This window comes from Paenibacillus sp. LS1, assembly GCF_026013365.1.
Lineage (GTDB): Bacteria > Bacillota > Bacilli > Paenibacillales > Paenibacillaceae > Paenibacillus.
This window is the reverse complement of sequence record NZ_JAPDOE010000006.1, coordinates 1-115,343: the sequence shown is the minus strand read 5'-3', so window position 1 is coordinate 115,343 and position 115,343 is coordinate 1. Positions and strand designations below refer to the sequence as shown.

Sequence of the window (115,343 nt, the reverse complement as noted above, 5' to 3'; positions counted from 1 at the left end):
AATGCATCCTCCTCATCTTAATTTGATGTACTCAACTTCAAATTTACATTCTTATTTTTATTTAGTAACATACTTATTCTCATTGTATCAGAACAGAGGCATATCGTCCAAACAAGGTGAAACGGCTGTCACCGTCCTCTAGCGACTCAGCGTGTTTCATTCCGAAGAAATATAGAGAAGGATGGCGAAATAATATACTTCCTTATATTTTGAAAAAAGCTCTCTACCGATCAGCCCGGTTCGCGAATACATATCCCGAACCGGCCTGGTCAATAAAGAGCCTCGCTGCAGAACTCATCCTGCAATTCAATATTTTTTTAAGCGATAGTTAGTCAGTTCAAGCACTCACATTCTGGCGAGCGTTCCCCTGTCTGGAGAAAAGATGATCTACAGCCAGGAAGCGGCTTCCTGTGAAGAGCAGTGTCAGGGAACCCGCCAGCAGCAGGTAATCGAACTCGGTACCACTCATGAACGGCTCACCCACTTTGGCTGTAAGCAGCACGCCACCCATAACGATGACAAACAGGGCAGCAAACACTCGTGTTCCCAGACCCAGAATCATCGCCGCACCACCCACCAACTCAATGATGGCTACAACCGATGCAAGAAATCCGGGAATACCGATACTTTCGAAAAAACCTACCGTACCGCTGATTCCACCTTCGAATTTACTCCAACCGTGCAATACAAAGATCAAACCGATCATAATCCTTGAGAAAAGTAATCCTATCTCTACACTTTTGTTATTCATGTTCATCTTCCTCCCTAGTGTTATATTCAACCTCGCATTTAGCCAAGTTGATTTATCCAATGGACCAAACAAACAAGATAGACAGCAACAGGAAAACGGTAGCCGACATCAGAACAGCATAGCGTGGCAATCTTAGCGTTACGTCCTTTTCCGGGTCCAGAAGACGTGAAATCCGTACATTTACCGACGTATCTGCAAATGAAGATTGAACGGTTAGTTCTTTTGCTCCCCAAGGCTCAGGACAAGCCCTAAGCAGCTTGAGCAACGCACTGCCAATGCCTGCCACATTGCCTGTACGCTCGATGGCTTCATTGTCCGCCAGAATTTCTCTCACAATATTGTAATGTTTAGACGTATGCTTCAATACGGGAATATAAGGCATCATGATTGCAAACACCGACAACAGCGTCGTTTTCAGTGGGTCACGGTGCCACAGATGATGGACTTCGTGGTACACAACTGCGGTCTCCTCTTCAGCATCCAGCATCGTCAGAAGTCCTGTGGAAAGTACGATGCAAGGTTTCCATAAACCGATTGTAAATGCAACCGGCGATGACTTGTCCACCACAATGAATCCGGGCTGTCCGAGATGGAGATACCTAGACTCCAATTCACGGGATAACGCACGAACCTCCATGGAGCGGAGTTTACGCACAGCTGCCCTGGTTTTCATCATACGAACCGTTAGCAGCCAGCCTGTTCCGGCAAATGTCAGCAAGACCAGTGCCAGCAGGAAATGTCCCACGGATAACCAGCCCAGACGACTCATCCAATGATTGCAGAGCCAGAGCAGATTAAACGGGATATCCCAGCCAAAAATTTTGTACATCGCGTACATGAACATCTGCATGAACACGAGTAACGGAATGCCAAACCCGACGGTAAACAAAAGCTTCGAGCGGGCCTTCCACATCTTAATCGCTATCCTTTTTCCACTGTTTGATCTTCTGTTCCAGGCGTTCAATCAGACCCGCATCTGCTTCATCCAGCGCATCCAGCATATGATTCAATGCCAGAGCTCCGAATTCATCCACCAACTCATGTGACAGTTCCTTGGATTGGTCGTTCATAAACTCCTCCTTGCTCTGTACCGGTTGGTACATAGATGTTCTGCCCTTCTGAGACTTGCCAAGCAGTCCTTTGTCTACGAGCCGGTTCATCACGGTCATGACTGTATTAAAATTGACGTCTTTGTCTTGTTCAAGTGCGGTCTGCACTTCACGGATGCTGCTGCCAGGACAAGCCCATAAAATGTCCATGATCTTGGCCTCCAGCGGACCGAAAAATCGGTTGAGCCCACGCTCACCCACTTTGAAATTGTGTATTCTCATTTTTCTGACACCCCTCACACTACCCATTGTAGTGCCATCAAATGAGAAGTCAACCTCTATGTCAGCTATTTTATGTAAATGATTTGTAAATTTGTTTTCCATTTCAGAAAAAAAGCGAAAGATCGGGGAGTTCCGCACGTTCGCGGTTCTGCCCGATCTTCACCGAATATCAGTCAATATTTATTGTAGAACATGGACAAACTGTACTTTATTTTCCATCCTGTGACGGCATATGTGCAGAAATATCCACACCGAGTCCATGAGCCAAACGTCCGCCAAGCTGTCCATCCGCCCGGAAGAAGTGGCACAGGGCACGCATTTGAATATCAACAGATACGCCCTTAAGGTCATTAATCAGATTATCCAGCAAATGCTGCTGCTCTACAGGGGTAAATGAACGGAAAAGCTCACCTGACTGCGTGTAATCATCCGTCTTCTCGATTTTCTCGCGTGTAACATGCCCTTGCAACGGAACCTGACTATCCCGGTATGCCGGATCTTCCTGTGGGCTGTTTCCGGAACTGTTGGGTTCATAGTTCACCGGAGATGGGTCCTGATTCACATTCATGAGTCCATCACGCTGATGATTACGAACAGGTGCGTACGGGCAATTCACTGGAATTTGCAAATAGTTCGTTCCAAGCCGGTGACGCTGTGTGTCCGGATAAGAGAATAAGCGTCCTTGCAGCAATTTGTCCTCGGAAGGCTCAATTCCAGGTACAAGCGCACTAGGAGAAAAAGCCGCCTGCTCCACTTCAGCAAAGAAGTTTTGCGGATTCCGATTCAGAGTCATCGTGCCCACCGTATGGAACGGCAATACATCTTCTGGCCACGTTTTGGTTGGATCGAGCGGATCAAAAGCAAAATCATCCATCTGCTCAGGCTTCAACAGCTGTACCTGAAGCTTCCACTGCGGATACTGCCCATTCTTGATATGTTCATGCAGGTCCCGTGTAGCATGGTTAAAGTCTTGCCCCTGTACTTCGGCAGCTTCCTGACGAGAGAAGCCTCGAACCCCCTGTGCAGACTCCCATTTATATTTTACATAGTGTACCTGCCCCTGTGCATTGATCCATTTGAAAGCATGCACGCCGAATCCATCCATCTCCCGGTAACTCGCCGGTGTGCCCAGATCAGAGAACAACCAGGTCATCATATGCGTTGATTCTGGTGAAAGGGTCATAAAGTCCCAATATCTCGCCGGTTCCTGAATATTCGTATCCGGAGCTGGCTTCAGGGAGTGAACCATATCGGGGAACTTCATCGCATCACGAATGAAGAACACAGGCAGATGGTTGCCGACGAGATCATAGTTGCCTTCACGCGTGTAGAATTTTACAGCAAATCCACGTGGATCTCGTGCAGTCTCTGGTGATCCTGTACCGTGAATAACGGTTGAGAAACGAACCAGTACATCCGTCTCCGTACCCGGATCTTGCAGGAAGTCCGCTGTTGTATACTCCTTCATGCTCTGCTCCAGCGTGAATACGCCATGAGCACCTGCTCCTCTTGCATGTACCACCCGTTCTGGAATACGTTCACGGTCAAAGTGGGCAATTTTCTCAATGAGATGGTAGTCTTCAAGCAGTGTCGGCCCTCTTCTGCCTGCTGTGCGGGAATGCTGATTGTCACCTACGGGTGCGCCCTGATTGGTTGTCATACGTTCTGTCATCATGTCGTCCTCCTCTAATGGGTTTCACGGCTGCTATATATCTACTATTAAAATCATATTCGGCTTCGATTTAAATATACATTTAGACTTGATCTAACTGTTAAATTGATTCTAACATGTCCAACTCTGCTCTTGCATGAGGTTCACATGAGTTTAAGATGAGGTTCACACACACTTCATGAATGAAGCATGAACATATTTTTAAGGGAATGATTCTGATCTGCCTATCTATTAGGTAATACCCGAAAAAGCGTGGAGTGAACGATAAAATTGGGCAAAAAAAAAGCGGACTAATCCGCCAGGCGGTAGCCCACTCCTCTTACTGTTACGATATATTGCGGCGAAGACGCGTTATCGCCCAATTTTTTGCGCAAGCTTTTGATATGAACATCGACCACATTACTTCCACCCGTAAAGTCCGTCTCCCAGATATCACTGAGCATTTCCTCACGGGAAATGACTGCGCCTTTGGCATCAATCAGTTTGAGCAACAGATCATACTCGGTCTTGGTCAAGTGAATTCGGTTATTATCGCGCTGTACACTCATGCGTTCACGATCGAGCCACAGATCCTTGAATCCAATACGCTGCCCTTCCTCAGGCAAAAATCCACGTTTGGGCAGAGCAGGACTGTTGCCAATCATACGCTGCACCCGGTATAGAGCTTCCTGCGGGCGTGCAGGCCACACCAGCAATTCCTCCTGAAGCATCGGTCCACTCGCGCTGCCTATCATCTTCTCACCGACCAGATATAGACAAGGCGTGGTATGTTCCGCCTCCCGGTTCAATCGGCTGCTGATCCCCGCGAATGCATCAATGGTTCCTGCAACAGACAGATCATAGATCAACAGATCGAAGACAAGACGCTCATGCAGATCCGGTTCCCAGCGGTGAAAGACCAGCACATCGAAGCAGCTATCCGTCAAGGCCTTTACCAGTTCATGTACTTGCCCCGGCATCGGGCTGATTAGAATAACACGGCGTGTAACAGGACAATTGTCCACAAGAGGCGCTGAATCGGACAAGGCTGGTTTAACCCGCAGAGGTAAACGACGGCCAGGCAGCTTTATTTTTACTTGATCCGTTTGTTTCTGCATTCCCCGCAGACACCTCCAAAGACCACATGAGCATGGTCGATTGCATATCCGGTTTCTTCAGCTACCTGTTTCATCCATTGTGGAGGAACCTCCGTCATCACCTCGTCCACTTTGCCGCACACTTCACACATAATGTGCTGATGATCATCCATACGGGCATCGTATCGGCTTGCTGTCTCCCCAAGCTTAAGCTCCCGGATCAATTCTTTGTCCGTCAGATAACGAAGAGAATTATATACCGTACCATAGGCCAGATTATATCCTTGTTCCACGAGTCGATTCATGACCTCAGCAGCTGTCGGGTGATCCTCCGAATGGCGCACCACATCATATACCGCTTGCCGTTGTATCGTCAGATTTAAAGTTCTCACAACCATTTCTCCTTTATTATTGATTCATTTTATATGAAATCAGACGCTGATTTTCTACTTGCGATAGTTTCCCCAAAAAGGAAAGAATGAATTTTGATTTAGATTAAGTATAAATCTCATTGTATAATGAAGTCAATATCCACGCCAATAACCCGGATATGGAATTAAAAAGCCCTTTCCCAGCAATCCCCTCAAAAATTTGGGATAATATGGTTCGCTACTGCATCATTTTTCAGATAAAATATAGAGATGTGCGTAAAAAGGGGGAATGTCGGTTGTTTAGCACTTTTTTCATTAATATCTGTGTCATGATTACGTTTATGTATGTGTCCGGAATCATCGCCAAGTTCTATAGTATCCGATTGCCATTTCCCTCATTACGTGTTCAGATGATCGGCGGCTTATTATTCGGCATATATGGCACAGTACTCATGAACTATTCCTTCCCTCTGAACGAGACTACGATTGTAGATCTACGGCATCTGGCCATCGTAACGGCAGCTGTATATCTTGGAGGACTGGCTTCGGTCATTACGGGACTCGTTATATCGATCCTTCGTATTCTGATGTTTGGCATATCTTCCTCTGCTATTGATGCAGGATTTGTCATGACGCTAATCGGACTGTCCGGTGTATATTTCGCCTATGCCTCCTGGTCCAGACTGACCAAAATTATTACGATGAATCTGCTGGGCATAACGTTGATCTTTATCATCCTTATGCTGAACACGGACAGCATGAATTCATTAATGAAGGTATATCCTTTACAGATGACCATTTCCTTTGTCGGTGGGATCTTTATCTATTTCATCGCAGAATTTATTAATAAATCCAATGAAATGTTATTTCTTTTGGAAAGAAGGGCATCTACCGACCATCTTACCAACCTGAGCAATCGACGACAGTTCGAAAAATCACTTCAATCGGAGCTTCAGCATGCGCGGGATTACCAACAAAAGCTGTCCTTGCTGGCCATCGATATTGACCGATTCAAAAAGGTAAACGACACCTTCGGTCATTCCGCCGGCGATGCGGTCCTGAAGCAACTCGGACAACTGCTCGTAGAACATGCACGTTCTGCCGATATCGTGTCACGAAACGGTGGTGAAGAATTCGCTATTCTCTTGCTCGATTGTGGCCACCGACAGGCCATGGCTATCGCTGAATCGATCCGCCAAGGGGTAGAGAGATATCAATTTGCCCTTCCTGACGGGCACACGATACGTCTAACCATTTCCATTGGTGTAGCTGTGTATCCGGATCATTGTGATGATCATGATGATAACGATTTCTTCGAACAGGCCGACCGTGCATTATATGAGGCGAAGAATACAGGGCGTAATCGCGTGTGTGCCTTACCACTTCGCCCTCTGCCTCTTACACTTTAAAGCCTGTTATCAACCTGCCATGTTCGACTTCACAAAAAGGGATGTCTCGTTCGCCATTCAGGCGTACAGGACATCCCTTTGCTTATGGATGATTATATATCATCCGAGCTTGTGTGCTGACAGGATATTTAGGCAAGGATGCCCTCAATCTCCTCGATAATGGAAGCATCCAGCTTCACACCAGATGCAGCTGCATTCTCTTTTACCTGCTCGGGACGACTCGCCCCTACAAGTGCACTGGATACATTGTTCTGGCGCAGAATCCAGGCAAGGGCCAATTGGCCAACCTTCAGATCCAGCTTGTCCGCCACTTCAATCAGTTGACGAACTTTCCCGATGCGATCCGCATTGATCTTTCCTTCATCCCAGCCAAGCTTGGCAGCACGGCTGTTCTCCGGAATATCAGAAACGGACGTATATTTCCCGGTCAATAGACCTTGAGCAAGCGGGGAGTATACGACTTGTCCGATGCCTTTACGTTCACCCAGCGGAATAATCTCATTTTCGATATATCGGTCAAACATGTTGTACACCGGCTGATTGACCACGATATGATCCAGGAGCAGACGATCTGCTGTACCCAACGCAGCTTCCATCTGAGCCGCAGTCCACTGGCTGACGCCAACATACAACACTTTGCCCTGACGCACCAGATCATCGAGCGCACGAAGTGTTTCTTCAATCGGTGTTTCTGTATGATAACGATGGCAATAATAGATATCCACATATTCAACGCCTAAGCGCTTCAAGCTGGCTTCACATTGCTCCTTGATATGTTTGCGAGACAGCCCCTGGTCATTCGGACCATCGCCCATTTTGCCAAAAACTTTGGTTGCAAGCACATAGGAGTCACGGGAGTACGCTTTGAGCGTCTGCCCCAGCAGTTCCTCTGCTGCACCGCGCTCGTATACATTGGCTGTATCAAAAAAGTTAATGCCTTCATCGAATGCAGTTTCAATTGATTTCACCGCATTTTCACGTTCCACATACCCTCCGTACGTCAGCCAGCTTCCCAGGCTGATCTCGCTCACTTTCAGTCCGCTTCCACCTAATCTACGATAATCCAATGTGCATCCTCCTCTGTTGGTTATAAAGATGAAGTTCACATTCTATTGTAACGTAACCAGCTCGGAATAAAAGGGCTTTGGCTCAGAAAATGGAAAATTCAAAGAAGCGCATCTACGATAGGTGCGCTTCTTTGAAATATTTATATTCGTCTATCTACTTAATTAAGGCAGCGTAATACTTAATGCGTTCAACAGATCCGCCTGTCTGACCGGCTTCGTCAGAACAGCATCAAAGGTTTCCGCCTCATGCAGGTCAATATGCATACCATAGGGAACCAGAGCAATCACGGGCAGATTCACCAACCGCTGTTTTAGCTCATGTACAAAATCGACTGCGCCACCTTCCAGTAGTCCCATATCTACAACGGCCACATCCGGCTTGAAGCCTTCCTTGATCCAATCATGCGCTACGGTCGAACCGGAGGTCATATGCACATCCATCTCCCATCTGCGCATCAGGGAAGAGACGCCTTGCAAAATATCAGGGTCTTTGGCAAGCAATACCTTTCTGCCTTTTAACCGCTGCTGAACACTTGCAAGCTGTGGCAACTCCCAGTACCTGCGTAAAGGAAGGCTAATCTGAAATTCCGTCTCATTCTCCATCATACGATCCACCTGAATACGGCCATGCATGAGAATGGCAAGGTTCTGACTTACCGCCAGACCCAAATTGCTTCCAATCAGTTTTTGGATGTCCGATAACATCTGGCCCGTGTACTTTACCTTGAGCAAAAGTGTGCCGGTCTCCTCGGTCTCTTCTCCGTTCACCACTGCCGTGATAAGAACCGACCCTTCACGCGTTGAATCAAGAGCATATTGAATGACATGCGCAAGCAACTGTCCAATCTTGACTTCATCACCAACGAACACTTGCGAAACATTCAGTTCAAGATTCAATCCAAGCTCAATGTTCTTGCCCATCGCAGTCCCGGCATACAGATAAACGGTATTCTCAATGGTGCCGACCAGATCGAACGGATCATCATGTATAACGGTTTTCCCTGCTTCATTAATGTTGAAATTCATCATATTATTCAGTAAGGAGAGCAGAATATTGCCGCTCGTCTCGATCATATTCACATATTCCGACTGTTCCTCAGACATATCCGGAGTACGCATCAGATCCGTCAGTCCCAAGATCCCATTCAACGGATTTCGAATCTCATGACTCATCAGCTTTAGCATCTGTGTTTTGGTCATAGCCTCGGATTCGGCCCGTTCCTTCTCTGCCTGGAGCTGCTCTTGCATCTGTTCCGAATCACTCAGTTTCCGTTCCTGTACATGCAGCGTGCTCTCCAGATCGACAACATATCCTAGAAAGACAGCCATCGCATTCAGCGTCTTCATGTCCGTTTCGCTGATCACGTAATCAGGATTATCCATCAGACAGATGGTGCCGAATGTTTCACCGGATCTTCGCATAATGGGCACGCCCACGAAGAATCGATTTCCGAGTTCACTCGTGACGTCCATCGTTCGTGTCATCGGATGTTCACAAGTATCCTGGATGGTAAGAACGCTGCCCTTGTCTCTTAATACCAGACTGCAGTATGAATCCGTAAATGGAAGTACACTGCCTTTAACGATTAACTCTTCCGTACGATTAAAAGCCTCCAAAATGACATTTGTCACCCTGTCATTCGTGGCAACGAAGATGGTATTGACCTTCAATATGCCGCTTAATACGTCTACGATATGGGCCGCAGCTTCCTTTATATCTTCATAGAAGCCTCTCGTAATGCCTTCTGCCGTCCCCATGATTCACCCCTCTTATCTTAGCTGCACTTTCAAATCTGTATATCAGAATGTTTAATCACGTACAGGGGTCATCAAAAATCCGAATAGCTGTCACAATCTATACTTATATGATTAACACCGTAGAAGTATAAGAGAATCATACTCCCTGTCTATTGCTCATTTGCGGTCAAAAACAGATCTTAACCGAATGGTAAACCACCGAAAAGTCATATCAAATCGCCTTTTCAGATTGATCAGAGTCCATCTTGTCCGACTTCGGATATTATACTTGCAGAATAACTAGAAATTATACGCTTCCGCTCAGACTTTGGGAACCTTTATCCCGCAGCAATTAACGGAAAGTCCATATTGCCAAGTGAGCTATGTGATCATTATCACACCCAAAAAACCACATATAGTTTATAAATGGATAATACAAACCTACATATAGTATTTAACGAAAATTAAATGATATCCGAAATCATTTTAGGAGGAACCTTACATGAACATGCTTGAGTATGCCACTCCACCGGCATCCGATCTATTATCCGACCTGGGACGACGAATTATTGGCGCTGAAGACGCCGATACGCTGAGGGAAAATGCCAATCTGAACGGAGACTCCTTCAGCGGTAAAATGAGCAGGCTCGGTTCGGAGACCGCCAAGTGGCATGCTCTGCGTCATGTGTTGCCGGAAGAGCTTGCTCAAGCCGTGGAGAACGGGGATCTGTATGTGCACGATCTGGATCAGTATGCACTCGGCACGACCAACTGTATCTTTATCCCGTTTGACCGTCTCCTCGCAGCGGGTTTCAACACAGGTAACGGATCGGTTCGCACACCTCAGACGATCATGTCTGCCATGGCTCTGGTTGCGATCATCTTCCAATCCCAGCAAAACAGTCAATATGGCGGTGTATCGGCCAATAAAATTGACTGGGATCTGGCTCCTTATGTGCAGCGATCGTTCCGCAAACATTACCGCAAAGGGCAACGCCTCTTTGGTGAGAATGTCATGCTTGAGGATGAACAGCTTCATCTGGACAGCATCGAAGCGAAGAATCAGTGTCCGCGGGCGTATGCCTTCGCCTATGAAGAGACTGAATTGGAGACAGGACAAGCTGCTGAATCGCTGATCCATAACCTGAATACGATGAGCAGCCGTGCAGGTGGACAGATTCCATTCACTTCACTGAACTATGGATTATGCACATCAGCGGAAGGTCGGTTGGTATCACACTCATTGCTGGAAGCCACGATCCGTGGTCTGGGCAACGGGGAGACTCCTGTGTTCCCTCAACATATTTTCCAGTGCAAACAAGGGATTAATCAGGCTCAAGGCGAGCCGAACTATGACTTGTTCCGTCTTGCAGTCACCTGTTCATCCCGGCGGATGTATCCGAATTTTGTCAATGTGGATGCCTCCTTCAACCTGCCCTATTATCATCCGGAAGATCCGGATACGATCATCGCCACCATGGGATGCCGCACACGTACACTGGCTGACCGGTTTGGGCGCAATCGTCAGAGTGGTAAGGGGAATCTGTCATTCAATACCATTAACCTGGTCAAGCTCGGCATCCGGTTTGGTATCTGCCAAGGTGCCAGAGCTGTCGCTGACCTTGCCGGATTCTACACTGCCCTTGAATCCGTGATGCATAATGCCGCTTCCGGTCTGTTGCACCGCTACCGCATCCAGACTGTACAGCCTGCCAAGGCATCGGACTTCATGATGCGGGAGGGTGTGTGGGAAGGTGGAGAACAGCTTGGCCCGAATGAGCCGGTTGCCGATCTACTGAAACACGGCACGTTATCCCTTGGTTTTATCGGTCTGGCTGAATGTATGACCGCTCTCTATGGGCGCCATCATGGGCAGGACCCTCATGTGCATCGGGAAGCGCTGAACATTATTCGCACCATGAGAGAGTTCTGTGATCGGATGAGCGAGCAGCATAACCTGAATATCACCCTGTTTGCCACACCGGCTGAAGGATTGTCCGGCAAATTCACGAAGATCGACAAAGCGCATTACGGCCTTATTCCTGGAGTTAATGATCGGGAGTATTATACGAATTCATTCCATATTCCGGTCTATCACACGCTTCCGGCATATCGGAAGATTGAACTGGAGGCTCCGTTCCATACGTTATGTAATGCGGGTGCAATCTCCTATGTGGAGCTTGACGGGAACGTTCGAGCCAACACCGCTGCTTTTCTGCGGATCGTACAATATGCACTGGCGCAAGATATCGGTTATTTCTCCATTAATCATCCGATTGATCGCTGCCCTGCATGTGGTTATGAAGGGGTCATCGGAGACGTATGCCCAGGTTGTGAAGTCCATGAGGACCACGTACACTTCCAGCGGTTACGCCGCGTAACCGGCTATCTGACCGGAGATTACAAAGTACGCTTCAATGCTGCGAAACAGGCCGAAGTGCGGGATCGGGTGAAGCACCGGTGAATCTGTATGGTTACATCCCGGAATCGGTGAATGAAGGGACAGGCCTGCGTGCTGTATTGTTCATCAGCGGATGCCGTCACGCCTGTCCGGGCTGCTTCAGTCCGGATTCATGGAGCTTTCGAGCGGGTGAGCCCTTTACAGAGGAGCGGCAGCAGCAGATTCTGCATGAAGTGACGAACCATCCGTTGCTGGATGGCATTACGTTGTGTGGTGGTGATCCCTTTTTCTCGGCAGCAGAATGTACGTCGTGGGTCCAACGGCTTCGGGCTGCACGTCCTGATATGACGGTATGGGCCTACACAGGATTCGAATATGAAGAGCTGGTCACCGACCCTGCGAGAGCAGAGCTTGCCCGGTTGTGCGACGTCATTATCGACGGGCGATATGTTGAAGCGGAACGTGATGTCTCCCTGCCCTTCCGCGGCAGTCGAAATCAGCGTTTGATTGATGTCAGTGCAACACTAGCCACTCAAACCATCGTTACGATGCAGCTCAGTATGCTGTAAACATTAATTTTATTTCCCATAAGTAATGAGCAAGGCACGGATCCCCAGCGGACTCGTGTCTTTTTGGCGTATAACCATCTTTTTTAAAGAAATAAGTTTTATCCATTCTCTCTACTTTCTTCTCTATTGCATGACGATATATTATATAGGTAGTTAGTAATTTAGCATTTAAAATTTAACCGTTTACATAAGGTAGCCAGGGAGGATTAACCTTTTATATGGATATTGTTCAAGCATTAATTACATGTATGCCTTTCTTTCGAGACACCATCCGCCAGGATGTAACCCTGTCCATTATTGATCACGAGAAATTCCTATATTTCTCAGCAGGTGAATCGTTAAAACAAATGAATTATCAACCCGGAGACCCTCTGTTAGATGGAAATCGAAATTTTGCAGATTTGAACGGCGGTACAGTCAAAAGATTCGATCACTACTCGAAGGATATATTCGGTGTTCCTTTTGACGTAGCATTTATTCCCATTAAAAATGAACAAGGTGAAGTCATCGCCCTGTTTAATCTGCTCTACAGTATGGATGACCAGGATCAGCTGCAACAGCTCATGGATGCTACCGAGAATCTGACCAACCAGTTAATTGACAGTGTACAGCATGTAGCCGCACACTCCGAGGAGCTCAGTGCCACAACCGAAGAGATCCGGAACAACTCCAAACAAGCTGTGCAGAAATCAGGCAATGTAACTCAGGTCGCCAGCTTCATACGTGAAATCTCCGAACAAACCAATCTGCTCGGCTTGAATGCAGCTATAGAAGCTGCTCGTGTAGGCGAAGCAGGTGCAGGTTTCGGCGTTGTCGCCAAAGAAATTCGCAAACTGTCTGTCGATACCAAGGAAGCGACGGCCCGTATTGAAGATTCTCTTTTGTCGGTTCGGCAATCCATTCAGGGCATGGAAAATGAACTTGGCGAGATCACCGCAAGCTCCCAAGAGCAGGCTGAACTCGTAAACAATTTCATGAGCACGATTGAGCAGTTGAATGAAACCAACAAGCAATTGAAGCAATATGTGCAAAAAATGATTTCGTTTGACGGAAAATAAAAATACGTTTAATGGTTATCAAAAAACAAACTAAGCCTCCGAATACATTCGGAGGCTTTTCATTAGCTATTTGACTTAACGAATCTCGAAGTGGCTGATGCGTACGCCTGCGGACAGCACAATATATACATCCTGTGCACTTGCTGCACTCGTGAGTTCTGCCTTAACGGTAGACCACTGTTGGGCTTCACCTTGCGCCAGTTCCACACGTCCTGCGAGTGAACCCTCCGGTGAGCCGAGTCGCACTTCCAACACAGCGCCTGCTTGTTCTGCGGAGACACGCGCTTCAATTGCTGCTGCCCCACTACCCAGATCCGCATCCTTAAAGGCAATCCATCCTTGCTCTCCAATTACGCGGACAGCACTTCCGCCCTCTTTGCTCTCATCCAGGTCAACACCCAGATAAGCATCATAATTCTCAGCACGGGTAGCTACGCCCAGATTACGAGCAGGAATCGTCTCTCCTTCTACCGTCAGGTCTGCAACCAGCTGAACATCGGAGGATGACTTGGCAACCATGATGGAGTAAGTTCCGCTTTCCACGACATAGCGATCACGAGTTACATCCCAGATTGCCAGTTCCTGCACAGGCAAGGTGAAGCTAACTTTCACTGTAGCTCCAGCTTCGATATGAAGACGACGGAATCCTTTTAACGTTTTGAGTGGACGTTTCACCCGGGATTTGCCTGCACGAACATACAACTGTACTACTTCGTCACTGGCGATTGAACCCGTATTGGTCACATCTACTGTTACCGTAATGGTGCCATCTGTACCCGCTTGTGCAGGACTCAACTCCAGATTGCTGTATTTAAATGCTGCATACGTCAGACCATGTCCAAACGGATACAGTACATTGCCTTCAAAATATTGATACGTACGACCGGATTGAATAATATCGTAATCTTTGATGTCGGTCAGTTGATCTGCCGATTGTACCCATGTCATGTTCAAACGGCCTGCTGGCGCATAGTCGCCATACAATACGTCAGCCACTGCGTTACCCAGTTCCTGTCCTGCGTGTGAAGTATACAATACCGCCGGGATATTCTCCTGAACCCAATTGGATGTGAACGGATAACTACCCACAATGACCACAACCGTGTTCGGGTTCGCGGCATAGACCGCCTCAACCAGACGTTGCTGGGATTCGGCGAGATCCAGACTTGGACGGTCAATCTCTTCTTTACCATTTACAAGCGGATTGTTACCGACAAAGACAATCGCCGTTTCCGCAGCCTTGGCAGCTGCTACCGCTTCCTCAAGTCCATTTACAATGATATCCTGCTTGAATGTCTCTGTAGCACCGAAAGACTTCAGTTCTTCGGACGCTACGATTGCATCGTTTCCACCATTAGGTGCAGTCACCGTTTTGCCATTCCAAGTGGTCAGACCTACACTTCCGTCCTGTTGTGGCAAAAGATGGAATACTTCCTTCACGAACCATCCGTACACTTCATCTGCGGAAGCCGTTACGGTCTCCTCATCTGTGGTCAGATATTTGCCGTTGCTTTCCGCCTGCAAGGTATAACTTCCGAAGCCCCAGTCGGACACCATAAACGTCTCCGCTTCTCCGGAAGCAATAACAGGTGTTTTCTCTCCATCTGCCAGTCCAATCTTCTTCCCATTGGCTACAGAAGTTAACGTAATGCGATCATTTCCATCCTTGAACGCCACTTTGTCGCTGCCTAATTTGCCACGGATCGCCTCAAGCGGGGATACGTTATACGGCATGGTGCCTGCGTACCAGTCACGATAGACGGTTCCGCCCAATTGACCAATCACAGCCACTTTACCAGCGTTTGTTTTGTCCAGCGGGAGCGTGCCTTTGTCGTTTTTGAGCAACACTACTTGTTCTCTCGCAGCTCTGAGGGACAATTCTTTTGCTTTCTCCGTCATCATGGACTCTTCACCAATAGCAGCGTACGGGTTGCCTTCTTCCGGATCGAACTCACCCAGGCGGAAACGCACACGGAACGTATTGAACAACGCCTTATCGATGTCATCCATCGTGAGTGTACCTTGTTCCAATCCTTCACGTAGTGCCTGTTTGGACAGATCAGCATCATCGGTGATGCTATCAATTCCGGCTTTAACAGACTCTACCGTACCTGGTGTGTGGGAATCATAGTATTTATGATCATTCATGATGCCCATTACGTCGCCTGCATCACTGACAACGAAACCATCCATGCCCCATTCGCCTTTGACAATCTCGTTCACAAATGGATGCAACAACGCTGGCGTACCATTAATGGAGTTGTACGCAGTCATCATGGATTGTGCGCCGCCTTCTTTGAACGGCTTCTCGAACGCTTTCAGATAATATTCACGCATGTTGCGCGGATCGATGCTGGACGAACCACTTCCGCGATCCACTTCGTTATTATTCGCAAGAAAATGCTTCAAGGTAGCGACCGCTTTGTAATACTTCGGATGGTCGCCCTGAATTCCTTTGACCAATGCTGTCGTCAGCTCGGCTGTCAGTTCCGGGTCTTCACCATACGCCTCTTCATTCCGTCCCCAGCGCGGGTCACGTTCCATATCCACTGTAGGTGCCCACAGCGTAAGGCCGTTCACTGCCGGATTGCGTTTATAAAAAACACGTGCCTCGTCTCCGAGTACGGAACCAATCTCCTTCATCAGATCCGCATCCCATGTACATGCCAGCCCCACCGGTTGTGGGAAAGATGTTGCTTCTCCAAGCCAGGCCAAGCCGTGGGCCGCTTCTGTACCGTGTTTGTATGCAGGCACACCCAAGCGATCTACTGCTGGCTGATATTGCAGCATGGATTCAATTTTTTCATCCTCAGTCAAGCGGGATACAAGGTCCTTCACACGGGTGTCTAACTCTACTGCTGTATCTTGAAACGGATATTTCGTTTGGTTGGTCGTCATATGGAATCTCCTTTGGTTATCGGTAGTTAATTAAAATGATAGCGAATACATATCCGAATAAAAAACCTGGATAATTTCGACTGCATTCGTTCTTCCAACAAATAAATTAATCCTTTTATAATAAGCGTTTATTGCTGAGTAACTTCGTTTTCACTCTCACACCTAAAACGGTTTCGATAATCCTATCATAAAGCATGTTTAGCAAAAAAAACAGAGGTGCTGCGCAGGAAATTGTGAACATCGCCCCTGCAAAATCTGAACAGCACCGTTTTTTCCTGGCATAGTCTGGCAATCATGAATAAGAGTACAACGACGTGCGCTGAACAACATCCCATTCGATAGATTGAAGATGATCAAGGAGGAAGAAAAATGAGTGACAATCAGCAGCCCAAGACGGGTCTGCCGCCCGTTCCGGAATCACTGTGGCGTGCGACGCATGAATTCGACGCTTATCCAAAACTAACCGAAGATATCACCGCCGATGTAGCGATTATTGGAGCTGGTATTACCGGGATCACTACAGCCTATCTGCTCGCACAGACGGGTATGCGTGTGGTCGTACTGGAGGCTGGAAAAGTACTGGATGGCACAACCGGCCATACCACGGCCAAGGTATCTGCACAGCACGGCGTCATATTTGATGAAATTATGCATCACTTCGGACAAGAACAGGCTCGGATGTACTATGAAGGCAATGCCGATGCCGCGAAGTGGATACGTAATCTGGTGAAGGAAAAACAGATTGATTGCCAGTGGGCAGAGGAAGATGCCTACGTCTATATTCAATCAGAGGAAAACATCAAAAAACTGGAGATCGAGCTGACCGCCTATGGCAAACTCCACATTCCTGGTGAGTGGGTCGATCCCCTCCCCATTCCGGTTCCCGCCAGAGCAGGCATTCGCATGCCGGGTCAGGCACGATTTGATCCGCTGGCCTATCTTCACTACTTGCTCGATTCCGCTGTGAAACACGGGGTACAGATCTACGAGCATACGACAGTTACGGATGTAGAGGAAGACGCTTCACTGCATGTACGAACCTATGGAGATGGCCCATCTGTAACAGCGGAACATGTTGTCGTGGCTTCTCATTTTCCCGTCTATGATCCCGGATTTTATTTCACGCGGTTACACGCAGAACGATCCTACGCCGTACTAGTCGAACCGGAAAAACCGTATGCGGGTGGCATGTACATTTCGGACGATAAACCGTACCGCTCCCTGCGTACCGTCTTACATGAAGGACAGGAACTTATCCTCTTCGGCGGCGAAAATCACAAAACCGGACAAGGCATCTGCACCTTCGGTCACTATGAACGCCTGGAGCAGTTCGCAGCGGAGACATTTGGCATTCGCAACATTCCTTTTCGCTGGTCAGCTCAGGATCTGATCTCCATTGACAAGGTGCCTTACATTGGACCGATTACCGGAAGACATGAACGTGTCTATGTGGCGACCGGGTTTGCCAAATGGGGAATGACGACTGGCACGATGGCAGGACACCTTCTCGCCGATCGCATTACAGGACGTGATAATCCTCATGCTGCTATATTCGATCCGGCAAGATTCAAAGCCGATCCTGGCATGAAGCATTTTATTGTGGAAAATGTGAATGTAGCCAAGGAATTAATCTCCGGTAAAGTAGGCATTGTGCACAAAAACCTTAGTGATATTGGCGAAGATGAAGGAGCTGTCGTTCGTCATAACGGCAAACGTGCTGGCGCCTACAAGGACACCAGTGGCAAATTGTTTCTGGTGGATACCACCTGCACCCATCTGGGGTGCGAAGTGGAATGGAACGAGGGGGAGCGGTCATGGGATTGTCCATGTCATGGTTCCCGCTTCGATTATGCAGGCCATGTCATTGAGGGTCCTGCTGTGGAAGACCTTAAAGTTCTCGACGCACAAGAGTAACCTACGGGTAGCGATTAATCTGTAAACCGCAGAACCAAAAGTTCATCTCTCAGACCGGATCGGAATCCGCCTCCAGACGGAAGTAACCGATCCGGTTTTTGCGTATGCTGAATTATAGCTAAACAGACAGCTTCAGCTAAGCATCCGTATTAAACGAACTTATTATCGATCAATCGTGATACGGAACTATTTTAAAATCACTACCTTGCATTAAACAGTACTGAATGCTATGATGATTTCACTACTACTGAACAATATACACTAGCGATAAATGAAGCCATTAAGGAGGAACCTGTGTGAATGTGAACATCCAGTTCAAAAAAGGAGTATTGGAGCTGTGCGTCCTGGTATTAATTAACCGCCAGGATCGGTATGGCTACGAACTGGCTCAGGCTGTCTCCAAACATATCGAAGTTGCTGAAGGTGCACTGTATCCCTTGCTTCGCCGGCTTGTGAATGACGGTTACTGCACCACCTACCTGCAAGAATCAACTGAAGGCCCGCCGCGCAAGTATTACCGACTGTCCGATACAGGTCGCGACTACATGACGGCACTGACGACAGAGTGGAATGACTTTGTGCGCAATGTCGCAAATCTGATTGAGGAAGGAATCCCCAATGAATAGACAACAATTTATGAAGGCCATGGAAGTTCATCTACGGCCGATGGACCCGCAGGAACGGGCGGAATTACTCTCCGACTATGATCAACATTTCGAGCTTGGACTACGAGAAGGCAGACTGGAAGAAGAGATCGCTCGGGAACTCGGTCAGCCGGAAGAGATCGCCAAGGAAGCACTCGGTGATCGATATGACGTGCATACCCCGGGTTCAGATGCGTTCTATGCACCGACGTATCGCGACATGCGGTCATCTAGAAACAGCACCAGAGCCACTCGCAACTTCTTCACAGCCATCGGGCTGTTGTTCCTGAATCTGATCCTTGGTATCCCTCTTGGTCTCATGATGTGGTCGGTATGGCTTATCATTGCCAGCCTTTCCTTGCTGGTATTGGCTCCTGTAGCAGCGGTTGTAGATTTCGTATTCCTGAGCCAACTCGATAAAGCAGAAATCTTCGTTGCGATTGGCGCTTTCGGTGTCGGCATTTGTTTTGCCATTGCATCCAATTACGTTTTTAAAGCCTTCAAAATCGTCACTCTTCAATATATTAGATGGAATAAAAACACGATGAAAGGAGATGTTTCTGCATGAGTACCAAGAAATGGCTTGCTTTGGCCGTGATATGTATCGGTATAGGTTTGCTAGGGACATCCATATATGGGGTTCAGTTCGGAGATGAACGAGAGCATTACTCCAAACGATGGGATTTCAAAGCGAATGAATTGCAGAACATCAATATGAATGCGAATTTCAGTGCAGATATTGAATTTGTCGTAAGCCCGGATTCGAATGGTTATATCGAAGTGGATGGCAAATGGGACCCTGCCGTAGTCAAAAGCTTCGAACAAGCCACTTTATCCAACGGCACATTCCAACTGTCTCAGACAGAGCGTGAACGATTGCAACTTTTCACCCTCTATTGGAATGATCGAGACTCCACAATAACCGTCGCTCTGCCTGAAGGACACCAGTTAAATGAGGTTAAGCTAGTCTCCTCTTCAAGTGACTGGGATCTGACAGGTCTGAATGCCAATCAGCTTGAGCTGAACAATACCTCAGGTTCCATTCGTCTGGAAAACATCAAGGCGCCCAATATTGAATTGGCTCTAACTTCGGGTGACATTAACGCTTCCATGATTGATGGAGACATGACCGTGAAACAGACATCCGGAAGCTTCACTGCTGATCAGATAGTCGGTCAAGTAAACAGTGAGATTAAATCAGGAGATATTGAGATCACTGAATTGAATGGTGCGGCCGATGTTCAATTCACCTCCGGTAGCATTCATATTGAACAGTCCCATTCTGCGCCAATCAACGCATCCGGAACATCAGGAGATATTTTCATTCAAGCTGCACCTGATTTTGACGGGATCTATGATGCTAAGGCTACTTCCGGAAGTGTGGATGTACCTGAATCCCCAATGGTAAGCCGGGAAGTGATCAAGGCACGTACTTCTTCTGGCAGCATCGAGATTACCAAATAGTGATGAAGCCAATTTCCGAACTGTGGGTAATAATAGTATAATTGAGTGCTAGGACGTGTCTCAAAACTCGCTGAAGTGCATCTTTTACCGCCTTTTCGCCCCATGCTGCGTCACTTTCCCTTGACGTGCCCCGGCACGCCTGCAGAAAACTTCCTTGCTTGGAACGAAAATTCAGAAAAATCTGCTTCCTTCGGAGTTTTCAGACACGCCCTAGTCCATTTCTAAGGAGGAATTACCCACATGGAACTTAAAAATAAAACAGCTATCATCACAGGAGCCGGAAAAGGTATCGGCCGTGCCATCGCTGAAGCACTTGCCAAAGAAGGTGTGCACCTTGGACTTATTGCACGTACCGCTTCGGATCTTCAGGCTCTTCAACAGTCACTTAGTCAAGAATACGGCGTGAAAGTAACCAGTGCTGTAGCAGACATCTCGGATCGCACACAGGCGGAAGCCGCTGTAGCAGCCATTGAGATGGAACTCGGCGCAGTGGATATCCTGATCAACAATGCAGGTATCGCAAGCTTCGGTACGTTGCTGGATATGGACCCAGAAGAGTGGGAACGCATCCTGCATGTCAATGTTATGGGTACATATTACGTTACACGCGCAGTCCTTCCAAGCATGATCAAGGAAAGTAGCGGTAGCATCATCAATATTGCTTCCACTGCAGGTGAGCGTGGATTCGCTACAGGTTCAGCTTACTGTGCATCCAAGTTTGCGTTGCTCGGCATGACCGAATCCCTGATGCAGGAAGTGCGTAAGTCCAACATTCGTGTAACGGCGCTGACACCAAGCACAGTCAATACGGAACTTGCGACCAATGCCGGACTGAAAATTGGTGACGAAGATCGCATGATGCAAGCGGAAGATGTAGCTGAACTTGCACTCGCAACGCTCAAGCTGTCCGACCGTGTATTCGTCAAAGCGGCAGGCATCTGGACGACCAATCCGCAATAAACAGAGTCTTCCTCTATCTTTCTAACGAACCTCTCGCACCTTATTGTTCGTTAAACATATAAAAGGACGTTTCCCATTGTACATGTGCATGTTCGCATGTTCATGACTTGGGAGCCGTCCTTTTTTTATTCTATAAATGATCCAAACCTAATTCTTTGGACACCGCAATGAGCACCACCGCAGGCTCCTCACCAATGTTAGTCACTTCATGGGGCACAACTGCATTCCAGGTGAACGAATCACCCGCTTCAAGAACTTCCACATCTTCGCATTGCTCCGCACGAATCTTGCCCTGCAACACCAGATGACTTTCCTCCCCGGCATGTTTGCTAACCCCAGTCGATGCACCTGGCGGTAACTCCACAATGGACATACGCATTGCACCTTTAGCGGTAAGCTGCTGCACTTTAATCTGTCCACTTCCGGCTGTCGTTTCCTTACGCTCGTTCTTGCGTACCACGTTCATCCGTTGCTCTGGTGTCAGCAGCAGATAGGGAAGTGGCACTTCCAGATAATCCGCAATACTTTCAAGTGTAGCAATGGAAGGGGACGTTTTGTTATTTTCCACGTTGCTGATAAAACCTTTGGACAAACCGGTTCCCTCGCACATCTGCATGATCGTAATCTGTTTCTGTTTGCGGATCGTACGAATAGCCAAGCCAATATCCATATCGCGTCCCTCCTTTTCTATTTATTTTCGAACGCCATGCGTACGCTTCGCTTCTTTAGGTTATCTATTCGGCGCGTGCCTCCACAAATATAATCCGATTGCCGAACGGATCCGTCACGGTCATCTCCCTTGAATTCCACGGTGTCTCCTCGATACCGGGCCTCGCATGTTTGTACTCTTTCTGACGAAGTGCACCATGTAATGCATCCAAGTTATCCGTCTCCACGCGCAAGGCAGCTCCAGGTGTACAATCTCCATGATGTTCGGACAGATGAATCACGATGGAATCGAGCGAAACCTGCATATATAAGGGCATATCTTGCTCAAACCGATGTTCCCAATCCAATTGGAAACCCAGGTATTCAAGGTAGAACTCTCTAGCTTTATTTTCATCAAATATTCTCAAAATAGGCACGATACTCTTTAACATCCTGATCACGTCCTCGGGAATAAGATATGAACCATGCATAGCGACACTTCTTTTAAAACTATTCAGGGTTTCTTATAAACAACATATATTCATCATACAAAAAAAGTATTGACCCTACAATGAAACCATGATAAATTTTGTTCATAAATAAGAATATTTATTTCATATTGGTGAACTTTCATTGTAACTTTATTGTCAGAACGATAGTTGTAACTCAATCCTCATCAGGTGGTGTTTTCAATGAATTCTCCTTATATACATGAAGTCCGATTACCGTCCCATTACAATTCAGATCAGCGTTATCCTGTAATCTTCGCCTTACATGGCATGGGATCAGATGAGCAAGATATGCTTCGTTTGATGGAACCCCTTCAGTCTGATTTTATTATCGTCGCCATCCGTGGACCTATCGTTCAGGGTGGAGGTTATGCTTATTTTCAGATCAAAAGCATTGGCAATCCCATCCGTGAATTATATGATGCCTCCGTGCTGGGACTGCAACAGTTGATTGTTGATCTGTCCGCCAAATATGCGATTGATCCCACGCGGCGTTATATCGCCGGATTCAGCCAGGGTGCCATTATGGCCATGACTTTATCGCTAATCATGGGAGATGCGATTAAAGGTATAGTAGCCATGAGTGGGTACATCCCACAATTTGTGAAAGACGAGTACAAGCTACAACCTGATTCGGAGCTGTCTGTGTTCATCTCACATGGAGATCAGGATCATCTATTCCCGCTGCAACTGGGCGAAGATAACGCCGATTTCTTCCGTCAACATACCAATCACGTCACATATGTACCTTACAACGGTGGGCATCAGGTGACCCCCGATCTATATCAACAATTCCAACACTGGCTTCGGACGGATGCAAATCTGACTACCGAAGACCCGAAAGGACTGAATTCATAATGATGCCATCTCTGTTTATTGCTCACGGTGCCCCATCACTGGCACTGGAGGAGAATGTGTACACTGAATTTTTGCAAAAACTTGGAAAGGAACTGCCAAAACCTAAAGCAATCGTATTGTTCTCTGCTCACTGGGAATCCACAACTCAGCTTGTATCCTCGGTAGCCAATTACGAGACCATCTATGATTTCGGCGGTTTCCAACCCGAGCTGTATCAGATCAAGTACCCGGCTCAAGGACAGGCAGAAACCACTGCTGAAGTGGAGCGTTTATTTGTAGAAGCTGGGATTCCGGTACAGACGGATGATGTTCGCGGCCTGGATCACGGCGCCTGGGTCGTTCTGCGCCTGCTCTATCCGGATGCAGATATTCCCGTGGTTGCCTTGTCGGTGAATCGCTATCTGACTGGTGAGGAGCAATATCAGGTCGGACAGGCACTCGCTTCTTTGCGTGAGCAAGACATTCTCGTGATTGGCAGTGGTGGAACCGTCCACAATCTACGTCAATTGAACTGGGAAAGTAATGGCGTTGACCCGTGGGCATCCGAGTTCGACAACTGGCTGCATGACAAGCTGGTGAGTTGGGATACGGAGTCTCTCTTCTCCTATGATAAACTGGCACCTTCAGCTCAAGCTGCCGTGCCTACGCCGGAGCATTTTGTACCGCTGTTACTCGCCATGGGTGCCGGAGATCAGAACAAGCGAGCATCGCTCCTGTTCAAAGCCTATCAGTATGGCAACCTTAGTCTGTCCTGCTGGAAGTTTGATTAAAGAGGACTTTGTAAATGGTTAGTACTACTTATATAGTAGATAAACAATAAGCGTGAGTTAGAGGGAATGCCCCTGTTGCTCACGCTTTATTTGTTGTTAGAAGCGACTGTCATGATGGTTGTACATAATCGATTGGGCCTTTGAATAATGAGACCATTGTAGTACGTAAGCAAGGACTCCGGATTCTTGTGTGCTTTTTTGGATTATAACTATAATATGAGGTGAAATTAGGTACAGTTTACTCGCATATCACTCACCCTATTAATTGAATAGCTCATACGGAGGGGAATTGGATGCCAGAACAACGTATATATGAATTGATGGATGAACTGGATGTTTTGCTGGAGGAAAAGGTACAGGATGAGGAAAACCGGGAGCTCTTAGAGGCGTATCACGGGTTTGATGGCGTGACGGATGAGCAGCTCGACGCATTCGAGCGTGAACAAGGTATTCAATTGCCTGCTGATTTTCGTGCATTCTATAAACGTAAAAATGGGAGCGGTTATGGATTTCACGTCTTGTATCCAAGCCTTGAAGAAGGTCGGGAATCCGAGCCATTTTACCTGTTATCCCTGGAAAAGATTCAAAAGGAGCAGTCCACGCTGGTGGAGAACCGCATGGATGATTATTTTACCGAAGAAGAGATCCGTGAGCTTGATCCCCGAATCAAACCCTACCTTTTTCAAAAGAAATGGGTTACCTTTGGCAAGCTTGGAGGCGGTTCGCTGTATCTGATGCTCGACTTTGATCCGACAGAGCAAGGAACGGTTGGGCAGATTATTATGTACGTGCATGATCCGGATTTTATATATTACGTCGCCGGGACGTTTACCGAGCTTTTGGAACAATCCAACCGGAATTTACGTGCCATTGAGGCCATCGAGTACTGAGAAAGTATAACGTATCCAAACTGGAATCAGCCTACTCCCTATGGATCACATGATAAGCATGATGATATGACCTTTTTTGCATAATGCTGGGATATGTCAAAGCGGTTATAATAACATTTAGTGGAAATGCACATGCTGTATAGATAAACTGCCTTTTCTACACCTAATACATTGATCTGGGAGGAACAACCGAAGTGGCTGAACAACCGAAGTCTGAGAGCTTTATGTCTCTCGTCAAAAAAGGAAACACATCCTCCGCCGTAGCGATGGCAGGTAATGCTGTTCTTGCGGTGTGCAAGGGGGGAGCCTTCCTATTCAGTGGCAGTGGCGCCATGTTCGCTTCGGCGATGCATTCACTCGCTGATGCCATTAACCAAGGGTTTGTCTTTGTCGGAAGTGTGTTGTCCGAGAAAAAACCTACACGCCGCTTCCCGACCGGATTCGGACGGGTCATTAACATTTTCTGCATGATCGCCGTTATTGTCGTGACGATTATGGCCTATGAAACGATTCATGAGGGGATTCACCTGCTCCAACATCCTGCCGGTCATTCCGGGGGTCTCTGGATTAACATCGGTGTGCTCGTCTTGAACATTCTGATCGACGGGGCCATTCTGATCAAAGCCATGAAGGAAATTCTCAAAGAAGCACGCGCACCCAAAGCGGCTGGATTGGCCTTGGTCCCTGCTGCCATCAAAAATGTTGGCCGGGCTGCGCCACCAACACGTCTCGTATTCTACGAAGATGTTGTCGCTGTACTCGGTGCCCTGCTTGCGCTGATCTCTGTCGTGGTTATTGCCTTGACCAATTTTGCATTGCTCGACGGCATTGTGACGACGATTATTGGATGTCTGATGATCGCTGTAGCCTTCCGGGTTGGTTACGATAATATGATCGGATTGATCGGTGTTGCGGCTCCGCAGGATATTGAGGATAAAGTGTCCCAAACCATTCTCGCAGACACGCACGTTGCCGATATTCAGATGATGCGTATCATCCAGGAAGGCCGCTATTATCATGTGGAAGGTCTGATTGAACTGACCAAAGGACTCAGCCTTGCCGATGCAGATGACATCAAGTTCCGTATTCAGGAGAAGTTGATGACAGATCCCGACATTGCGGACGCAGCCATCTCCATTATTGAGGATGACGGCGTGAACAGCTGGAGTAAGAAACATTCGGATGTGTTGAAATAACGAGCTTCTCTTTTTATAAAAAGAAAGACAGAACCCACTCTTCAACAGAGTGGGTTCTTAGCATGTTCAACTACACACTCATCTAGGGAGTATAGTTTCTCAAATTTACGTACCTAGACTTTGGTCTAGGTTCACTTTAACTCCAAAGACGGAGGATAGACTTTTCCAGTTCATGGTATGCTGTGAGTAACGAAAGTATTGCTCTACATACAACCGTTCGGAAATTAATGTTTGATTGAGAAGGAGAGATATTATGGCTAAACGTACGATCCTTGCGCCTGTTCTCATTTTGCTGGGCGTGTACCTGATTCTGAACCAGGGAGGTTCACTCGGTCCGGGTACGATCTTTGCGACCTTCTGGCCCACGTTATTCGTGATTCCACTGGGACTGTTCTTCCACTGGCTGTACTTCTCCATGATTGGCAGAGGGGTTGGACTGCTGGTTCCCGGTGGCTTGCTGCTCACCGTGGGTATTGTCTGTCAGATCGCGATGCTGTTTAACAACTGGAGTACGATGTGGCCGGGCTTCATTCTGGCGGTAGCTGTTGGTTTGTTTGAATTGTACTGGTTCGGTGGTCGGAACAAATGGTTGCTGATCCCCATCAACATTCTAACGGTGATATCGCTGTTGTTCTTCGCCGTAATGTCGATTGGCACGATGCTGAGTAGCTTGAGCTTTATCCAACCGTTCGTGGCAATTGTGCTGATTATGGGTGGGGCATGGATCATGGTAGGTCGCAAAAAGCGCATGTAACCCTTTATTCGTTTCCACTTGATCACTGCGGTGACAGAACAACTTCGGATCGCTGTTATCCCCGGATTTTTTTGAATCCCATCTGAAATGGGGAAATCCGGTGATAAAGGCGAACGCTTCGCTTCCTTCGTTTGTTCTGTCCCCTCCGTTAACGTGTGCACGAAAAAATATGACCTGAGCCTTTTGCTCTGAAGCAGGTAATAAAAAAGGGGTGCTGCTCGTCATTTCAGTTGAATGACGAGCAGCAACCCTTTTTGTTTTTTTTCATAATCTAACGAAATGTTCACACGCTATTGACTCTACTTAGTAAGCCACGATGGATCGTTATCAGATGCTATTACCTCTTATTTACTGTGCATTTTAAACTCCAGGAACAGGTCGTTATAATGCGAGAGCATTTTTTTGCCCAGATTATCGTAGACCTCCAGCTTACCTGTCAGTGTCTCGTCCGGATAGAAGCGTTCATCCTCCGAGATGTCCTCTGGCAGCAGCTTGAGCGCCTCGGCGTTTGGTGTGGAATACCCGACATACTCGGCATTGCGAGCGGCATGATCAGGGTCCAACATGAAGTTGATAAACTGGTGTGCCCCTTCAATATTACTCGCTGTCTTCGGAATAACCATGTTGTCGAACCAGAGGTTCGAGCCTTCTTCCGGCACCATGTAATCCAGCTTGTCGTTCTCATCCATAATCTCGGATGCATCCCCGGACCACACAAGTCCAACTGCAGCTTCCTCATTCGCGAGCAACATCTTGATCTCGTCTCCGACAATCGCTCTTACGTTCGGCGTGAGGGTAGACAGCTTTTTCAGCGCTTCTTGCAGATGGTCTTCGTTGGTATCGTTCAGAGAATACCCGAGACTGTTCAATCCCATCCCAATGACTTCGCGTGCACCGTCAAGGAGCAGGATTTGGTTTTTCAGACGTGGGTCCCACAGGTCATTCCAGCTATCAAATGTCAATCCATCCACCAGTTCGGGATTGTATACAACCCCCACCGTTCCCCAGAAATAAGGGATCGAGTACTTGTTGCCTTCATCAAAGGACAAGTCCATGAACCTCGGATCAATGTTATGCAGATGGGTCAATTTGCTATGATCGAGTGGAACGAGCAGGTCCTCTTCTTTCATTTTGCTAATCGCATATTCAGAAGGAATCGCCACATCAAACGTGGTACCGCCCTGCTCAATCTTGGTCAGCATCGCTTCATTGGAATCAAACGTCTGATAGATGACCTTAATGCCTGTCTCATCCTCAAATTCCTTGAGCAGATCGGGGTCGATATAATCGCCCCAGTTGTAGATGGTCAGTGTGTTGCCGCCAGAATACCCCTGACTCTTGTTCAGATACGAAGCCAGGATCATCAGGGCAAAGGCTGCCACGAATACAATTGCAAATGTCCGTACCAGTTGCTTCATGGACGCAGCCCCTTTCCTCCGGGTGGTATCCGTGTTGCACGGCGGTTAATGAAGTAATATCCAACCACCAGCAGCACCGTGAGCAAGAATAACAGGGTAGACAACGCATTGATGGACAAGGATACACCCTGCCTTGCTCTCGAGTATATCTCTACAGAAAGTGTAGAGTACCCATTACCCGTGACAAAGAATGTTACTGCAAAATCATCGAGCGAGTACGTCAATGCCATGAAGAATCCGGCAAAAATACCCGGTTTCACGTATGGCAGCACCACACGGGTCAGAATCTGCCATGAACCAGCGCCCAGATCGCGCGCCGCATCCATCAGTGTTGGGCTCATTTCCTGCAACTTTGGCAGCACCATGATTACAACGATCGGCACACTGAACGCAATATGAGACAGCAAAACCGAAGTGAAACCCAGTTTGATGCCAATCATGGTGAACAGAATCAGGAATGACGCACCAATGATAACATCCGGACTAACGATGAGCACGTTATTGAGTGACAGCAGTGTATTCTTGGTCCGTTTGCGACGCACATGGTAGATCGCCAGTGCTCCTGCTACGCCAAGAATAGTCGAGATCGCCGATGACAGGAGCGCAATGATAAATGTATTCAGCACAATGATGAGCAGTCGTGTATCGGCGAACACCTCTCTGTACCATTCGAGCGTGAATCCTTCGAAGCTGCGCATATGGCCGCCACTATTGAAGGAATAGAAGATCAGATACGCAATCGGTGCGTACAATATGGCGAATACAACGGCTAGATAGACGTTAGACAGCTTTCCGTTTCTTCCCATTACGCACCTCCTTCTTGCCTGATCCAGTCAGGAACATAATAATCGCCATCGCAATAATCAAAAAGACGGCAATCGTCGAACCCATCCCCCAGTCCTGGGTGACGAGAAAATGCTGTTCAATTGCTGTTCCCAGCGTAATTACACGGTTCCCCGCAATCAGTCGGGTAATCATGAACAGAGACAGCGCCGGAATAAATACAGCCTGACAGCCTGATTTTACTCCACTAATGGTCAGTGGAAAGATAACCCGGCGGAAAGTCAGCCACGATGAGGCCCCCAGATCGCGCGCCGCGTAGATCAACGATGGATTCATCTCTTCCAGCGCATTGAAGATCGGCAGGATCATGAAAGGAATGAAGATGTACACCGAGACAAAGATAAAGCTGAAGTCGGTGAACAAAATCTGCTGTGTACCAATCCCCACGACTTCAAGCAGGGAGTTGGTCAGACCGTACGTTCCGAACAGGCCGATGAAGGCATATGCTTTTAACAAGAGATTGATCCAGCTTGGCAGAATGATCAGCAGCAACCACAGCTGCTTGTGCTTCGTCCGGGTCAACATATACGCCGTCGGGTAGGAGATTAGCAGCGAGAACGCCGTAATCAGAAATGCATACCAGAACGAACTGAGCGTCATCTGCAAGTACACAGGTGTGAAGAACCGGGCATAGTTGCCAAATGTGAAGTTGCCCTCCACATCGAAGAACGAATAATAGATGACCAGCAGAACCGGCGCCACAACGAACAACACCATCCATAATACATATGGAATCAGATACGCATTGCGTGTGCTGGCCTTAGTCTGCATGAGCGGCCTCTTGGTAGGCTTCGAGTCGTTTGTCGAACTCTTCCTCGGTCTCGTTAAAGCGCATGACGTGCACCGCTTCCGGATCAAAATACAGCCCAATTCGTGCGCCGACAACGGCTTTCTTGGTTGAATGAACAAGCCACTCATTGCCCGCATCGTCGTACGTAGATATCTCGTAATGCACCCCGCGGAATAACTGGGAGTCCACATTAACCTTGAGCTTGCCTTGGTCTTCGGTTGTAATCTCCAGATCCTCTGGGCGAATGACAATCTCTACCGGCTCGTCCCGCTGGAGACCCTGATCGACACACTCGTGCTGTGCGCCAGCGAATTCCACCACAAAGTCCTGCTTCATTTTGCCCGATACAATGTTCGATTCCCCGATAAAGTCTGCTACAAAGCGGTTAATCGGCTCATCATAGATATCATTCGGTGTACCGCTTTGTTGAATCACGCCACCATTCAGGACAAAGATCTCGTCGGACATCGCCAAGGCCTCTTCCTGGTCATGCGTAACAAAAATGAATGTAATGCCCAGTCGCTGTTGCAGCTCTCGTAATTCATACTGCATTTCGGTCCGCAGCTTCAGATCAAGTGCTGAGAGCGGCTCGTCCAGCAGCAGAATTTCAGGTTCGTTCACAATGGCGCGTGCAATCGCAACACGTTGTCGTTGTCCGCCGGACATTTCGCCGATTTCACGGTTTTCGTAACCGGATAGATTGACGAATTTGAGGGCTTCCAACACTTTGCTGCGAATTTCAGCCATTTTCATCTTTTTGATCCGCAAACCAAAAGCTACGTTCTCAAATACATTCAAATGTGGAAATAACGCGTAATCCTGAAATACGGTATTCACCTGCCGCTGGTGGGCAGGCACCCGGTTGATGAGCGCACCGTTAAAATAAATACTGCCCTGTGTCGGCTCCGCAAAACCGGCAATCAGCCGCAATATCGTTGTTTTCCCGCAGCCCGATGGGCCGAGAAGCGTATAAAATTTACCCCGCTCAATCTCAAAGCTGACTGCTTTCAATACGGCTTCATCCTGATCGTATTGCTGAGTCACCGCTTCGAAGCGGATAATCGGTTGTTGTTCTGACATGCCTCACATCGCCCCCTTATACTTGAGGTACCTCTTAATACTGTACACTTTCGTTCATGCATCCTTATAGATAACCCATCTATTATATATGATTCAGGTATATCCGCAATGGTTTTGATGTAAACGCCGCGTGTGATTTCTTCTTATTTTCAAAAATTCTGCATACATTACGGGTATATGTCGATATCTACGCATTCCTTTGGGAAATGAAGCACGTTTGGGATTCCATTTTATGTGTGAGAGGAGTCTTGGCTCTTGGATATTCGTCGTAACTTGCCTTTGCTGATGACGATTTGTTTCCTAAGTCAGATGGGCGGATTCATGATCCTGCCCCTGTTTCCTTTGTTTATTGAAGAATTCGGCCTGGCTGGCTGGATGATGGGAGTTATTTTTGCACTCTTTTATGTGGGGAAAGTCCTTGGGGGCATTCCTGCAGCGGCAATCTATAGAAAGCTCGGAGGGAAAAAGGCGCTCATCCTGATGCTGTTACTGCTCGCGGTCTGTATGGGTGGCTTCGCTTTGTCTTCTGCTGCCGTTTTATTCGGTTTGCTCCGGTTGCTGCAAGGGCTGGCTTCCACCGGTCTTACCGTGGTCGTGCGTTCCATCATCGGGGATGGGGGCAATGTAGATAACCGCGGCCTGTACAATGGTTATATCAGCAGCAGTGAAGGTGGCGGCATGGTGCTCGGTCCGGTCATAAGTGGCTGGCTGGCGCTGCACTGGCCATTGTCAGTGCCTTTTCTGCTCGTTACGGTATGTTGTCTGATGGCCGTGGTCGCTGCGATGGGGATGAAGACGACGGCACAAAAACCTCTGGTCAACTCAGCACACCCGGTGCTTCACACGGATGACGCCCCTCCTTTACCTTCAACAACATCTGATGCACTGCATACACAAGCTGCGGATACCTCCTTAACCTCCCAATCCAACCAAACTCTCGAATCAACAATACCTGGCCCAACTACAGGGCTTACACGGCGTCAACAACTTGTTGGTTATGGCACTGTACATTTTCTGGAGATGAGCGCCTATGCCGTATTCCTCACCTACTTCGCACTGTATGCAGCTCATATCATGCAGTGGGACCCGTTTGCCACCAGTCTCGCCTTCACCGTATCCGGGATCTCTACGCTTGCCGCTGCTCCCTTCGTCGGTTATCTCTCTGACCGAATGGGCGATCGTTTGCTGCTTTGCATGCTCGGCATGTTCCTAATCGGAATCGAAGTCGTAGTATTTCTAAGCACGTCCTCCCATCTATGGGTCTACGTTGGTATGCTGATTGGCGGGGTTGGTGGTGCATGTTACATGGACTCGTTCTTTGCTCATATTGGTGACCATATTCCAGACGAGAGTCGAAGCTCAGTCATAGGCAAAATTGTATCTGCCGCCGAGATCGGCTCCATCCTATCTCCGCTGGTTGCAGCACTACTTATGGAGGTTGGATCGCTCTACTCTGTGTTCGTGTTCAACCTGGTGCTGATTGCTGCTGCCATTGTAGTTCAGGCCGTGATGCGCAGTCGGTATAAGACAAGACGGGTATAAAAACAAAAGGGAGATGTCCCCCAAGTCACTAACATGACGGAGGACATCCCTCTTTGGCATACTTTTTTTCTAACAAACTGCACAAGTGTTATTCGCTTCAATTTCCACTTCGTTAAATTACAATTCCACAATGAATCCGCCTTTTTAAGAGGCGCTCGGCTCGTCAACTCTACAACTCGTGAGAGAAACCATTTCGATGGCAATCTCTCGATTTTGCTTTTCCTAATAATGTTGCTATATGCTCTGCATTTTCTTGGATTTTTCTTTTTAAGTAAGGGTCTGTACTATCAGGTAATTCTGTTGGTTTGTAAAACTTTGCTTCAAAAACTTCCACCCCATCTGGCTTCAGTTCTCCCTCATACTCCGTGCAAATATACCCAATGACCACATTGTAGTATTCATGCCCATTTCTTAATTTCGTATATAACTCTTTTCCTGAGAAGACGCCATACAGATGAAGTTTCTTGATCTCGATACCAATCTCTTCTCTGACCTCTCTTATTGCAGACTCTTCCACCGATTCGCCGAGCTCCATAAATCCACCCGGTACTCCCCACGTATCGTCCAGATGTCGAACCAATAGAATCTCACCCGTCTTATTCAAGATCAATATACTCGGTCTCACCAAAATAACAGGAGCATTGCCAACTATTCCTCGCAACGTTTCAATGTAACCCATGGATTGTTCCCTCCCCTATGTGAAGTCAAAGTCATGGCTTCATTATAGTTGTGTTATATATTTCCATATAGAGAAAGAATATTTTCATTTTTTTCCTATTTTAAAGCCCATAATTTGATAAAAAAGGATCACAAAAAATAACCCGTCTGCACAATTTAATGTGCAAACGGGCATTTCATTGGTGTATCCCCGGCCTGTGGCTGGGGATGCTCTACCTGTGCATTCTGCTGCTCGCTGCTTCGCAGCTCTGCGGCAGATGCAACGCCATCTTTCAGAGTATACGCCTGATCCTGATGGAAAAAGTTCGGCTTCACGATCTCATTCCGATAGGAGCTGTGGAAAATATGTGTTGTCGCCGGGGAAACTGGCGGAATCAGCCACACCCAATCCCCGGTCAACTCACGCCCAGCCTTCTCCTCCCGCTGTTCAAACATCGCAAATTGCGCTGCCGCCGTGTGGTGATCCACAATGCTCACGCCTGCTTTTTTGAACGAATGCAGCACAGCCACATTCAGCTCAACTAACGCACGATCCTTCCACAATGTCGTTTCACTCGACGTATTCAATCCAAATGCTGCCGCCACCGCAGGCAGCTTGTTATACCGGAACGTATCCGCCAGATTACGGGCGCCGATCTCTGTACCCATATACCAACCATTGAACGGTGCTGCCGGATAAGATATACCGCCAATCTCCAGTCGCATATCAGCAATCATCGGCACACCATACCAACGCATACCCAGCTCAGCAATCTCCTTCTGCTCCGGGTGTTCAATCATCACTTCCACAATCTCTTCTTCGGGTATAACATACCACTCTGGTGCTTGTCCTTGTGCCTGAATAATGAGCGGTAACACATCATAGGGGCTACCTGCCCCCTGCCAGCCAAGTGACACCGCCGCTTTGGTCATTTCCACCGAAGCAGGATCTCCAATAATACCTTGCTCCGTCTCATATCCTGCATAACGGATCAGCTGATGATTCCAGAGTCGTACCGGAGTTCCATTCGGCCCATTGGGTGGAAGAATGGTAATCATCGGGATTACTTTGCCACCGTTGGATGCCACATGAATATGATTCATCACAGCTTCCGCTGCCGTTCCTGCCGTATCGGCATGACGCGCATCAACGACTCGCAATTTATCCCAAAACAGCCGCCCGATACAGCGGTTGCTGTTCCGCCATGCCATTTTACAACCCTGTTCCAATTCCTCTGTGGTATGCACATAGGTACCCGTTACTTCGATCTCGCCCATAACGGCAACAAGCCGGGCCTGCGCGTTTTCACGCGAATGACCCAGCTCTGCATAACATGTATATATAAACCGTTCAGCTTCTTCCTGCAATTGTTCCAGGTCTGACCGCATCATTCATTCCACCATTCTGTACATCTTGGATGCCATCATTATACGGCAAGCGCACCGGATTTGTAAGCGAACGGACAGTTTGTTCACGGACTCTACATATCGTTGTCAGGATGAAGGGTAACTTTGCTTATTTGCCCAAAAATGCGTTTAACATCCAGACCTCTTTATCCAGCGCAGCGGTAAATCCAATCAACATATCTTCTGTTGCATTATCACTTGCCTCTCCCGCTTCGTGAATGCCTTGATGAATCACTTCCACCATTGTACGCAGATCAGCAACCACCGACTCTACCATACGCTCAGCAGGCAACTGGCCTTGTGCCTCTTCAATTGGAGACAGACGCAGCTGTTCAGCCATCGTAGCCACCGGACGTCCACCAATAGCAAGCAAACGTTCTGCAACTTCGTCCATATTCGCCGTAGCCAAGTTGTACAGCTCTTCGAATTTGGCATGCAGTGTAAAGAAATGAGGTCCTTGGACATACCAGTGGAAATTATGCAGTTTCGTGTATAGTACGGACCAACCTGCGATCTGACGGTTCAGGACATCTTGAAGTGCTGTGGCGTTGTTAGCAAAAGTGTTGTTTCTAGTTTGGATTGTGCTCATGGAATTTATCCCCTCTCGAATATAAAAATAGAATTTGAATGATTGTTATGGATTGCTTTGATTTGTTTTTTTAATTTAGACTTAATCTAAATCTTGTTTTAATTATAGCACTGCATATCCTGTTTGGGAAGGCTTATGCACTGTCTTGTAAATGAAGATTCCATGAAGTACAGCTTCATAGAAACGTTGGCACAGGCAATTTAGAAAAAGGATGGTTTTAAGCAAATTCTCCCAAACCTATTGGAGCTATGATAAAATCATCTGATTGGGTTTCCATAAATTCTGAATAGGATGATACCCATCATAAGGACAGTTACCATTGTAGGAAGTTAACTTAGTCACTATTGCGGAGGTAAACATGAGGATATTTCAATTTAAACAAGAGTCAGGTAAGAAGATTACCAAATTCGAATCTAATTTCGTAATGTCACGTATTACGCAGACCGACAACGCAGCTCATATCGGATGTATGCATTTAGCTGAAGGTGGAGTAGTAGGTTATCACCAAGCTGTGGTTCCTCAACTCCTTTTAATAGTAAGTGGAGAGGGCTGGGTTAGAGGGGAAGCAAATGAATACATCAAAGTGCATTGTGGCGAGGCTGTACTCTGGGATAAAGATGAATGGCACGAAACCAAAACAGAAGCTGGACTCATGGCAATTGTAATTGAAAGCGAAGAGTTAGACACCTCATTATTGATGCCCTTAGAAGTTATTCTATAAAAAAAAGCAGACCTGCACCTAAAACCGTAACAGGACTGCTCCTTTAAACATAAATCTCCTTAAACTCGAACACACTCAAAAGTCAGAATACGACTGATCTCTTCATAGCTCGATGCTACAAAATGAGGTTGATGATCGGACTCCGGTAGCGCCGCCCGATGGTTGAACCAGATAACTGTCCAGCCTGCATCCACTGCACCTACCACATCATTACGCCACGAGTCTCCGATGTAATAGCTGGAACGGGCATCTGTCCCGGACTGCTTACTCACATATTCGAACAACCTGCGATCCGGCTTCGCATACCCAGTTGTACCGGAGATGAAAATCAGATGCTCATCAACGAGACTGAGCACATCCAGTGCTTCAAGCTTGCGCCGCTGGTGCTCTCCTTCTCCATTGGTGATCAGACCAACGGTGTGACCTTCTGCCTGAAGCCTTCTGATCAGATCATATGCTCCTTCAAAAGGTACAATCTCGAACTGTCTGCTCAGATACTGTGCTTGTAGTTTTTCAGCCTGTCCCGATTGTAGAGGGAGTCCAAACTCCTCCATCGTCAACTCAAACCTCCGACGACGCATTCGCTCTACTGCATCCGGTTCTGGTACAGCGGATAGATCTTCTTGTGCAGACAGCCAGTCACTGTAATAGCGAAAACGGTGATAGGCCTCAGCATAAGGGAAATCATCCGGCAGGCCGAGAACGTCCTGCAACGCGCCACGAAGCGGCTCCAAGTGATCATATAACGTATCATCCACATCGAAAAATATCGTTTTAGCTTCATTTTTTATATTCATAGTTGTTACTGATCCTCCTGCTCCTGTCTCAAGCATTCTCTTCTTACTACTATATATGTAATCCTATGCCTCGTCCAAAAGGGATTTATTGCGTTATCACTTCTACTCCAGAACAGTGCCCATAATAACGCTTAGACTAGAATTGATCGGACGGCTTTATATGTTAAAATAAGGATGATTAAATCTGAGGTGATGACGATGTTCAACCCAAAATTCTTCTTCTATTAGTTGTGCTCAAGGCACTGGCTACTCAAGCCAAAATCTAGCCCGGTACAACGGGGATGAAGATGTTCACACAGGAAGAGATTCAATCATGGGAAAATGAAACAAATTTCGCACAGAGACACAACAAGAAGTTCATTGATCCAAGAAAAGAAAAGCTGAAAGATCACCGTAAAGGAATCAAGAGCACGCATTACAACAAAGAATGTAAAGCCGCTCGTAAACATGATTATCGTCTGTATAGAACCAAAATGAAGCGTCTCATGTACTATGAGCAGTATGATCTTCTGTACAACTATAAACGTACAAGCGGTTGGCTTACCTGGTAGATCAAATATAGAAGAGTAGTCCTTACATCATCGTGTCCTGCTAATTATCATGAATAGCAGGACACGATGATGGGGGACTCTTTTTCCATTGGAGTACATAGTCTTGCTCAAATGATAACTGTGGATAATGAATGATTGCCCCATCCCAGTTACTGGAATATAATTATTAAAGAACACATCCAAAATGATACAAAGGTGGAATGAACATATGAGTACTTCTGTAAAGAATTGCACCGATTGTGGAAGCACGTCTTTCGTACAGGCATCCGACTTCATCAATCTTCGTCCATTGAATAAGAAATTATCAATTGGTTCGGAAAGAGTATATACCGTTTGTTTGGATTGCGGGGAAGTGGTCTCCATTAAGGTGAAGAATCCAGAGAAATTAAAATAAGTGGGTTTCCGATTATATATAATTACACGAACATGATAATACGAAAATGAATCCGCGAAAAAGAAGCCCCGCTCACCTGAGTGAACTGGGGCTTCTTTTTCTTATAGAACACACAAACGATATAATAACGAATAATCGAATGGATCATCGCAAGCAGACCACCAGATGTATCTATCACACTTAAACAATTAACGATACAACCTTACCTGCATTCACATCAATCAGGCCATGGTCCGTGATCTTCAGAGCCGGACTTACCGCAAGAGAATGAGTACTGATCGACATGATCGGGTTGTAATGTACATATCCAAGAGACAGCATGGCTGCTCTCAGTTCCTTCACTTGATGGGACACCACTGCCAGTGGTTCTTCCGTCAAAATGCCACCTACAGGAAGTTCCAGATGGGACAGCACCTTGCCGTCTTCCACTACACAGAAGCCCCCTTGGCTCGAAATCACTGTGTTAGCTGCCAATATCATATCTTCACGATTACGTCCTACAACCAGCAGGTTGTGATTGTCGTGCGAATATGTCGTCGCAATAGCACCGCGTTTAATGGTATCTCCACCGATCAGACCGTGTGCATGATTGCCGTTCACGCCATAACGTTCAAAGGTCGCGATCTGCGCATATCCGCTTTGTTCCCATAGCAATTCGCCATCTGCAGACTGAATCGGTGCAATATGTTCTTCTACAAAAGTAGAACCATCCTTCACCATCATGACACGGCATTGGTGCTCACCTTCACCAGCGATTTCAACACCTGATCCACTGACTTTTGGATCTGACAACTGAATTGTAAAATCTGCTACGCCCAGCTTCTCCAACTGTACACTCTTATAGAAGTGAGGTGGGAACTGCCCGATTACTCGTTCTTGCTTATACGGTTCGGAACCGTCATAAGCTTTGCGGCCGTTTTTGTACACCTGATCAATCGAAAGCTCTTCCAGGTTGGATAGCAACACATAATCGGCCACTTTGCCTGGGGCCACGCTGCCACGATCGGTCATTTTCATCCGGGAGGCAGAGGTTGATGTTGCTGCATAAATCGCATCTTCCGGACGCATCCCCATCTGAATTGCTTTACGTACGATATGATCCAGATGACCATGCTCCACCAGTGAATCCGGCATTACATCATCCGTTACGAAGCAGAAATGCTGCGCCACATCATGTTGAATCAGGTACTCCATGACTTCCGGGGTCATTGATTTCTCCTGAATTTCAATAAACATACCTGCCGCAATCCGCGCCTGTAATCCCTCAATGCTCTGATGGGTATGATCGGAATCAATACCTGCGTAGATCAGTCGGTGCAGATCGAGTCCAAGCAGTTTCGGTGTATGACCTTCGATCACAAGATCCGGGTAGTTTTTGCGGATATGCTGTAAAATCTGGTTCGTCTTGCACTCCGGATCACGGATGACATCGACATAGTTCATGATCTCGCCCAGACAGATGATCTCGCCAGTGGCGAGCAGCACGTCCATATCTTCAATCTCGATTGAACCGCCTGTTGTCTCCATCGGGGTTGCCGGAACGGAACTCGGGATCGCATAGAACATATCCACGGTGGTGTCCCGACTCACAGTCATCATCTCCTGCACACCTTCCAGCCCAAACACATTTGCCATCTCATGCGGTTCTGCGACAATGGACGTTACCCCGCAGCCAATCAGACCATGAGAGAAGGTTTCCGGTGTTACCATCGTACTTTCGATATGCAGATGGATATCAATCAAGCCAGGAATCATGTATCTTCCCCGCGCATCAATGACTTCGTCTGCCTGAATCAACTCAGGTCCGCCGGGTCCAACATATAGAAATCTGCCGTCCAACACAGCGACGTTGTTCATTTCAAACCGTTTATAATAACTGTTATACACATGTACATTCACAATTAGTTGATCTGCACGCATGGGGCATAATCTCCTTCTTCACAAGCATTTCACGGCGATGCGAACCGGACAATGAACCTGCACTTTAATCTGCTGTACTGCACATGACTGCGCAACACTGCCCTCGTCCGGAATCATCGCATGAGCTGCCTTCTTTACTGCTCTTATTTCCTCAAGCTATTCCCTACATTCACGGCTACTCCACCAGTACAAGCTTGTCCTGTGGGAAAATCAGGCTAACACGCTGCCCACTAAGGTACGGTGTTTCCATCTCCTGATTTGCTGTAAAATCACCGAGTTCCGTCTCGACCACATATTGATAGCTGCGTCCCAGATATGTGCTAACTTTGATAATGCCCGGCAAAGCATTCACCACATTCGCAGAGGTATCTCCACTAACAATCAGATCATCCGGGCGAATCGCGCCTTTACGTGCACCAGGACGTGCAGTTCCAGGATGGGCTGTTGCTGTAAACGTGCGTCCACCTGCGGTCAGTGTAATCACTTCACCTGCATCAGTACGCTCAGCGAATTCAATGAAATTATGGAACCCGATGAATCGTGCTACAAACTCCGTTGCCGGATATTTAAAAATCGTTTCCGGGCGGTCGAGCTGCTCAACCACGCCTTTGTTCATAATCGCTACCTGATCCGAGATCGAGAAGCACTCTTCCTGGTCATGAGAGACATACAGCGTTGTAATGCCCAGCTCTTGCTGAATACGGCGAATCTCCACCCGCATGTTAAGGCGCAGGTTGGCATCCAGGTTACTGAGTGGTTCGTCGAACAAGAGCAGGTCAGGTTCAATCACCAATGCACGAGCAATGGCTACACGCTGACGCTGTCCACCGGACAGTTCTTGTGGAAAACGTTTCTCAAATCCATTCAGGTTAACCACTTCCAGAATTCGCATCACACGGGAAGAGATGTCCTTGTCTTTTACTTTACGCATCCGTAGACCAAAGGCCACGTTGTCATAGACAGACAGATGCGGGAATAACGCATAACTCTGAAATACAAATCCGAAGTTCCGCTTGTTCGCCGGAACCTTCGTATAATCCTTGCCGCCGAACATAAACTTACCCTGTGATGCTTCCAGAAATCCGGCGATGAGGCGCAGCGTAGTTGTTTTGCCGCAACCGCTCGGTCCGAGCAGGGAGAGCAGTTTACCTTTTTCCAGCTCCAACTGAAAATCCTTCAGGATTGTCTGCTTATCGTATGCCACGGATACGTGGTCTAATGTCAGCAATGCCATAGCGTTCTGCGCCTCCAATTAACGTTTAGTAAAGTATGAAAATCCGCCCATGATCCGTTCGATCACGAACATTAAGAGTCCGGTCAGTACCATCAATAGCACGGAAATCGCTGCAATCGTTGGGTCAAAATAATTCTCCACATACGTCAGCATCTGGATCGGTAATGTGCTTACCCCTGGTCCGGTCATAAACACCGAGATGTCCACGTTGTTGAAGGACTCCAAGAAGGCAATCAGCACCGCGGCGATAATTCCTGAGCGGATGTTAGGAAGCACGATCGTGAAGAACGTTCTTACCCGTCCCGCACCAAGACTCAGCGCAGCTTCTTCCACTGCAAAATCAAAGCTCGACAGACTCGACGCGATAACTCGAATGATAAATGGAAGCATGATAATCGTATGACCAATCAACAATCCGAGGTACATCGGCAGATGGTAGATTACGATCAGGTATTTCATCAATGTAAAACCAAGCACGATTCCCGGGATCAATACCGGAGACAGGAACAGTGCGTTCAGCACGGACTTGCCTTTGAAATCGTAACGACTAAGTGCATACGCAGCCGGAACTCCGAGCACCAGTGCCAACAGGTTCCCCAACAGGGAAATGATGATGGACGTCTGGAATGTGCGAAGGAAACCGCCTGTGTTGAAAATATTCTCATACCAGCGGAAGGAGAACCCTTCCGGCGGAAATTTGAGTACCGTTCCCGGTTCAAACGAAGTGACCGATATGATCAGAAGCGGGCCCAGCAGAAAGATAAAGACCAGCAGACTGAACAGGCCCAGCCCGATATGTTTCTCCCGCATATGTCTACCCCTTCGGATTTAAAGTTTTGGCCATTTTGTTCATGACACCGACGACGACAAATGTAATCACAATCATAATCGCGGCAACAACCGAGGCCAGATACCAGTCGTTGAGGGTCATGGCGTTCTGATACAGGAACGTAGCAATCACGCGCTGTTTGCCTCCAAGGAGGGCAGGTGTGGTATACGCCGTCAGGCTTCCGACAAAGACAAGCACAGCTCCGATCACAAGTCCTGGCACAGCCAGCGGGAACACGACCCGGCGGAATGCCGTAATGCGCGATGCGCCCAGACTTTGTGCTGCTTTGAGCAGGTCACCGTCAATGTTCTCAAGCACGCCCACCAGAGAGATAATCATCAGTGGCAGGAACAGGTGCGTCAGACCGATCATCATCGCTGCCGGCGTATACAGAATATCCAGCGGCTTGTCCACGATACCGAGGCCAACAAGGGTGTTATTGATCAGCCCTTTGCGTCCAAGAATGATCATCCAGCTAAACGAGCGCACGACCGGGCTCGTCAGCAGTGGGAAGATCGCCAGTGCCAGCAAAATGCCTTTGCGGCGCGGCGCTTTCTGCGAAATATAATAAGCTGTCGGGAATCCGAGCACCACACAGACGATAGTGGTGACCACGCTGACTTGCAGCGTCGTAAGCAATATTTTCAAAAAGTATGGGTCTCTGAAAAAATGCATGTATCCTTCAAACGTGAAGGAGTTTTCTTGGAAAAACGTCGACCCGATCGTCAGGACAATCGGAATGATCATAAATGCCGCCAAAAACACGAACCCCGGCAGCAATAGCCAGTAGATTACTGATTTCTTCATCGCGATACTCCTGACTTGTAAATTTAATTCGAGATTGATACTTGAGTACTCCGATTGCAGTACCGTCCTTCGATCCCTGTTATCCCCCGATTTATTGATTCATTTTCATAGGTAAAAATCGGGGGATAAAGGGGAACGCTTCGCTTCTCCAGATCGGTTCTGCACTCTCCGCAATCGTATAAATATCTAATTGGGGCAGAGCAACTACGCGTTTAATGCGTTGATAAACAGTTCAAGGAATGCTTCTGCGTCTACGGTTTCGCAGACGAGTGTATTGGGCTGCTCGCCCAAACGTTTTTGGAAGTCACATACCATCTGGCCATCGCACAGGCGGCTGGCGGTTTCGACATCGACGTAATACGATTTACGTCCTACCAGTTCAGGGGCAAGGGCTACGCCCACGGCTAGTGGATCATGTAACGCGCAAGCGCGGACGCCGTTCATTTGTTCGTAACGGTTGATGTAAATCTCCGTACTTTGAGCGACGTATGCGCGCATTAAAGGATCAGTGAGACGCTCAATCGTTGCTTCATTCAGCAGCGTTTGACGTGTTACATCCAGTCCGACTTGGGTAAGCTTCTCGATGCCTGCGTGCAGTACGATGCGTGCGGCCTCTGGATCAGCATATGTGTTGTACTCAGCTGTCGGTGTAATATTGCCATGTCCGCGAACAACACCACCCATGAAGATGACTTCCTTCAATAAAGAAGGCAATTCAGGACACTTCATCAGCGCGAGTGCCAAGTTCGTTAATGGTGCGGTCATGATTAAGGTCAGCTCGCCCGGATAGAGCTTGGCTTGTTCCACGATAAAGTCTGGCGCAAAACCTTCCTCGGCTTTCTTAGACACGGCCGGATCAGGCAGCGCACCGCCCAATCCATCCTGTCCATGTACCCGGTGTTCATAATGCGACTTGCGAGTGAGTGGTCCAGCTGCTCCGGCAATCACTGGAATATCTGGTGCACCCGCGAGTTCAAGGATTTTGCATGTATTTTCTGTTGCCTGCTGGAGTGATACGTTCCCGCAGACCGTGGTGATACCGAGGATGTCCAGCTTCCGGCTTTTGACGGCCAGCAAAATCGCCAGTGCATCGTCAATCCCCGTGTCCACATCCAGAATGATGCGATTCAGCGCTTCACTCATCCGTTCTCAACTCCTATGCGGTGATATGGTTGCTTGCTGCAAATGTTATAAGTTCAACTAAAGAATATTTACACTTACCACTCCGATGACAGAATAACATTCCGATCGCTGTTATCCCCAGATTTTTTTTAATTCCCTTCTTCAAAGGGAAAATCCGGGGATAGCGCGTGCTTCCGAAGCAGCTTTCTTTCAGAAAGCTTTTAGGCGAACGCTTCGCTTCTTCACGTTATTTCTGCCCTCTCCGTTCTCGTGTAAAAAGTTCAGTTAAACCTATATAGATCAAAGATAACTATTTAGTCTATTACGTGTTTTATTGTGCAATCTCACGGTTCCAGCGATCTGTCCAACCTTTAACCTGTTGATTCACAAATTCCATATCCAGCTTGTTCAGCTTCTCCACAACGTCAGCGCCATATGTTACGCCTTCTGCTTCTTCAGCAGTCAGTTCAACTTTGGTGTTTACTGGGGAGTCAACTTTAGCTTTGGCAGATTTCGCTTGTACATCCTGGCTAAGTTGCCAGTTGATGAACTCTTCAGCAAGCTCTTTGTTTTTGCTGCCTTTAACGACATTGATCGTGTTCATCACGGCATATGCACCTTCGCTAGGTGTAACAAACTTCGCATTAGGAATAGCTGCTTTCAGATCTTTGAAATACATTTCCATGATTGGTCCGCCTGCAATCTCTTCCTGGGAGAACATGTTCACGAACTCGGACGTTTGGCTATAGAATTTCACCACATTGCCGCTCAGTTTTTTCAGTTCAGCAAATGCCGCATCTTCATTAAACGTATCGTTTCCGGCTACACGGGAAGCTGCATCCACAACCATCGGGCCAGCTGTTGCCGTAATATTCGGGATCGTCAAGTTACCTTCAAACGCCGGGTCCCACAGGTCACTCCATGAAGTCACTTCTTTGGATACGAGGTCCGGGTTATAAGCGATACCGAGCTGTCCAACCGTGTAGGCAGGGCCATAATCTTCACCAAGTGGTGCTTTGGCAATATCATATATGTCATTTACATTTGGAATTTTGGAACGATCGATTTTCTCAAACAAACCTTCATCAATACCTTGTTGTGCATAGTAGTCAGACAGGTAGATGACATCGACATTCGATGTACCCTGACGGATTTTGTTCAGACGTTCAGCGTTATTGCCGACTTCGAGCACGATGTCTACATTATGTTCTTTTTCAAAAGGACCAAATACCGATTCATTGAAGAAATCTTCCGAGAAGCCCCAAGTGGAGATAACCAATTTGGTAGCTGCTGTTCCCCCACTGCCTGATCCGCCTGTTGCATCCTCTGTGCTGCTGCCACAACCTGCAAGTAATACCGATGTCATTGCCACTGCTGCCAAACCGCTAATCCACTTTTTCATCATGATCCTGATTCCCCCTGATATATGTGATGTGTATGAAAAAAACAAAAAGAAAAGCATTCTTGTATAAACAAGAACACTTTTCTTCGTAAACAAAGGAAAGCGACACCCGCTGCCGGTACATCATCGATTTCTGCTTCAGAATCAATCCGAAGACAGACGCCATCATATGAAATTGTACGGAACCTGCTCATGAATTCGGGCCATAACCTCCGTATGCATCAACAAGAATCAATCCTGCCGATCCATCCTTAGGCCTGTTCCAGAATCACATTCGTGATCGCCCACTGGGTGGACGCATCATAATCCCGCAATATAGCTTCAATTGGCAAACCCATGTGTTGCTCGAGCTTCTCCCGGAATTTCTTCTTATATAAGACAGACATGCGGAAGTCCACTTCCAGCTTTAAGCCAGGGGCCTCCCCTTCCAGGGCGTCAGAGCGCGGTGAACGTCGGTGCTTCGCGTAGAAGGTCACAATATTCTGGTCAATGGTCACTCTCAGGAGAGTGGTGCCAAATCCGAACAGTTCCTTCGAAATTTCGTTATAATACTGGCACATCTTCTTCTTACTCTCGTTGCTGTCCAGTAGTTCCATGAACTCACCCACATCTCTTACTACCGTACATTCGACGTGTTAACACGATTGATTATACATAAATCTTCTGAAATGAGCAACCCAAAAGATATACTTAACATGTAAATCACACACAGAAGCGAACATTACCATGATCTTATCGTTTTTTCATATGTTTACATAAACGTCTACCGAAGCATACTACAGTTGAAATTATATCCTATATCCACGGCTTCTATCCGCGCATTCATCGTATTCTTAAGAATCTAATCAATGGAAAAAACCGCATCTTCCCCTCCCTTCCAAAGAGATCAGATACGGTTGAACATCATCATAGTATGTCTGAAATTCTAGCGTGCTGTTCAGGCAGAGACTTTCGAGGCACCTCTTGCTGAACGTCTTTCCGTGCGAATCAAGCTGAGGATCATGAAGATCAGCACCAACATCTGCGGGATAAACGTTTCCCAGGTTGGATACATACCAAGCCAGCTAAGTGTAGGCAATTCAGGAACAACGTGTGCGCCAAGCGTTGCCGATACTTGAAGTGCATGTATGCTCTCCCCAAGAAAACGAAATACCAGATAATAGATCATCAACGTAGCCGTCAGGAAGAACCAGCGTACAGGCAGACGCACACTGAACTGAATGATGGCTATAGCCAGAACAATCAGGATCAATAATGCTGCACCAATTCCCATCAATAGCTGTGACAGCTCTATTGCAGGTGCCATCCCGATATAAAATATGGCGGTCTCCGCTCCCTCTCGCAATATGGCAAGTCCTGCTACGGCAAAAAGAGACCATAAACTTCCGCGTGCCAGCGCACCACCCACCTGTTGCTGCACATAGCTATTCCAGGATCGTACGTTGGATTTACTGTGCATCCAGTGCCCTACGGTCAACATGAGAACAACTGCTGCCAGGCCAGTGTACCCTTCAATCATCTCCCGAGTACTGCCTGAAGTTACCGCAGCCAGAACAAGTGTGAGAACGACCGCCAGTCCAGCACTAAGCACGAGACCACTACCTGCTCCAGCCCAGATCCAGCGGCGGGCAGCGGCCTGTCCACTTTTCTTGGCATAAGCCAATAAAGCAGACAGCACCAGAATGGCTTCAAGGCCTTCACGGAGCAGGATCAACGCTGCATCCCATGCGGTATAAGAGGTAGAGGCAGTTAATGGCTCCAGTCGGTCTATCATGCGAGAGACCACCTCGGTTGCTTTCACTGTGTTTGGTGGATTCGACACGAGATATCCGGATGCTTCTGTCATCTCGTTCTCAATCGCTGTATATGAAGCGGGAGAAGAGATCTGCACCTGCCCTTCCACCGATGGCCAAGTGATGATAAACTGCTCCAGCCCCGTAGAAGCCGCAGTCGTGTCTCCCGTCCCAATCTGCTGTTGGACTTGTTCTAGCAATTTCAGCAGTTCAGTCAGTGAGGACACGCCCGAGACGGCTGTGGTGTCTTCAACTTCACCTTCCTTGAGTGTTCCGGCACTGTAGTCAGTCAGCAACGTGACCAGATTCTGCATCTGCTCGGTTGCTTTTGCTTCCTTGCGGGGCTCAGCTTGCATCGCAACACGAATTAAGCTGATCTCTTTCTCCAACTGGCTGTATACGCCAAAATGATCCTGACGAATCGGCGCTTCTGTTCCCTTCCAGGCGGTAACGATTCGTTTGTAGGTGGTCTCGGCCTGAGTCCAGTCCCCCTGCTCCATTGCGCTTAGACTGTTACGAGCATCAGGAAGCAGTTTTTCAGCTGCTTTCCGACCTGCATCAGTGCTCTCTTCAGCCCCCTGAAACGCCTCCATATATTGATTGGTTGCACGAGCCAGATCCGCAAGTGCCTTTTTGGCTGTATCGGTATCCTTGTTTTGCAAAGCCTCTTGGGCCTTCGCCAAGGTATTGTCTACGGTAACCGCCAAGCCACTTACCTGATCTGCGTTTTGTTGCGGTTGCAACGTACCTGCCTGCTTCCACAACTCCTGGAAATCGCCTACATCCCGAATCGCTTCCGTAAGCTTGCCTTGACCAGCTTCCACCAGCGCACTTCCCACAGGCGGGAGCAGGGAATCTAGCAGATCTTCCGCAGCAAGCTCTGCCTTGGAAGATGAGCTGTTAGCATAAGCGACGTTACTGTCAGGCACATAGCCTGTCACCCCGGACGTGATCATCATGCATATGAGCATAATCAATGGTATACGCAGCAATCCTCTTCTTGTACGTTTCCTGATTAGCGATTGCTTGTGTGCGATTCCCATGTTCATCTTATTTTCGCTCCTCCTCATGATTGGAACCTAGCCTGATCCTGCTGCTCCATCAGAACAGTGTGTCCCCAATATATCTTCCCTCCGAGCACCCTGGAAAACAGGCAAACACCGCACTGCCGACATGCACCGTATATTCGTTCAGTTTGTCGTTCTTCGCGAGTCGTTCCTGAATCGGAATAAACTGTTTGTCCAGATCTCGTTGGTAACTGATGAATAACAACCCTGCATCCAGCTGTCCTGTTTTGGCATCCAATCCACTTGAATAGGAGTAAGAGCGGCGTAAAATCTGCTGACTGCCATCTCCTTTGGCCAGACGTAGATGCGAGGTTGCCGGAATGATGGGTTGTCCGTCGGACGACTTCGCCTGCAGATCCACCGGATCAAACTCTCCCCGGCTACCCAGCGGCGCTCCACTATCCCGGTGGCGACCAAAAGTCGCCTCCTGGTCCTTCAGTGTGGAGCGGTCCCAGACCTCCACACGCATGCGAACCCGGCGGACGGCCATATAACTGCCGCCGGCCATCCACCCCGGACCATCCGCTGGCTGTGCCCAGACGGTCTGGTCCATGAGCACCGCATCCGTGGTATCCGGATTGCCGGTGCCATCCTTGAAGCCGAGCAAATTGCGCGGTGTTCCACCTGCAGGATCCGCTCGGCCCGTGCGCTGGAAGCCCTCCTGGGTCCAGCGCAATACCGCATGCCCTCGCGCAATGCGCGCGAGGTTGCGGATGGCATGGAAGGCGACCTGCATATCGTCTGCGCAGACTTGTACGCACAGGTCGCCACCACACCACTGCGGGTCCAGCGCATCACCGGCAAAAGCCGGAAGATCACGCAGACCCCGGGGCTTCGGGCCCTTCAATCCGAAGCGCCCGTCAAACAAAGAGGGCCCCACACCGAACGTCAACGTAGTACGTGACGGTGTCAGGCCTGCCGCTTCGCCCGTATCGGTGGGCGGCGTATTCAGCGTGGTATTATGTTCGCCGATCATCTGTCCGGCAGCCATGGCGGCGGAAGCCGCTGTCCAATTCTGGAACAGGCGGCGTAACTCCTCCACGCTGCCCGCGGTCACATCAAAGGCGGCAAAGCAGATGAAATCCTGAGCCGGGGTGATAATGCCCGCCTGATGCTTACCATAGAAGGGCAAGCCCTTGTCATCCGGCGAGGTTTGCTCCACAGCAGACGCCGGTTGACTCTTGCGACCCAGCGCCATCAGGCTGCTGGCTCCGCCCCCGCCTATAAGCAGACCAAGACCAGCTACGCCGGTCAGCTTTAGCATTTCACGCCGTGACAACGGCTTTTTCAACGAATCTTCCTTCTTGTCGGTCATCGTTCTACACTCCCAGTACCTGTCCCATGTTCGACAGTGGCTCCGCAAGCGCGTCCAGATTCTGACTCAGTTTGCGTACGTCCTCATCCTTCAGCTTCTCGTAGGAAACATATCCGTCTCCATCCTTGAATGGGGCGAGTTCTTTCTCCAGTGCATCAAACCGGTCTGCAATCTGCTGGTTCAGGTCCTTGTCTTTGGCAGCCAAATCATCTTTGAGCAGATTATAGATTTCGCGTGCACCTTCCACATTCGCTGCAAAATCATACAGATCCGTATGCGAGTATCGTTCCTCTTCCCCCGTCACCTTGCTGGAGGATACTTCGTTCAACAATTCCACCGCTCCTGTCACCATCAGGCTGGCATCAATGTCCATCGTCTCGACCTTGGCCCGCAGCAGCTTCGCATCACTCAGCAGTGTATCCGCATATTCCGTCATGCCTTCAGTTGTGTTATCTTCCCACAATGCTTTCTCAATCCGGTGGAATCCGCGCCAGTCAGCCGCCTCAACATCTCCATCACGCGCATCAATGTTCGGGTCCAGATCACCCAGTGCCTCGGCTACCGGTTCAATTCGTTCATAGCACATACGAGCTGGAGCATATAATGATTTGGCGGTGTCCAGATCTCCGGCTTTTACTGCATCGGTGAACTTCTCCGTTTCCTTCACGAACTCATCGATCTGTTGTATAGCAAACGTGCGATAGCCGTCAACAGCTGTGGTATAATCGTCTGCCGCTGTATCCTGACCCGCTGTATTTCCACTTTCCGCAGAAGTCTGACTTTCAGTAACAACAGCCGGTGTCTCTGAAGATGGGTCTGAAGCAGCCTCATTATTGCCGCAAGCGGCGAGCAAAACCGAAGTAGCCAGCACAACAGCTGGCAATGCCAATATTTTTTTCAACACGATACACTCCCTATTAAATATGCAGATTAGGTCAACCTTCTGTGCACAAATGTCACGACGTTCAACCTCTTGAATAAACGTTCTCTTATTGATAATGATTATCAATTTCGGTAATGACATCATAAGTCCGTGTTATCCTTATGTCAATATGAAAATAAGAGATGTGCTCATCCCTGATTTCACGTCGTGTAATTGGGGTATTAATTCCTGCGAAACATAGACAAACTTCGTCATCAACCGTTAAAATGAGACACAATGTTTACCTGTTTTTATTTTCTAGAAATTGGAGGCTTAACCCATGAAATGTCCAGTATGTAATCATGAAAATGGAGATGCCCATTTTTGCGAGAGGTGCGGCTCTAATCTAACGCAAACAACCTCTTCGCCCACTCCTGTACCGAACCCTGAATCTGCTGCTACTTCCGAACCCGAATACACCCGTTGGTCCAGTACGCAGACCACATCTTCTCAGGCACCCGTTCCATCCAACACACCATCGGTCTCTACTCACAAGCAACAAACAACAGAGTCAACAGGCACCAATGACCATGCTTCTGCAGGAGATAGTAGCTCCAATCAATGGAATAATATCGTGCAGAATGAGAAAGTTCAGCAAGCCAAAGAAGTAAGCAAACAGTATCTATCCTATTTCCTCAGTGTATTGGCCCGTCCTTATCAAACGATGAAAACCATTGGTGACCAACACTCACTTAACGGATGGCTGACGATGGCGCTGATTGCAGTCCTATCTTCTACATACTTCTTAATTACCTTTAGTCGCATAGGCATGGACGGATTGTTCATTGGTGGATTTATCCGGCCGCTGTTGTTCACCGTCATTATCCTGATTGCCTCTATTGCATTGATGTACGCTATTCTGAAGATTGAAAAAATAACATTCCGTCCCAAAACACTGGTTGCCCAGTTCGGTACATTGCTTGTTCCTGCTGTCGTATCCCTTGTTCTGGCGAATCTGTTTATCATCATCTCGTATTCCATCGCGATCTCATTGCTCGCTGTCTCGTATATCATTATCTTTGTCGCTCTGAACTCGGTGCTATTCCAATATCCACTGAATCGCACCAAAGCAGCCATCGACAGTATGTACAGCGTACTGATCGCCAATGCGGTCGTGTTCTTTATTGTGTATCAATTGTTGGGTGAAATTATTATTGGACTAATCGGCCTGATGCTTTCGCCTTTTGGACGTCTGTAAAATAGTTCAGTTGGAATAAAGCTGTTTACACATCGCGATAAAGGCGAAGCATATGCTTCCGAAGCAGCTTTCTTTCAGAAAGCTTTTAGCTTCCACTTCTTCAGGTTCTTTCTGTCCTCTACGTTTTCGTGTAAATGGTTATTCCAATGAAAATTTTCCTGACTCTTTAGATTCATACTAGGCGCTCCCTGCTCATGCGGGGAGCGCCTTTTTTTTGGTTTTCCAAGGCAGCATTGCGCTGGGCATGTTTCATACACTATAATGTGTAGTGCAATAGGTATGTTCTTATTTACGTAACAAACATGGACCCAGCAACTCCCGTTACGTAATGAGGATTCACCATTGCCACTAACACTACATTATGTAGTGTACTGATCAATTATTATACTCAGAAAGCAGAGGAACTCTCTATGGACATGTCTCATATGAATCATATGCAAATGGAGCACGAAGCAGGTACATCCTACCTGTGGCTCATCGTAGGTGCAATCGTGTTGCTGTTCTCCATCGCCGCTTATATCTGGGCATCACGCACACAGGGCAAAATCCTGGGTCACATGAAAAAGAAAGAACGGGCGGACATCCAGAAAAAAAGTCGCTCCCTTCGGCTGGTTGCACATGCATTGATGGCTGTGTCGATTGTTACGCTTGGTCTATTCTTCCTACAGGGTGCAGGAGCAACATATGATGTAGCCGATCTGGACGCCAATGCGACAATCGACGTGACTGACGATAAATATTATGGGGCAGACCATACGGAGGACCCGATCCAGTATGAGATGAAGATCCCGACTTCAGGACCGCATAATCCGCATGATATCAAGTTTGGATTCTACACCGACTTCCCGGGCTATAATTACCTGGTACACAATCTCGAGCATGGGGATATCATCATCTATTATCGTGAGAACGCAGGCGAAGATTTGAAAGAGCATCTGAAATACCTTGCCAAATTCCGCGAAGCCGGGGCAGGTATACTCGCCGTACCAAACAAGGATATTCCCGAAGGCAGTGAAGTCGTCGTAACTGCATGGACCAAAACGATGAAGCTCGACCAATTCGACGATGCCAAAGTGGGTACTTTTATCAATAAATATATTAATCAGGGACCTGAAAAGATTCCCGCCTCTGTTCGCCAGGGCGGCGGAACGATGTAATAACCTATAGAATCAAACGTGATTAGCTCCCGAATCAAATTGACTCGGGAGCTAATTCTTTATCGTCCAGATGCCGATATTTCAAGTAGAAAACTGTACATTTGAAATAGAATACATATGAACCAAAAAAGAACGATCAGCACCAAAGTAAAGAGATACAGAGACGATTCATCCAACAGATCAAGGGGGAACACTTTTACCAATGAACAGTTTGTTTATGCGGATCTTTTTATTTTTTTCCTGTCTGATGCTGGCCGCGGGTGCGGTTCTTGGCATTACGATGTACCGTTCATCGGCTCAACTGGTCGAGCAATCCATGGGGATGCAGGCACAGGCTGTAGCCGAACGGGCAGCACAGTCCATCGACACCTCCCTGTATGCACCACTAAGCACGGGACAAGACGAAACGGACTATTATGGTACATTACGCGAACAGCTTAGCCAACTTCGTGAGGCCAACGGGTTGAAGTATCTGTACACGCTCGGTAAACGGCAAGAGAACGGGGCCACATCGTACTATTATGTTGTAGATGGCGCGGCTTCGGATGTGGTAGAGGATGACTTCTCGCCATACGGTTCTCCTGAAGAGAACCATTATGAAGGCATGTTGCAGGCTTTTGAGCAAAATGAACCTGTACGAGGTGATCTGACCCAAGATGAATACGGGGCAACCATTACAGCTTATGTACCTATTCATGGAGCCAATGGGGAACTACTTGGTCTGGTTGGTGCTGACTTGGACTCCACCGCTGTCTATGAACTAATGACACGGAATCGGATGACGATGATCTGGACAGCCCTCTCCATCGTGCTGCTCAGTGTTTTGTTGGTGTATGGATTCGCCCACTACTTGACCCGTCCATTGGTGAAGCTGAAGAAGTTGATTACCGAAGTGGGAAAAGGCGACCTGACCGTCAACGTCGAACTTGGACGAAAGGATGAGGTCGGACAGCTCGCTTCCGAATTCAAACATCTGGTCACAGGTACCCGCGATGTCATGACAGGCATTCGTCAAAGCTCCGATTCTCTGCTACAGGCTGCAGAAGGAGTATCGAAACATTCACAAGCGACTGCGGATGCCAGCCAGCGTATTGCTGAGCATACCAATCATACGGCCAGTGGGGCTGCTGAACAGGTGGCTCGTGCGGGCGAAGTTACAGTAGCCATGGAAGAGATTACGCGCAGCATGCAGCACATTGCGAATTCTTCCTCCATGGTCGCCGATGTCTCGCAGGAAACGACCAATAACGCGGTGCAAGGTCAAGCCAACATCAACACAGCAATGGACAGTATGGACAAAATTCATCAGGCGAATGTGCAGATGGTGGCCTCCACCTCCCAACTGGAGCAGTATTCCGATAAAATTGAGTCAGTGGCACATCTAATGAAAGGTATCGCTTCACAGACCAATCTGCTTGCACTTAATGCAAGTATTGAAGCCGCTCGTGCAGGAGAGTATGGCAGCGGGTTTGCGGTGGTTGCCTCAGAGGTTCGCAAGCTTGCGGGGGAATCGGAGCAGTCTTCCCAGCATGTAACCGAACTGATCGCCGAGATGACACGCCAGACTGCCCTGTTGTCAGAACATATGTCTGCCAGCACATCAGCAGTTCAATCCGGTCTCGCTGTTGTTCAGGAGGCAGGCCGTTCGTTCACATCCATTCATACCGGGATTGAGACGATGAATGAACGTCTGCATGAAGTATCCGCAGCATCCGAGCAACTGTCTGCCAGTGCAGAAGAAGTGTCCGCTTCCGTGGAGGACATGGAGCATATCTCGCGTGAATCCTCTTCGAGTATCCAGAAGGTGTCACATGCTACCGGAAGCCAGCTGCAATCCATGGATGAGATGAGTGCATCCGCAGAGTCTCTGCGGGTATTGTCCAGTGAGCTGAACGGATTGATTAGTCGATTTAAAATATAGCGGGCAGCTTAGATTGTTATATAGATTGAACTAAAGAATATTCACACTTGCCACTTCGATGACAGAACAACCTTCCGATCGCTGTTATCCTCAGATTTTTTGATTCAATTTTACAATGGTGAAAATCTGAGGATAAAGGCGAAGTATATGCTTACGAAGTAGCTTTCTTGCAGAAAGCTTTTAGCTTCGCTTCTCCAGCTTTTTTCTGCCCTCTACGTTCTCGTGTAAATTGATTAGTTCAATCTATATGAATCAGCCCACAACAAAAAAAGCCGCACGGCAGGGACGGGATCATGGGTTCAACCCCATTTCCGGACACTGCCTGCGGCTTTATTTTTGTTGTACCTTTAAGGATGGCAAGCCCAGAGGCTGCCTGAATTAGTAGCGCTGCGGAGCAGCTTTTTTACCCAAATCCGTCATGTACGTAAAGAACGCTTCCGGATCGGTATCATACACCAGTTGTACTGGACGTCCGTCTGCTTGCTCCACCGTGCGGCCCTGGCTAGGACCATCCGGGATGACAATACAGTTTACGGTTTTCTTCTTCACGATGTCCTCGCGTCCAACGGAAGCCGTTGTCAGCACATCCCACAGATAGTATGTGGAATTTGTCTCACTGTACACCAGTGGCGGACAACCTGCGTAACAGTTACCCAAGAAGTCAACGCCTTCGAAGCGACGCTCTGCTGCCCAGCGGTTACGAACGGCTGGAGTCAGAGGTACTTTGTTCGTGCTTTCAAGTGCAACCAGATCGATCTGGATGCCGCTCTGCCATACACGGTAAGCCGCTTCCGGGTCCCAGAATACGTTCCATTCAGCTGTGCCGTCATGCTCAGGCTCTTCTACGTTACCACGCTCGAATGTGCCACCCATCCATACCAGCTTGTCGATTTTCTCTTCAATGTCTGGTGCTTCGTCCAGTGCACGCGCAAGGTCAGTCAGTGGGCCTGTGAACAGGAGCAACGTTTTGCCTTCGGTATTGCGCACTTTCTCGATCAGATGCTGGTGTGCTGGAACGGCAGAGAGTGGCGCTTCCATTTTGCCGGATTCGTTCAGTACAGGAAGTGCATCTACATAGAAGGAGTGCAGTCTCCACGCCGCAGGAAATGGATTTTTCCCTCTGGAGTTGGATTTGGATACCTCTACGGAATATGTACCGAAACGATCGATGATTTTGCGGCTGGCATCTGTTGCTGGCTCCAGATATCCGTCTGCCGGTATAACCGATACCCCGGTTACATTTACATTGTCCATTTGCAGAAGCATGAACAGCGATACGAGGTCATCCACGCCGCCGTCATGGTTAAAATACACATTAAGTTGGTTCGTCATGATTGCTTTCATCCTTCCCCTGGTTGTCCCGTTGTTGTTGATTCATCCGTCTGCCCTAGGCCGACGCTTCCTCTATTATGTCCCAAAACACTTGGCTACGTAAACCTTCCCCATACAAAGAAAACAAGGATCACACCTCATCCTGCGGATATTTTACAGTTCCACCATTCCATCTCAGGAGGACACACCTTTCTACTCTCATGGCTATAAAAATAAAGAAATGGACAGCAGGCTTGAAGCCCCGCCGTCCATCTCACCCCATCCATGCATTACATGGACTGGTTCTGTCTCTCTTCATTCTTCTCTGCAATTGGAACATACTTGCCTGGCCAGAAAGCCCATTTGCCTAGCAGTGTTGTGATCGCTGGCACCATGAATGGACGAACCAGGAAGGTGTCCAGCATGACACCTACAGCCGTAATAATCCCGAACTGCACCAACACCTGAATTGGCAATGTAGCAAGTACGGCAAATGTCCCTGCCAGAATCAGACCTGCAGATGTAATAACAGAGCTTGTCTCGCCAACACCTTCTCTAATCGCTTGACGGAGCGGCATCGTTTTGCGTTTCTGCCAGATGCTAGAGATCATGAAGATGTTGTAGTCCTCACCCAGTGCCACGAGGAATACGAAGGAATACAGCGGAATCGCTCCCTGAATGGCATCTGCGCCAAGTCCGTAGTGAATAATGATCCAACCCAGACCCAGTGCAGAGAAATACGACAGAACGACCGTTGCAATCAGATACGCCGTGGCTACAACTGAACGCAAGTATAATAGTAGTAACAAGGTAATCATGCCGATGACGACCGGAATAATGATCTTGGCATCCCGTTCTCCGGCGACTTCAATATCATACTGTTCAGCCGTCTGACCATCGAGCCAGACATTACTGTCCGCATTGGTTACTCCGGCATCTTGAAGCGTCTGTTCCGCAATAGCTCGCAGATCCGGGATATGCTGCATTGCCTCCATGGAATATGGATTCAGATTGAACTCCACATCAAAGGCGGTAATGTTGGCATTCTCGGCACCCTGTTGAGCATCGCCTACTTTGCTAATGTAATCCAGCGATTCGAGACGTTGCTTCAGATCAGTTTCTTTGCCTTCGGCATCCACGATCACTTTGACAGGAGCCAGCTCACCTTGAGAGAATTGTTCGCCGATGACGGTGAAACCTTCGCGGGAAGGCACATCCTCTGGGAATGAAGACAACAGATCGTAGGTGAATTTCACCTGAGTAGAGAACGCCGCCAGTCCTCCCAGCAATACCAACGTAATTGCAAGAACGGTCCATGGCTTCGTTACTACAACACGGCCAATCCAGCTTTCCTTCACTTTGCGCGGGGCAGGAGCTGGTTTTCCTTTTTTCTTCGCACGTTCCACTTCCATCTCATGGGTACGCGGTACGAACGGGTAGAATGAACCCCGACCGAAGATTGCGAGAAGCGCTGGAACCAGCGTCAGACTTGCAATAAACATAATAAAGATGGACAGACTGAATGGTACGGCAAAGCGATGATATGCACCATATTCAGCCAGCAACAGCACCAGTAGTGCTGCAACGACCGTGAATCCACTCATGGCAATGGCGCCAGATGATCCGGTAATTGCCTGGAAGATGGCTTTCTTTTTATCCGGCTCATGATAGAGAATTTGGCGGTATCTGGAGATCATGAACAGACAGTAATCCGTTCCTGCTCCAAATAACAATACGGTCATGATCGAGATCGACTGTGCGTCCACCGTGATCCAGCCCTGATCCGCCATGAATCCGAGAATGGGGCTTGTCACCATATACGCGAATCCAACGGCAATGATCGGGATAATCGCCAATACCGGCGAACGATAGATCAACAACAGTAGGACTAATACCAGTACAACGGTAGCGATCAGCAAGGATACATCGGCGGAAGAGAACAGTCCGCTTGCGTCAATGGATATCCCTACTGGCCCTGTCACACGGGCAACCAATGTATTGGTATCATCTATAGTTACATCGAACGGGTTCGCCACGAAGATGTCTTGTGTTTTTTGCTCAAGCGCTTCAATACCTTCCTTCAATTGTTCCGAATCGGCACCTTCATTGAAGAAAAGTGGCATAACCAACGTGCTTCCGTCTTCCGAAAGCTGGCCTTTCAATGCCTGTGGTGGCAATTGATAGAGTGGCACAACGGACTGCTGTTGCTCTACCGGATCTTGATCCAGTCGCTCCGTTAATGCCTGAATGTTCTGAATCTGCTCATCCGTCAGACCGCCGGCTTGACGCCATACGATCAGCGCGGGCAATCCTTCACCGCCAGGAAATTCCTTCTCAGCAAGTGCAGCTGCCTGAACCGATGGTTTGGATTCACTCAGATCCTGCGCGTTATTGGTTTCACGATCACCTACAGCAGGCCATACCATACCAAGCACAACCGCGATAATGATCCATACCAACAGTGTAATCCATTTGCTTCGTTTGCCGGCAACCCAGCGGCCATAACCCGAACCTTCCTGCATTGTCTCTTCATCTCCCTATTCTGTTTCTATGAAGCCCTATTTATGTGATGTTGTAGTAATGAACCACGGGTCATAGTATAATCGAGTTAATTATATATACCGGAAGGTTAATTATGCAATCCCTATTTTTGTGAACACGTCTAACAAGCAATCAAATACGTAAAGAGGTATGTACCCATGAGCAAAAAAACAAACATTCCCCGTTCACCGGGTAGACCCAAAGCAGGTGTGGATCAAGCCTCTGTGCAATCCAACATATTGATGACCGCGTCACGTCTGTTTATGGAATACGGGTATGAGCCCGTCTCTCTCCAGCAGATTGCTTCACTATGCAATGTAACCAAAGCATCAATCTATTATCACTTCTCCAGCAAAGCAGATCTGTTCACCGTTGCCATCACCCGCATGATGGCGATGGGCATGCAGCAGACTTCGCTCCGTCTGGATGAACCTGGTACGTTGCAAGAACGACTGGTTAAGGTTGCCGAAGCCAAGATGCAGCATTCCCATATTGAAACGGAGACCATGATGCGAGAAGCCGAGAAACATCTGGATACGGAGCAACTCGCTCAGATTCGGGAAGCAGAGGTTCGCATATTCGAAGTACTAGCCACCCATTTTCAGAAGGAGATGTATAATGGTTATTTGCGGGTCGGGAACCCTATGCTGCTTGCCCATGCATTTACGTCACTGCTGATGCTCGCGAACCGCGAAGATGTACGCAACATGAATGGCGGCAGCATTGAGGAACTTGCGCAGGAACTGGTGGCCCTGTTTCTGGATGGAGCGGTTAAGCGGAACTAAAATATATAGCTGTATCTCAAGAGCAGTTATGCCAAAAACCATCGGGCGATGTAATGAACACACCTACCGATGGTTTATTGGTTGAAATCTAATCATGATTATAGGACTCTGCTCCTGAAAGTTTTGAATTGATCCTGTAATTACTTACCTGTTACTTAATCGACAGTGATATAAATAGATATATTAGGGCCATCACTACTATTCTGCGTATAGAATTTACCTTCACCCGTTGGTCTTCCGTTTTTAAACATGCCCACATAGACTAACTTACCGTTTAAGTACCCTTTACCTTTGCCGGTAATAGCTCCATTTTTAGCCTGCCCATCATAGATGATTACACCATCTTCGTACAATTTAATTTTGCCAGAATACGTGGGTACTCCTTTATCAAATGCACCAACATAGGCAATTTCTCCATATTGATATGCTTTACCTTGTCCCTGTGGCAATCCATTCTTAAACGTACCCTGATAGAACATTTCACCATATTCTGTATACCACTTACCTTGACCATGAAACGAACCATTCAAAAAATCGCCCTTATATTTAACCGTTCCATCTGGATAATATTCGGTACCCTTACCTGAAGGAAGCCATGTTTCCTTATCCACCTTACCAACATAATTAAACTTTCCATTTGGGTAATAAGTCTTTCCCTGTCCATTAGAAATATCCGAGTACAGCTTCCCATCAGAGTTATACCTTTTTCCTTCATGAGGCATTCCCGCTACAAACTTACCTTCAAAGCTCTTCTTCCCATTTGGAAAGTAGGATATTCCTTTACCATTAGGAACACCATTTTTGACTTCTCCCACATATCTGTGTTTCTCACCAGAAAGAGTAATATAGATTTCTTTTTTCGCTGCTGAGACCTGTCCAGGTGAAGTAAACAGCGGTGTAACCAAAATTAAAAAAACAGTAAACCACTTCAAACAATTCTCTAACTTTCGCATTTCGTTAAATCCCCATTTCTATTCTTATAAAATCTATCGGCCTGCTAAGGTAAACTGATACGTCTCTTTAAGACTATGAATGTCTGGTATACTACAACGCAACTATGTATACAGTGCAGCAAATCAAAATATGTAATTCGAGCAGAGTAATACGAATCTTCAAACTAGGTTTCTCTTCGACTTAGCAAGCACGACAATACTTATATCGACCATTATAGCTACAAGCATGAGAAAATATGGTAAAGTGTTGTTAATTATCTATTTCCCGTTGATTAATACGATACATAACATGAATAACACTAGCCTTGAACCTATAGGAGGAAACAACTTATATCACCACCAAAACCATCACCCCGCACCCCCCGTCTGCTGGAAACGTCGCGCATATATCTGCGTCCTTTCGAGATTACAGATGTGGATGCTTATTACCCTGGACTGTTTGATGCCGAAATGCGCAGGCTGACGGGTACACAGACCAGTTTCACACGCACTCAGGTTGAACGTTACGTTGAGAATGCAGCACAGGATGACTCCAGATTGATGCTACTGATTGCTTTGCAGGAAGATGACCAGATCATCGGAGATGTCGTCCTGATGGATATGCATGCCAAGAATCGCAGTGCACATATTCGGGTTGCCATCGATCAGGCGGAGCAGCAAGGAAAAGGCTACGGTAGCGAGGCGTTACTGCTTATACTGGACTACGGCTTCGGCATCTGTAACTTGCATCGAATTGAGCTTGAGGTGTACGCCTTCAACGAGCGAGCCATTCGCACGTATGAGAAGCTTGGATTCCAGCGCGAGGGTGTGAAGCGGGATGTCTTGTTCTACAATCACCAATATCATGATGCCATTCAGATGAGCATACTGGAGGATGAGTTCAGACAACGTCATATGAAAGATCAGACAGGGAATGATTGAGTTTCCGATCAGCTAAAATCAAACTAAAAAACCGGGGGATTTAATAACCCTCGCCGGTTAGAAACTTCAGATGACCCGTCAGCACCGACAGCTCAGCGGGTGTCTTCATGTACAATTCGCCATCCGTGTCAGCTGACATCGGCGCATCGGTCTTTACTTTTAAAGTAGATGCCTTGAAGTAGGAAATGCTCTCACTCTGAGGTTGCCATTCTCCCTCCGGCTTGTGCGATAGTATCTCTCGCAGTAGCGGGATGCCTGTCTCATGAATAATGAGCACGTCTAGTTCCCCATCCTGCAACGCATTCGGTGCAAAGGGCAGGGCATTTGTTCCCAGAAAACGGCCGTTGGCTGCGTAGATCATCACCGCTTCGCCTTCCATCTCTTTCCCATCCGCCTCCAATCGATAACGAAACGGTTCCGTATGACTGATGGTCTGCAACGTGCTGATAAAATAACTGAGCTTGCCCAGCGCGCTTTTCAAATTCTCGTTAATATTCTGCGATGCATCACTGATCAAGCCAATACCGAAAAAATTCGTGAACACCCGATCATTAGCTCGTCCAACATCAATGGATACCACCCGACCTGCAAGCATTTCTTGTGCAGCAGTCTCTGCATCCGGTGAAAGGCCGAGCGAACGTGCAAAATCATTACAGGTACCTCCAGGCAATACACCAATCAACGGAGGATGTTGCAGATCAGCCAGTCCATTCACGCATTCATGCACCGTGCCATCCCCACCCAGGATAAATACCACATCGAATTGTTCCCCGCGCTCACGACACAGCTTCTCTCCCTCACCCGGTTCATCCGTGCGCACAATGACGAGATCGCGAACAGCAGGAGCAAGCACACCAGCCACAAGACCCACTGTATTCTCACGATTAGCCTTGCCCGAATGATGATGATGAATTAACAACGCTTTGTTAAATTCCATCCTTCTCTTCCTCCATTCCAATGCTTGTTACCCTTTACCCACAAAGGTTGAAGCCGTAAACAAACCTGCGCTAAGCACTCATCATGATTCCAGAATAGGTTTCCCAATTAAGTATGCATCCTAATCGGCATTCATTCGTAATAGTATGCATGAGAAAAAGGTTTCTCCACACCTTATGTGATAAGGTTGCAAATTTTGCTGGTGAGAACCCATTCAAAATGAGTCAAAACGGTTATATCTATACCATATACGAATGGAGGGATTCCCTATGATTCCGGCAACGTTGGAACAATTGGAGCAAGTTCGCAAGGAATGCCGTACCATGGTTCGCAAAAGAGCTACCGCTTCCGCCGGTACAACACTCGTTCCACTGCCCGGTACAGACGTACTGGCTGATGTGGGGATGCTGATGCAGCTGTTGCCTGCCATTAACAATAAATTTGGATTATCGCAAAAACAGCTGGACGGCATGGACCCCGAGACCAAATCCATGATCTATGGATTCGTGATGTCCATCGGAAGCAAAGTCATCGGGCGTATGATTACCAAGGAATTGGTGGTACAGGTTCTGAAAAGAGTCGGCGTACGCGTCGCCACCAAATCAGTCGCTAAATTTGTTCCCTTTGCAGGACAAGGATTGGCTGCCGCACTCAGCTTTACAGCCATGCGCTATGTGGGTAACAAACATGTGGATGACTGTTATGAAGTCGTCAAACGCATGATTGAGCAGCGCGAATTGATCCTCGGTGAACCCGCTCCATCTGCACTGGAGGAAGCTAATGGCGACGACACGAAGATAGAAGTGAAGTCGATCTCTAGCAACGGTACAGATGAACCTGCCAAGGAATCTAAGGATCAGTAAATAAATAATTCATATCTCAGCGTCAATCCTCTGGAGATACGACAAATAGCCGGGAACCCCTACTAGGGTGCTCCCGGCTATTCTTGTTAGTTACTTCTGTATCAGATCGCCTGTGGTTGTTGCTCCGTAAATTGACTATTGTACAGGTCCGCATAGAAGCCCTGACTTGCCATCAATTCTTCATGATTGCCCTGTTCAATTACGTTACCATGATCCATAACCAGAATCAGATCGGCGCCGCGAATAGTGGACAAACGGTGTGCAATGACAAAGCTCGTGCGATCCTTCATCAGATCATTCATCGCTTTCTGGATAAATACTTCGGTCCGTGTATCCACGCTACTCGTCGCTTCATCCAGAATGAGGATGGCTGGGTTCGCCAGAATCGCTCTTGCAATCGTCAGCAACTGTTTCTGCCCTTGAGAGATGTTTGATGCCTCTTCATTCAGCACCGTATCATAACCATCAGGCAGTGTACGAATAAAGTGATCCGCATGTGCCGCCACGGCTGCTTTGATGACTTCCTCTTCCGTAGAACCTTCTCGACCATAGGCGATGTTGTCCCGAATCGTTCCGTTGAACAACCAGGTATCTTGAAGCACCATGCCGAACAGGCTGCGCAGTTTGCCACGCTCCATATCCTTAATGTCGGCACCATCAATCGTAATCTGACCATCCTGAATTTCGTAGAAACGCATTAACAGGTTGATCAAGGTGGTTTTACCGGCTCCCGTTGGTCCAACAATGGCTACCGTCTGTCCCGGTTTCACATCAATGTTCATGTTATGAATGAGCAGTTCATTTTCTTTATATCCAAAATTAACACCTTGGAACGTAACCGCACCTTTAGGCTGTTGTAATTGCACGGGTTGTTTGGACTCTGGAACTTCTTCCTCTTCATCCAGCAACTCGAATACTCGTTCTGCCGAAGCAATCGTTGATTGAATGATATTGGAGATATTTGCAATCTGGTTAATCGGTTGTGTGAATTGACGGGAATACTGTGTGAAGGCCAGAATATCCCCGATAGAGATCGATCCGCGTGTAACAAAAATCCCACCAACCACACAGATCAGCACATAACCCAAGTTACCCACAAAACTCATGAGCGGCATAATAATACCGGAGATAAACTGGGCTTTCCAGCCGGATTCATACAGCTCTTCATTGACCTTCTCGAATTGCTGTACGGATTGTTCTTCGCGTCCAAATGCTTTGACGACCTTGTGCCCCGTGTACATCTCTTCGACATGACCATTCAGTTCCCCAAGGGATTTCTGTTGACTCGCAAAGTGTTTTTGCGAACGGGATGCGACCAGCATGACAACAACCACACTGAGTGGCAGCGTCAAAATCGTGATCAAGGTCATCCATGGACTAATCGTCAGCATCATGATAATTACGCCGACAATCGTGACGATAGACGTAATGAACTGTGCCAAACTTTGCTGAAGTGTATTACTGATATTGTCCACGTCATTCGTGGCACGGCTAAGCGTCTCCCCAGTCGTGCGGGAATCAAAATATTTCAAAGGAAGGCGTCCGACCTTCGCACTGATCTGCTCACGCATGTCATACACAACACGCTGGGCCACACCGGCCATCAGGTATTGCTGAACATACATAAATGCAGCACTGAACAGATAGAGTCCGCCAAGCAGGTATAATACTTTCATCAATGCAGGAAAATCAATCCCGGCCCCCTGTACACCCTGAAGGATGGCAATGGCGCCTTGGCTGAGAATATCTGTTCCCTCTGCCATGATCTTTGGACTGATGATACTGAATACGGTACTCAGAATGGCTGCGACCAGCACACCCAATAGGCGAGAACTGTGGGGCTGGAGATAACGAATCAAGCGCCGCAGTGTGCCCTTGAAATCCTTCGCTTTCTCAGCGGGAGGCCGCATACCCATTCCGCCTCCAGGGTGACCCGGCCCACCAGGGGGACGAGACGACTTGCGCTCTGTACGTTCACTCATGCGATCTCCTCCTCTGTCAGCTGGGAGGATACAATCTCGCGATACACTTCATTGTGCTCCAGCAGCTCTTTATGTGTTCCTGAACCGACAATTCGGCCCTCATCCATGACCAGAATACGATCAGCATCCATTACTGTACTTACGCGCTGGGCAACAATCAGCACAGCCGCTTCTGTCGTTTGGGTCTTCAGTGCAGCACGAAGTTTAGCATCCGTTTTGAAATCGAGGGCAGAGAAACTGTCATCAAAGATATAAACTTCTGGACGGCGAACAAGTGCGCGAGCGATAGACAGACGTTGCTTTTGTCCACCAGACACGTTGTTACCACCTTGCGCGATCAGGCTGTCATATCCATCTTTCATCTCGGTAATGAAGTTCTCCGCCTGAGCTGTACGGGCCGCATGAACAACTTCATCCATTGTGGCATCTTCTTTCCCGTGACGAATATTCTCCGTAATCGTACCCGTGAAGAGGACTGCCTTTTGTGGTACAAAGCCAATTTTGGCACGCAGATCTTCCTGCCGAATTTCACGCACATCCGTACCATTTACCCGAACACTGCCTTCGGTCACATCATAAAATCGTGGAATAAGACTGAGCAATGTCGATTTCCCGGAACCCGTACCGCCAATGATGGCTGTTGTCTCACCTGAGCGAGCTGTGAAAGATATATCGGACAAAGCTGGATTCTCTGCGCCCGGATAACGGAAGGTTACATGTTCGAACTCAATCATACCCTGCATCGATTTCATGCCACTCGGCTGCTCGGGATTGCTAAGATCCGGCTGCATATCTAGCACTTCGTTGATCCGTTCTGCCGATGCTGAAGCTCTTGGAATCATGACAAAGATCATGGAAACCATAATCAGTGAGAACATGATTTGCATTGCATACTGGATGAAGGCAATCAACGCACCGATGTTCATATTGCCGCTGTCGATCCGCATTCCACCAAAATAAAGGATGGCAATCATCGAAAAGTTCATAACTAGCATCATAACAGGCATAATAGTCGCCATGAGCACATTGACCTTGATCGAAGCGTCCCGCAGTTCCGTATTGGCCCCATTGAAACGTACACGCTCATGCTTACCGCGGTTAAAGGAACGAACGACCCGAATCCCTGTTAATTGCTCCCGCAGCACCAGATTGAGTCGGTCCAGCTTTTTCTGAATGGTTTTGAACAAAGGTAAACCTTTGGCACCAATTAGCGCAATGGCTCCACCCAGTACAGGAAGTACAACCAGGAAGACCGTGGATAATTTGGCGTCCTGAGATACCGCCATGAAGATACCCCCGATGCACATGAGCGGAGCCATAATCATCATGCGCAGCATCATGGTAAGTACGTTCTGTACCTGCGTAATGTCATTCGTTGTACGCGTAATCAGTGAAGCAGTACCCATCTTATCGAACTCTTGGAGCGAGAAGTTCTCCACATGACGGAATACTCTGCTACGCAGTTGTTTGGCAAATCCACCCGCTGTGCGGGATGAGAGGTAACTGGCAATTACCGAACATGCTGTTCCGCCGATCGCAATGACGAGCATCCAACCGCCAATCTGCCAGATATAAGGGATATCTCCTTTAATAATGCCATCATTCACGATGTCTGCCATTAGCGTAGGCAGATAAAGTTCAGCCAAAGACTGTAACATGATCAGACCCAGAATGAAGAAGATGGGTATTTTGTAAGGCTTCAACATGCGAAACAGTTTCATCATGGCGTATCATCTCCTTGTGTCGAATCATCCTTATGCAGGGAAGGCAGTGTATCAAAAAAGGTATATACCTTCGTCAATAGCTCAGCAAGCTGAGTGCTGTCTTCTTCCCCCAGGTGTTTAACGAGTTTGTTAAATATCTCCATGCGCTCTTCATGAGCAGCCCGAATGATCTCACGGCCTGCTTCAGTAATCGTGATGCGGACAGCACGTCGATCCTCCGGGTCCATCGTCCGCTTGACCAACCCCTCATCTTCAAGACCCCGAATAACCGGTGTAATGGTTGGGGACTTCACTCGTAGCAAGGCGCTGATTTCCGAGACTTTCATCCCGGGATGATTAGATTGGATCGTGTCATTGAAATCAGGCGGGTTATCCTGCCAATTCAATCGTTCTCCCGGATGCATCCCGTGGAGTAAACAACCGAGCACCATAATTTCATTGTGATTGCGCCCATGAGGTTTATGTTGCCTCCATTTGCCTTTATTAAACTGCATGATGGAGTATAAAAGCTTTTGAGCGACCGGATCTATACCACCAGTCATAATGGTTTCCTCCTTCTTTCATTATCATTCCATAGACATCCAACATCATAGGACATCTATTAAATAGCATTACAATTAATTAGGTGTACTAAGTATATTCTCGAAAGAAGCCAATGTCAAACATCTAAAAATAACCAATATACCCCCATAACAAGAGCTTACATGCGCTTGTTATGGGGGTTGTCATTTTGCCGTCATTGGAGCCCGTTGTACTTATTATGTGCAATGCCCTGAATCCAAACTACAAAAAAAGCTCCCATTCTATACTCCGGTGGATGAAGACCCAGATATATAATGGGAGCTTTTTATTACCATGGAAAAGAAGAAAAAAAGCTAGCTCTGTTATTGCATAACTTACATGATTAGGTGCACTTGTTGAGCATCAAGATTGTGAAGCAGAGACCGTTTTAAGCACTGAGGCAAACGGGAAATATTCTTTCGCATTGTTGTAGGCAATGCCCTGTACGATCTGTCCGAGCAGCTCCATATCCTGCGGTGCCTCGCCCTGTTCAGCCCATTCACCAATGAGATTGCAGACCAGACGACGGAAATACTCATGCCGGGTATAGGACAGAAAGCTGCGTGAATCGGTCAACATGCCGACAAATCGGCTGAGCAGACCAACATTCGCCAGTGCCTTCATCTGAGCGAGCATGCCGTCCTTCGTATCATTGAACCACCATGCTGCACCAAGCTGGATTTTGCCAGGAATACCCCCGCCTTGGAAGCTGCCGATAATTGCTGCCAACACTTCATTATCGCGTGGATTCAGGGAATAGAGAATTGTTTTGGGTAACGCATGCTGCTGCTCCAACGCATCGAGTAAACCAATCATCGCTGACGACAACGGTGTATCATTCACGGCATCATAACCGGTATCCGGCCCAAGCTTAGCCAACATGCGTGTGTTGTTGTTACGTGCTGCATTGATGTGGAACTGCATCACCCAGCCTCGCTCTGCATACAGTTTGCCAAGGAACGTCAGCGTTACCGTCTTGTATTTGTCCTCTTCTTCACGAGTTACTTTCTGGCCTGCAAGTGCCTTTGCAAAAATCGCAGCCGCTTCTTCTCGCGTAGCCACACCGTAAGGAACATAATCAAGTGCATGGTCAGAGACTCTGCCGCCTACGGAATGGAAGAATTCTACCCGGGACTCCAGCGCAGCAAGGAAGGATTCATAATCGGAAATCGCGGTTCCGGATGCCTGTGACAGCTTGCCCACCCATTCGGTGAAGGTATCGCGGTTCAACTCCAGCCCTTTATCCGGACGGAAGGATGGCAATACGGCAGTATCAAAGCCTTCGATCTCCTGAATCTTCAGATGATACTCCAGAGAATCGGTAGGATCATCGGTTGTGCATACAACAGTGACATTGGATTTGGTAATCAGATCACGTGCACCGAATCCGTCACTGTTCAGTTTGGCATTTACTTTTTCCCAAATGGCTGGTGCGCTCGTCTCATTTAATACTTCGTAGACGCCAAAATAACGCTGTAATTCCAGATGAGACCACGCGTAAAGTGGATTACCAATCATCATGGGTACCGTTTTGGCGTAAGCCAGAAAACGATCGTAATCGGTCACTCCTTCGCCGCCGGTCACATATTGCTCTTCAATTCCGTTCGCGCGCATGAGCCGCCATTTGTAGTGATCACCGTATAACCAGGCCTCTGTAAGATTGCCGAAGGTTTTGTTCTCGTAGATCTCCTGAGGACTGAGGTGGCAATGATAGTCAATAATCGGCATGTCTTTCGCATAATCCTCATATAACTTGACCGCCGTTTCATTGTGCAGCAAAAATTGTTCATCCAGAAAAGATTTCATTCGCCTCGCACGCTCCCTTTAGGTGAGTTTACGTTCATATGGGTTCACTTCCCACCTTTACGCTACACTGTTTGTCACCAAAGTTCAATATAAAATGATAACGTTATCAAAAAAGGTTGATTTAGGCATATATTCGCGAACAAGGTATACTGGATTTAACGCAAGGATGCTGATCTGAAGATCACACAAGGAGATTGAATGAAAATTACTTTTCTCGGCACAGGAGATATGTTCAGCGTGGAACAGCATCACAATAGTATGCTGGCTGAATTCGGAGAGACGCATCTGGTCATTGATTTTCCAGAATCTAATGCAAAAGCACTCAAGGAATATGGATTCGCCATGACAGATATTCAAAATGTGTTCATTACCCACCTGCATGAGGATCATATTAATGGTGTACAGATGCTGGGTTATTACGCACAGATCGTAGGCGACCGCAAACCCCGTCTGTTCATCCACGAACAATTGGTAGAGCCACTCTGGAACATTCTATCTCCGGGCATGCGCTACACAACGGATGGTGAGCGTACCATGAGCGATTACTACGATGTCGTTCCACTGCCAGATGGAGGCACATTTGAACTGGGCGGCGTGACGTTTGAGACGTTTCGAACGCAGCATGTTCCCGGTATGGTAAGCAATGGGCTGCTCGCCAAGCCTTACTTCTATTACAGTGCAGACAGTACACTCGACCAGGAACGGGTGGAACAAGCTGCCGCTGATGTGCAGCTGATTTTCCATGAATGTCATATGCATGATCTGGTGATCAAATCCCATACTTCATTAAAGGAACTGGAGCAGTTACCCGCGGAAGTGAGACGGAAAACCGTACTGATGCATTATCATGATGAATACGCGGATGCGGACAACCGGGAACAGTTCAACCGCGAGCATGATCTACGGATGGTTGGCACGCTGGAATCATTTGAACTGGAGTGAGTTCAATTGAATGTGGGATACGATGAATCAGTATTCTGAAAGGTAATAATTTTACTATCTCAAATAGATAACTAGCAGCGTCTACTCAGATTCCTCTGATGGAAGTGGTGGGCGTTGCTTTTTCCTATTTTTCTTTCTCCCATGACTTCATATACTCAATCGTTCTCAGAGACGGCTCGGCCTGAACATGAAAATAATCTTCTGTTCGCTGATCATTCGGCCCATAGGAAATTTTGATATACATATCTGCAAAACGCTTTATACCATTGCTGTCGATCTCTACCTTCGACTTCAAAATATAATTCCTGCCCAAACTCAATCCAAGCGGTTCCTTATCTGGCTCCAGACTTATCTCGTATGTATTGCTCACATTGGAATGAAATAGCTCTCCGGCATCGATTCGATTCATCATAATTGGATCGAGGGTGAAGGACTGAATGACATTAACCATGGGAACTCGAGCCTCATTCACCAAAATATCATAAGAAATCCGATCAACTCCGGATTCATGACTCACATCCACTGTTGCAGTCAAAGTATACTCATCCGGCGTATTCTTCCGAAAGGACTCAGGTCTCTTCGTAACCCGCTCATTCAAATCTCTTCGCTCCGAATTTTGCGTATACTCATCAGTTCGCTTCGGTTCACCCGCCGGCCCCTGGTTTGCTCCCAAACTGCAAGCCCCCAGACACATGGCTATTACAAATAGATACACCACCAACGGGAAGAAATGGTTCATCTTTCTTTTGGGGCTCATGCCATCCCTCCTCCTTCTCAGATTCTCTATCATGAATATTTGGCTCATTAGTTTCTCTTTTTTGGTTTTTTATTGATCCATATTTGGATTATTGTACCATGTATTAAGATGTGAAACCGAACTATTTCTTTCTCATTTCATGCTTTTAATTACAGCAGTGATTCTTTTACATGTGGTGAGCCTTAACCCTCGTTAAGCTAACGAATCTGAGAGACCTTATTCGGGTTAAATTCAAGGTTTCAATATTCTAACGAATCTCAGACGCGCTAATCTGCTGATGTTGCTCCAATTGGCGCTAGTTCAATCGTTTTTGGGAGTCATAAGGTTACTGAGATTCGTTAGAATTCCCATACCGCCAATTCAGTGGAAATAAGGTGTGCTAGGTTCGTTAGGATTGAGTTTAGATGTACATAGAAATGCAAAAAACCACCTGAACACAGGCCTGCTAGCCCTCCTGTTCAGGTGGTTCAACGATCTATATACTTTTTTCATAGCATAGCGATCTGATTATCTTTTCTTATATTGCCTAGCACTATGCCATTACTCAGCTTCAGCGCAGTCCTCATCCTGCTCCGGAAGAGCCCATACGGAGACGCCTCCACCGCATACATGGAAGGTAGCCCAGCCGTCTTCCTCAATGGTAATCTGGTCCTCACAGCTGTACGTCAGATCTACCCAGACTTCACCAGCACGGTGCTCACCGATGAACATTCTCTTCTCACCGTCATCCCCATTAGAGATAACCACCGCACAACCTGAGCCTTCGATTTCCTCTACACCACGACGTACCCAGCCAATTGTATTCGCGTGATCGAAGTAATCTTCCTGCTCTCCATAGGCCTTGTTGCAACGGGCAGACAGCAGAATGTCCAGAATTTCTTTTTTGCCATCCACAGGTTCAGGTCCACCAATACCATAATAATCCCCGTAAAATACAACCGGATAACCATCGCGACGTAATAGCGTCAACGCATAAGCACTCGGCTTAAACCAATCTCCAATCCATGATTCTAATGCTTCATGGGGTTGTGAGTCATGGTTATCTACAAAGGTTACCGCATGGGTAGGATGTGTCTGAACCAAGGTGTCATCAAAAATTTTGGATAGATCGAAGTCTCTGCCGGCAAGAGAAGCCTCATGCAACTTGTAGTGGAGAGACACATCGAACAGATCGATCTGATAGTCTACCGTATCAAGGAACTCACGACATGCATCCAGGTTCGAGTTCCAGAACTCACCTACGATGTAGAAATCCTGACCACGTTTGCGGATCATCTCTGCTGCAAATTCCTTAATGAATTCATGGTTGATATGCTTGATGGCATCCAGCCTGAACCCACCGCATTGGAGAGTATCGATCAGCCATTTCCCCCACTCGACCATCTCGTGCCGGACATCCGGGTGGTTATAATCTATATTGGCAAACATCAGATAATCGTAGTTTCCGAACTCATCATCGACATTCTGATTCCAGTTCTTGTTCTCACCTGCGATGCGGAATACACCGCTCCGTTCTCCCTTGGCATCAAAGTCCGTACCATTGAAATGTTCGGAGTTCCACTTAAAGGAGGAGTATTGATCCCCGCGCCCTGGGAATGTGAATTTGGTCCAACCCTCAATTTCGAACGGCTCGGAGATTTCCTTCGTTCGATCATTGGGATCAACCTCAATCACTTTGAACACTTCCGTCTCATCTGCTCCGGCTTTGTGATTCATGACCAGATCCACATAGACGGCGATTCCGTTCTTCTGACACTCGGCAATGGCCTCCACCAGTTCCTGCTTGGTGCCATATTTGGTGCGCACGGTACCCTTTTGATCAAATTCGCCCAGATCGTACAGATCATATACACCATAACCTGTATCTTCTGCAGACACTGCCTTGGTTACGGGAGGTACCCATACCGAGTCAATGCCTTTGGCTTTCAGTTCCGGGGCCATTTCAGCCAGTCGCTTCCAATGATCTCCGTCTGCAGCCAGGTGCCATTCAAAAAACTGCATCATGGTATGATTTCTCTTCATTATAACCGACCTCCTTGATTGCTTTCGAAGCGGACCGCGGAACGGATAGGGTATTCGCCGTTGTTCGTTCGTTGCTAACCAAGTTATAACCCTTTCACCCTACCCTTCAATCATGTAAAAGAAAGAAAATCGAAAAATATATGCTACATGCATCATTTCATCCATAGTTTATTCATCAAATTCGCTTATAATCATGCCACTCCTCGGGCAGTAGCGAACGATACGGTTCCTGTGTAAAACGATCATCGACCAGCACAAGCACACCCTTGTCTTCTTCCGTCCGAATCAGCCGTCCACCCGCTTGCAGCACTTTGTTCATACCCGGGAAAATATAGGCATAATTGAATCCGTTACGTCCTGTCCGATCATAATAATCACGAAGCACGTTGTTCTCCAGACCAATCTGCGGCAGCCCCGCACCTACCACAACGACGCCATTCAAGCGGTCTCCCGGCAGATCGACACCCTCCGAGAACACGCCACCCATGACGGCAAACACCAATCGTGTTCGTTCAGGATTTGGTTGGAATCCATCCAAAAACTGCTCTCGTTCCAATTCGTTCATGCCCTGCTTCTGTATGACCGTATCCGCTTCATTCGGAAGCTGTGCATAGGTTTCATAGATTTCTCGCATATAAGGATAAGAAGGGAAGAACACCATTAGATTACTGCGCGGCCATTCGCTTACCAGCTGTTGCAGCATCTCTGCAATGGGGCGTCTGGATTGTTCCCTGTCCTTATAACGCACAGATAAGGGCAGAAGTCTCACATCCAACTGTTCACGCTGAAATGGCGATGGAATCTGCAACGTATAATCCTCTTCCTCTGCACCCAGCATATCCCGATAATAGCGAAGGGGTGACAATGTGGCCGAGAAATGAATGAGGGAGCGGAATCCTTTGGCCGTCTGACGAAGCAGCACGGAAGGATCAAGGCAGAACAACTTCACTCTTACTTCGCTTCGTACGCACTCTGCATACGTAATAAAACGCTCATCATACAGCTTGGCAATACGCAGGAAATTCTGTGCCGTGAAGTAGGCATCCAGCAGCAGCTGATCTGTTTCAGCATTCCCCGATCCACCTTCTACAAGACATTGCTCCGCAACCATGACAAAAGGCTCCAGCCGTTCTATCAGTTCCTCTGGTGCCTCCTGCTGTATGATCTTTCCTTCTTCCCCACCATTTTTGCGAAGGGTAATCAGATACTTATCAATGGCTCCCGTGTAGTCAACAATGGCTTTCGCAGCTGGCACACTGCTGCCCAGCGTCTGGAACTCCCTTTTCACATCCAGAAACACCGCCTTCTCCAACTCAGCGGAAAACATCGTTCGGCCACGATCGACCAGATTATGTGCCTCGTCCACCAGTAACACCGTCTTGCGTTTCTGCTCCTCCAACATTCTTTTCAAAGAGATCCTCGGATCGAAAATATAGTTATAATCGCAGATCACCGCATCTGCTGCATACGCCGCATCCAGTGAAAACTCAAACGGACACACCCGATGTTTGCGCGCATACTGCTCGATGACCGGACGTGTCATTAATGTCTCATGTTCCAGCATATCCAGTACGGCCCCGTTAATACGGTCATAATATCCTTCGCACATGCCGCATTGCCCCGTATCACAAGCTTCTTCTTCCTTAAAACAAATCTTATCCTTCGCGGTCAGACTGATCACATGCATCTTCAATCCTTCCGATTGCATCCGGGCAAAAGCTTCTTCTGCCGCCACCCGTGTCGTAGTCCTCGCGGTCAGATAGAACAATCGGTTGGCTTCGCCTTCACCAATCGCTTTGACCGTGGGAAACAGCACGGACATCGTTTTACCGATGCCTGTTGGTGCTTTGGCCATCAATCCCTGACCCTCACGGATCGTCTTGTATACGGCTCCTGCCAGCTTCCGCTGTCCCTCCCGATATTTGCGAAAAGGAAACGGCAGCTCTTTCACACTGATATCACGCTTTTCTTCATATGCAGCGATCATCTCTGCATATGGCGCATAACCGGCAATCACTTCTTCCGCAAACTGCTCCAGTTCCTGTCGCTCTGCCATTCGACGGAATCGTCTTTCTTCATGGGTTACCGAATGCACATACGTCAACTGCACTTGCATACGTGGTTCATCCTGCTGAACGGCGTACATGTAGGCATACATCATGGCCTGCGCCCAGTGTACGGGAAGACCCTCTCCCAGATCATCCAGATTGCCCGCAGTCGATTTGATCTCATCTACCGTTAACTGACCCTCCAACCGGATCAGGCCATCACATCGGCCTTCCACCACATAGGTCAGATCGCCATGTTGAATCTCAGCTTCGAGTACAATCTCTTTCAGATCCTCTTCGGTGTACTCCTTCTGTACCCTCTGATGAATTCGAGTTCCCTCCTGCATCGAGGCATTGGTCCGGAACCCTGGACGTATGCTGCCACTGCGGTACACATACTCCACCAAAGGTCTAACCGATATCCGAATTGTTGTTGTCATACGATCACCCGTTCTGTTTGTAGTGACTATACTTTATCATGAAAAGACGTGCTCAAACCAGTTGATGCACCGATTGGACTCACTGATTCCCATATGCTATGTTGAGGTATATAAGTTGAACTAGTTAATGTTACACTTACCACTCCGATGACAGAACAACCTTCCGATCGCTGTTATCCCCAGATTTTTTTGATCCCCTCTTCATGGGGAAAATCCGGTGATAGCGTATGCTTCCGATGTAGCTTTCTTTCAGAAAGCTTTCAGGCGCACACTTCGCTTCTTCAGGTTATTTCTGTCCTCTGCGTTCTCGTGTAAACGTATAGTTTAACTTACATGGAATGTATTTATATAAGGAGGCAGCTTCTATGTATATCTATTTGGTTCCTTCACCGATTCCGGATGCACTTGCTGCATACCCGCATCTAACTTTGCGAAGCGAAGAGCAGGTGCGCCTGGCTATTGAATCCGCAGAACGCCTGATGAATATCGAGTCTGATGATAAAGTAGCCGCATATGAAGCTTTCGATGCCGCAGGCTCCTGGACTGGCGGAGGTTTTGCTGTTTTGAACAATATCCCTGTCACAGAGGATGGTCGTAACGACTTCGAAGAACGGTTCAAGAACCGTGCCCGCAAGGTAGAAGACGAGCCCGGCTTTGTTGGTATTCGTGTCCTTCGTCCACTCAAGGATGACACCTATGTTGTACTTACACTCTGGCAGTCCGAGGAACATTTCAAAGGCTGGCAGGAATCCCAAGCATATAGTCACGCTCACCGTAACCGCAGTACAAGCGAAGGCCTGACCGCACAGAAGCCATCCATGTTCCCCAGACCTTCTTACGTTACAACGTACACTATAGAATAACGAATCGGGTACGGTCTGGCTTTCCTTACAGCAACCCGCACCCGCCACACCTCTTCCAGCTTGGAAGAGGTTTTTTGTTGTCGATTCATGGCGGCTTTCATTTTTTGACACGGACTTGCTGAGATAGGATAATACTTGTTAAATGAAACTTCGGAAGGGAAGGCGGTACCTTGTCACGCAGTTCACTCACCCGGTTTCTAAGCGGACCGTTTATATTCTTCACCATCATTATGATGATCAAAAGCTCACTGGCCTGGATTGTTATATTCGATGACATCCCTGTCTGGAAGCCACTGCTGACCGAATTGCCGCTCATCTGGATCGGCTTCTGTCTAATTGAGTGGTTTGCTGCCAAACGGCGCATGTGGATATACCTTGCCGTGAATCTGCTACTCTCGGGTATTTTCTTTGCAGCCATCATGTACTACAAATACTACGGCGTAATCGTTAACTATCACGCTCTGGCACAGGTCAATCAGGTGACCTCGGTCAAGAGCAGCATGTTCTCTTTGCTTGACCCCTATTATTTGTTTATTTTTGCAGATGTTCTGATCATTGGGGGGATACTTATTCGGCGCCGGATCAAGCTCGGGAGTACAGAACGCCCGGACCGAATCCCGCTTGAACGACGTGCCAGAAGGCGGGTTGCCTCGGTCATTCTGACCCTGTCCATGATCCTGTGCATGCTCAACATCTACCCCAATCGGGCCAGCATGAGTGAAATTACACAAGCAGAACAAATGGGTATCCTCGGTTACGAGGCATATACCATCCTTGATCGACCTGATAAACCTGTGCCCATTGCTCACATTGATCAGACTGACATCGACCAGCTAAAGCAAACGACTGAACTTCCTGCGATTGTGAAGCAAGGAGCTGCGAGCGGACGCAACGTCATTGTGCTCCAGTTGGAATCGTTCCAGAACTTCCTGATTGGATTAGAGGTAGATGGACAGGAGATCACGCCTAATCTTAATCAATTGGCTAGAGAAAGCGTGTATTTTCCGAACTTCTATCAGCAAGTGGGACAGGGAAATACATCGGATGCAGAATTTGTTGTAAATACATCGTTCTACACCCCGCCGAACGGGGCAGCAACGACTGTATATGCGGATAAAGCTCTGCCAAGTCTACCTAAGCTGATGTCAGCAAACGGGTATCAAACAGCCACATTCCATACGAATGATGTTCATTTCTGGAATCGGGATCAGTTATACAAGGCACTTGGGTTCGACCAGTATTATGATATCGATTATTTTGGCACACAGGACTCTATCGCCTTTTCGGCCTCGGATGAGGTTCTGTATTCCAAAACACTGGATAAGCTGGAATCCATGCAGTCTTCGGGTGATCCCTTCTATGCCCATATCATCTCCATGTCAGCCCACCACCCGTACACGCTGCCTGAAAACAAGGTGAAGCTGACGCTGCCTGAGCGTTACAAGGATACGTTGCCTGGTGATTATCTGATATCACAGCATTATGCCGATCAGGCGGTTGGACAGTTAATTACAGGATTGAAAGAACGGGGATTATGGGAAAATAGCCTGCTCGTCTTTTATGGGGATCACCTGGGACTTCCCATCTATTCGCTTGATCGGGATGACGAGGTCCTCATGAAAGAGTTATATGGCCGGGAATACACATCAGCAGATATGATTAACATTCCACTCATTATCTCGGCCCCAGGCGTTACTCCGGGTGTACAGCTGGAGCAGATCGGAGGCCAGGTGGACATTCTGCCAACGATTGCGGGATTAACTGGAATATCACTGGAGGATCAATTGCACTTTGGTCAAGATTTGCTGCATGAAGGCGGAAATCTGCTACCCGAACGCTACTACCTCCCTTCCGGGTCGGTGCTTAACGATGCTTCTCTCTTCATTCCGGCGAAAGGATACGGGGATGGGACGCATTATTCCCTAGCTGATGCGGGCAGGAAGAATGCGGGGCAACAACAGACAAGTGTTCCTTCAGAAGAGACGCCGAAAATTTCGGGAGAAAAGGGATCTCCAACAGTAACCACACCCAATAACAGTGGCCCGTCTTCTTCACGGTTTATAACGAAGGAACAATATGATCGGGCATTGGATCTTGCACACTTGTCCAACAGTTATTTGAGCCAGTTACCAGATCGGAATGACGCGAACTGATTTTTTTTATATATTTTAAAAGAGCTTCATAGCGAATCACCAAGTACTGATGTTTCTTCAAAATTACACAACTATAACGCACATGATCCATCTTACGAGGATGAACATGTGCGTTATTTGAATTATACGCAATCGGCATCCAACCCTTTTCCGTCTCAGAAGGCTACAAGAGCTGATCAATCAATATTCTTTAAAATATTTCAGTAGTTCCGATTGGAAACTTTCAGCCGTAAAACTACGCTCTCGATTTTTATGAACAATTAGACCATGCGTAAAGCTTATTTTAGAAGTAAAAGGAAGAATTTTTAATTTACCCATCTTTAGTTCGTTTTTGATCGCTATTTTAGGGACCAAGGCAAAACCTTTTCCACAGCATACAAGTTCCTTGATCATCTCAAGACTTGAAAGCTCTAACGCATCCTTAACCACAATCCCTTCATTCTTTAGAACATCTACAGCAGTCGTATGATACAAACAAGATGTGCCGTTACTGATAAACACCTCGTCATTTAGAATCTGCGCCCCTTCACTTTCCACTTTCCGAACCAACTCCTCAGATGCAGCAAAAACAATAGTCTCTTCCATAATCGGATAAAAAAGAATGTCATGTCGCTCAGGGTTTTGAGGAACAATGCCATAATCCAGGGCATAATCCAGCACACCTTTCAGAATATCTTGATGCGCCCCTTGTTCAACACGTAAATTTACGCTTGGAAAGTTTCTCGTATATTCCTGTACAAATGGAAGCATGCGTGTAAGAAAAAAGGATTCCTGTAGTCTAATATTTATTGTTCCGCACGGCTGATCCATATCAATCATACTTTCTTTAAGCGATTCACTTAATTGGACATACTGATAAGCATATTTGGAAAATACTTTTCCAGCTTCCGTAGGTTCCACCCCTCGTGGAAATCGATGAAACAACTTCTGTCCGCAGATCTTCTCCAGCTGTTGAATATGAGTTGTTACTGTGGACTGGACATAACCTAAGCGCTCCCCAGCTCGGCTGAAACTCTTCTCTTCAAGCAAAGCAATAAATGCCTGAAAAAAACGACCCTCTAAGGAATTGATCACATCTTTCACCCTTTTGTATTTTGATTTGAAATAGCTAGCATTCAATCTATTCGTTATTAAAATGAATAGATTGATTATACAATAAAAACATGTCATCACCAGTTGTACAAGTAAGAGAAATAATAGTGGATTTCTTAATGAATCCAAAGGAGATGTAAAAAATGAAGATTAGTTATCAGCAACAGAAGGTTGGAGATGTCGACGTTTTTTACCGTGAAGCCGGGCCTAAGGATGGCCAAGTTATTTTACTATTACACGGGTTTCCATCCTCTAGTCATATGTTTCGCGATCTTATTCCCAAACTGGCAGAACAATACCGTGTCATTGCCCCTGATCTTGCTGGGTTCGGTCGCACAACAACTCCACCGCGTAGTCAGTTTGACTTCACATTTGACAGCCTGTTTCGAGTTATTGAAGGTTTCACTGAAGCATTAGCTCTTAAGAAATATGTAATGTATGTGTTTGATTATGGGGCACCTGTTGGTTATCGATTGGCAGTAGCTCACCCGGAACAAGTTCAAGCCATTATTAGTCAGAATGGTAACGCATATATCGAAGGGTTTAGTGACGCATGGGGACCTTGGGAGATGTATTGGCACTCTCCAACACCTGAAAATCGTGAAGCATGTCGTGATTCCTTAACCCCCGAAACTATCCGTAACTTTCAGTATCTTCATGGAACTGATGCTAGCCTTGTTTCACCAGACGGATATTCACTGGATATTGCCTACATGTCACGCCCGGAAGCTGAAGAAATCCAACTGGATTTAATCCTCGATTATAGAACAAACGTGGATCTTTATCCTGAATTTCAGGCTTATTTCCGCAATTATCAACCTCATCTTCTAGCTGTATGGGGTAAAAATGATCCTGCCTTTCTTCCAGCTGGAGCTTTAGCTTATAAGCGTGATATCCCATCTGCAGAAGTACATTTACTTGATACTGGGCATTTTGCTCTCGAAACACATGTGACAGAGATCCATGAGCTTATTCACCAGTTCTTAAAAAAAATATTTTAAACCCAACGTACATTGGCTCAATCTCAGCCTTGAACTAGTGAAATAGAAAAATCCCGTAGAAAGCAGGTCCAATAATGGCCTGTTCTACGGGATTTTTGCATGACTGTGATCATTCTTCAAGGTACTTGCAACGCCACTATGATCTAATGTTCCATCACGCTCCCGTTTACAACGGCAGTAGCGCAACCGACTTGCGAGCAGTCAATTGCTCTACCATGGCAAGCCATTCCTGCGGTTTATTAGGAAGCACTGCATAATATCGATTCAGGAAATCAGCCACTAGGCTGGCTGGCAGTTCACCAAGCGACTCATCGCCTGGCATGAAGCACAGATCCAAGCCGCCAACCGCTTCGCCGTCACCTTGCCAGGATGGATGAACATACGGGAAGTCCAGACGCTGATATCCCAGATGGGACAATACTTCGCGACGTACATACGGATCCATCGGCTTGATGCCGCCAAACTCGTGATCCTGACTCTGATAAGGGTTATAGATTTCGGCAAACATGCCGAACAATTCTTTCCCGTTTGCTGCAGCAAGCTTTTGCAGATCACGCTTGCGGTGATTCGCCAGGAAACTGCCGATCCCCAGTCCTTCGCGCCCAATAATCGTAAAGTCAGTCATGGCCACGTTCCAGTCCTCGTAATAACGGTACTCTGTCGCTCCAACAACCTGTCCCTCATGCACAGCCACGAACACCCGGATACCCGGATCTTCCAACGGTTCTGCCCACAGTGGGAAGTCCAGCACTTCTTCCCGCGGGAAAATCTCCTGCATCAGCTTGTGCATTTGGGCAAACAATGGATCATTAATGGATGTAATACGCGTAAATTCCATGGATTAATGCCTCCTCAATCGATGATGTATTTCATTTAACATTTCTTTATCTGAATGGATTCTGCCACTCCATCAGGGCTGCATAGTTGCAGGATTCCTCATCGTCCAGATAGTCCGCTGTCACACCAACTGGCATGCGCCCACAACGAAGCAGGAACGATATCACCGGATCACGTCTTTCTCCCGCTGCCACCTGGTTCAGATATTCCTGCGCAGACAGTTGGTCTGCAACCAGATGATAACCTGGCATTCTACCAGCACCTAGTAACCGATCTATATCCTGTGCAATGACAAGATGGTACATCGCCTGCATCATAAGCTGAGCCAATCCCCACTTGCGGTACTTCGGACGAACACAGAGATCGACAATATACAGCGCGTTGCCATCCGGTTGGTGGTTACGAATATAGCCATCATCCGTTACTTCCGCCCACGTATGATTCGCCGGATGTGCTGGGTCCCACTGTATCCGCAGCGAAGTCATCGATCCGGCCAATTCTCCATTTACTTCAATACAGATGGCTCCCTCCGGGTAATGCTGTACATGACTGGTGAGCTGCTCGTGACTCCAGAGCAGCTCTTCCGGATAAGGAGGAGGGAAACTCTCCGCCTGAATGCGAATGAGTTCCTCAAAGTCGGCTGTAACATAATTGCGAACGACTGCCTTTACCCTTTTGCCACTTCGCTCCGGGTCGGTGATCAGCATTTCTTTGGTATACATCGTGCCGGATCGCCCCTTTCCACTGACAAATAAATTCCCTGCTCTGTTCCATTCGGTTATAAAAGTTGCAGTTTTACTCCCAATCGGTATACAGATCTGTACGTCGGTCACGCCAGGTCGTTACCGATCCACGTTCGCGCACCTCATACAACAAGTCCAGATCCAGATCGGCGGTCACGATCATATCGTTGTTAATCTCACCCTCGGCCAGAATGCCACGTGGCGGGAACGGGATATCATTTGGTGTAATAATCGCAGCCTGTCCATAGTTGGCCCGCATGAAGTCAACGGTTGGCAGGTTACCCACGGTTCCGGTTAACACAACATACACCTGATTCTCCACCGCGCGGGCATGGCTCGTATAACGCACACGGTAGAATCCATGGCGATCGTCCGTGCAGGAAGGACAGAAGATCACGTCAGCACCTTTGGCTTTGGCCATCCGCACAATTTCCGGGAATTCAATATCGTAACAGGTCAGCATCGCAATACGGCCTTTATCCGTGTCGAACACCTCAAGTCCATCCCCGGGAGCCATATTCCATTCCTGTACTTCGGTTGGTGTAATGTGAATCTTGTCCTGACGCACGATGCGACCATCCGGGTAGAACATGTGGGCTGTATTATACAGCTTCCCTTCACGGCGAATAACGTGTGTTCCCCCGATGACGTGCATGCCGTACTTGGCAGCAAGTGACGTGAATAGTTGCTCATATCGCTCCGTAAAGTTCGGCAGATCCTCAATTGTCAGTGCATTGCCTTGTTCGTCCCCAATGGACATTAATTGCGTTGTGAAAAATTCCGGAAACAGTACAAATTCGGTTCCGTATTCGCTCGCTGTCCGTATGTAATGCTCAGCCTGAGCGGCAAACTGCTCAAACGAGCTGATTGTGTGCAATTGGTATTGTATAGCGGATACCCGCAGTTTCATGTTCGTACACCTCCACCATTATTATGCTTACCATTGTAACAACGATCCGGGGTCAACAAAAGAGTATTTACACTGGGCACTACAATGACAGAACAATCTTCCAATCGCTTCCTTACTCACCCAACATCGACTGTGTGAAGCTAATCCACTCTCTCGTGGCAAATGAAAGATAGCGGTCCTTCCGCCAGATCATACCGAGCTGCCATGGGATCACCGGTTCCACCACGGGTATGATCCGCACGCGCATATGATCCACCTCACGACAGATCGTCTCGGGCAGTAAGGCTACCCCCAGATTGGCGGCAACCATCGCGCTGAGCAGATCCCACTGGGAGCTCTCATATACCACCCGGGGCTGGAACCCTGCATGCTGACAAGCGACAATAATCCGGTCATGCAACGCAAAATCTTCTCGAAACAGCACGAATGCATCATGTTCGAGTTCACGCAAGGCAACCGACGCTTTACCCGCAAGCGGGTGCGAAGGATGCACGATCAGATTCAGTTTCTCTTCCACAAAAACAAAGTGATCTACCAGTTCATCCACAGTGGGTAGAACAGCAACACCGATATCAAGTGCACCACTGATCACATCGGCCTCCACTTTTTTGGCACCGTCCTCGAATAGTTGAATGGTCACTTGGGGGTAGGCTTTATGGAATTCACCGATAATCATCGGAAAGAAGCTGGAACCGATCATTGGCGGAAGGCCAATCCGCAGATGGCCTTTCTTCAAGTTCATCAGATCGTCCAATTCAGACGACAGATTACGGAACGACTTTTCAATCTCCAGTGCCTGCCGAAAAAACACATGACCCGCATCGGTTAATTCCACTTTCTTACCATATCGGTCCAACAACGTGATACCCAATTCCTCTTCCAGACTCTTGACGGTCTTGCTGATCGTAGGTTGGGTGATATATAGAACTTCAGCGGCTTTCGTGAAGCTTTGTTGCCGGGCGACTTCCAGAAAATATTGCAAATGGCGGATATCCATCGCATGGTTCCCACCTCTCATAGATAAATGGAATAGTAAACATTCTTAATATGCATTTTACTCATGAAAGAATGCCATGTAAAATTTGTGATATCAAATGAATCATTTTCATTTTCATAATAACTTAAACGATTACGTTGATTATACAAGGAGGGATTGAAGTGAAAAAATGGGGCCTTGGTATTGCACAGGTTGCGCTCTTAATGGTTTTTTCACTGCTTATGGACCTGCTGGCCCGTACTCTCCATCTTCCTGTACCGGGTTCGATCCTCGGTATGGTCGTGTTATTCATTCTGCTTCAGACTCGTGTCGTGAAGCTGCGCTGGATTGAAGTTGGAGCGGCCTGGCTGCTCGGTGAACTACTGTTATTTTTTATCCCGTCAGCCGTTGGCATCATGAACTATATGCCCATGTTGGAGCATGACGGATTGCAAATTTTATTCATCGTCCTGCTTAGTACATTCCTGGTCATGTCCTGCACAGGACTGGTTGCTACACGAATCGCCAAACGAAAGGAGCGTCACACCGGATGATTGGATTCCTCTGCCTGTTGTTAACCGTCGGTATCTATTGGGTTACCAAACGAATGTATCGCAATCTGCCGAAAGTATATTTGTCTCCACTGCTCATTACGCCGCTGCTTGTCGTTGGCATATTGCTCGCAACCGGAACGGATTATACCACGTATAGCAGTGGTGGCAAATGGCTGAGTTTGCTGCTTCAACCGGCTACCGTGGCTTTTGCCGTACCACTCTACACCTTTTTCCATGTACTCAAAAAACATATTTCCGAGATTGTCTTCAGTGTGATGACCGGTTCGGTCGTAGCCGTACTTTCTTCTGCCCTGCTTGCCAAATGGTTACGCCTGGATTCAGGGCTGATCCACAGCTTAATCCCGCGCTCCATTACAACACCCATTGCCATGAACGTATCAGCAACCATTGGTGGTATTCCCGCAGTGACAGCTGTTTTTGTTATTATGACAGGCCTGCTCGGAGTGATTATGGGACCTTCGATCGTTAAGATGCTGCGCATCGATGGGGAGATTGCACGAGGCACACTATTTGGAACCGGTGCCCATGGCACAGGGACATCCAAGGCATTTGAACTGAGTTCCCTGACCGGTACCATCTCCAGTATCTCCATGGTGCTCGCCGCATTGTTCACTTTAGCCGTTGCACCCATCCTTTCCAAACTTATTTTCCCATAATAGATGGAATTATCCCACTTTTTTGAAATATTATTGTTGTATTAAAGCCCTTTCTTCCTTACAATAAGGACAGGTTTTAATTGTGAATATTGCGGGGGAGATGCGATGAAAAGAACCGGAATGAAGAGATCTCTGGACCGTCTTGGACGAATTGTCCTTCCCAAAGAAATGCGGGATACGATGGAAATCCATATCGGCGATCCGCTTGAGTTTTTCATTGAAGGGAAAGAGTTGATTTTAAGAAAGTACAAATCAACATTATGTATTTTTTGCGGTGATGTAGATACGGAAATGTATTTCAAAGAGCAATTCATCTGCCGGACTTGTGCAATTCAATTAAAACACCCGGATGACTCTCCCGACTGGTTCGTACCTCAGAACAAACAGGCTCCTGCACCCGTGGAGCGTCCTGCTACCAAATCCGCCTCAGTCTCATCTCCCGCTAGGGAAGAAGGGACCACAGCTGACAACCCAGAATATCCGGACCTGCGGCCGAAGACGGCACGCATGCTGCAACAGATGAAAGAAATTGTTGAACAGAATCCCGGTTTGGCTCAACAGCAAATTGCGGAAAAGCTTGGCATTAGCCAAGGACGCGTCTCTCAATTAAAAAAGTTACTATAATAAGAATGGTATTCGATCATTTATAGTCAGAAGACCTTCCGATTCAGGAAGTCCCGCTGCAAGAGAACCCGTTGTGTTTCGTGGGTTCTTCTTTTTTTATATTCATATCGGATTGGAAAGGAGTTCTATGGATAAAATCTTATATTTATCACAATTCGACCTGATGTCCTCCCTATCAGAAGCCGACCTGATTGAAATGGATGGGATGACTTCTATCACGACCATACTTAAGAACAGGCCGATCCAGACTCCGGATACGTTTACAGAAGGTTTCTATTTTGTAAAACGGGGAAAGGTTCGTATATATACATTGAACCCGGAGGGCAAGCAGTTCACTCTCGATATTTTGACAGAAGGTAACGTGTTTGGAGAAATGAACGGAATCTCACTCGGAACACGTAACGTTTATATTGAAACGATGGAGGAGTGTGATATTTGCCTGATGGACAAGCTACGTTTTGAGCAGTTTCTGATTGAACATCCAGAATTCATGATGAGACTGATGAACGTACTAAGCGAGCGGATCAAACGAATGAGTGAGTTAACACATACGCTCGCACTGGGTAACCTGCATGAAAAGGTGATACATAATCTCTTCCGGCTGGCCGAACAGATGGGATGGATCGAAGAGGATGAGTACTGCCGGATTCAACTCGCGCTTACCCATCAGGAGATCGCCTGGATGGCGGGAGCCACACGGGAATCGGTTACGATTGTCATGCAAGAGTTAGCAAGAGCAGGCCGGATTCGTACCGGATTGAAATCCGTCTCTCTCCATCGTGACGAAATCGCTACCTTCCGGAAAATCACTGCCCACTTGTAAGATGCCTTACATCTCTGTTCTCCGGCTAGTTGTATTGTATAACTCATGAGTCTATACAATTAAGGAGGAGTATACCGTTGGCTGCTAAGTCAGATCTGATTATCCCTGAAGACATTCTTCTTCGCAAAGGTGCCCGTAAAGCAACGGAAATCCCCGCGCATATCCGCAATTGGCTACAAGCAGGACATATCGAATCGGTCAATTTGACCGAATGGCTGGCAGTAGATCATGTATTTCTTTTTCAGAAGGTTACCCATGAATGGAGCATGGATGCCGAAACTAGAGCAATTACCGAACAGTTAAAACAGATGAACGAGCAGCGGATCATGAAAATCATCCCGGCCATAGCTATGCAATGGCTTGATCTGTTGAAGCGTCTAACCGTCAATGAACAAACGAATCTCTTCCGTTCCATTGCAGAACATCGTTCAGACAGTGTTCGCTGCTGGGCAGCTTATATCATTGGGCTGGATTCGAGTCTTAACCTGATTGAAAAGTTGGAGTACATTCGACCCTTTGCAGCAGATCATCACTTTGGTGTAAGAGAAATCGCCTGGATGGCTGTACGAGAGTCCATCTCTGTCGAATTATCCGCAGCCTTGCAACATTTAATCCCATGGAGCGTTGATCCTGATCCAATGATCCGTCGGTTTGCCATAGAATCAATCAGACCTCGCGGCGTCTGGGCCAAACATATTCAGGAGCTAAAAGAACATCCCGCAATGGCCCTTCCCTTGCTTGACGCAGTAAAATCCGATACCCATAAGTATGTACAGGATTCGGTAAGCAACTGGTTGAACGATGCCAGCAAGACGAACCCGGAGTGGGTGCGGCAGATCTGTGACACTTGGATTCAGCAGTCGGATACCAAGCATACGCTGCGAATCGTCACACGCGCCAAACGAAGTCTTTCATAGAAAAAGATGACCATCGCTCATTGGCAGTGGTCATCTTATGTATAGGCATCCACGTATTGCATTCCTGTTGAAGGGATATCTTTCGCTTACGCCTGAATGGCGTCCAACTGTCCTTCTTCTTCCTCTTCCAATCTGCGCATGCCCACAATCAGGACAATAATGTTAGCTACCAGCAACACAGCCGGGAACGGAACAGCAGCATATTGTGCATAGATCAGATGACTTCCCACAGCCCCAATCAGAATGAATGTCAGTATGCCAGAAGCCAGGATGCGAGTCCGTGGAATCAGCAGCCCCACTGCGCTGAGCAGTTCCATAGCACCAAGCAGATACATGGTCCATGTCGGATAAGAGAAACTTTCGAATGTCTGAATCATCATGTCTGCTCCACTAATCTTGTTAAACCCTGTCATGACGAATACCCCTGCAAGCACAACCAGAAAAACATAACCCAAAATTTTGTTCATATGTATATCCTCCTATAACGAATTGTATGTTCCTACTATGGGATGATTAAGTTTGCGATAAGTAGTAAAAAAGGATCTATGTAAAAGTTCCCAAAGGAACTCTGTTTTCACAGGGTCAGTCTCGTTCAATTTCAAAATAGTACGCGTTCATATTATACGCATTATTTATCACCAACTTACTTTTGTGAAGTAAGTATATAATAATAATATAATTTCTTCAAGTAATTTTTCACTAAATGATGTATAATACATACAAAAGGTATGTTACAGTATATTTTGTAGTAACCCTCATTTCATTCACTTGAATGTTCTACCATTCTTAGAGCGGCAGAAACCATGTCCTTTCATATACACTGCGGAAAAAATGATCATGAATCGAGGTGAACACGTTGAAGCTGAAAAAAGTAAAAGCACCAAGTCCCTGTATGATCACTCAGGCCATAGACATTATAGGCAAGAAGTGGGTACTGTTAATCATGTACCAACTGTTGTCCGGACCCAAGCGCTTTACGGAGCTTGAAGCAGAGATGGCGATCAGTGGACGACTTTTATCGGAGCGATTGAAGGAAATGGAGACGGAAGGTATCGTTACCCGGCACATGTTTCCCGAGATACCTCCCCGTGTAGAGTATGAATTAACACCTAAAGGCAGAGCCATTGAACCTGTCATTGATCAGATCTACAGCTGGTCTTCCGACTGGTTGAAACAGCAGAAATCCGAGTAGTTAAATTCCTACTCCATGACATGACATTACACTCCACACAAACACAAATACGCCTAAATCAGGCTGATCTGCGGATCAGTTCCCGATTCAGGCGTATTTATATTACATTCAACTTTTATTAATGAGAAAGATGCTTTGAAGGCTGAAGCTGTACAGGCAGGCCGGAATCTGCCGATGCCAGCGCCGCCGTCGTAATCTCCTGTGTACGACAGGCATCCGCATAATCGGACAGAATCCGTGAACGGTCTCCCGTACGCAAGGCGTGAATGAAAGCTTCATTCTCACGCTCATACGGATTATGTCCTGCCGGAATCTCCAAACCTGCCATCGCATGTGTTGCGGCACTTGGCAGAAGCAAACGTTCCGGCGTCCAATCCCACACGCCTGCATCCGTGTAGAACTGTAGCCCTGCGCCGCCCTCTCCGTCAGGCAACAGACATGTATTGGCGATACTGGCAATCGCTCCACTTTCCAGCTTGAGCGTCACATTCGCCACATCGGCAACAGTGACATGCTCATGCTTCTCATGCATGCTACGCTGAGCTGCTACGGCATATACCTCCGTGACTTCTCCTGCACAATACCGAAGCAAGTCTACAATATGTGTAGTCTGCTCCACGAACTGTCCTCCTGAACCATCCTGACGCCGCCACCAGGCAACTCCTGGCATTCCGCCCATCCAGCGGCCAAGAGCCATGCCGACCGTCTGTTCTTTCATGGCCTGCTGTAATACCTGAGCAGCCTCCTGATAACGGAAATGGTATCCGACAGAGGTTAACAATCCGCTCTTCTGCACCTGAGCGAGCACCTGACGTGGAACGTCCATTCCAGTACTCAGCGGCTTCTCGACCAGGAATGGAATTCCGCGACGATTCAATTCAGACTCAATCGATCCGTGAGACATCGGAGGCACACAGATATACACCGCATCCAGTTTCTCACCATCCAGCATATGTTTAAGTTCACCGTAACCAACAGCATCATAGACGGAGGCCATAGCCTCTGCCTTTTCCAACGTTGTTCCACAGACACTCGCAACACGAACACCTTCCATTCGTGCGAGAATATCCGCATGTACCTTACTGAACCAGCCTGTTCCAATGATTCCGATCTGTAATGTCATGGATGTAATCCCCTCTCTGTGTTACACGCTTACATGTTCCATTCGACTCTCAGCCTTGAAATCCTGCCTTAGATTTTGCCGGATGCTTCCAACAACAGCTGATCCAGTTCCTGTGCATGCAATACCGCTTGCTCTTCAGACCAGTTCAAACGCCCGGCCATATAGGAGATAACCGCTGCCTTATAACGGCGGACTTCATCAATACGGAAAAATAGAGCTCCTGTTCTTCGCACCAAAAAATCTGATGGAGTTACTGCCATCTCTTCTTCGATCGCGTAACAGAGCATCAGCAGCAGCTCCTGTGGCATGCCATGAAGCTCGGCCTTGGTCCGTGGATCAGGCATTCGCTCATACAGTGCCTTCACATTGGAACCATACGTGCGAGTCAGCCGCTCTGCAGCAGGTCGAGCAAGCCCCAGAGCGACGCCATCCTTGATCTTGCGCTCCGCATACGATACGAATCCAGCCGATCCCCCTACATCACCGCCGGAGATGGGCATCTTCTTCGTTACACAAGGTCCTATGGAATGTCCATGCTCCTGCTCCATCTGACGCGCGACCAGATCAACGACCATCTCGGCCATTTTGCGGTATCCGGTTAATTTGCCCCCGGCAATGGTAATCAGATTGGAATCAGAGACCCAGACTTCATCTTTACGTGAAATTTCGGAAGGATTCTTGCCTTCCTCATGAATAAGTGGTCGTACACCCGCCCATCCAGATTCCACATCCTCGGTACCAACCCGTACATCTGGAAACATGTCATTGACTGCATTAATGACATAATCACGGTCGGAGTCGGAAATTTGGGGATGTGCAGGATCGTCCTGATATACGGTGTCGGTTGTCCCTACATAGGTTTTGCCATCACGCGGGACAGCAAACACCATTCGACCATCAGGTGTATCAAAATAAACCGCCTGTCTTAGCGGGAATCGTTCACCATCGAAGACCAGATGAATACCTTTGGTCATTTGTAGCGTTTTCCCCTGGCGCGAACCATCCAATTCCCGCAGCCCATCCACCCATGGACCAGAAGCGTTGATCACCTTGCTTGCTTTGAGCGTATAGGTTTGACCACTGATCTGATCCATGGCTTCAATACCTGTAATTTTGCCATTCTCCTTCAGAAAACCTGTTGCCTTCACATAGTTCACTGCCTGTGCCCCACGTTTGACAGCTTCTTTAATGACTTCAATGGTAAGCCTGGCATCGTCTGTCCGGTACTCCACATAGAGCCCACCACCCAACAACCCCTGTTTACGTAGTAAAGGTTCGCTATCTGACACCGCTCCAGCATTCAACATTTGGCGCCGTTCACTGCGCTTCACCCCGGCGAGCCGATCATACACCATCAGTCCAATGGATGTGCTGAAGCGGCCAAACGTCCCTGCCGTATAGATCGGTAGCAACATCGGTTCTGGTGTGGTCACATGTGGCCCATTCTCGTACACTACAGCCCGCTCCCGTCCTACCTCCGCAACCATCTTCACTTCATATTGCTTCAAATAACGCAATCCGCCATGGACAAGCTTGGTCGAACGACTGGATGTACCTGCTGCAAAATCCTGCATTTCGACAAGCGCTGTCTTCAATCCACGGGAAGCCGCATCCAATGCAATCCCTGCGCCTGTAATTCCACCGCCAATAATCAATACGTCAAAATGTGCATTCGCCATACTTTGCAAATACTCAGTTCGGTGTGCTGACGAGAACGTTTCTGCCATCCTTGAACCTCCCATTGATTCCCTTTATGTTTCCGCAAAAAAAACAAAAAAAGGACCACGTCATTCGCTCAGCAATTGCTGAGCGGCACGTGGTCCCTCCCGATCTCCAGACATCATTTTTTAACTTGTGCCTTTATCCTATCACAGATTTTTGACGGCGTGAAGTCCTGAAATGACACATTATTCAAAAAAAATTCAAAAAGTTGTTCTGCCAAAGGATGGAATTTCAAATGAATCCACTAACCTTAGTATTTTCCTTATAGTGGGCATATGGTTTTGCTTCTCCAGGAAGAATAACCCTGTAAATTGTGCATCATTTTCCACCAGTAAATATCATTTATAACATAAGTTTAGTTAAAAAGTACAAATACCCACATCAAGAGGATTGCAGTTCAATTTCATTTCTTTTCTTTTATTTAAAAGCCATTGCTGCGTTCACTGCACGCTTCCAGCCTGCATACAGTTCTGTCCGTTGTTGCTCAGCCATAGCAGGCCGGAAGACACGTTCGGTATTTTCATGATCGGTCAATTCATCCGCGTTCGTCCAATATCCAACCGCCAGCCCTGCCAGATAAGCCGCACCCAATGCAGTCGTTTCATTCACGGTCGGTCGTTCGACAGGAATGCCCAGAATATCACTCTGGAATTGCATAAGGAAATCATTGGCCGCCGCGCCGCCATCAACACGCAGAGCATGCACGGGAATACCTGAGTCGGATTCCATTGCCTCCAATACATCTTTGGTCTGATATGCCAACGCCTCCAGCGTAGCACGGATAAAGTGTTCCTTCGTCGTACCTCGGGTCATGCCAAACACCGCACCCTTAACCTCACTATCCCAATAAGGGCTTCCCAGTCCGACAAATGCAGGTACCATATAAACGCCGTCTGTCGAAGGCACGCGTGAGGCGTATTCCTCACTATCTTTTGATGAACGAAGCATCCTTAATCCGTCACGCAGCCACTGAACCGCAGACCCTGCAACAAAAATGCTGCCTTCGAGCGCATATTCAACCTTGCCATTCATCCCCCAGGCAATCGTCGTAATCAGTCCGTGATCGGATTGTACCGGGTTCTCTCCCGTATTCATAAGCATAAAACAACCGGTCCCATATGTATTTTTCATACTGCCCTTGGTGTAACAGCCCTGACCAAACATCGCTGCCTGCTGATCTCCTGCCGCTCCCGCAATCGGAATTCGATGACCGAAGAAATGATAATCTGTCGTATGTGCATACACCTCGGATGAACCTCGCACCTCTGGCAGCATGGCCTTGGGAATGTCGAGGATAGCCAACAATTCGTCATCCCATTGCAGATCATAGATGTTATAGATCAGGGTACGTGAGGCATTGGATATATCCGTGACATGTGTCCCCCCGCTCAGTTTCCAGATCAGCCAGCTATCAATCGTGCCAAACAGCAATTCACCCTTCTCGGCTCGCTTCCGGGCACCAGGGACATGATCCAGAATCCACTTGACCTTCGTTCCCGAGAAGTAGGGATCGATCAGTAATCCTGTTTTGCTTCGGAAAAGGTCTCCGAGTCCCTGCATCTTCAATTCTTCACAGATATCTGCGGTCTGTCTGGACTGCCATACGACCGCATTATAGATAGGTCTGCCTGTTTCTTTGTCCCATACCACGACGGTCTCCCGTTGATTCGTAATTCCAATTCCGGCAATCTGGACCGGTTTGATCCCGCTCTCTGCCAGACACGAGGCCATCACGGCTAGAATGGAACTCCAGATTTCGTTGGCATTCTGCTCTACCCAGCCCGGTTTGGGAAAATATTGAGGGAATTCCTGCTGTGCAATGTGCACAATCTCCCCGCCGCGATTAAACAGAATAGCTCGGGAGCTTGTCGTTCCCTGATCCAGAGCCAATATATATTTTTCCATACAGACAACCTCCTGTTGTGGGTTCTTTTTACGGTGTAAGCGATTTCTCAAAGTGTCGGATCAGATCTGCGTTGGATGTGGTCACTGCCGTAGCCCCTACGCCAAGTGCAAGTTCAACCTCTTCCGGTGAACGGATCAATCCCCCCGCAATAATGGGGATGCCCGTGCGTACAGATACTTCCGCAATAATATGCGGAATGACGCCAGGTAGTACCTCAATATAATCAGGTTGGGTTTTGGCCAGCAACAGATAACTTTTCTCCAATGCATGGGTGTCCAGCAGGAAAATACGTTGAATCGCTGTAATGCCTTTCTGCTTCGCCTTCTGAATGACACTTGCACGTGTAGAGATCAGCCCTGCCGGGCGAATGTGCTGACACAGATACTCTGCCGCATACTCATCGTTCTTCAATCCCTGTACCAGATCTGCATGCAAAAGTATCTTTTTGTCATACCGCCGAGCCTCGTCCATTACACTCTGAAGCTGTGCAATATGGGTTTCCAGCATCACCCCATAGGTATAAGGGCCTTCAATTATCGCTTCAAACTGCTTCATGCTCTTCGCAGCCGGCAACATACGTTGTCCCTCAAATGGCACCTTCGTTCCTCCCGCATTCATCAGATGCCTATATTGTATAATCCGTACTGTGCGAACGGCAAGCATTCCGTGAATCAGAAAAATCTGAGCACTGCGTTATGATCCATACAAAAAAGCCGCTGCATACTTCTCCATATCGGAGAGTACAACAACGGCTAATCAGCTAATCGTATATGTTCAATGAATAATGATTAAGCTTGCGCATGTGGAAGCAGCGTCTCTGCCACAGCCCAGCCATCACTTTCCGCCAAGTGACCAGAACGGTTCACTTTCGTTTGCAGGTATTTCTCGTTGAAAGCAGAGCGATCTCCCCACAGTGGCACACGTCCGCCCACATTTAATCCCGCTTCCTGCAAAGCAGCCAGCTTCCGTGGGTTGTTCGTGATCAATGTAACCGGTGCGGAGCGAAGCGCACGCAACACAGCAATCGCATCGTCATAATTACGGGCATCGTCCGTGAATCCGAGCTGCAAGTTCGCATCTACCGTATCCAGACCTTCTTCTTGCAAAATGTACGCCATGGCTTTGCTGAACAGACCGATGCCACGGCCTTCATGGTTCGCAAGGTAGAATAGTGCGCCTGCTCCGTGTGCGGCAATCATCTTCATGGATTGCTCCAGTTGGAAACCGCAGTCACAGCGTTTGCTGCCAAAGATGTCGCCTGTATGACAGATACTGTGCATGCGAATAAGGGCATCCTGTGCTTCGGCAAAGTCGCCATACACCAGGACACTGGATTGCTGGCGCTCTGCCAGTTCAGCAGCAGCAAGAGATTCAATTAACTCGCCGCTCTCCATCGCTTTGTCTGACTTCATCCAGCTATACCACTGGAATGTCTTGGTCTCCCCATCGAGGTTTACCGGGAGCTTAATCGGTCCCACGAGGTATATGAATTCTTTTCCACTCGGAAAAGTCTGAATTTTAGGGGCAAGCAGTTGAATAATATGTGAATTGATCATTGTCGTTCCTCCTGTTTAGGCCAACTTGTCTGTTGATTGATTCGCATCCAAAGCGAAATTGGATCACTTGGACGTTATATAGTACGCATCTATATTATTCTCATCATCATTAGTTACTTTATGTAAGTTAGTTTAGAATAAAAATTATAATGTGTCAAGTAACTTTTATTTTTAAAGTAACTACCCAATTTATGTTACGCAACCGACACAAATATGTGTTTCATTTCAGGAATATTGGGTATGAGTTTATAAACTGCTCATACACTAATGTTGTAGTCCAAAGCACTTCATGCCTCGAACTTAACGATGAGGGGGTAATGCATATGATCCGCCGGAAAAGAACATGCTGGACAGCCATACTGATGGTCTGCGTCCTGCTCATAAGCGGATGCTCCATCTGGCCCGGACAGGACGATTCAGCGAGCAACAAAAAGGTAACGCTTACATTATGGTACTGGAACCGTTCCATCGATGATAAGTTGATTGCCAGGGCTAAGGAAAAGTTCCCTAACATTGAACTGACAGCTCAGAAAATCGGCGGTGATTTCAAGGCAAAGCTTAAAACAACACTCGCTGCACGCTCAGGTGAACCAGACATTGTGGCATTGAACGACTGGATCATGGAGCTATTCCCCAGTGAGGACCGTTTCTATAATCTGTATGATCTCGGTGCAGGCGATATTGAAGACCAGTATCTGCCGTGGAAATGGAAGCAAGGCGTTACGCCAAATGGACAGATGATCGGGTTCCCGATGGATACGGGACCGACAGCTCTCTTCTATCGTGAAGATCTCTTCAAGGAGGCCGGATTGCCATCTGATCCCGATGACGTTACACGTCAGATTAACAGCTGGGATGCATATGCCGCTGCCGGAGAACAGATTAAGGAGAAATTCGGAGGCAAGGTATTTCTGACCGATAACATTGGAAGCGTTTACAACCAAGTGTTGTCCCAAGGAGCTGAACGTTATTTCCGTCCAGATGGTTCATTCATCGGCATGGATTCCGCTCTGGTGCGAACAAGCTGGGATACATCCATTGCCTTCAAAGAGAAGGGACTACTTGCCAATGCAGACGGCTGGACTCCAGGCTGGAACGCAGCGATGAATAATGGTGAGATTGCCTCGTTCGTGGGCGCTGTTTGGATGAAGCAAGTGCTCCAGGAAGCCGCTCCCGATACATCGGGAAAATGGCGAGTTGCTCGGGCACCAGGGGGAGATGGCAATAACGGAGGATCATTCTTGTCCATCCTGAAGTCGAGTGAGCATCCTCAGGAAGCCTTTGAACTGGTTCGCTGGCTGCAAAGTCCCGAGAATCAGTTGGAGCAATATCAGACATTGAACCTGTTCCCTTCTGCACCAGGTGTGTTTGATGACCCTGCCATGAAAGAGGAAGAACCTTTCTTCGGCGGACAGGCGACAGGCCCTGTATTTGCCGAATCGGCACAGCAAGTGCCGGATGCTTTTTTTGGCGAAAGATACCCATCCGTACACAACATTATCACCCGGCGGCTGAATGATGTGGCGAAGCAAAATGCCGATCCACAACAGGTCTGGACAGATACAGTACACCGCGTCGAGCGGGAATTGCAGCGTTAACCTGAAGAACGTGTGGTTTCGTTATCCGCAAAGGAGGAATTCATATGGCTGTAACTGAACCTCGTCTTACTCCCGATCCCGGAAATGCAAGACCTGATCTGGATCGGCAGAAGTCACTGTGGGCCAGAATGTGGGAGCACCGTGCACTCTATGTTGCGATATCGCCGTTTTATATTCTGTTTGCGGTGTTTGGCCTGTTCCCGATCGGGTTCTCACTTTATCTGGCTTTTCATAAGTGGGATGGCATTGGTGTCATGACGTTTAACGGACTTAACAATTTCAAATACATGCTGACCGATGCCGAGTTCTGGCAAGCTGTGGGTAACACATTCATGATCTGGATCTATTCGACGGTTCCGATGCTCTTCTTCGCCCTGATTATTGCCTTTCTGCTGCATGCACCATTTGTGAAGTTCCGCACCCTGTTTCGGGTCGGTTATTTCCTGCCGAACGTCACATCCATTGTGGCGGTAGCCATTATCTTCGGTGCTTTATTTGCCAACAATTATGGCTTTCTCAACTATCTGTTGCAGTCGGTTGGGCTACCTGTTGTGGAGTGGCTTAATGCACCATGGGGCATCAAAGTCGCAATCTCCTCCATGGTGGTCTGGCGGTGGACCGGATATAACGCCGTCATCTATCTGGCCGGACTTCAGAGTATCCCGCAGACGTTATACGAAGCAGCCAAGATTGACGGCGCATCAGCGATACAGTCCTTTTTCCGAATTACGATTCCGATGCTGCGTCCTGTGATCCTGTTTACGGTCATTACATCAACGATCGGCGGTATGCAGCTGTTCACCGAGCCACAAGTATTGGTAGGTAATGATGGTGGCGCTGGTGCAGCAGGCATGACGATTGTATTGTACCTCTACCGTGAATCCTTCATTAACAATTACTTCGGATATGGCGCTGCCGTTGGTTGGGGCATGTTCCTCATTATCGCCCTGTTCTCGATTGTGAACTGGAAGCTTGTTCAAGGCAAATCATCCTGATGTGATAAGGGGGAGCGCACATGGCGACCAAACACCTCAAATCGCTGGTGTTGTATACCGGTCTTATCGGGGGCATGCTCATATCCATGTTCCCGTTCTATTGGCTGATTGTAATGTCCACCCGGACAACGTCCGATATTTACAAGTTCCCACCCCAGCTCTGGTTCGGCGGTGAACTGTGGAATAATATCACGCGGGTGTTGCAGCAGATTGATTTCTGGGGCGCTTTTCTGAATACGTTGTTTGTGTCGGGCTTAGTCACGATCCTGGTGCTGTTTTTTGACTCATTGGCAGGGTTTGCGTTTGCGAAGTTTGAATTTCCCGGCAAAAAGTGGCTCTTCATCCTGCTGCTCGCGACCATGATGGTACCTTCTCAGCTCTCGCTGGTGCCTTCCTTCGTGCTGATGGCAACGTTCGGATGGGTCGGTTCCTTCAAAGCCCTCATCATACCGGGCATGGTAAACGCCTTCGGCATCTTCTGGATTCGCCAGTATGCAACAGAGTCGATTCCGAACGATCTACTGGATGCGGGCCGGATCGACGGCTGTAATTTCTTCCGACTCTATTGGAACGTGGCGTTGCCAATCTTGCGACCTGCCTTTGCTTTCCTCGGCGCGTTCACCTTTATTGGTGTATGGAATGATTATCTGTGGCCTTTGATCGTCCTGACGGATGAACGCAAGTATACGTTGCAGATTGCGTTGTCTCAATTAAACGGACTGTACAACACAGACTATGCAATGGTCATCGCAGGCACGTTGCTTGCCGTCATTCCACTCATCGTCATGTTCCTGTTCATCAGCCGTCAGTTCATCTCGGATATTGCCGCAGGGGCGGTGAAGGATTAAGATTGCGGCATTTTGATCCATCCCTCAAGTCTGATATTCTTATCTATATATGAAATAACAGATGCCATATAAGTTGGATGAATAGCGCCACCTTATATATTCAAGAAAGAGGGATGACAAAATGGCTTCTTCACCCTATATGATCGGCGTAGATATCGGCACGACCTCCACCAAGGCCGTCTTGTTTGAACAGAACGGAACCATTGTGGCTCAAGGCAGTGCCGATTATCCGCTGCACACCCCCACACCTGCGATTGCGGAGCAGGATGCGGAAGATATTTTCAAAGCAGTCATCGAATCCGTTAAACAGGCCACTTCCAAAGCGGGAGTAAAGCCAGAGGATATCCTGTTTGTATCCTTCAGTTCGGCCATGCACAGCATTCTGCCAGTCAATCAACACGGCAAACCCCTGATGCGGGCCATGACATGGGCAGATAATCGCAGTGCCGAGTGGACCGAAGCACTCAAATCCGAGATGAATGGTCACGAAATCTATCTGAGAACAGGTACGCCGATTCATCCGATGTCCCCACTCACCAAGATCATGTGGCTCACCCGGGATCAACCGGAACTGTTCAGACAGACGTACAAATTCATATCCATGAAAGAATATGTTTTCTATAAATTATTCTCTGAATACGTCATTGATCACTCGATGGCCTCCGCCACCGGACTCATGAATCTGGAAAAACTCGACTGGGATGCAGAAGCGCTTCACGTGGCAGGCATTACCCCGGAGTATCTATCCCGACTTGTACCGACCACACATGTGCTGAAACATGGATTGCACCCGGAGTACGCCAAGGAGATGGGCATTGCGGTCACCACACCATTTGTCATCGGTGCAAGTGATGGTGTGCTCTCCAATCTGGGCGTGAACGCCATTGATCCAGGCGTCGTGGCGGTGACCATTGGTACCAGTGGAGCGATTCGTACGGTGGTGGACAAACCGGTTACCGATCCAAAAGGACGCTTCTTCTGTTATGCGCTCACGGAGGATGCCTGGGTCATTGGCGGACCGGTGAACAATGGCGGTGTTATTTTCCGCTGGATTCGGGATGAGTTTGCAGCTTCCGAGGTGGAAACAGCGAAACGACTTGGCATCGATCCATATGAAGTGCTCACTCGTGTAGCGGAAAACGTACCTCCGGGTTCGGAAGGCCTTTTGTTCCATCCGTACATGACCGGTGAGCGGGCTCCACTCTGGAATCCCAATGCACGCGGATCGTTCTTCGGCCTGACGCTGCATCATAAGAAAGAACATATGATTCGCGCTGCGCTCGAAGGTGTATTGTTCAACCTGTATACGGTCATGCTGGCGATTGAAGAAAAGATCGGCCGTCCGAAAAAAATCCAGGCCACAGGTGGCTTCGCCCGCTCCGAGCTATGGCGCCAGATGATGGCCGATATTTTCGATCAGGATGTCATCATCCCCGAAAGTATCGAAAGCTCCTGTCTCGGCGCAGCCGTACTGGGCTTGTATGCTCTGGGCCGCATCGACTCTCTGAGTGGTGTCTCCGGTATGATCGGATCGACGCATCGTCACCAGCCTGATCCAGAGAGTGTCCGCGTCTACCGGGAGCTGCTGCCGATCTTCATTCGCATATCCCGTAAGTTTGAAGAGGAGTATGCGGATATCGCCGCTTTTCAGAACAAGACGATGCAAGGGTAGGGAAGGCGTAGGATGGCATGCAGGATAACCGGAGGATGGGACGGTTTAGGTTCTGAGCTTTTGAGGGTTGGAGATTTGAGGGTTAAAAGCCTTGGATTGTTACACGTTGGAGAGTCAAAACGTTGAACATAGAATAGGCTAACGAATCATAGACACCTTATTTGCAGCTTTAACATGTTTTCAAAATCTAACGAACCTGAGCCACCTTATATTCAATCTTAGCGGTGAAAAGCTACTCCAAAGTAAGAATTCCGCGAAAATAACGTCTATACGATTCGTTAGAATCTAATTTATACCGATTTTCGTCCAATAGCGCGTCTCAGGTTCGTTAGAATTTACAGAGCGTGGTTACCATGAGCGAATCACCATCTCCTAAGCTACGTCCGGCTCAGATTAACATTCGACTCTAACGACTACGCTTTATGCACGTTCACGAGGACCTTCCCGCCATGTTCAGGACACGCGGGAGGGTCTTTTTCATATACATATCTTCATGTACAGTTTTTGTGTACCAATTTACCTGTAGAAACTGTGCTATTCGATAAATGAATCCCCCCGTCCTCAGCGCCTTTCAAATTAGCTAAATGCTACAAAAAAAGCCCCACAGCTTGAAAGACTGTGGAGCTTCGTTTCCTAACCATTTCATTATTACTTATTTACACTGCGCTATTACTGATTATACTTGCTGAACGCATTTTGGTCGGCCTGCACGTTCTCCAGGTACACAATCTGCCCCGCCTCATTTACACGCGCGATATCGATGCCTGCTTTGGCATATACCGTTCCGTCCGCCGCTTGTCCGCATACCGCCCAGTTAGTCTGGTAGCTGCCGTCAGGCTGTTGCACCCACGCGTCCCACATATGTTTTACATCCTTATTGTACTCGTAGAAAGCTTTCATGAAACCATCGAATCCTGTTCGGCTGGTGCCGTTAAGTACGATCTCTGCGTCTGGTGTAAACAGGGACAATAGATCCTGCATGGCGCGCTCATCTGTGCGTGAAGCATCAAATAAACGGAAATAGTTGTTCAACATCGTAGTTGTATTTGTGGTACTCATTTATATTCCTCCTAGAATAAAAAGCCGTTTTTCAATCTTTCAGTTCGAACATTTTCGAACTATTGAAAAGAAATGTATCATACTTCTTATACTGCCTGCAAGAAATATATAAGTTGAGACCGACTTTTACACTAACACGGAGAGTGCAGAACCAATCTGAAGAAGCGAAGCGTGCGCATTTATCACCGGATTTTTCCCTTGGACCAAGGGAATAAAGAAAATCTGGGGATAAGAGCGATCAAAAGATGGTACTGCAATCGGAGTAAACAAGTGTAATAGTTACAGTTCAACTTCTATAGTTCGAATTTTTTCAAACATTGAAAGGTACAGTCGAATATGCTAACGTCATAGATATGAGAACTCCAACGATACCTATGGCTTCGGAATTGAAGCTGACCACAGTCTGCAACGCATTGGGTGATCCGATCCGCATGAAAATTGCACACTGTTTGGCCAGCTCTGGCGAGAAAAACTGTTCCGCTTTCGAAGTAGACCATATTTCCAAATCCACGTTGTCCCATCACATCAAAATTTTACGTGAAGCTGGCGTGATCCAGCCGCGCATTGAAGGTAAACAGCACTTTTATTCCCTACGAAAGGAAGAACTGAACGCACGTTTTCCAGGCCTCGTCGACATGATTCTGAATACAACCGAGGAATACGTTCATTAAAGTAAGCAGGTTTTGAGATTGATCTACCACATCATCATGATCGAAATTCCCATATAAGGAGGCTAACTATATGGACAAAAAAGCGGCAAAGATATTGCTGAGCACCTTCTGGGGAGGTGGAGGCTGGAAAACAACCTCTCTACCCTTCTCCGGGGAGGAATTTGAGTATGCCAAAAGCAAAGGTGTTATGTTCGATCCACTCACGATCACGCATGACGAGATAGTCCAGCGTCTATACGACATGCATCAGGATGACTCGTTTAAAGAACGGGTGATGTCGGCCTTTTTACATAGTCTTTCCACCAAAAAAGTCTACCTGCGCAGCGCATTATCCAGCTGGGCTTTAACATCGAAGATGCCTTTGCATACCTATGCGGAACGCCCTGCCCTTCACCCTAACACCAGTGCTTGCGGGGATTGTAACTTCCTGCGTTTGCAGTCAGACAAGGAATATTCCAATGTCGACTTGAACGTCATGAACTTTGAACGGATCAAGTGGGGCGGAGTGCGTCATGGCTGGTTGCTCTACTGCCTGATGGATCTGGAATTACTGCTTCAGGACAATGATACTAACTATGAAGTAACCCCAGAAGATCAAGCTATCCTTGTTAACCTGCTTGAAGCAGCTCAGACGGAAGACCCCAAAGACAGTGCACGTTCACTGGAGAAAAAGTGGAAGGATCTCTTCCCTTCCAGCAAACAGGAGCGGGATGCCCTGCTGGAAATCTGGGCGGCAGCCGGAATATTGGCTCCTGGAGATAAACCGCGAAAAGGTAAAGGTGGTTCTAGCGATTTCATCTTTGCGGCGACTTGGCAAGGTGATGATGGATATAATGAGGAAGCGGCAAATCATTATTTCGGCTCCTATCTTCCTCAAATGCATTAAAACCTGATATTCTGCTCACCTTGACGTGCATCTGGTTACAATAATGACATCGACAGATTTCCTGTTTAACTCGTATAATAAGGGGAAATTGGTAGATGGGAGTGAAACAAGCGAGTTTATGGTATACATACTGGCTTTTATAGTGTCTTTTGCTGTCGTGGTTCTGCTTATTCCGCCGCTTGGTCGATTGGCTCACCGGCTCGATTTTGTGGACAAGCCCCGGGAAGATGTGGAGCGTAAGCTGCACAGGCAACCGATCCCGCTCACGGCGAGTTACGCGATATTTACTGGATTTTTCCTGACATACATTGCTCTGACCAAAGAAATCACATGGGAAACGGCGGCTCTGGTCGCTGGTGGTATGCTTCTGCTAACGATTGGTACCGTCGACGACTGGTACAAAACGAAAGGCAAAGATTTTCCTGCCCTGCCCAAGATGCTCGTACAGGTCTCTGCGGCAGTGCTCGTATTCGCTTCTGGCATAGCGTTCACCGGATTCGTGAATCCCTTTAACGCGGAATATGTCATGCTTCCGATCTGGCTGCAATTCATTCTCACGATCCTGTGGATCTTCGGAGTGACAACCGTCATCAACTTCTCGGACGGCATGGACGGACTGGCTGGCGGATTATCGGCCATCTCGGCGATCACCCTGTTCATCGTGGCTCTTGCCAAAGGTCAAACGGATTCCGCACTCATGTCGATCATTCTGGTCGGTGTGACCATCGGTTATCTGAAGTACAACAAAGCTCCTGCCAAAGTGTTCATGGGCGATGCAGGCGCTACGTTCCTTGGCTTCATTCTGGCGGTTATCGCTCTGGATGGTGCATTCAAACAAGCGACCATGTTGTCCATCTTCATTCCAATTCTGGCGCTCGGTGTACCGATCTTCGACAACATCTTTGTCGTTATCAAACGTTTCATTCAAGGTAAAGCGATCTACCAGGCCGATGCGAGTCAAGCTCATTATCGACTGCTACGTGCCGGATTGAATCACAAACAGGTTGTTGCTGTGCTCTATCTCGTCAGCACTTGTCTGTGCCTTTCCTCCATTATTTTGATGCTGGTAGAGATGTAAGTATCCGCGACGAAAGCGGTCATATCGGAATGTAAAAGAGACGAGTCCAAGATTTCCTTGGCTCGTCTCTTTGTTGTGTTTTTATGGTTCGTCCATCTGGACTGGTATGCAACACCTACACGTCTTAAACCGCAAGCGCTCACAGGCTCACACTTATCTCGCAGCTACAGGAGGCAACGACTTTTCCCGTTGCTGCCGATCTGTCCACCCCGGCCGATCGAGTTCGATGAGACGGCGGTATCTCTCTTCCCCAGCCAGCAATTGTTCGTGAGAACCTTGCATGGCAATCTGACCATTTTCCATAAAAATAAGTTCGTCCATCTGTTCCGCACCAATCAGGTGATGGGTCACCCAGATCATGGTTTTGCCTTGCAAGCTATCCAGAATGGTCTGCATAAGCTCGCGTTCAGTCACAGGATCAAGCCCAACGGTTGGTTCATCCAATATAATAACAGGTGTCTCCCGAAGCAGTACCCGGGCCAGCGCAATCCGTTGCCTTTCCCCACCGGAGAAACGCAGCCCCGTCTCCAGCATCGGCGTATCATATCCTTGCGGCAAAGATTCGATCAGACTAGATAGACCTACTTGCGCGGCTACCTGACGAATCTCCTCATCCGTTGCTTTCGGACGTCCGATTCGCAAATTATTCGCTACCGTGGTATCGAACAGGTGAGGACTCTGATTCAGCACTGCAATGACATCAGTGACACTCTCACCCAGGGTCTGCACAGGCATATTATTGATTAGGACTTTCCCCGTAGACGGAAGCAAAGCCCCCTGAATGAGTTTCAACAATGTCGATTTTCCGCCGCCGCTTCGACCAAGGATAGCCAGACGTTTGCCTTGTGGCAGATGAAGGGATACGTCCTGTACAGCATAAGAATCATCAGATGCATAACGGTAACTAACGCAATTGATCTCGATGTCTGCTCTGAGTTTGGGTGGAATACGAAGACGAATTCGTCTGTCCGGGATAGCACTCGCTTCTGGCAAGGACTCCGATGGCTGTCCAGCCAATACGTTGCCGTTTTTTACTGTAGAGATCGAGTCGCCCGTCCCGTCAACATCATCCGCTCCATTCTTCACCGAAAGATGCTCTTTCCCTTCCAGCTGTTTCAAGCGGTCCAGCGATTCCCGGTATTGTGGAAGATGCTCCACAGCATCCCCTACAGGCAGAAGCGTTTCCGTGAGCGGAAACAACACCAGCACAAAAGCAGCAATCATCACAGCAGGTAATTGTCCAATAGAAGCGGCATTTCCGGCCCATAACGTAACCGATACCACCAACAGGCCAATGACACACTGAGCCATCAGATCACGCCAGCGTGTCCAGCGCCGCAACTTGCGACGAACTGCGTCGACCTGTCCCTCCGCCTCTTCCTGCTGCTGAACGAACTCAGCGGCTCTTCCACTTGCAAGCCAATCTCCCAGCCCAAGCACACCGTCGGTCAGTCGAGTGTACAACGTGCTATTATCCTTTTTCAGCCGTACACGCCATTTCCACGTCACTTTCAGCGAGATCGCAGGTAGCACGGCAACGAGAAATAACATATACAAGCCCATCCACAACGCAAATCCCAGATCAACACTGCCAAAGGCAATCACAGCCGCACCGTACATCACGAGCGCGGTAACGGCGGGAAAAACGGTACGCAGATAAATATCCTGCAACCGCTCCACATCATCGGCGAGTGCTCCAAGCACATCACCGGTCTGCATGCGAGAGCGCAAGAACAGGGCCTGCGGCTCCAGAATGCGATATAGCTTCACCCGTTGATCGGCCAACACCCGCAGTACAGCATCATGTCCTGCCAATCGCTCGATATATCGAAAGACAGCGCGGAATATCCCAAATGCACGTACCCCAACAATGGGTACATACACCATCAGAATATTTTCAGGACGCAGCGCAGACTTGGAGATCAGAAATCCGGAGGTAAACAGCAGCAGTACCGCACACAGTGCAGCACATGTACCCAGCGCAATGACTGCAATGAATCTCCACCGGTACTGTGCCACATACGGAGCGATCCAGCTATTTTTTTCTTTTCCATTACGGACGGTCTCCATATGCTCATATCCGGACTTCATTTTATATCGCCTCCATCTGGGCCTGAATCATCTGATAATATACGCCTTGTCGTGCCAGTAATTCCTGATGTGTTCCCGTCTCTGCCACTGTGCCGCCATCCATGACAATAATCCGATCCATATGTGGCATCCAGTGCAGGCGATGGGTAGCCAAAAATACAAGTTTGCCATCAAACAGCGGCAGCATCGTCTGTTTCAGTTCATACTCTGTCTCTACATCCAGATGTGCTGTCGGTTCATCGAGCAACAGGATGTTTCGTTGACTAAGCAAGGCCCTTGCCAGCGCCACGCGTTGCTCCTGCCCACCACTGAGCTGTCTGCCGCCAGCCCCAATTAACTCATGCAGCCCACCGGATAATGAGGACAGTAGCTTGGTTAATCCAGCTGCGCTAATGGCCTTGGCCACCTCCGCATCCGAAGCCTCCGGCATGTAGAAACGAACGTTATCGGCCAGGCTTCCACTGAAAATATACGGATGCTGTGGGATAGCTGCCGTCTGTCTTCGCCAGGATTCAAGCATATCCTGTGTCACAGGCTGTCCGTTGGCTAATACTTGGCCTGAAGTAGGAAGCTGAAATCCAGCCAATACGTCAATCAACGTGGACTTGCCTGCTCCGCTGGCGCCAATAATACCAATTTTTCCAAGACCTGTAATCTGAAAGGTAACATCCTTTAGCGAATAAGGACCTTCATCATCATGCCGTACCTGTACATCCGTTAGTGCCAGTCTGCTATTCTCATTCCAAGAGAACACTGAGGAAGAGGAAGAAACAAGCTCAGGAGTAGTAGAAACAGAAGCAGAATCAGGAGCAAGATGCCCGGCAGCCGTTTTATCATTCAACACGACACGTATGGTCGAAGTAGCGGCTTTCCTTTTACCCAAAGATAATGGTGTAGATCCAACTTCGTCCTCTAACGTAACCGGATGTGCAACAACATTTGCATAGGCTTCTTTCTGTTTCTGTTCGGCGGCTTTCCCCCGTTCAATCACCTGATTAATGGCCGCTCCAGCTTCCTTACCGTCCAATGTGGCATGATAATCGGCGCCGAGCATACGTACAGGCAGGAAATATTCAGGTGCCAGAATCAGCACTGTCAGCGCAGGTCCGAGTAGCATATGCCCTTCCGTCAGACGTAATCCCAGACCAACCGCCACGGAAGCAACGGACAGCATCGTAAAAAAGTCGAGTGCAAACGAAGAAAGAAAGGCCATGCGCAGGGTAGACATCGTCGCCTTCCGATACCGCTGACTGACCCGCAGAATGGACCCTTCGTGTGTTTTGCTCTGTCCCAACGTTTTCAGCGTTTCCAGACCCCGCAGGGTATCGACAAAATGGTTAGCAAGTGCTTTGTAGGATCGGAATTGTCCGTCAATCTTCCGCTGCGCAGCAAGACCAATCAGAATCATGAACACGATCAGGATCGGGAGTGTCAGCATTAGAATAACTCCGGACATCAGATCCAGCTTGAACACATACAGCAGAATGACGATGGGGGTGAGCCCCATGCCCAGCATGCGAGGAATGAATAGTTCCAAATACGTCTTGTATTGAGCTGTCCCCTCACGTGCCAGCGTAACCAGATGGCCTGTGCCCTCTGTCTTGGCATAACGCGGCCCAAGCCTGAACCACTGCTCCACCATCTGTCTCCGCAGATCGGTCCCTGTCTTCTCCGCATATCGTGAAGTCACGAGTTGTAACCAGAAGGATAGGGCATAGCGGGCGGCAAAAGCAGCCAGGAACAGCAGCAGTACAGGATACTGCTCCGTTACGGATGAACCTTCAAACAATGCCGTGATTGCCTGTGCCAGCCATTTGGCTTGCATAATGATCATCATCGCCTGTAGCAACACCAGCGCTGAGGCCAGCGCAAGTACCGGCCGGATGCCCGGCAGCTTCATTAGCCCCCGTCCCATATCAGTACTCCAGGTGGTGCTGCTCGTTGAGACGTTTGCGGAAGATATAATAACTCCAGATCTGATAACCAAGAACAAACGGCAGCAATGTGCAAGCTACAATTGTCATTACTTTCAATGAATACGCACCAGATGCGGCGTTGTATACGGTCAGGTCATATGCCGCTCCAAAAGAACTCACCATCACTCTTGGGAACAGTCCGATAAATACCGATGCAAAGGCAATTGCAATCACTGCCCCTGTCATACCGAAAGCCCAGCCTTCACGCTTCTGACGAACGAAGTAGGCCGCAAGTGCAAGCGAGACTGCACCAAGTACAACCATAATCCAGAGGGCCCAACCGCGTACGGTGAACACATCCGTCATGAAATACGTCATTAATGCGTAAACGGCGAGCAGTGCAGCCAGCGGCAGCATCAATTTTTGCGCTGTATTTAAGGCACGCTCTCGGAGTTCGCCTACTGTTCGTAGTGATGCAAACAGCAATCCATGAACCAGACACAACAGCGTTACGCTCAAGCCACCAATGACGGTGTACGGATTAACGATATCAAAGAATCCTGCGCGCAACTGCATCTCCCCATCAATGGGCAGACCTTTCATCAACGTGGCAAAGACCACGCCGAACAGGAACGGCAAGAGCGCACTGGAGACAACAATGATGATGTCCCACGTTTTGCGCCAGCGCTGTTGTTTCATTTTACTGCGGAATTCGAAAGCAACCCCGCGACCAATCAAGGCGAGTAACACCAATACAAGTGGCAGGTAAAAACCACTGAACAACGTCGCATACCAGTGCGGGAAGGCAGCAAACATCGCTCCCCCTGCTGTAATCAGCCATACTTCGTTGCCATCCCAGAACGGACCGATCGAGTTGATCAGGGTCCGGCGTTCACGGTCTGTTTTGGCGATAATACCTGTAGACATCCCCACACCAAAATCAAAACCTTCCAAAAAGAAAAACCCGACAAACAATACGGCAATCAGCAAAAACCACAACTCACTTAGTGACAACGGAATAACCTCCATCCACGCCGAACGGGTCGGCCGATTCATCGTGATCTTCCGGCTTCTCGACCGCAAACGGTCCGGCTTTGATCTCACGTACGAACAGGTATACCATCACGATTCCGAGAACCGTATACGCAGCGGTAAAAGCAATGGTCGAAAACAGGATCATTCCTGCGGATACATTCGGTGAGACCCCGGCTTCAGTTGTCATATAGCCAAATACTGTCCATGGCTGCCTTCCGACCTCGGTCATAATCCAACCTGATGTATTGGCGATAAACGGCAGGGAGATGGCAAACACCATCAGACGCATAAACCACTTCCCAGCGACCTCCAGCTTCTTGCGCATAGCCAGAAACGTACCGTATAGCGCCAGTGCAATCATCAAACCACCCGCTGCAATCATGATGCGGAAACTCCAGAACGTTGTACGTACTGGAGGGATATAGTCCCCTGGTCCGTACGTCTGTTCATACTCAGCTTGAAGCTCCTTCATGCCTTTGACACTACCGGAGAACTTACTGTAGGACAGATAACTGAGCAATCCGGGGATTTTGATCTCGCCCGTATTCTCCTGTTTATCCGGATCAATAAAAGCGACCACCGTCCATGGTGCCGGATCTTCTGTCGTCGTCCATGTGCCCTCACTGGCTGCCATCTTCATCGGCTGTGTCTCCACCAGATATTGCGCCTGGAAGTGACCGGAGAAAGCAACGCCGAATGAAGAAACCAGAGCGATAATGATCGCAATATTAAACGATTTGCGGAAGATCTCCACATCCTGCTTTTTCATCAATTTGTAGGCACTGATACCCGTTACGACGAATGCCCCTGTCATCAATGCCCCAAAGATTGTATGTGGGAACTCAACGAGAAGCTGACCATTCGTGATGAGTGCAAAGAAATCATTCATCTCGGCTCGGCCGTTGTTAATCTCAAACCCGACAGGATGCTGCATAAACGAATTGGCCGCCAGAATCCACAGCGCGGACAGGAATGTGCCAACGAACACCAGCCAGATACAAGCCAGATGCACTTTTTTGGACAAACGATCCCACCCAAATATCCACAATCCAATAAATGTAGACTCCATAAAAAACGCCAATAGGGCTTCAATAGCCAGTGGCGCACCGAACACATCCCCGACAAATCGGGAGTACTCTGACCAGTTCATACCGAACTGAAACTCTTGCAGAATACCTGTGACTACCCCGACGGCAAAGTTAATCAGGAACAGTTTGCCCCAGAACTTGGCCATCGTTTTGTAGATCTCCTTACCCTTAACAACGTACAACGTCTCCATAATCGCAACCAACAGCACAAGACCGATGGATAGCGGCACAAAAAAGAAATGGAAAATCGTTGTAAGTGCATATTGGATACGCGATAACATAATCGGATCCATACCGTTACCCCTTCTTTCTGTTCACTTCGCAGTATGCGTATCTGGCATTGAAGCTGCACCTTCGCTGTCTGTCCACCAAATACGTTGATGAACGTATTGTGCCAGATTACCTATTTTATACATGTGAGAATTATCACAATCTACGTGTTTAGAGCAAAAAAAAGTGATCCTGGTCACACAAAAGATAAAAATCAGCCTATTACCACAGCTTGCCAACATCATGTATTCATGGAAGATACTCATGTTTGGGAAGGAATGCCCATATGTTAGTCTCAGGCATAACATGCGAAGTGCCGTGAGGGCTTTACATATGAAGTGAAAGCATGAAGCACATGCAGAGAGAATGACGCACCATAATTCAGTCAAGGTGAGGTGAACAATTTATGGAAAATCCTGCGCCGTTACCTGATTCAGCCCCCGAAGTCGGCCCGGATGAGGCTACTACGGCACAGCCCCCTGTCCGGTATGTTCTCTTCCCCCGCAAAGGAGGCTGGTCATCCTTTCCCTATCCCGATATTGCTGCGCTGCTGTCGATCGAGGGAGATGTCTACTATGTCAGCAGCCTGACCCAAACAGAGGATGTACCTTCGGTCATCACCGTGATCTCCCTTCCTGAAGCCGAGCAGCTATTACTGGAACCACGAACCGTTGCGGTCATTACCCATCCGTACTGGTTTATGGCTACAGCTTCGCTGGAGCCGGATCTATGTATTGTTCTGCTCCCTGAGCCTGCTGGAGAAGAAGCAACTTCTCCGCTATGGGAAAGCAGTATTTCCAAACTGGTTGGCATCGCCGATCTGGTGGGTACCTCCTCCGAAACACGATATATGAAGCTGCTTTTCCAAGGTGTACGCGCTGTCTGGCTAGGCGGCGAAGATCCTACACCTGCAGGTACGATGCAAAAGGATGACCTAGAAGTCCCTCTCCGGGACTACGAACTGTTCTTCCTGCATGCGCTGCGGCAGATCCTGTCAGGAACGCTGGATAGCGTCACCCTGCTTCAATGCAGTGTACGTGCTGACTTCTACCGCCAGCTCCGAGCCAAAGCAGGCGCCCATGAGACGATATCCTTTTTGCTGGCAGCCTATGAGTACTTGCTTGAAGATCCTCGGGCTATCCATTCACTGCAAGAAGCCTTCACCCATGCGGTCATGAATGGTCGCAGCGATTGCGTAGTCTCCCACTATCGCTTCCTGTCTGCCATCCATGCCCGGGCCGGGAAATTGGAGGACGCCCTGCTGGTGTACGGTATCAGTGCGAGCGACGAACAAGAACGACATCATTATGAACAGCTCTGCCGCTGGCTTGAAGCGGGAGAAGATCAACTTGTACGAGCGGAATTGCTACGTATTAACGATGATTACGGAAACGCCTTGCGTATCCTGGACGAACTTGGCGGAGAAACGGCGAGACATTGGAAATTCCGCATTTATCAGGAGACTGGACGTGTGGAAGAGGCACTGGCTCTGGTGCATGCAGTCGATATTCAGGATGATGCCAGTCGCCGGGATTATCAGCAATTATCCGGAAGTGCGCTGGCTCTAAGAGGAGAGCGACACGGGGCAGTCCGACATTTTCTCGAAACGGCACTGGAGGATGAAGATGCGCTCGCCCGGATTGTCGAGCTGGAGCTGTTGGATCATGCTGTACAGCAATTGCTTGGGGAGGTGCCATGATGCTGGACCCGAAGAAGCGTAGACAACAGGTGAATGGGCCGATGGTGCACAGGGATATCCAAACCAAACCCACTTATACGCCAACGGAAACAGTCGATCAGACACATACAGACGCATTGGGAAATGGCGATCACACGCCGGATCATGCACAACCAACGCCGAGCACTCGAAGCCAAATTCATCACTGGGGCGACGTACAAGATCAGGGAGAACAGGATGCTGCTGTATCACAAGAGGAAACAAGTGTATTCGAAGAGCCCTTCTCCATTCGTCGGGTTCGCAAAAGCAAAGGCAACAAACTGACCGCCATGCTCCAGGTTCGCAATGAACGTGGCCGATACCTTGAAGAGGTACTGCATGATCTGAGTGAGTTCGTGGATGAGATCGTGATTGTGGACGATGCCAGCACAGACGGAACCCCGGACATATGCAAAGCCTATCCGAAGGTGGTCCGGCTGGAGGTATTGGAGAAACCGCTGTTCGCCGAGGAATGGCGGCTTCGCAACACCTTATGGCAAGCGGCTGCGGGAACACATCCCGACTGGTTGCTCTCGGTTGATGCGGATGAGCTATACAGCACAGAGGCCAAGAAAGCCATACGCACTCTGATTAATCAGGAGTATGCGGACTGGTTTGCATTTCGTTTCTACGATATGTGGGGTGGCCGGACCCACTACCGGGAAGATGATCTCTGGTGTCTGCATAAACGGCATACCGCTTCACTTGTACGGTATATGCCTGGATATCCTTATTTTTATCCACAGCAGAATCATCACGTTCCCCGCCTCCCCTTGTCCTGCACTGTGTTGCCTGGGATCAGCACGGAGCTGAAAGTTCAGCACCTCGGTTGGGCCGGCAGCCTGGAGGATCGGGTTCGTAAATATTTGCGTTACAAGCGCATTGATCCTAGTGGTGAATGGGGCAATCTTGCACACTACGAGTCGATTCTAGATCCGGAACCTCGGCTTCTTCCCTGGAAGGAGGGACAGTGAAATGGGCGTGGTGAGTATTCTGACACATAGCTTCACCGATGGGTACAATCGGGAATTTGGCCGGGTATTTGGCGGTGGACTGGAGCGCTACATTTTGGATCTGTGCAGTGTCATCCGTGGGCTCGGACACATTCCCGAGGTTCATCAGCTCTCTTATTTTGAAGCGTTTCAGACGCGGACGGAGCAGATTGATGTATTTGGCTATGCATATGACATGAATGATGTGCCCGAAGCCTTTGACCGGATGGCCGCCGCGGCACGCGGACCTGTGATCTATGCGAGCTGTCTGTGGCAACCCATCACCTACAAACCCGGCAGTCTTGGCATCTGTCACGGCATTAACTGGGATCGTCCCGGACTGCCACTGGACACCAAACAACAAGTAGCAGAACACATTCAGCTGGCTCTGGATGGACTTGTGCGCATCGTGTCTGTGGATTCCCATTTCCAGACCTTTTGCCGGGCCGCTTGCACCTATACCGACCCAAGGAAGGTTGTCCTCATTCCCAATGCAGTGGATACGTCCTATTTCACACCAGCCCCGCCAAAGAGGACCTTTGAGCAGGAACAAGAAGATGAATGGCTTGCTGCATGGAAGACTGATCTGGCGAGTCATGAGGAGAATCTTGGAGCGGTTATATCAGGAGTGAAAACTGTAAAAGGCAAGGTTGGAACGAGTGGTGATGGAGCGGTAGATCCCCATTTCAATGTATCGAAAATGGAAGAAATCGAGGTAGATGGCGAATCGTATAGGGTTGCTCGCAGCCACCGCAATTCAACGGATTGGGCTAACGATATTGTAATAGAAACAGATGCTCAATGTCAGGTTAATGGTCCAATTCAAGGACAGGTTGAAAAGAAAGCTGTGGATGCCCCTGCGTCCTCCCCCCGCCCAATTCGCATTATATATCCACGCCGTATCAGCATGGAACGCGGCATTATTCCGATGATGCTGGCAGCAGATAAGCTATTGGGGGCCTTTCCGGATCTGGAGATTGAATTTGCCGGGGAACTGGTCGAAGGTAGCACGGTGGGGAGAGCCTTTCGGTATTGGCATCGTACTCATCCACATGCGAAGCGAATCATTCAACGCACGTATGATTTTCGGGATATTCGTGAGGCCTACCATCAGGCAGATATCGCCGTAATTCCAACCGTGTTCTCAGAGGGTACTTCCTATGCCTGTCTGGAAGCAATGAGCTGTGGACTTCCGGTAATTGCCTCCAATGTTGGCGGATTGAATGATCTGATTCAGGACGGGTTTAATGGGCTACTGGTACCTCCTGGTGAGCAGGAACTCACCGCCGCTCTGGTACGTCTCGTACAGGATCGGGCCGAGCGAGAACGACTGGGAATCTATGCGCGCGAGACTGCACTGTCCTATGATCTAACCAGGTGGCGGAGCCGGTGGAGCACGGTGCTGGAATCTTTTTTGGCAGAGACAGGATTGAAGGAGGGAATTCGCGGATGATGGATACGCCCAAGGCAACGGAATTCATGGAATCAAGATACATTCGGCAAAGTGACCCTAAAACGGACACACTGGTCTTCCCCCTGCATCCGGCATGGTGGAGCCGCCCATATGAATATGAATGGGCTCGGCGGTTTGCACGTCCGGACGATGTGGTCCTTGATGCAGCCTGCGGCATCTCCCATCCGTTCAAATTCTGGCTTGCAGAGAACTGCCGCGAGGTTCACGCCTGCGACTGGGATGAACGCATTTTGTCTGAAGAGGCGATCCGGCTGGATATTGCTGCTGATTTTGGCGAGCAGGCTGCGCAGGATCTGCCGGATTCGAGTCTCGTCCGATTACACCGTGCACAGGCTAATCTGGCCCAGCTTCCGTATGAGTCCGGCAAGTTCGACCGGGTGTTCTGTATCTCCGTATTGGAACATCTGGATACAGGCACAATGCTGCGGGCTTTTCGTGAGTTCGCCCGGGTGCTGAAGCCCAACGGACAGTTGATCGCCACCTTCGATGTGCCCGAGATGCGGCCTGATCTGCTGGAGACGATTATGGCCGTCACCGGATTAACCATTGAAGATAAGCTGAATGTGGAGGAGCCGGACGATGCTATCTGGTCAGACATGTACGGCACGCCGATTCGCTGTTTTCGCGCAGTGATATGCAAAGGTTGAGGATGATCGGGTTGAGTACAGAGTAAGGAACGAAGGAATAGAGGAATGAGGGATCGAGCTATTGGCAACGGAACCATGCACGGTTCGGGAAATGCTCCGATTACCGGTAGCTCCGTTGCTTTTGCACTTCCAATCGGAGATGAATTGAGAAACAGATCAGGCTTGGGGGTTGGAGACTAGAGACTAAAAATCAGAGATTAGAGATTAAAGATTAAAGAAAAATTATAGGTGTACCAGTAACATGTTGCACTGGTTGGTGTATTCATCAGCAGAGGCTGCGCCGGGTGCTGTAAGGCGCAGCAGGGTTTGCAGGCCCGGCGGGATTGCAGTCGCCGGGCGACCTGAGGCGGCAGGTTGCCGTGCAGTGAGTTGGGCCGATTCGGCCCATTCACGCGCCAGGTTCTGCCGCCCGGCGAGCAGCGCGAGCGTGCCCGCAAGGAGCGCGTGAGCGGTGCGCTCCGGGGCGGGCACTTCGTCCGCGAAGGGCTGCTGCGCGCCGTCAGGTGGGCCGCATAGCGCAAGCAGCCCTTCGCGGACGCTCGCGGGTGCGCGCAGCAGCCCGCAGCGTGCCGCAGGCGGAAGCGCTGCGAGCAACGCCAGCGCACCGCGAGGCGGCAGGGCC

103 protein-coding genes are annotated in these 115,343 nt (G+C 48.1%); 46 read left to right on the top strand and 57 right to left on the bottom strand.

The window, feature by feature from the left end; all coding sequences use genetic code 11:
* Positions 1-337: 337 nt before the first annotated feature.
* From OM416_RS21045 to OM416_RS21020, 6 genes are all read right to left on the bottom strand, one after another.
* Positions 338-751, bottom strand: a complete 414-nt coding sequence (locus OM416_RS21045) for a DoxX family protein (RefSeq protein ID WP_062836855.1) — start codon at positions 749-751, stop codon at positions 338-340.
* A 52-nt stretch (positions 752-803) separates the two neighbouring features.
* Entirely contained in the window at positions 804-1,664 is an 861-nt protein-coding gene (locus tag OM416_RS21040) for a M56 family metallopeptidase (RefSeq protein ID WP_264932695.1), read from the bottom strand.
* 1 nt (position 1,665) lies between these two features.
* On the bottom strand, positions 1,666-2,082 hold the full coding sequence (locus OM416_RS21035; RefSeq protein WP_264932694.1) for a BlaI/MecI/CopY family transcriptional regulator: 417 nt from the start codon (positions 2,080-2,082) through the stop codon (positions 1,666-1,668).
* 208 nt (positions 2,083-2,290) lie between these two features.
* A complete protein-coding gene (locus OM416_RS21030) occupies positions 2,291-3,754 on the bottom strand; it encodes a catalase (RefSeq protein ID WP_319951923.1) in 1,464 nt (487 codons plus the stop codon).
* Positions 3,755-4,044: 290 nt separating this feature from the next.
* Positions 4,045-4,851, bottom strand: a complete 807-nt coding sequence (locus OM416_RS21025) for a winged-helix domain-containing protein (RefSeq protein ID WP_076332450.1) — start codon at positions 4,849-4,851, stop codon at positions 4,045-4,047.
* A complete protein-coding gene (locus OM416_RS21020) occupies positions 4,827-5,222 on the bottom strand; it encodes a Fur family transcriptional regulator (protein ID WP_145324627.1) in 396 nt (131 codons plus the stop codon). The genes OM416_RS21025 and OM416_RS21020 overlap by 25 nt, the downstream gene beginning before the upstream one ends.
* A gap of 275 nt (positions 5,223-5,497) precedes the next feature.
* Between OM416_RS21020 and OM416_RS21015 the strand changes: the two genes are divergently transcribed.
* Complete coding sequence (locus OM416_RS21015) at positions 5,498-6,610, top strand: GGDEF domain-containing protein (protein ID WP_264932692.1); 1,113 nt, start codon at positions 5,498-5,500, stop codon at positions 6,608-6,610.
* 128 nt (positions 6,611-6,738) lie between these two features.
* Here the strand turns inward: OM416_RS21015 and OM416_RS21010 are convergent, their stop codons facing one another.
* Together OM416_RS21010 and OM416_RS21005 are read right to left on the bottom strand one after the other, a co-directional pair.
* Positions 6,739-7,677: an aldo/keto reductase family protein gene (locus tag OM416_RS21010; RefSeq protein WP_062836849.1), complete on the bottom strand. Its 939-nt coding sequence runs from the start codon at positions 7,675-7,677 to the stop codon at positions 6,739-6,741.
* A gap of 162 nt (positions 7,678-7,839) precedes the next feature.
* On the bottom strand, positions 7,840-9,435 hold the full coding sequence (locus OM416_RS21005) for a histidine kinase dimerization/phospho-acceptor domain-containing protein (RefSeq protein WP_264932690.1): 1,596 nt from the start codon (positions 9,433-9,435) through the stop codon (positions 7,840-7,842).
* A gap of 481 nt (positions 9,436-9,916) precedes the next feature.
* Between OM416_RS21005 and OM416_RS21000 the strand changes: the two genes are divergently transcribed.
* The 3 genes from OM416_RS21000 (at position 9,917) to OM416_RS20990 (ending at position 13,442) form a co-directional block, all read left to right on the top strand.
* Positions 9,917-11,878 (top strand): anaerobic ribonucleoside triphosphate reductase, encoded by a 1,962-nt coding sequence (locus OM416_RS21000; protein ID WP_264932689.1) that lies wholly within the window; start codon positions 9,917-9,919, stop codon positions 11,876-11,878.
* Complete coding sequence (gene nrdG / locus OM416_RS20995) at positions 11,875-12,384, top strand: anaerobic ribonucleoside-triphosphate reductase activating protein (RefSeq protein WP_264932688.1); 510 nt, start codon at positions 11,875-11,877, stop codon at positions 12,382-12,384. The genes OM416_RS21000 and nrdG overlap by 4 nt, the downstream gene beginning before the upstream one ends.
* Before the next feature lie 218 nt (positions 12,385-12,602).
* Complete coding sequence (locus OM416_RS20990) at positions 12,603-13,442, top strand: methyl-accepting chemotaxis protein (protein WP_264932687.1); 840 nt, start codon at positions 12,603-12,605, stop codon at positions 13,440-13,442.
* Positions 13,443-13,517: 75 nt separating this feature from the next.
* Here OM416_RS20990 and OM416_RS20985 read toward each other — a convergent pair whose 3' ends face one another.
* The gene (locus OM416_RS20985) at positions 13,518-16,340 is read right to left on the bottom strand and encodes a glycoside hydrolase family 3 C-terminal domain-containing protein (RefSeq protein ID WP_264932686.1); all 2,823 of its coding nucleotides are present in this window, start codon (positions 16,338-16,340) and stop codon (positions 13,518-13,520) included.
* Positions 16,341-16,709: 369 nt separating this feature from the next.
* On the opposite strand from OM416_RS20985, the gene OM416_RS20980 reads away from it, so the two are divergent.
* The 5 genes from OM416_RS20980 to OM416_RS20960 all read left to right on the top strand — a co-directional run bounded on the left by OM416_RS20980 (position 16,710) and on the right by OM416_RS20960 (position 21,322).
* The gene (locus tag OM416_RS20980) at positions 16,710-18,254 is read left to right on the top strand and encodes an FAD-dependent oxidoreductase (protein WP_264932685.1); all 1,545 of its coding nucleotides are present in this window, start codon (positions 16,710-16,712) and stop codon (positions 18,252-18,254) included.
* A 296-nt stretch (positions 18,255-18,550) separates the two neighbouring features.
* Entirely contained in the window at positions 18,551-18,880 is a 330-nt protein-coding gene (locus OM416_RS20975) for a PadR family transcriptional regulator (protein ID WP_264932684.1), read from the top strand.
* Positions 18,873-19,466: a DUF1700 domain-containing protein gene (locus tag OM416_RS20970; RefSeq protein WP_264932683.1), complete on the top strand. Its 594-nt coding sequence runs from the start codon at positions 18,873-18,875 to the stop codon at positions 19,464-19,466. Before OM416_RS20975 ends, OM416_RS20970 begins: the two co-directional genes overlap by 8 nt.
* Entirely contained in the window at positions 19,463-20,362 is a 900-nt protein-coding gene (locus OM416_RS20965) for a DUF4097 family beta strand repeat-containing protein (protein WP_264932682.1), read from the top strand. Before OM416_RS20970 ends, OM416_RS20965 begins: the two co-directional genes overlap by 4 nt.
* Before the next feature lie 240 nt (positions 20,363-20,602).
* Positions 20,603-21,322, top strand: coding sequence for a 3-ketoacyl-ACP reductase (locus tag OM416_RS20960; protein ID WP_062836838.1), 720 nt, complete (start codon positions 20,603-20,605; stop codon positions 21,320-21,322).
* A 130-nt stretch (positions 21,323-21,452) separates the two neighbouring features.
* Here the strand turns inward: OM416_RS20960 and OM416_RS20955 are convergent, their stop codons facing one another.
* A complete protein-coding gene (locus OM416_RS20955) occupies positions 21,453-21,992 on the bottom strand; it encodes a helix-turn-helix domain-containing protein (protein WP_062836837.1) in 540 nt (179 codons plus the stop codon).
* 64 nt (positions 21,993-22,056) lie between these two features.
* Positions 22,057-22,422, bottom strand: a complete 366-nt coding sequence (locus OM416_RS20950) for a VOC family protein (RefSeq protein WP_264932681.1) — start codon at positions 22,420-22,422, stop codon at positions 22,057-22,059.
* A gap of 240 nt (positions 22,423-22,662) precedes the next feature.
* On the opposite strand from OM416_RS20950, the gene OM416_RS20945 reads away from it, so the two are divergent.
* From OM416_RS20945 to OM416_RS20925, 5 genes are all read left to right on the top strand, one after another.
* The gene (locus tag OM416_RS20945) at positions 22,663-23,337 is read left to right on the top strand and encodes an alpha/beta hydrolase (protein WP_264932680.1); all 675 of its coding nucleotides are present in this window, start codon (positions 22,663-22,665) and stop codon (positions 23,335-23,337) included.
* Positions 23,337-24,107: a DODA-type extradiol aromatic ring-opening family dioxygenase gene (locus OM416_RS20940; protein ID WP_264932679.1), complete on the top strand. Its 771-nt coding sequence runs from the start codon at positions 23,337-23,339 to the stop codon at positions 24,105-24,107. The genes OM416_RS20945 and OM416_RS20940 overlap by 1 nt, the downstream gene beginning before the upstream one ends.
* A gap of 293 nt (positions 24,108-24,400) precedes the next feature.
* Positions 24,401-24,997 carry an SMI1/KNR4 family protein gene (locus tag OM416_RS20935; RefSeq protein WP_264932678.1) on the top strand — a complete coding sequence of 199 codons (597 nt, stop codon included), beginning with the start codon at positions 24,401-24,403 and terminating at the stop codon, positions 24,995-24,997.
* 224 nt (positions 24,998-25,221) lie between these two features.
* Positions 25,222-26,193 carry a cation diffusion facilitator family transporter gene (locus OM416_RS20930; protein WP_413775814.1) on the top strand — a complete coding sequence of 324 codons (972 nt, stop codon included), beginning with the start codon at positions 25,222-25,224 and terminating at the stop codon, positions 26,191-26,193.
* Positions 26,194-26,446: 253 nt separating this feature from the next.
* A complete protein-coding gene (locus OM416_RS20925; RefSeq protein WP_036667859.1) occupies positions 26,447-26,947 on the top strand; it encodes a hypothetical protein in 501 nt (166 codons plus the stop codon).
* Between the two features lie 344 nt (positions 26,948-27,291).
* Here OM416_RS20925 and OM416_RS20920 read toward each other — a convergent pair whose 3' ends face one another.
* Genes OM416_RS20920 through OM416_RS20905 form a run of 4 tightly spaced genes read right to left on the bottom strand, consistent with a single transcriptional unit; the run spans position 27,292 to position 31,078 of the window.
* Entirely contained in the window at positions 27,292-28,365 is a 1,074-nt protein-coding gene (locus OM416_RS20920) for an ABC transporter substrate-binding protein (RefSeq protein ID WP_264932676.1), read from the bottom strand.
* Positions 28,362-29,171 carry an ABC transporter permease gene (locus OM416_RS20915; RefSeq protein ID WP_062836831.1) on the bottom strand — a complete coding sequence of 270 codons (810 nt, stop codon included), beginning with the start codon at positions 29,169-29,171 and terminating at the stop codon, positions 28,362-28,364. Before OM416_RS20915 ends, OM416_RS20920 begins: the two co-directional genes overlap by 4 nt.
* Complete coding sequence (locus OM416_RS20910; RefSeq protein WP_017691799.1) at positions 29,146-29,979, bottom strand: ABC transporter permease; 834 nt, start codon at positions 29,977-29,979, stop codon at positions 29,146-29,148. The genes OM416_RS20915 and OM416_RS20910 overlap by 26 nt, the downstream gene beginning before the upstream one ends.
* Entirely contained in the window at positions 29,969-31,078 is a 1,110-nt protein-coding gene (locus OM416_RS20905; protein WP_264932675.1) for an ABC transporter ATP-binding protein, read from the bottom strand. The genes OM416_RS20910 and OM416_RS20905 overlap by 11 nt, the downstream gene beginning before the upstream one ends.
* 255 nt (positions 31,079-31,333) lie before the next feature.
* Between OM416_RS20905 and OM416_RS20900 the strand changes: the two genes are divergently transcribed.
* On the top strand, positions 31,334-32,620 hold the full coding sequence (locus OM416_RS20900) for an MFS transporter (RefSeq protein WP_264932674.1): 1,287 nt from the start codon (positions 31,334-31,336) through the stop codon (positions 32,618-32,620).
* Positions 32,621-32,789: 169 nt separating this feature from the next.
* Here OM416_RS20900 and OM416_RS20895 read toward each other — a convergent pair whose 3' ends face one another.
* The 3 genes from OM416_RS20895 to OM416_RS20885 all read right to left on the bottom strand — a co-directional run bounded on the left by OM416_RS20895 (position 32,790) and on the right by OM416_RS20885 (position 35,273).
* Positions 32,790-33,299 carry an NUDIX hydrolase gene (locus OM416_RS20895; protein ID WP_264932673.1) on the bottom strand — a complete coding sequence of 170 codons (510 nt, stop codon included), beginning with the start codon at positions 33,297-33,299 and terminating at the stop codon, positions 32,790-32,792.
* 155 nt (positions 33,300-33,454) lie between these two features.
* A complete protein-coding gene (locus OM416_RS20890) occupies positions 33,455-34,666 on the bottom strand; it encodes a nitric oxide synthase oxygenase (RefSeq protein WP_264932874.1) in 1,212 nt (403 codons plus the stop codon).
* A 127-nt stretch (positions 34,667-34,793) separates the two neighbouring features.
* The gene (locus tag OM416_RS20885; RefSeq protein WP_264932672.1) at positions 34,794-35,273 is read right to left on the bottom strand and encodes a Dps family protein; all 480 of its coding nucleotides are present in this window, start codon (positions 35,271-35,273) and stop codon (positions 34,794-34,796) included.
* A gap of 358 nt (positions 35,274-35,631) precedes the next feature.
* On the opposite strand from OM416_RS20885, the gene OM416_RS20880 reads away from it, so the two are divergent.
* Positions 35,632-35,994, top strand: coding sequence for a cupin (locus OM416_RS20880; protein ID WP_264932671.1), 363 nt, complete (start codon positions 35,632-35,634; stop codon positions 35,992-35,994).
* Between the two features lie 59 nt (positions 35,995-36,053).
* On the opposite strand, the gene OM416_RS20875 is transcribed toward OM416_RS20880, so the two are convergent.
* The gene (locus OM416_RS20875) at positions 36,054-36,791 is read right to left on the bottom strand and encodes an HAD family hydrolase (protein ID WP_264932670.1); all 738 of its coding nucleotides are present in this window, start codon (positions 36,789-36,791) and stop codon (positions 36,054-36,056) included.
* A 287-nt stretch (positions 36,792-37,078) separates the two neighbouring features.
* Between OM416_RS20875 and OM416_RS20870 the strand changes: the two genes are divergently transcribed.
* Both OM416_RS20870 and OM416_RS20865 read left to right on the top strand, forming a co-directional pair.
* Positions 37,079-37,342: a hypothetical protein gene (locus tag OM416_RS20870; RefSeq protein ID WP_264932669.1), complete on the top strand. Its 264-nt coding sequence runs from the start codon at positions 37,079-37,081 to the stop codon at positions 37,340-37,342.
* 208 nt (positions 37,343-37,550) lie between these two features.
* On the top strand, positions 37,551-37,736 hold the full coding sequence (locus tag OM416_RS20865; protein WP_264932668.1) for a hypothetical protein: 186 nt from the start codon (positions 37,551-37,553) through the stop codon (positions 37,734-37,736).
* 180 nt (positions 37,737-37,916) lie between these two features.
* Here OM416_RS20865 and OM416_RS20860 read toward each other — a convergent pair whose 3' ends face one another.
* From OM416_RS20860 to efeO, 10 genes are all read right to left on the bottom strand, one after another.
* Positions 37,917-39,656 carry an adenine deaminase C-terminal domain-containing protein gene (locus tag OM416_RS20860; protein ID WP_264932667.1) on the bottom strand — a complete coding sequence of 580 codons (1,740 nt, stop codon included), beginning with the start codon at positions 39,654-39,656 and terminating at the stop codon, positions 37,917-37,919.
* Positions 39,657-39,831: 175 nt separating this feature from the next.
* The gene (locus tag OM416_RS20855) at positions 39,832-40,890 is read right to left on the bottom strand and encodes an ABC transporter ATP-binding protein (RefSeq protein WP_264932666.1); all 1,059 of its coding nucleotides are present in this window, start codon (positions 40,888-40,890) and stop codon (positions 39,832-39,834) included.
* Between the two features lie 18 nt (positions 40,891-40,908).
* The gene (locus OM416_RS20850; protein WP_017691790.1) at positions 40,909-41,700 is read right to left on the bottom strand and encodes an ABC transporter permease; all 792 of its coding nucleotides are present in this window, start codon (positions 41,698-41,700) and stop codon (positions 40,909-40,911) included.
* Between the two features lie 4 nt (positions 41,701-41,704).
* Positions 41,705-42,526 carry an ABC transporter permease gene (locus OM416_RS20845; protein ID WP_036612869.1) on the bottom strand — a complete coding sequence of 274 codons (822 nt, stop codon included), beginning with the start codon at positions 42,524-42,526 and terminating at the stop codon, positions 41,705-41,707.
* Positions 42,527-42,730: 204 nt separating this feature from the next.
* Positions 42,731-43,657: a nucleoside hydrolase gene (locus tag OM416_RS20840; protein WP_264932873.1), complete on the bottom strand. Its 927-nt coding sequence runs from the start codon at positions 43,655-43,657 to the stop codon at positions 42,731-42,733.
* A 322-nt stretch (positions 43,658-43,979) separates the two neighbouring features.
* Entirely contained in the window at positions 43,980-45,050 is a 1,071-nt protein-coding gene (locus tag OM416_RS20835; protein ID WP_264932871.1) for an ABC transporter substrate-binding protein, read from the bottom strand.
* Positions 45,051-45,301: 251 nt separating this feature from the next.
* Complete coding sequence (locus tag OM416_RS20830; protein WP_017691786.1) at positions 45,302-45,646, bottom strand: Na-translocating system protein MpsC family protein; 345 nt, start codon at positions 45,644-45,646, stop codon at positions 45,302-45,304.
* Between the two features lie 341 nt (positions 45,647-45,987).
* On the bottom strand, positions 45,988-47,892 hold the full coding sequence (locus tag OM416_RS20825; RefSeq protein ID WP_264932665.1) for an FTR1 family iron permease: 1,905 nt from the start codon (positions 47,890-47,892) through the stop codon (positions 45,988-45,990).
* 52 nt (positions 47,893-47,944) lie between these two features.
* Positions 47,945-49,225, bottom strand: coding sequence for an iron uptake transporter deferrochelatase/peroxidase subunit (efeB, locus tag OM416_RS20820; protein ID WP_264932664.1), 1,281 nt, complete (start codon positions 49,223-49,225; stop codon positions 47,945-47,947).
* Between the two features lie 4 nt (positions 49,226-49,229).
* Positions 49,230-50,126, bottom strand: a complete 897-nt coding sequence (efeO, locus tag OM416_RS20815) for an iron uptake system protein EfeO (protein ID WP_264932663.1) — start codon at positions 50,124-50,126, stop codon at positions 49,230-49,232.
* Between the two features lie 301 nt (positions 50,127-50,427).
* Between efeO and OM416_RS20810 the strand changes: the two genes are divergently transcribed.
* The 3 genes from OM416_RS20810 (at position 50,428) to OM416_RS20800 (ending at position 54,423) form a co-directional block, all read left to right on the top strand.
* Positions 50,428-51,345, top strand: coding sequence for a hypothetical protein (locus tag OM416_RS20810; RefSeq protein WP_264932662.1), 918 nt, complete (start codon positions 50,428-50,430; stop codon positions 51,343-51,345).
* A gap of 410 nt (positions 51,346-51,755) precedes the next feature.
* Entirely contained in the window at positions 51,756-52,502 is a 747-nt protein-coding gene (locus tag OM416_RS20805) for a DUF3105 domain-containing protein (protein ID WP_264932661.1), read from the top strand.
* A 202-nt stretch (positions 52,503-52,704) separates the two neighbouring features.
* Entirely contained in the window at positions 52,705-54,423 is a 1,719-nt protein-coding gene (locus OM416_RS20800; RefSeq protein WP_264932660.1) for a methyl-accepting chemotaxis protein, read from the top strand.
* Between the two features lie 378 nt (positions 54,424-54,801).
* On the opposite strand, the gene OM416_RS20795 is transcribed toward OM416_RS20800, so the two are convergent.
* Positions 54,802-55,755: a nucleoside hydrolase gene (locus OM416_RS20795; RefSeq protein ID WP_264932659.1), complete on the bottom strand. Its 954-nt coding sequence runs from the start codon at positions 55,753-55,755 to the stop codon at positions 54,802-54,804.
* 269 nt (positions 55,756-56,024) lie between these two features.
* Positions 56,025-58,256, bottom strand: coding sequence for an MMPL family transporter (locus OM416_RS20790; protein WP_264932658.1), 2,232 nt, complete (start codon positions 58,254-58,256; stop codon positions 56,025-56,027).
* A 177-nt stretch (positions 58,257-58,433) separates the two neighbouring features.
* Between OM416_RS20790 and OM416_RS20785 the strand changes: the two genes are divergently transcribed.
* Positions 58,434-59,060: a TetR/AcrR family transcriptional regulator gene (locus OM416_RS20785; RefSeq protein ID WP_264932657.1), complete on the top strand. Its 627-nt coding sequence runs from the start codon at positions 58,434-58,436 to the stop codon at positions 59,058-59,060.
* Positions 59,061-59,215: 155 nt separating this feature from the next.
* On the opposite strand, the gene OM416_RS20780 is transcribed toward OM416_RS20785, so the two are convergent.
* A complete protein-coding gene (locus OM416_RS20780) occupies positions 59,216-60,013 on the bottom strand; it encodes a hypothetical protein (protein ID WP_264932656.1) in 798 nt (265 codons plus the stop codon).
* Positions 60,014-60,343: 330 nt separating this feature from the next.
* Between OM416_RS20780 and OM416_RS20775 the strand changes: the two genes are divergently transcribed.
* Positions 60,344-60,934 carry a GNAT family N-acetyltransferase gene (locus tag OM416_RS20775; RefSeq protein ID WP_264932869.1) on the top strand — a complete coding sequence of 197 codons (591 nt, stop codon included), beginning with the start codon at positions 60,344-60,346 and terminating at the stop codon, positions 60,932-60,934.
* 40 nt (positions 60,935-60,974) lie between these two features.
* Here the strand turns inward: OM416_RS20775 and OM416_RS20770 are convergent, their stop codons facing one another.
* Positions 60,975-61,871, bottom strand: coding sequence for a diacylglycerol/lipid kinase family protein (locus tag OM416_RS20770; protein WP_264932655.1), 897 nt, complete (start codon positions 61,869-61,871; stop codon positions 60,975-60,977).
* A 268-nt stretch (positions 61,872-62,139) separates the two neighbouring features.
* Between OM416_RS20770 and OM416_RS20765 the strand changes: the two genes are divergently transcribed.
* A complete protein-coding gene (locus tag OM416_RS20765; RefSeq protein WP_264932654.1) occupies positions 62,140-62,733 on the top strand; it encodes a YcjF family protein in 594 nt (197 codons plus the stop codon).
* 101 nt (positions 62,734-62,834) lie between these two features.
* On the opposite strand, the gene OM416_RS20760 is transcribed toward OM416_RS20765, so the two are convergent.
* From OM416_RS20760 to uxaC, 4 genes are all read right to left on the bottom strand, one after another.
* Entirely contained in the window at positions 62,835-64,715 is a 1,881-nt protein-coding gene (locus OM416_RS20760; protein ID WP_264932653.1) for an ABC transporter ATP-binding protein, read from the bottom strand.
* On the bottom strand, positions 64,712-66,439 hold the full coding sequence (locus tag OM416_RS20755) for an ABC transporter ATP-binding protein (RefSeq protein ID WP_264932652.1): 1,728 nt from the start codon (positions 66,437-66,439) through the stop codon (positions 64,712-64,714). The genes OM416_RS20760 and OM416_RS20755 overlap by 4 nt, the downstream gene beginning before the upstream one ends.
* On the bottom strand, positions 66,436-66,981 hold the full coding sequence (locus OM416_RS20750; protein WP_264932651.1) for a MarR family winged helix-turn-helix transcriptional regulator: 546 nt from the start codon (positions 66,979-66,981) through the stop codon (positions 66,436-66,438). The genes OM416_RS20755 and OM416_RS20750 overlap by 4 nt, the downstream gene beginning before the upstream one ends.
* 382 nt (positions 66,982-67,363) lie before the next feature.
* Positions 67,364-68,806 (bottom strand): glucuronate isomerase, encoded by a 1,443-nt coding sequence (uxaC, locus tag OM416_RS20745; protein ID WP_264932650.1) that lies wholly within the window; start codon positions 68,804-68,806, stop codon positions 67,364-67,366.
* A gap of 198 nt (positions 68,807-69,004) precedes the next feature.
* Here uxaC and OM416_RS20740 point away from each other — a divergent pair, with 198 nt between their 5' ends.
* Complete coding sequence (locus tag OM416_RS20740) at positions 69,005-69,748, top strand: MBL fold metallo-hydrolase (protein ID WP_264932649.1); 744 nt, start codon at positions 69,005-69,007, stop codon at positions 69,746-69,748.
* 124 nt (positions 69,749-69,872) lie between these two features.
* On the opposite strand, the gene OM416_RS20735 is transcribed toward OM416_RS20740, so the two are convergent.
* From OM416_RS20735 to OM416_RS20725, 3 genes are all read right to left on the bottom strand, one after another.
* Positions 69,873-70,505 (bottom strand): hypothetical protein, encoded by a 633-nt coding sequence (locus tag OM416_RS20735; protein ID WP_264932648.1) that lies wholly within the window; start codon positions 70,503-70,505, stop codon positions 69,873-69,875.
* A 540-nt stretch (positions 70,506-71,045) separates the two neighbouring features.
* On the bottom strand, positions 71,046-72,527 hold the full coding sequence (locus tag OM416_RS20730; protein ID WP_264932647.1) for an alpha-amylase: 1,482 nt from the start codon (positions 72,525-72,527) through the stop codon (positions 71,046-71,048).
* Between the two features lie 175 nt (positions 72,528-72,702).
* Entirely contained in the window at positions 72,703-75,015 is a 2,313-nt protein-coding gene (locus OM416_RS20725; protein ID WP_264932646.1) for an ATP-dependent DNA helicase, read from the bottom strand.
* A gap of 365 nt (positions 75,016-75,380) precedes the next feature.
* On the opposite strand from OM416_RS20725, the gene OM416_RS31825 reads away from it, so the two are divergent.
* Both OM416_RS31825 and OM416_RS20715 read left to right on the top strand, forming a co-directional pair.
* Complete coding sequence (locus tag OM416_RS31825) at positions 75,381-75,878, top strand: antibiotic biosynthesis monooxygenase (RefSeq protein ID WP_319951921.1); 498 nt, start codon at positions 75,381-75,383, stop codon at positions 75,876-75,878.
* A gap of 170 nt (positions 75,879-76,048) precedes the next feature.
* Positions 76,049-78,031 carry an LTA synthase family protein gene (locus OM416_RS20715; RefSeq protein ID WP_264932645.1) on the top strand — a complete coding sequence of 661 codons (1,983 nt, stop codon included), beginning with the start codon at positions 76,049-76,051 and terminating at the stop codon, positions 78,029-78,031.
* Between the two features lie 180 nt (positions 78,032-78,211).
* Here OM416_RS20715 and OM416_RS20710 read toward each other — a convergent pair whose 3' ends face one another.
* Positions 78,212-79,105 (bottom strand): LysR family transcriptional regulator, encoded by an 894-nt coding sequence (locus tag OM416_RS20710; RefSeq protein ID WP_264932644.1) that lies wholly within the window; start codon positions 79,103-79,105, stop codon positions 78,212-78,214.
* Between the two features lie 161 nt (positions 79,106-79,266).
* Here OM416_RS20710 and OM416_RS20705 point away from each other — a divergent pair, with 161 nt between their 5' ends.
* A complete protein-coding gene (locus OM416_RS20705; RefSeq protein ID WP_264932643.1) occupies positions 79,267-80,124 on the top strand; it encodes an alpha/beta fold hydrolase in 858 nt (285 codons plus the stop codon).
* Between the two features lie 166 nt (positions 80,125-80,290).
* Here OM416_RS20705 and OM416_RS20700 read toward each other — a convergent pair whose 3' ends face one another.
* From OM416_RS20700 to cidR, 4 genes are all read right to left on the bottom strand, one after another.
* Positions 80,291-80,962 (bottom strand): GNAT family N-acetyltransferase, encoded by a 672-nt coding sequence (locus OM416_RS20700; protein WP_264932642.1) that lies wholly within the window; start codon positions 80,960-80,962, stop codon positions 80,291-80,293.
* A gap of 46 nt (positions 80,963-81,008) precedes the next feature.
* Complete coding sequence (locus OM416_RS20695) at positions 81,009-81,683, bottom strand: GNAT family N-acetyltransferase (protein WP_264932641.1); 675 nt, start codon at positions 81,681-81,683, stop codon at positions 81,009-81,011.
* Positions 81,684-81,756: 73 nt separating this feature from the next.
* On the bottom strand, positions 81,757-82,614 hold the full coding sequence (locus OM416_RS20690) for a carbon-nitrogen hydrolase family protein (RefSeq protein WP_264932640.1): 858 nt from the start codon (positions 82,612-82,614) through the stop codon (positions 81,757-81,759).
* Between the two features lie 112 nt (positions 82,615-82,726).
* Positions 82,727-83,611, bottom strand: a complete 885-nt coding sequence (gene cidR / locus OM416_RS20685; protein WP_264932639.1) for a cidABC operon transcriptional activator CidR — start codon at positions 83,609-83,611, stop codon at positions 82,727-82,729.
* A 161-nt stretch (positions 83,612-83,772) separates the two neighbouring features.
* Between cidR and OM416_RS20680 the strand changes: the two genes are divergently transcribed.
* The 5 genes from OM416_RS20680 (at position 83,773) to OM416_RS20660 (ending at position 87,185) form a co-directional block, all read left to right on the top strand.
* On the top strand, positions 83,773-84,144 hold the full coding sequence (locus OM416_RS20680; protein WP_017691758.1) for a CidA/LrgA family protein: 372 nt from the start codon (positions 83,773-83,775) through the stop codon (positions 84,142-84,144).
* Complete coding sequence (locus OM416_RS20675; protein ID WP_062836798.1) at positions 84,141-84,821, top strand: CidB/LrgB family autolysis modulator; 681 nt, start codon at positions 84,141-84,143, stop codon at positions 84,819-84,821. Before OM416_RS20680 ends, OM416_RS20675 begins: the two co-directional genes overlap by 4 nt.
* Before the next feature lie 105 nt (positions 84,822-84,926).
* Entirely contained in the window at positions 84,927-85,445 is a 519-nt protein-coding gene (locus tag OM416_RS20670; RefSeq protein ID WP_264932638.1) for an AbrB/MazE/SpoVT family DNA-binding domain-containing protein, read from the top strand.
* A gap of 127 nt (positions 85,446-85,572) precedes the next feature.
* Positions 85,573-86,268, top strand: a complete 696-nt coding sequence (locus OM416_RS20665; protein WP_264932637.1) for a Crp/Fnr family transcriptional regulator — start codon at positions 85,573-85,575, stop codon at positions 86,266-86,268.
* A gap of 77 nt (positions 86,269-86,345) precedes the next feature.
* Positions 86,346-87,185, top strand: coding sequence for a DNA alkylation repair protein (locus tag OM416_RS20660; protein ID WP_264932636.1), 840 nt, complete (start codon positions 86,346-86,348; stop codon positions 87,183-87,185).
* A gap of 86 nt (positions 87,186-87,271) precedes the next feature.
* On the opposite strand, the gene OM416_RS20655 is transcribed toward OM416_RS20660, so the two are convergent.
* Positions 87,272-87,652 carry a DoxX family protein gene (locus tag OM416_RS20655; protein WP_264932635.1) on the bottom strand — a complete coding sequence of 127 codons (381 nt, stop codon included), beginning with the start codon at positions 87,650-87,652 and terminating at the stop codon, positions 87,272-87,274.
* 425 nt (positions 87,653-88,077) lie between these two features.
* On the opposite strand from OM416_RS20655, the gene OM416_RS20650 reads away from it, so the two are divergent.
* The gene (locus tag OM416_RS20650; protein ID WP_026081419.1) at positions 88,078-88,377 is read left to right on the top strand and encodes a winged helix-turn-helix transcriptional regulator; all 300 of its coding nucleotides are present in this window, start codon (positions 88,078-88,080) and stop codon (positions 88,375-88,377) included.
* 118 nt (positions 88,378-88,495) lie between these two features.
* Here OM416_RS20650 and OM416_RS20645 read toward each other — a convergent pair whose 3' ends face one another.
* The 5 genes from OM416_RS20645 to OM416_RS20625 all read right to left on the bottom strand — a co-directional run bounded on the left by OM416_RS20645 (position 88,496) and on the right by OM416_RS20625 (position 94,684).
* The gene (locus OM416_RS20645; protein ID WP_264932634.1) at positions 88,496-89,500 is read right to left on the bottom strand and encodes a Gfo/Idh/MocA family protein; all 1,005 of its coding nucleotides are present in this window, start codon (positions 89,498-89,500) and stop codon (positions 88,496-88,498) included.
* Between the two features lie 68 nt (positions 89,501-89,568).
* Positions 89,569-91,227, bottom strand: coding sequence for a glycerol-3-phosphate dehydrogenase/oxidase (locus OM416_RS20640; protein WP_319951920.1), 1,659 nt, complete (start codon positions 91,225-91,227; stop codon positions 89,569-89,571).
* Between the two features lie 412 nt (positions 91,228-91,639).
* Positions 91,640-93,127 (bottom strand): glycerol kinase GlpK, encoded by a 1,488-nt coding sequence (glpK, locus tag OM416_RS20635; RefSeq protein ID WP_264932633.1) that lies wholly within the window; start codon positions 93,125-93,127, stop codon positions 91,640-91,642.
* Between the two features lie 28 nt (positions 93,128-93,155).
* A complete protein-coding gene (locus tag OM416_RS20630) occupies positions 93,156-93,725 on the bottom strand; it encodes a glycerol-3-phosphate responsive antiterminator (RefSeq protein ID WP_062836792.1) in 570 nt (189 codons plus the stop codon).
* A gap of 191 nt (positions 93,726-93,916) precedes the next feature.
* Positions 93,917-94,684 carry a GTP cyclohydrolase II gene (locus OM416_RS20625; RefSeq protein WP_264932632.1) on the bottom strand — a complete coding sequence of 256 codons (768 nt, stop codon included), beginning with the start codon at positions 94,682-94,684 and terminating at the stop codon, positions 93,917-93,919.
* A gap of 323 nt (positions 94,685-95,007) precedes the next feature.
* On the opposite strand from OM416_RS20625, the gene OM416_RS20620 reads away from it, so the two are divergent.
* The 4 genes from OM416_RS20620 (at position 95,008) to gntK (ending at position 99,797) form a co-directional block, all read left to right on the top strand.
* Positions 95,008-96,282, top strand: a complete 1,275-nt coding sequence (locus OM416_RS20620; RefSeq protein ID WP_264932631.1) for an ABC transporter substrate-binding protein — start codon at positions 95,008-95,010, stop codon at positions 96,280-96,282.
* Between the two features lie 128 nt (positions 96,283-96,410).
* Complete coding sequence (locus OM416_RS20615; protein ID WP_413775813.1) at positions 96,411-97,277, top strand: carbohydrate ABC transporter permease; 867 nt, start codon at positions 96,411-96,413, stop codon at positions 97,275-97,277.
* Positions 97,278-97,297: 20 nt separating this feature from the next.
* A complete protein-coding gene (locus tag OM416_RS20610; RefSeq protein ID WP_036612996.1) occupies positions 97,298-98,125 on the top strand; it encodes a carbohydrate ABC transporter permease in 828 nt (275 codons plus the stop codon).
* A gap of 121 nt (positions 98,126-98,246) precedes the next feature.
* Entirely contained in the window at positions 98,247-99,797 is a 1,551-nt protein-coding gene (gene gntK, locus OM416_RS20605) for a gluconokinase (RefSeq protein ID WP_264932630.1), read from the top strand.
* A 669-nt stretch (positions 99,798-100,466) separates the two neighbouring features.
* On the opposite strand, the gene OM416_RS20600 is transcribed toward gntK, so the two are convergent.
* Positions 100,467-100,856 (bottom strand): nuclear transport factor 2 family protein, encoded by a 390-nt coding sequence (locus tag OM416_RS20600; protein ID WP_264932629.1) that lies wholly within the window; start codon positions 100,854-100,856, stop codon positions 100,467-100,469.
* 317 nt (positions 100,857-101,173) lie between these two features.
* Here OM416_RS20600 and OM416_RS20595 point away from each other — a divergent pair, with 317 nt between their 5' ends.
* The 3 genes from OM416_RS20595 to OM416_RS20585 all read left to right on the top strand — a co-directional run bounded on the left by OM416_RS20595 (position 101,174) and on the right by OM416_RS20585 (position 103,491).
* Positions 101,174-101,527: an ArsR/SmtB family transcription factor gene (locus tag OM416_RS20595; protein ID WP_413775812.1), complete on the top strand. Its 354-nt coding sequence runs from the start codon at positions 101,174-101,176 to the stop codon at positions 101,525-101,527.
* Positions 101,528-101,597: 70 nt separating this feature from the next.
* Positions 101,598-102,413: a hypothetical protein gene (locus tag OM416_RS20590; protein WP_264932628.1), complete on the top strand. Its 816-nt coding sequence runs from the start codon at positions 101,598-101,600 to the stop codon at positions 102,411-102,413.
* Between the two features lie 118 nt (positions 102,414-102,531).
* Positions 102,532-103,491: an MraY family glycosyltransferase gene (locus OM416_RS20585; protein WP_062836785.1), complete on the top strand. Its 960-nt coding sequence runs from the start codon at positions 102,532-102,534 to the stop codon at positions 103,489-103,491.
* Positions 103,492-103,644: 153 nt separating this feature from the next.
* On the opposite strand, the gene cydC is transcribed toward OM416_RS20585, so the two are convergent.
* Genes cydC through OM416_RS20565 form a run of 4 tightly spaced genes read right to left on the bottom strand, consistent with a single transcriptional unit; the run spans position 103,645 to position 109,914 of the window.
* Positions 103,645-105,582: a thiol reductant ABC exporter subunit CydC gene (gene cydC / locus OM416_RS20580; protein ID WP_264932627.1), complete on the bottom strand. Its 1,938-nt coding sequence runs from the start codon at positions 105,580-105,582 to the stop codon at positions 103,645-103,647.
* A 1-nt stretch (position 105,583) separates the two neighbouring features.
* The gene (gene cydD, locus OM416_RS20575; protein ID WP_264932626.1) at positions 105,584-107,497 is read right to left on the bottom strand and encodes a thiol reductant ABC exporter subunit CydD; all 1,914 of its coding nucleotides are present in this window, start codon (positions 107,495-107,497) and stop codon (positions 105,584-105,586) included.
* Between the two features lies 1 nt (position 107,498).
* The gene (gene cydB, locus OM416_RS20570) at positions 107,499-108,554 is read right to left on the bottom strand and encodes a cytochrome d ubiquinol oxidase subunit II (protein WP_264932625.1); all 1,056 of its coding nucleotides are present in this window, start codon (positions 108,552-108,554) and stop codon (positions 107,499-107,501) included.
* Positions 108,499-109,914, bottom strand: a complete 1,416-nt coding sequence (locus tag OM416_RS20565; RefSeq protein ID WP_062836782.1) for a cytochrome ubiquinol oxidase subunit I — start codon at positions 109,912-109,914, stop codon at positions 108,499-108,501. Before OM416_RS20565 ends, cydB begins: the two co-directional genes overlap by 56 nt.
* Positions 109,915-110,297: 383 nt before the next feature.
* Between OM416_RS20565 and OM416_RS20560 the strand changes: the two genes are divergently transcribed.
* Genes OM416_RS20560 through OM416_RS20540 form a run of 5 tightly spaced genes read left to right on the top strand, consistent with a single transcriptional unit; the run spans position 110,298 to position 114,901 of the window.
* The gene (locus OM416_RS20560) at positions 110,298-111,590 is read left to right on the top strand and encodes a tetratricopeptide repeat protein (RefSeq protein WP_264932624.1); all 1,293 of its coding nucleotides are present in this window, start codon (positions 110,298-110,300) and stop codon (positions 111,588-111,590) included.
* Positions 111,587-112,582 carry a glycosyltransferase gene (locus OM416_RS20555; protein ID WP_264932623.1) on the top strand — a complete coding sequence of 332 codons (996 nt, stop codon included), beginning with the start codon at positions 111,587-111,589 and terminating at the stop codon, positions 112,580-112,582. Before OM416_RS20560 ends, OM416_RS20555 begins: the two co-directional genes overlap by 4 nt.
* A gap of 1 nt (position 112,583) precedes the next feature.
* A complete protein-coding gene (locus tag OM416_RS20550) occupies positions 112,584-114,053 on the top strand; it encodes a glycosyltransferase family 4 protein (protein ID WP_264932622.1) in 1,470 nt (489 codons plus the stop codon).
* Positions 114,050-114,721, top strand: a complete 672-nt coding sequence (locus OM416_RS20545) for a class I SAM-dependent methyltransferase (protein ID WP_264932620.1) — start codon at positions 114,050-114,052, stop codon at positions 114,719-114,721. Before OM416_RS20550 ends, OM416_RS20545 begins: the two co-directional genes overlap by 4 nt.
* Positions 114,722-114,766: 45 nt before the next feature.
* Positions 114,767-114,901, top strand: coding sequence for a hypothetical protein (locus OM416_RS20540; RefSeq protein WP_264932619.1), 135 nt, complete (start codon positions 114,767-114,769; stop codon positions 114,899-114,901).
* Positions 114,902-114,943: 42 nt separating this feature from the next.
* Here the strand turns inward: OM416_RS20540 and OM416_RS20535 are convergent.
* Positions 114,944-115,343 (bottom strand): hypothetical protein (locus OM416_RS20535; RefSeq protein ID WP_264932618.1); only part of this gene is annotated, 400 nt, incomplete at its 5' end.

Bases quoted from the DNA above. Each gene is read 5' to 3' on its own strand.
- OM416_RS21045 (WP_062836855.1), bottom strand. From the start codon at position 751: ATGAATAACAAAAGTGTAGAGATAGGATTACTTTTCTCAAGGATTATG.
- OM416_RS21040 (WP_264932695.1), bottom strand. From the start codon at position 1,664: ATGTGGAAGGCCCGCTCGAAGCTTTTGTTTACCGTCGGGTTTGGCATT.
- OM416_RS21035 (WP_264932694.1), bottom strand. From the start codon at position 2,082: ATGAGAATACACAATTTCAAAGTGGGTGAGCGTGGGCTCAACCGATTT.
- OM416_RS21030 (WP_319951923.1), bottom strand. From the start codon at position 3,754: ATGACAGAACGTATGACAACCAATCAGGGCGCACCCGTAGGTGACAAT.
- OM416_RS21025 (WP_076332450.1), bottom strand. From the start codon at position 4,851: ATGCAGAAACAAACGGATCAAGTAAAAATAAAGCTGCCTGGCCGTCGT.
- OM416_RS21005 (WP_264932690.1), bottom strand. From the start codon at position 9,435: ATGGGGACGGCAGAAGGCATTACGAGAGGCTTCTATGAAGATATAAAG.
- OM416_RS21000 (WP_264932689.1), top strand. From the start codon at position 9,917: ATGAACATGCTTGAGTATGCCACTCCACCGGCATCCGATCTATTATCC.
- OM416_RS20990 (WP_264932687.1), top strand. From the start codon at position 12,603: ATGGATATTGTTCAAGCATTAATTACATGTATGCCTTTCTTTCGAGAC.
- OM416_RS20985 (WP_264932686.1), bottom strand. From the start codon at position 16,340: ATGACGACCAACCAAACGAAATATCCGTTTCAAGATACAGCAGTAGAG.
- OM416_RS20980 (WP_264932685.1), top strand. From the start codon at position 16,710: ATGAGTGACAATCAGCAGCCCAAGACGGGTCTGCCGCCCGTTCCGGAA.
- OM416_RS20970 (WP_264932683.1), top strand. From the start codon at position 18,873: ATGAATAGACAACAATTTATGAAGGCCATGGAAGTTCATCTACGGCCG.
- OM416_RS20965 (WP_264932682.1), top strand. From the start codon at position 19,463: ATGAGTACCAAGAAATGGCTTGCTTTGGCCGTGATATGTATCGGTATA.
- OM416_RS20960 (WP_062836838.1), top strand. From the start codon at position 20,603: ATGGAACTTAAAAATAAAACAGCTATCATCACAGGAGCCGGAAAAGGT.
- OM416_RS20955 (WP_062836837.1), bottom strand. From the start codon at position 21,992: ATGGATATTGGCTTGGCTATTCGTACGATCCGCAAACAGAAACAGATT.
- OM416_RS20950 (WP_264932681.1), bottom strand. From the start codon at position 22,422: ATGTTAAAGAGTATCGTGCCTATTTTGAGAATATTTGATGAAAATAAA.
- OM416_RS20945 (WP_264932680.1), top strand. From the start codon at position 22,663: ATGAATTCTCCTTATATACATGAAGTCCGATTACCGTCCCATTACAAT.
- OM416_RS20940 (WP_264932679.1), top strand. From the start codon at position 23,337: ATGATGCCATCTCTGTTTATTGCTCACGGTGCCCCATCACTGGCACTG.
- OM416_RS20935 (WP_264932678.1), top strand. From the start codon at position 24,401: ATGCCAGAACAACGTATATATGAATTGATGGATGAACTGGATGTTTTG.
- OM416_RS20930 (WP_413775814.1), top strand. From the start codon at position 25,222: ATGTCTCTCGTCAAAAAAGGAAACACATCCTCCGCCGTAGCGATGGCA.
- OM416_RS20925 (WP_036667859.1), top strand. From the start codon at position 26,447: ATGGCTAAACGTACGATCCTTGCGCCTGTTCTCATTTTGCTGGGCGTG.
- OM416_RS20920 (WP_264932676.1), bottom strand. From the start codon at position 28,365: ATGAAGCAACTGGTACGGACATTTGCAATTGTATTCGTGGCAGCCTTT.
- OM416_RS20915 (WP_062836831.1), bottom strand. From the start codon at position 29,171: ATGGGAAGAAACGGAAAGCTGTCTAACGTCTATCTAGCCGTTGTATTC.
- OM416_RS20910 (WP_017691799.1), bottom strand. From the start codon at position 29,979: ATGCAGACTAAGGCCAGCACACGCAATGCGTATCTGATTCCATATGTA.
- OM416_RS20905 (WP_264932675.1), bottom strand. From the start codon at position 31,078: ATGTCAGAACAACAACCGATTATCCGCTTCGAAGCGGTGACTCAGCAA.
- OM416_RS20895 (WP_264932673.1), bottom strand. From the start codon at position 33,299: ATGGGTTACATTGAAACGTTGCGAGGAATAGTTGGCAATGCTCCTGTT.
- OM416_RS20890 (WP_264932874.1), bottom strand. From the start codon at position 34,666: ATGCGGTCAGACCTGGAACAATTGCAGGAAGAAGCTGAACGGTTTATA.
- OM416_RS20885 (WP_264932672.1), bottom strand. From the start codon at position 35,273: ATGAGCACAATCCAAACTAGAAACAACACTTTTGCTAACAACGCCACA.
- OM416_RS20880 (WP_264932671.1), top strand. From the start codon at position 35,632: ATGAGGATATTTCAATTTAAACAAGAGTCAGGTAAGAAGATTACCAAA.
- OM416_RS20875 (WP_264932670.1), bottom strand. From the start codon at position 36,791: ATGAATATAAAAAATGAAGCTAAAACGATATTTTTCGATGTGGATGAT.
- OM416_RS20870 (WP_264932669.1), top strand. From the start codon at position 37,079: ATGTTCACACAGGAAGAGATTCAATCATGGGAAAATGAAACAAATTTC.
- OM416_RS20865 (WP_264932668.1), top strand. From the start codon at position 37,551: ATGAGTACTTCTGTAAAGAATTGCACCGATTGTGGAAGCACGTCTTTC.
- OM416_RS20860 (WP_264932667.1), bottom strand. From the start codon at position 39,656: ATGCGTGCAGATCAACTAATTGTGAATGTACATGTGTATAACAGTTAT.
- OM416_RS20855 (WP_264932666.1), bottom strand. From the start codon at position 40,890: ATGGCATTGCTGACATTAGACCACGTATCCGTGGCATACGATAAGCAG.
- OM416_RS20850 (WP_017691790.1), bottom strand. From the start codon at position 41,700: ATGCGGGAGAAACATATCGGGCTGGGCCTGTTCAGTCTGCTGGTCTTT.
- OM416_RS20845 (WP_036612869.1), bottom strand. From the start codon at position 42,526: ATGAAGAAATCAGTAATCTACTGGCTATTGCTGCCGGGGTTCGTGTTT.
- OM416_RS20835 (WP_264932871.1), bottom strand. From the start codon at position 45,050: ATGAAAAAGTGGATTAGCGGTTTGGCAGCAGTGGCAATGACATCGGTA.
- OM416_RS20830 (WP_017691786.1), bottom strand. From the start codon at position 45,646: ATGGAACTACTGGACAGCAACGAGAGTAAGAAGAAGATGTGCCAGTAT.
- OM416_RS20825 (WP_264932665.1), bottom strand. From the start codon at position 47,892: ATGAACATGGGAATCGCACACAAGCAATCGCTAATCAGGAAACGTACA.
- efeB (WP_264932664.1), bottom strand. From the start codon at position 49,225: ATGACCGACAAGAAGGAAGATTCGTTGAAAAAGCCGTTGTCACGGCGT.
- OM416_RS20810 (WP_264932662.1), top strand. From the start codon at position 50,428: ATGAAATGTCCAGTATGTAATCATGAAAATGGAGATGCCCATTTTTGC.
- OM416_RS20805 (WP_264932661.1), top strand. From the start codon at position 51,756: ATGGACATGTCTCATATGAATCATATGCAAATGGAGCACGAAGCAGGT.
- OM416_RS20800 (WP_264932660.1), top strand. From the start codon at position 52,705: ATGAACAGTTTGTTTATGCGGATCTTTTTATTTTTTTCCTGTCTGATG.
- OM416_RS20795 (WP_264932659.1), bottom strand. From the start codon at position 55,755: ATGACGAACCAACTTAATGTGTATTTTAACCATGACGGCGGCGTGGAT.
- OM416_RS20790 (WP_264932658.1), bottom strand. From the start codon at position 58,256: ATGCAGGAAGGTTCGGGTTATGGCCGCTGGGTTGCCGGCAAACGAAGC.
- OM416_RS20785 (WP_264932657.1), top strand. From the start codon at position 58,434: ATGAGCAAAAAAACAAACATTCCCCGTTCACCGGGTAGACCCAAAGCA.
- OM416_RS20780 (WP_264932656.1), bottom strand. From the start codon at position 60,013: ATGCGAAAGTTAGAGAATTGTTTGAAGTGGTTTACTGTTTTTTTAATT.
- OM416_RS20770 (WP_264932655.1), bottom strand. From the start codon at position 61,871: ATGGAATTTAACAAAGCGTTGTTAATTCATCATCATCATTCGGGCAAG.
- OM416_RS20765 (WP_264932654.1), top strand. From the start codon at position 62,140: ATGATTCCGGCAACGTTGGAACAATTGGAGCAAGTTCGCAAGGAATGC.
- OM416_RS20760 (WP_264932653.1), bottom strand. From the start codon at position 64,715: ATGAGTGAACGTACAGAGCGCAAGTCGTCTCGTCCCCCTGGTGGGCCG.
- OM416_RS20755 (WP_264932652.1), bottom strand. From the start codon at position 66,439: ATGATGAAACTGTTTCGCATGTTGAAGCCTTACAAAATACCCATCTTC.
- OM416_RS20750 (WP_264932651.1), bottom strand. From the start codon at position 66,981: ATGACTGGTGGTATAGATCCGGTCGCTCAAAAGCTTTTATACTCCATC.
- uxaC (WP_264932650.1), bottom strand. From the start codon at position 68,806: ATGAAATCTTTTCTGGATGAACAATTTTTGCTGCACAATGAAACGGCG.
- OM416_RS20740 (WP_264932649.1), top strand. From the start codon at position 69,005: ATGAAAATTACTTTTCTCGGCACAGGAGATATGTTCAGCGTGGAACAG.
- OM416_RS20735 (WP_264932648.1), bottom strand. From the start codon at position 70,505: ATGAGCCCCAAAAGAAAGATGAACCATTTCTTCCCGTTGGTGGTGTAT.
- OM416_RS20730 (WP_264932647.1), bottom strand. From the start codon at position 72,527: ATGAAGAGAAATCATACCATGATGCAGTTTTTTGAATGGCACCTGGCT.
- OM416_RS20725 (WP_264932646.1), bottom strand. From the start codon at position 75,015: ATGACAACAACAATTCGGATATCGGTTAGACCTTTGGTGGAGTATGTG.
- OM416_RS31825 (WP_319951921.1), top strand. From the start codon at position 75,381: ATGTATATCTATTTGGTTCCTTCACCGATTCCGGATGCACTTGCTGCA.
- OM416_RS20705 (WP_264932643.1), top strand. From the start codon at position 79,267: ATGAAGATTAGTTATCAGCAACAGAAGGTTGGAGATGTCGACGTTTTT.
- OM416_RS20700 (WP_264932642.1), bottom strand. From the start codon at position 80,962: ATGGAATTTACGCGTATTACATCCATTAATGATCCATTGTTTGCCCAA.
- OM416_RS20695 (WP_264932641.1), bottom strand. From the start codon at position 81,683: ATGTATACCAAAGAAATGCTGATCACCGACCCGGAGCGAAGTGGCAAA.
- OM416_RS20690 (WP_264932640.1), bottom strand. From the start codon at position 82,614: ATGAAACTGCGGGTATCCGCTATACAATACCAATTGCACACAATCAGC.
- cidR (WP_264932639.1), bottom strand. From the start codon at position 83,611: ATGGATATCCGCCATTTGCAATATTTTCTGGAAGTCGCCCGGCAACAA.
- OM416_RS20675 (WP_062836798.1), top strand. From the start codon at position 84,141: ATGATTGGATTCCTCTGCCTGTTGTTAACCGTCGGTATCTATTGGGTT.
- OM416_RS20670 (WP_264932638.1), top strand. From the start codon at position 84,927: ATGAAAAGAACCGGAATGAAGAGATCTCTGGACCGTCTTGGACGAATT.
- OM416_RS20665 (WP_264932637.1), top strand. From the start codon at position 85,573: ATGGATAAAATCTTATATTTATCACAATTCGACCTGATGTCCTCCCTA.
- OM416_RS20655 (WP_264932635.1), bottom strand. From the start codon at position 87,652: ATGAACAAAATTTTGGGTTATGTTTTTCTGGTTGTGCTTGCAGGGGTA.
- OM416_RS20650 (WP_026081419.1), top strand. From the start codon at position 88,078: ATGATCACTCAGGCCATAGACATTATAGGCAAGAAGTGGGTACTGTTA.
- OM416_RS20645 (WP_264932634.1), bottom strand. From the start codon at position 89,500: ATGACATTACAGATCGGAATCATTGGAACAGGCTGGTTCAGTAAGGTA.
- OM416_RS20640 (WP_319951920.1), bottom strand. From the start codon at position 91,227: ATGGCAGAAACGTTCTCGTCAGCACACCGAACTGAGTATTTGCAAAGT.
- glpK (WP_264932633.1), bottom strand. From the start codon at position 93,127: ATGGAAAAATATATATTGGCTCTGGATCAGGGAACGACAAGCTCCCGA.
- OM416_RS20625 (WP_264932632.1), bottom strand. From the start codon at position 94,684: ATGATCAATTCACATATTATTCAACTGCTTGCCCCTAAAATTCAGACT.
- OM416_RS20620 (WP_264932631.1), top strand. From the start codon at position 95,008: ATGATCCGCCGGAAAAGAACATGCTGGACAGCCATACTGATGGTCTGC.
- OM416_RS20615 (WP_413775813.1), top strand. From the start codon at position 96,411: ATGTGGGAGCACCGTGCACTCTATGTTGCGATATCGCCGTTTTATATT.
- OM416_RS20610 (WP_036612996.1), top strand. From the start codon at position 97,298: ATGGCGACCAAACACCTCAAATCGCTGGTGTTGTATACCGGTCTTATC.
- gntK (WP_264932630.1), top strand. From the start codon at position 98,247: ATGGCTTCTTCACCCTATATGATCGGCGTAGATATCGGCACGACCTCC.
- OM416_RS20600 (WP_264932629.1), bottom strand. From the start codon at position 100,856: ATGAGTACCACAAATACAACTACGATGTTGAACAACTATTTCCGTTTA.
- OM416_RS20590 (WP_264932628.1), top strand. From the start codon at position 101,598: ATGGACAAAAAAGCGGCAAAGATATTGCTGAGCACCTTCTGGGGAGGT.
- OM416_RS20585 (WP_062836785.1), top strand. From the start codon at position 102,532: ATGGTATACATACTGGCTTTTATAGTGTCTTTTGCTGTCGTGGTTCTG.
- cydC (WP_264932627.1), bottom strand. From the start codon at position 105,582: ATGAAGTCCGGATATGAGCATATGGAGACCGTCCGTAATGGAAAAGAA.
- cydD (WP_264932626.1), bottom strand. From the start codon at position 107,497: ATGGGACGGGGGCTAATGAAGCTGCCGGGCATCCGGCCGGTACTTGCG.
- cydB (WP_264932625.1), bottom strand. From the start codon at position 108,554: ATGAATCGGCCGACCCGTTCGGCGTGGATGGAGGTTATTCCGTTGTCA.
- OM416_RS20565 (WP_062836782.1), bottom strand. From the start codon at position 109,914: ATGGATCCGATTATGTTATCGCGTATCCAATATGCACTTACAACGATT.
- OM416_RS20560 (WP_264932624.1), top strand. From the start codon at position 110,298: ATGGAAAATCCTGCGCCGTTACCTGATTCAGCCCCCGAAGTCGGCCCG.
- OM416_RS20555 (WP_264932623.1), top strand. From the start codon at position 111,587: ATGATGCTGGACCCGAAGAAGCGTAGACAACAGGTGAATGGGCCGATG.
- OM416_RS20550 (WP_264932622.1), top strand. From the start codon at position 112,584: ATGGGCGTGGTGAGTATTCTGACACATAGCTTCACCGATGGGTACAAT.
- OM416_RS20545 (WP_264932620.1), top strand. From the start codon at position 114,050: ATGATGGATACGCCCAAGGCAACGGAATTCATGGAATCAAGATACATT.
- OM416_RS20540 (WP_264932619.1), top strand. From the start codon at position 114,767: ATGAGGGATCGAGCTATTGGCAACGGAACCATGCACGGTTCGGGAAAT.